General features: G+C 69.2%; 81 protein-coding genes and 4 pseudogenes. 40 read left to right on the top strand and 45 right to left on the bottom strand.

Annotated features, from left to right (window positions below; all coding sequences use genetic code 11):
• Positions 1-115: 115 nt before the first annotated feature.
• The 4 genes and pseudogenes from DQ392_RS31770 to DQ392_RS31750 form a co-directional block, all read right to left on the bottom strand.
• A protein-coding gene (locus DQ392_RS31770; RefSeq protein WP_425470660.1) for an IS5 family transposase occupies positions 116-1056 on the bottom strand; the annotation gives its coding sequence in 2 pieces (ribosomal slippage) (positions 116-684 and positions 684-1056; 942 coding nt in all).
• A 56-nt stretch (positions 1057-1112) separates the two neighbouring features.
• Complete coding sequence (locus tag DQ392_RS31765) at positions 1113-1526, bottom strand: YunG family protein (protein WP_114019160.1); 414 nt, start codon at positions 1524-1526, stop codon at positions 1113-1115.
• A gap of 708 nt (positions 1527-2234) precedes the next feature.
• Positions 2235-2741, bottom strand: a complete 507-nt coding sequence (locus DQ392_RS31760; protein ID WP_114019159.1) for a DUF7010 family protein — start codon at positions 2739-2741, stop codon at positions 2235-2237.
• Positions 2742-3450: 709 nt separating this feature from the next.
• Positions 3451-3593, bottom strand: a pseudogene (locus DQ392_RS31750) (IS110 family transposase); the annotation flags it as partial.
• A gap of 10 nt (positions 3594-3603) precedes the next feature.
• Here DQ392_RS31750 and DQ392_RS36335 point away from each other — a divergent pair.
• Both DQ392_RS36335 and DQ392_RS36330 read left to right on the top strand, forming a co-directional pair.
• Positions 3604-3960 (top strand): annotated as a pseudogene (locus DQ392_RS36335) (HD domain-containing protein); the annotation flags it as partial.
• 74 nt (positions 3961-4034) lie between these two features.
• Positions 4035-4406: pseudogene (locus tag DQ392_RS36330) on the top strand (HD domain-containing protein); the annotation flags it as partial.
• Here DQ392_RS36330 and DQ392_RS31740 read toward each other — a convergent pair.
• From DQ392_RS31740 to DQ392_RS31715, 6 genes are all read right to left on the bottom strand, one after another.
• Positions 4351-5175 (bottom strand): enoyl-CoA hydratase/isomerase family protein, encoded by an 825-nt coding sequence (locus tag DQ392_RS31740; RefSeq protein WP_114019158.1) that lies wholly within the window; start codon positions 5173-5175, stop codon positions 4351-4353. The pseudogene DQ392_RS36330 and the gene DQ392_RS31740 sit on opposite strands and share 56 nt — an antisense overlap.
• A 68-nt stretch (positions 5176-5243) precedes the next feature.
• Positions 5244-5807 carry an OsmC family protein gene (locus tag DQ392_RS31735; protein WP_114019157.1) on the bottom strand — a complete coding sequence of 188 codons (564 nt, stop codon included), beginning with the start codon at positions 5805-5807 and terminating at the stop codon, positions 5244-5246.
• A 75-nt stretch (positions 5808-5882) separates the two neighbouring features.
• The gene (locus DQ392_RS31730; RefSeq protein ID WP_114019156.1) at positions 5883-6986 is read right to left on the bottom strand and encodes an enoyl-CoA hydratase/isomerase family protein; all 1104 of its coding nucleotides are present in this window, start codon (positions 6984-6986) and stop codon (positions 5883-5885) included.
• On the bottom strand, positions 6979-8478 hold the full coding sequence (locus tag DQ392_RS31725) for a CoA-acylating methylmalonate-semialdehyde dehydrogenase (protein WP_114019155.1): 1500 nt from the start codon (positions 8476-8478) through the stop codon (positions 6979-6981). Before DQ392_RS31725 ends, DQ392_RS31730 begins: the two co-directional genes overlap by 8 nt.
• Positions 8479-8492: 14 nt before the next feature.
• Complete coding sequence (locus DQ392_RS31720) at positions 8493-9683, bottom strand: iron-containing alcohol dehydrogenase (protein ID WP_114019154.1); 1191 nt, start codon at positions 9681-9683, stop codon at positions 8493-8495.
• A gap of 13 nt (positions 9684-9696) precedes the next feature.
• Positions 9697-10509 (bottom strand): enoyl-CoA hydratase, encoded by an 813-nt coding sequence (locus DQ392_RS31715; RefSeq protein WP_114019153.1) that lies wholly within the window; start codon positions 10507-10509, stop codon positions 9697-9699.
• Between the two features lie 283 nt (positions 10510-10792).
• Between DQ392_RS31715 and DQ392_RS31710 the strand changes: the two genes are divergently transcribed.
• The 7 genes from DQ392_RS31710 (at position 10793) to ccrA (ending at position 19663) form a co-directional block, all read left to right on the top strand.
• Positions 10793-12043: a PucR family transcriptional regulator gene (locus DQ392_RS31710; protein WP_114019152.1), complete on the top strand. Its 1251-nt coding sequence runs from the start codon at positions 10793-10795 to the stop codon at positions 12041-12043.
• Between the two features lie 159 nt (positions 12044-12202).
• A complete protein-coding gene (locus DQ392_RS31705; RefSeq protein WP_245982218.1) occupies positions 12203-12526 on the top strand; it encodes a DUF3311 domain-containing protein in 324 nt (107 codons plus the stop codon).
• Positions 12523-14109 (top strand): monocarboxylate uptake permease MctP, encoded by a 1587-nt coding sequence (mctP, locus tag DQ392_RS31700; RefSeq protein ID WP_114019151.1) that lies wholly within the window; start codon positions 12523-12525, stop codon positions 14107-14109. The genes DQ392_RS31705 and mctP overlap by 4 nt, the downstream gene beginning before the upstream one ends.
• Positions 14110-14142: 33 nt before the next feature.
• Positions 14143-14949, top strand: a complete 807-nt coding sequence (locus DQ392_RS31695; protein WP_114019150.1) for an enoyl-CoA hydratase/isomerase family protein — start codon at positions 14143-14145, stop codon at positions 14947-14949.
• Positions 14946-17045 (top strand): acetate--CoA ligase family protein, encoded by a 2100-nt coding sequence (locus tag DQ392_RS31690; protein WP_220182678.1) that lies wholly within the window; start codon positions 14946-14948, stop codon positions 17043-17045. The genes DQ392_RS31695 and DQ392_RS31690 overlap by 4 nt, the downstream gene beginning before the upstream one ends.
• Before the next feature lie 17 nt (positions 17046-17062).
• Complete coding sequence (locus DQ392_RS31685) at positions 17063-18289, top strand: MFS transporter (RefSeq protein ID WP_220182677.1); 1227 nt, start codon at positions 17063-17065, stop codon at positions 18287-18289.
• Between the two features lie 105 nt (positions 18290-18394).
• Complete coding sequence (gene ccrA, locus DQ392_RS31680) at positions 18395-19663, top strand: crotonyl-CoA carboxylase/reductase (protein WP_114019149.1); 1269 nt, start codon at positions 18395-18397, stop codon at positions 19661-19663.
• 389 nt (positions 19664-20052) lie between these two features.
• On the opposite strand, the gene DQ392_RS31675 is transcribed toward ccrA, so the two are convergent.
• Positions 20053-20565, bottom strand: coding sequence for a hypothetical protein (locus DQ392_RS31675; protein WP_245982216.1), 513 nt, complete (start codon positions 20563-20565; stop codon positions 20053-20055).
• 535 nt (positions 20566-21100) lie between these two features.
• Here DQ392_RS31675 and DQ392_RS31670 point away from each other — a divergent pair.
• Both DQ392_RS31670 and DQ392_RS31665 read left to right on the top strand, forming a co-directional pair.
• Positions 21101-22222 carry an FAD-dependent oxidoreductase gene (locus DQ392_RS31670; RefSeq protein ID WP_114019147.1) on the top strand — a complete coding sequence of 374 codons (1122 nt, stop codon included), beginning with the start codon at positions 21101-21103 and terminating at the stop codon, positions 22220-22222.
• 505 nt (positions 22223-22727) lie between these two features.
• Entirely contained in the window at positions 22728-23759 is a 1032-nt protein-coding gene (locus DQ392_RS31665; RefSeq protein ID WP_245982214.1) for a hypothetical protein, read from the top strand.
• Between the two features lie 150 nt (positions 23760-23909).
• Here the strand turns inward: DQ392_RS31665 and DQ392_RS31660 are convergent, their stop codons facing one another.
• A complete protein-coding gene (locus tag DQ392_RS31660; RefSeq protein ID WP_245982211.1) occupies positions 23910-24290 on the bottom strand; it encodes a MarR family winged helix-turn-helix transcriptional regulator in 381 nt (126 codons plus the stop codon).
• A 131-nt stretch (positions 24291-24421) separates the two neighbouring features.
• On the opposite strand from DQ392_RS31660, the gene DQ392_RS31655 reads away from it, so the two are divergent.
• The 3 genes from DQ392_RS31655 (at position 24422) to DQ392_RS31645 (ending at position 27729) form a co-directional block, all read left to right on the top strand.
• Positions 24422-26029 carry an FAD-dependent oxidoreductase gene (locus DQ392_RS31655; protein WP_114019146.1) on the top strand — a complete coding sequence of 536 codons (1608 nt, stop codon included), beginning with the start codon at positions 24422-24424 and terminating at the stop codon, positions 26027-26029.
• The gene (locus DQ392_RS31650) at positions 26026-26901 is read left to right on the top strand and encodes a cyclase family protein (protein ID WP_114019145.1); all 876 of its coding nucleotides are present in this window, start codon (positions 26026-26028) and stop codon (positions 26899-26901) included. Before DQ392_RS31655 ends, DQ392_RS31650 begins: the two co-directional genes overlap by 4 nt.
• 597 nt (positions 26902-27498) lie before the next feature.
• Positions 27499-27729, top strand: coding sequence for a hypothetical protein (locus DQ392_RS31645; RefSeq protein ID WP_114019144.1), 231 nt, complete (start codon positions 27499-27501; stop codon positions 27727-27729).
• Here the strand turns inward: DQ392_RS31645 and DQ392_RS31640 are convergent.
• Positions 27692-28489, bottom strand: coding sequence for a serine hydrolase (locus tag DQ392_RS31640; RefSeq protein WP_245982210.1), 798 nt, complete (start codon positions 28487-28489; stop codon positions 27692-27694). The genes DQ392_RS31645 and DQ392_RS31640 overlap by 38 nt on opposite strands.
• 615 nt (positions 28490-29104) lie before the next feature.
• Positions 29105-29398 carry a PH domain-containing protein gene (locus DQ392_RS31635; RefSeq protein ID WP_114019165.1) on the bottom strand — a complete coding sequence of 98 codons (294 nt, stop codon included), beginning with the start codon at positions 29396-29398 and terminating at the stop codon, positions 29105-29107.
• Positions 29399-29859: 461 nt separating this feature from the next.
• On the opposite strand from DQ392_RS31635, the gene DQ392_RS31630 reads away from it, so the two are divergent.
• From DQ392_RS31630 to DQ392_RS31615, 4 genes are all read left to right on the top strand, one after another.
• Positions 29860-30573 (top strand): sensor domain-containing protein, encoded by a 714-nt coding sequence (locus DQ392_RS31630; RefSeq protein ID WP_147266605.1) that lies wholly within the window; start codon positions 29860-29862, stop codon positions 30571-30573.
• Positions 30574-31213: 640 nt separating this feature from the next.
• A complete protein-coding gene (locus DQ392_RS31625) occupies positions 31214-31900 on the top strand; it encodes a type 1 glutamine amidotransferase domain-containing protein (protein WP_114019141.1) in 687 nt (228 codons plus the stop codon).
• Positions 31901-31946: 46 nt separating this feature from the next.
• Positions 31947-32870 carry an NAD-dependent epimerase/dehydratase family protein gene (locus tag DQ392_RS31620; RefSeq protein WP_114019140.1) on the top strand — a complete coding sequence of 308 codons (924 nt, stop codon included), beginning with the start codon at positions 31947-31949 and terminating at the stop codon, positions 32868-32870.
• Between the two features lie 179 nt (positions 32871-33049).
• Positions 33050-34102 (top strand): CehA/McbA family metallohydrolase, encoded by a 1053-nt coding sequence (locus DQ392_RS31615; protein WP_181856652.1) that lies wholly within the window; start codon positions 33050-33052, stop codon positions 34100-34102.
• 806 nt (positions 34103-34908) lie between these two features.
• Here the strand turns inward: DQ392_RS31615 and DQ392_RS31600 are convergent.
• Positions 34909-35514 (bottom strand): SigE family RNA polymerase sigma factor, encoded by a 606-nt coding sequence (locus tag DQ392_RS31600; RefSeq protein WP_114019139.1) that lies wholly within the window; start codon positions 35512-35514, stop codon positions 34909-34911.
• Between the two features lie 424 nt (positions 35515-35938).
• Here DQ392_RS31600 and DQ392_RS31595 point away from each other — a divergent pair, with 424 nt between their 5' ends.
• The 4 genes from DQ392_RS31595 (at position 35939) to DQ392_RS31580 (ending at position 40108) form a co-directional block, all read left to right on the top strand.
• Positions 35939-36388 (top strand): hypothetical protein, encoded by a 450-nt coding sequence (locus DQ392_RS31595; protein ID WP_245982208.1) that lies wholly within the window; start codon positions 35939-35941, stop codon positions 36386-36388.
• A 208-nt stretch (positions 36389-36596) separates the two neighbouring features.
• A complete protein-coding gene (locus DQ392_RS31590) occupies positions 36597-37874 on the top strand; it encodes an alpha/beta hydrolase family protein (RefSeq protein ID WP_114019138.1) in 1278 nt (425 codons plus the stop codon).
• A gap of 247 nt (positions 37875-38121) precedes the next feature.
• Positions 38122-38733 carry an ArsR/SmtB family transcription factor gene (locus DQ392_RS31585; protein WP_114019137.1) on the top strand — a complete coding sequence of 204 codons (612 nt, stop codon included), beginning with the start codon at positions 38122-38124 and terminating at the stop codon, positions 38731-38733.
• Positions 38726-40108: an MFS transporter gene (locus DQ392_RS31580; protein ID WP_114019136.1), complete on the top strand. Its 1383-nt coding sequence runs from the start codon at positions 38726-38728 to the stop codon at positions 40106-40108. The genes DQ392_RS31585 and DQ392_RS31580 overlap by 8 nt, the downstream gene beginning before the upstream one ends.
• Before the next feature lie 90 nt (positions 40109-40198).
• Here the strand turns inward: DQ392_RS31580 and DQ392_RS31575 are convergent, their stop codons facing one another.
• Positions 40199-40702, bottom strand: a complete 504-nt coding sequence (locus DQ392_RS31575) for a GNAT family N-acetyltransferase (protein WP_114019135.1) — start codon at positions 40700-40702, stop codon at positions 40199-40201.
• A gap of 425 nt (positions 40703-41127) precedes the next feature.
• Between DQ392_RS31575 and DQ392_RS34185 the strand changes: the two genes are divergently transcribed.
• Positions 41128-41646, top strand: a complete 519-nt coding sequence (locus DQ392_RS34185) for a hypothetical protein (protein WP_147266604.1) — start codon at positions 41128-41130, stop codon at positions 41644-41646.
• 611 nt (positions 41647-42257) lie between these two features.
• On the opposite strand, the gene DQ392_RS31560 is transcribed toward DQ392_RS34185, so the two are convergent.
• A complete protein-coding gene (locus DQ392_RS31560; RefSeq protein ID WP_114019132.1) occupies positions 42258-42989 on the bottom strand; it encodes a dienelactone hydrolase family protein in 732 nt (243 codons plus the stop codon).
• Between the two features lie 774 nt (positions 42990-43763).
• Here DQ392_RS31560 and DQ392_RS31555 point away from each other — a divergent pair.
• Complete coding sequence (locus tag DQ392_RS31555; protein WP_147266603.1) at positions 43764-43937, top strand: BBE domain-containing protein; 174 nt, start codon at positions 43764-43766, stop codon at positions 43935-43937.
• 292 nt (positions 43938-44229) lie between these two features.
• Here DQ392_RS31555 and DQ392_RS31550 read toward each other — a convergent pair whose 3' ends face one another.
• From DQ392_RS31550 to DQ392_RS31530, 5 genes are all read right to left on the bottom strand, one after another.
• Positions 44230-45252, bottom strand: a complete 1023-nt coding sequence (locus tag DQ392_RS31550) for a LacI family DNA-binding transcriptional regulator (protein ID WP_114019163.1) — start codon at positions 45250-45252, stop codon at positions 44230-44232.
• Positions 45253-45602: 350 nt separating this feature from the next.
• Complete coding sequence (gene rhaS, locus DQ392_RS31545; protein WP_114019130.1) at positions 45603-46682, bottom strand: rhamnose ABC transporter substrate-binding protein; 1080 nt, start codon at positions 46680-46682, stop codon at positions 45603-45605.
• A gap of 95 nt (positions 46683-46777) precedes the next feature.
• Positions 46778-47749, bottom strand: a complete 972-nt coding sequence (locus DQ392_RS31540; protein WP_245982220.1) for an ABC transporter permease — start codon at positions 47747-47749, stop codon at positions 46778-46780.
• Positions 47750-47832: 83 nt separating this feature from the next.
• Positions 47833-48879, bottom strand: a complete 1047-nt coding sequence (locus tag DQ392_RS31535) for an ABC transporter permease (protein ID WP_114019128.1) — start codon at positions 48877-48879, stop codon at positions 47833-47835.
• On the bottom strand, positions 48876-50537 hold the full coding sequence (locus DQ392_RS31530; protein ID WP_114019127.1) for a sugar ABC transporter ATP-binding protein: 1662 nt from the start codon (positions 50535-50537) through the stop codon (positions 48876-48878). The genes DQ392_RS31535 and DQ392_RS31530 overlap by 4 nt, the downstream gene beginning before the upstream one ends.
• A 296-nt stretch (positions 50538-50833) precedes the next feature.
• Between DQ392_RS31530 and rhaI the strand changes: the two genes are divergently transcribed.
• From rhaI to DQ392_RS31500, 6 genes are all read left to right on the top strand, one after another.
• Positions 50834-52006 (top strand): L-rhamnose isomerase, encoded by a 1173-nt coding sequence (gene rhaI, locus DQ392_RS31525; protein WP_114019126.1) that lies wholly within the window; start codon positions 50834-50836, stop codon positions 52004-52006.
• Positions 52007-52194: 188 nt separating this feature from the next.
• Positions 52195-54267: a bifunctional aldolase/short-chain dehydrogenase gene (locus DQ392_RS31520; RefSeq protein ID WP_114019125.1), complete on the top strand. Its 2073-nt coding sequence runs from the start codon at positions 52195-52197 to the stop codon at positions 54265-54267.
• A gap of 122 nt (positions 54268-54389) precedes the next feature.
• Entirely contained in the window at positions 54390-55904 is a 1515-nt protein-coding gene (locus DQ392_RS31515) for a rhamnulokinase (protein ID WP_114019124.1), read from the top strand.
• Between the two features lie 228 nt (positions 55905-56132).
• A complete protein-coding gene (locus DQ392_RS31510) occupies positions 56133-57089 on the top strand; it encodes a GlxA family transcriptional regulator (RefSeq protein ID WP_114019123.1) in 957 nt (318 codons plus the stop codon).
• A gap of 183 nt (positions 57090-57272) precedes the next feature.
• The gene (gene gap, locus DQ392_RS31505) at positions 57273-58271 is read left to right on the top strand and encodes a type I glyceraldehyde-3-phosphate dehydrogenase (RefSeq protein WP_114019122.1); all 999 of its coding nucleotides are present in this window, start codon (positions 57273-57275) and stop codon (positions 58269-58271) included.
• Between the two features lie 160 nt (positions 58272-58431).
• Complete coding sequence (locus DQ392_RS31500; RefSeq protein WP_181856651.1) at positions 58432-58896, top strand: class I SAM-dependent methyltransferase; 465 nt, start codon at positions 58432-58434, stop codon at positions 58894-58896.
• A gap of 82 nt (positions 58897-58978) precedes the next feature.
• Here DQ392_RS31500 and DQ392_RS31495 read toward each other — a convergent pair whose 3' ends face one another.
• Both DQ392_RS31495 and DQ392_RS31490 read right to left on the bottom strand, forming a co-directional pair.
• Entirely contained in the window at positions 58979-59887 is a 909-nt protein-coding gene (locus tag DQ392_RS31495; protein WP_114019120.1) for a PDR/VanB family oxidoreductase, read from the bottom strand.
• A 32-nt stretch (positions 59888-59919) separates the two neighbouring features.
• A complete protein-coding gene (locus DQ392_RS31490; protein ID WP_114019119.1) occupies positions 59920-60549 on the bottom strand; it encodes an MSMEG_1061 family FMN-dependent PPOX-type flavoprotein in 630 nt (209 codons plus the stop codon).
• Positions 60550-60683: 134 nt separating this feature from the next.
• Between DQ392_RS31490 and DQ392_RS31485 the strand changes: the two genes are divergently transcribed.
• Complete coding sequence (locus DQ392_RS31485) at positions 60684-61394, top strand: TetR/AcrR family transcriptional regulator (RefSeq protein ID WP_114019118.1); 711 nt, start codon at positions 60684-60686, stop codon at positions 61392-61394.
• Positions 61395-61682: 288 nt separating this feature from the next.
• Here DQ392_RS31485 and DQ392_RS31480 read toward each other — a convergent pair whose 3' ends face one another.
• The 4 genes from DQ392_RS31480 to DQ392_RS31465 form a co-directional block, all read right to left on the bottom strand.
• Positions 61683-63104 (bottom strand): carboxylesterase/lipase family protein, encoded by a 1422-nt coding sequence (locus DQ392_RS31480; RefSeq protein WP_245982206.1) that lies wholly within the window; start codon positions 63102-63104, stop codon positions 61683-61685.
• Positions 63105-63241: 137 nt separating this feature from the next.
• Entirely contained in the window at positions 63242-63589 is a 348-nt protein-coding gene (locus DQ392_RS31475; protein ID WP_114019162.1) for a VOC family protein, read from the bottom strand.
• Positions 63590-63654: 65 nt separating this feature from the next.
• The gene (locus DQ392_RS31470) at positions 63655-64026 is read right to left on the bottom strand and encodes a hypothetical protein (protein WP_114019116.1); all 372 of its coding nucleotides are present in this window, start codon (positions 64024-64026) and stop codon (positions 63655-63657) included.
• A gap of 194 nt (positions 64027-64220) precedes the next feature.
• Entirely contained in the window at positions 64221-64922 is a 702-nt protein-coding gene (locus DQ392_RS31465; RefSeq protein ID WP_114019115.1) for an NADPH-dependent F420 reductase, read from the bottom strand.
• A gap of 74 nt (positions 64923-64996) precedes the next feature.
• Between DQ392_RS31465 and DQ392_RS31460 the strand changes: the two genes are divergently transcribed.
• Positions 64997-65371 carry a winged helix-turn-helix transcriptional regulator gene (locus DQ392_RS31460; protein ID WP_114019114.1) on the top strand — a complete coding sequence of 125 codons (375 nt, stop codon included), beginning with the start codon at positions 64997-64999 and terminating at the stop codon, positions 65369-65371.
• A gap of 269 nt (positions 65372-65640) precedes the next feature.
• Positions 65641-66336 (top strand): alpha/beta fold hydrolase, encoded by a 696-nt coding sequence (locus tag DQ392_RS31455; protein WP_114019113.1) that lies wholly within the window; start codon positions 65641-65643, stop codon positions 66334-66336.
• Positions 66337-66553: 217 nt separating this feature from the next.
• Here DQ392_RS31455 and DQ392_RS31450 read toward each other — a convergent pair whose 3' ends face one another.
• The 8 genes from DQ392_RS31450 to DQ392_RS31415 form a co-directional block, all read right to left on the bottom strand.
• Positions 66554-67273, bottom strand: coding sequence for a GNAT family N-acetyltransferase (locus DQ392_RS31450; RefSeq protein ID WP_245982205.1), 720 nt, complete (start codon positions 67271-67273; stop codon positions 66554-66556).
• Between the two features lie 646 nt (positions 67274-67919).
• The gene (locus tag DQ392_RS31445; RefSeq protein ID WP_114019111.1) at positions 67920-68855 is read right to left on the bottom strand and encodes a LysR family transcriptional regulator; all 936 of its coding nucleotides are present in this window, start codon (positions 68853-68855) and stop codon (positions 67920-67922) included.
• 39 nt (positions 68856-68894) lie between these two features.
• Positions 68895-70274 (bottom strand): MFS transporter, encoded by a 1380-nt coding sequence (locus DQ392_RS31440; RefSeq protein WP_114019110.1) that lies wholly within the window; start codon positions 70272-70274, stop codon positions 68895-68897.
• Positions 70275-70542: 268 nt separating this feature from the next.
• On the bottom strand, positions 70543-71691 hold the full coding sequence (locus tag DQ392_RS31435; protein ID WP_220182676.1) for a M20 family metallopeptidase: 1149 nt from the start codon (positions 71689-71691) through the stop codon (positions 70543-70545).
• Entirely contained in the window at positions 71688-72362 is a 675-nt protein-coding gene (locus tag DQ392_RS31430) for a DUF1028 domain-containing protein (RefSeq protein ID WP_114019109.1), read from the bottom strand. The genes DQ392_RS31435 and DQ392_RS31430 overlap by 4 nt, the downstream gene beginning before the upstream one ends.
• Positions 72359-72829, bottom strand: a complete 471-nt coding sequence (locus tag DQ392_RS31425; protein ID WP_114019108.1) for a RidA family protein — start codon at positions 72827-72829, stop codon at positions 72359-72361. The genes DQ392_RS31430 and DQ392_RS31425 overlap by 4 nt, the downstream gene beginning before the upstream one ends.
• 9 nt (positions 72830-72838) lie before the next feature.
• Positions 72839-74104 (bottom strand): flavin-containing monooxygenase, encoded by a 1266-nt coding sequence (locus DQ392_RS31420; protein WP_281273058.1) that lies wholly within the window; start codon positions 74102-74104, stop codon positions 72839-72841.
• A 283-nt stretch (positions 74105-74387) separates the two neighbouring features.
• The gene (locus tag DQ392_RS31415) at positions 74388-75125 is read right to left on the bottom strand and encodes an SDR family oxidoreductase (RefSeq protein WP_114019106.1); all 738 of its coding nucleotides are present in this window, start codon (positions 75123-75125) and stop codon (positions 74388-74390) included.
• Positions 75126-75346: 221 nt separating this feature from the next.
• On the opposite strand from DQ392_RS31415, the gene DQ392_RS31410 reads away from it, so the two are divergent.
• Entirely contained in the window at positions 75347-76165 is an 819-nt protein-coding gene (locus DQ392_RS31410; RefSeq protein WP_114019105.1) for a helix-turn-helix transcriptional regulator, read from the top strand.
• A gap of 187 nt (positions 76166-76352) precedes the next feature.
• On the opposite strand, the gene DQ392_RS31405 is transcribed toward DQ392_RS31410, so the two are convergent.
• From DQ392_RS31405 to DQ392_RS31370, 8 genes are all read right to left on the bottom strand, one after another.
• Positions 76353-76526 (bottom strand): CsbD family protein, encoded by a 174-nt coding sequence (locus DQ392_RS31405; RefSeq protein ID WP_114019104.1) that lies wholly within the window; start codon positions 76524-76526, stop codon positions 76353-76355.
• 217 nt (positions 76527-76743) lie between these two features.
• Positions 76744-78030 (bottom strand): MFS transporter, encoded by a 1287-nt coding sequence (locus tag DQ392_RS31400; protein WP_425470661.1) that lies wholly within the window; start codon positions 78028-78030, stop codon positions 76744-76746.
• Positions 78031-78062: 32 nt separating this feature from the next.
• A complete protein-coding gene (locus DQ392_RS31395) occupies positions 78063-78656 on the bottom strand; it encodes a winged helix-turn-helix domain-containing protein (RefSeq protein WP_114019102.1) in 594 nt (197 codons plus the stop codon).
• A gap of 184 nt (positions 78657-78840) precedes the next feature.
• Positions 78841-86694 (bottom strand): non-ribosomal peptide synthetase, encoded by a 7854-nt coding sequence (locus DQ392_RS31390; protein ID WP_114019101.1) that lies wholly within the window; start codon positions 86692-86694, stop codon positions 78841-78843.
• 109 nt (positions 86695-86803) lie between these two features.
• Positions 86804-94120: an amino acid adenylation domain-containing protein gene (locus tag DQ392_RS31385; protein WP_114019100.1), complete on the bottom strand. Its 7317-nt coding sequence runs from the start codon at positions 94118-94120 to the stop codon at positions 86804-86806.
• Positions 94121-94128: 8 nt separating this feature from the next.
• On the bottom strand, positions 94129-95925 hold the full coding sequence (locus tag DQ392_RS31380; RefSeq protein WP_245982204.1) for a non-ribosomal peptide synthetase: 1797 nt from the start codon (positions 95923-95925) through the stop codon (positions 94129-94131).
• Positions 95926-96024: 99 nt separating this feature from the next.
• Entirely contained in the window at positions 96025-97185 is a 1161-nt protein-coding gene (locus DQ392_RS31375) for a M20 family metallo-hydrolase (protein ID WP_114019098.1), read from the bottom strand.
• On the bottom strand, positions 97178-97396 hold the full coding sequence (locus tag DQ392_RS31370; protein ID WP_114019097.1) for an MbtH family protein: 219 nt from the start codon (positions 97394-97396) through the stop codon (positions 97178-97180). The genes DQ392_RS31375 and DQ392_RS31370 overlap by 8 nt, the downstream gene beginning before the upstream one ends.
• 1397 nt (positions 97397-98793) lie before the next feature.
• Between DQ392_RS31370 and DQ392_RS31365 the strand changes: the two are divergent.
• The 6 genes and pseudogenes from DQ392_RS31365 (at position 98794) to DQ392_RS31335 (ending at position 103900) form a co-directional block, all read left to right on the top strand.
• Positions 98794-99818, top strand: a pseudogene (locus DQ392_RS31365) (GtrA family protein).
• A gap of 264 nt (positions 99819-100082) precedes the next feature.
• Positions 100083-100670: a hypothetical protein gene (locus DQ392_RS31360; RefSeq protein ID WP_114019096.1), complete on the top strand. Its 588-nt coding sequence runs from the start codon at positions 100083-100085 to the stop codon at positions 100668-100670.
• 57 nt (positions 100671-100727) lie between these two features.
• Positions 100728-101984, top strand: a complete 1257-nt coding sequence (locus tag DQ392_RS31355; RefSeq protein WP_114019095.1) for an IS256 family transposase — start codon at positions 100728-100730, stop codon at positions 101982-101984.
• Positions 101981-102499, top strand: a complete 519-nt coding sequence (locus DQ392_RS31350; RefSeq protein WP_114019094.1) for a GNAT family N-acetyltransferase — start codon at positions 101981-101983, stop codon at positions 102497-102499. The genes DQ392_RS31355 and DQ392_RS31350 overlap by 4 nt, the downstream gene beginning before the upstream one ends.
• Positions 102500-102868: 369 nt before the next feature.
• The gene (locus DQ392_RS36050; RefSeq protein WP_114019092.1) at positions 102869-103243 is read left to right on the top strand and encodes a mannosyltransferase YkcB-related protein; all 375 of its coding nucleotides are present in this window, start codon (positions 102869-102871) and stop codon (positions 103241-103243) included.
• A 279-nt stretch (positions 103244-103522) separates the two neighbouring features.
• The gene (locus DQ392_RS31335) at positions 103523-103900 is read left to right on the top strand and encodes a GNAT family N-acetyltransferase (protein ID WP_245982201.1); all 378 of its coding nucleotides are present in this window, start codon (positions 103523-103525) and stop codon (positions 103898-103900) included.
• 21 nt (positions 103901-103921) lie between these two features.
• Here DQ392_RS31335 and DQ392_RS31330 read toward each other — a convergent pair.
• A partial coding sequence (locus tag DQ392_RS31330; RefSeq protein WP_114013677.1) for an integrase core domain-containing protein occupies positions 103922-104051 on the bottom strand: 130 nt, incomplete at its 5' end.

The following is a 104051-nucleotide window of genomic DNA, read 5'->3' as shown; positions in this document are numbered from 1 at the left end:
CGCTCATGCACAGCGCCCAGTTCACCCGCCCACAACCTGACATCAGCAAGGTCCCCACTCACGAACAGGCCAACGACCAACCTGGCCACCAGTCACCGCAAGCACCGTTGCAGTACTAGGGCGTTTCTGATGGCTCTTGGACGGTGTCGCGAAGCCAGATGTTGATCGCTGTGACGGCCAGTGTGCCGTTGAAGATGTAGTCACGCTTGTCATAGCGGCTGGCCACCGCGCGGTACTGCTTCCACTTGTTGACGCACCGCTCGACGGCACTGCGGTGGCGGTACTGGTCCTTGTCGAAGGCCGGTGGCCTGCCGCCGGCCCGCCCCTGCCGCCGGCGGTTGGCCCGCTGGTCATCGGGCTGGGCGATGGTTGCTTTGATGCCCCGTCGCCGCAGATAGGCACGGTTGCCGCGGCTGGAGTAGGCCTTGTCACCGCGGAGTCGGTCGGGGCGGCTGCGCGGTCGACCTGGCCCACGACGCCGGATCCGTAACTCCTCCAGGACGGGGACGAACATCGGGCTGTCACCCCGCTGGCCCGGCGAGGTACGCCAGACCAGCGGACGGGCCCGGTCGTCGGCCAAGAGGTGGACCTTGCTCGTCAGCCCGCCCCGCGAGCGCCCCAACGCCTCCCGCCCATCGGCTTCCACACGCGCACCGCCCCCTTTTGCGGGAAGTCTTACGGTGGCCGGTGCCGCGCACCCGCCGCGTGCTGATGCGCACGGCAGGTGGTGGAATCGATGTTGACCGCCCACTCGTCATCCAGCTTCCGCTCCAGTGCGCCGTCGGGATCGGCGGCGTCGGCCTCGATCTGCAAAGTGGCCAGAATCCGCTGCCACGTCCCATCCGCTGACCAGCGGCGGTGCCGCTCATAGACCGTCTGCCAGGGGCCATACCGCTCGGGCAGGTCAGGCCAGGGCACACCCGTGCGGGCCCGGAACAGCACTCCGTTGATCACCCTCCGGTGATCGGCCCACTGCCCACCCGGCCTGCCGTTGACCGGCAATAACGACTCGATCTTCTGCCACTGCGCATCACTCAACTCATGCCGTCGCACCATGCAGGACACCTGCCCAGCACCGCACCGATCCACCACCAAGAGCCATCAGAAACGACCTAGCCGAGCGCATCCTCAGGACTTGCGGCTTCCAGCAGACCCAGCTTCTCAGTAACTCGCCTGCGGAGAAGCTCATACTCCTCACGCAGTCGGACGATCGTTGGTGGCCGGGGGATGACAATGCCCTCGGTCACGACCTCCTCCAGCCCGAACTGTTCACGGGTGAGATCGACCTCGATGCCCATCCCCAAGCGGTTCCACCAGTGGTAGTCCGTGCGCTCCCCCTTCACGAGTACCTCGCCTCGGATCAGCTCGCCACCGAGCAGGTCGTTGAGCACCATCGCGGTCACACCGCACTGATCCCGCGCAGGATTCTCCGAAGACCAGTACGGCCGGAAACCCGGGGTGGTCGTGTCAGCCCCCCAGCTGCTGCGAACGGCCCGCTCAATGTCGGTGAGAAGCGTCGGTGTCATGCGCGCATCCTCGCATCGGGCACTGACATGCGCCGACGGCGACCATCACACGCGAGAGCCGCCTGCCTTCAAAACTGGTGACGGCTCCGACCGTCCGAGACTGCCACCCTGGCTCGTCAACAAACGCTGTCTTCGAACCTGAACGAAGCCACTTCGGCGGAGTGTGAGCAGCGCGCCGGGGGCTTGCTCTCGCCCGGGCCCAGTAGGGCGGTGAGGGATCATGTTGCCGGGTCGGCAGCAACCACACCCTCCACGTGGTCAAGGTGGCCGAAGAGGGGCCTCACGAGCCGGCCTCTGTCCTGAACGCACTCATGAGTGCCCAGCGGCTTGTGGCCCAACAGCCCTTCAGCAGCGGTCAGGGGCTCTTCGGCCGGGGTTCGCCTTCCGTCCCCTGCGGGGAGAGCCCGGTAACGGCGTGCCACATCCAGGGCTGCTGCCCGGGCGTGAGCTGGAGCGCGATCTGCGGCCGGACAGGTCACGATGGCCGCGACGGAAAGCCTGTAGCCGGCTGACCCGCCGCCGATCCCGCGCACCGTCACGGCGCCCCTGAGCACAGGGATGGCGTCATTGTCGTTCTCGGCCGGGGACGAAGCCTCGCGCCGATAGCACCAGGTAAACCGGATCGCTCCGGAGAAGTAGAACAATGCATCCGCTGTATGCAGCGAGTTTCCTTCCACGCCTTGCGAGGCAGGGCGAAGGGGTTCGTCGTTATCGAGCGTTGGTTCTGCGGCTCAGCAGCCACACCGCACTGCCCCACAGAGCCAGCGCGGTAGGGATACAGGCTATGGCCCGTACCACGGTCGGCGGTCCGCCTGCCGCGCCGACGACACCAGCGATGCCACCAGCGGCGATGAGCAAGGCGGCCGTCACCCGGTATTCCGGCTGCTGGAACAACGTGGCCAGCGGCAGAAAGTGCGCCCCGACGATGAATACCACCAGCACCGGAATCCAGGAGGGCACGCCGCAAGCGACGCACACCGCGACGGTCGCCGCGATCGCAGCCCCCTGGGCGATGTTGATCCACCCGAAGCGCCGCATCACTCCTGCGTCCGGCGGGGAAGGCGGTGCCCCGTGGGCCATGGTCCTGCGAGCCGGCAAGAGCACGCCGACGGTGGCGGCCAATCCGAGGACCACTGCCACAGTGGCCAGGGGGCCGGTGACCACCGAGGTCCCCACCATCCACCAGGCCAGCCCGAACACCGCTAGGGTGATCATTCCGGATCTGAACACATTTGCCCCCGCATCGCGCCTCGTCGCTACGCTATAGCCCTCTCGAGGGCACTCACGAGCGTCGGGCTGTACCTACGACGGCACCCCACTCAAGTCCGCCTGATCAACCCCCTCCACAGTGCGTGCGGTGGGCGGCCCGAGGAAGGACGTGAACGGCCCCGGGACGTTAAGCGTGTGGTTCGGGTACGGCGCGCGTCAATGGTGCCAGGTTGCCGTACAGGGCTGCGTGTAGTGCAGTCGCGAGTTCGCGGGCCCGCTGCCGGACCTCGATGTCGTACAGCACAAAGTAGATGGGCCCCGCCAAGGAGTCGGAGCGGATCTCCTGAGCGTGGTCAGCCGGATGACAGCCGTGCGCACGGCGTCGTGCACCGTGTCGTCGACTGTGTGCTGCGGGGCGGTGAGCTGGTCGGCCTTGACCGTCCACCGGGGTCCTTGACGCTCGATGGCGATGAAGACGGCGCCCTGCTGTTTGGCCTGCCGGTATACGGCGTTGAAGGTGTCCATGTTCGTCGCCTCGGGGATGAGGCCGACCGGGCAGGGGGCGGGTAGGGGCTGCATGACACGCATCGTGCCAGGAGAGCAGTCCCACCGTTGCATGCAGCGGCTGGAGGGCGCGGCGCCCGCGCCACCGGCAGGTCCGCGGCCAAGCGCAGCAGGGCTGTCACTCTTTCGGGGGGTGCCTCTATCTCTTTCGTCAAGTGGTGGCGGGGGTGCGGGGTTGGTAGGAGGTGCCGTCGCGGAGCATGGCGAACAGGACGCTGATGCGGTGGCGGGCGAGGCGGAGGAGAGCCTGGGTGTGGGTTTGCCGCGGGCTCGGCAGCGGTCGGGGAAGTCCCGCGGCCTGCTTGTGCCGTATCCACTGGTGCGTCACTTGTTGGATGCCGCCGCGGTGGCGTCGTACTTGTGGGACGCATACCTCTCGGAGAATCAGCGACGGCATATCGCTGTCGCCTTCGGGTCAGCGCGGGACATGGACCATGCCCGTGCGCTGACGGCGTTGTGCGCGGGCCTGCATGACATCGGGAAGCTGTCCGGTTTCGCCTTCTGCGACGCGCGGGGGCGTGCAGGACTCAGTGATGAGCTGCTCGGGGACAAGGGACAGATCGGGGCCGAGGCGCGACCCCATGAGGTCGTGGGCATGGAAAGCATTCCCGCCGTACTGGAGGCGCTCGGTTTCGAGGACGAGGAGGTCGTGGAGTGGCTGGCCCAGATCGTCGGTGACCATCACGGCCAGTTCACCGCTTCGATGAGAACCGGGCCTGCAACACGGCGTACCGAGCGCGTTTGGGTGGGCCTGCCTGGGCGCGGCAGCGGGTCGCGCACGGTCGTGCCGCGTTCGACTTCCTGGGGAGGCCGCAGGCACCGGAGTTTGGGGGCGAGAGCACGCCGTCAGCGAGTGTGCTGATGACCGGGGTGGTGAACCTGGCGGACTGGCTGGTCAGCCAGGAGCACTACCTCAAGCGCCGTCAACGGCGGCTCGACCCTGACTTGGGCCGGCACTTCGCACAGTCCTGCCGGGACGCGGAGGGTTTGGTGCGGGAGGCGGGGCTGGCGCCGGTCGAGCTGGGGGGGGGAAGGAGTCCGCCGAGGCCGTTCAGTTGGCGTCGGCTGTGGCGAATCGTGCATCGCGCCACGCGAGGGCTGCTTTGAGTCCTTTGCTCGCGACGAGGTCGGTGAACTCTGCGCGCTCGGGGGTCGCGGCCGAGTTGAGGACGGCAGCGATGGCGTGGTTGTGGTCCACAGCCGTCTGGAGGCCCATCGCCGTGTATGCCCGAGTGAGGGCTTGCTTGGTGTAGCGCAGGATGGGAAGCGGTGTGAGGGCAATCTTGCGGGCGAGCTGTTCGACGCTGCCGTGCAGGTGCTCGTGTGCGACGACGTGGTTGACCAGGCCGAGTTCCTTGGCCCTGTGGGCGTCGACCGTGTCGCCGGTGTAGAGGAGTTCGTTGGTCGCCTTCTGACCGATGAGGAAGGGCATGAGTAGGGTGACCGGGCCCGACCCGAAGCGGATCTCGGGCTCTCCGAACTGTGCTTCGTCTGTGCAGACGATGAGATCGCAGGCCATGGCGAGTTCGCAACCGCCGGCCAGGCACCAGCCGGAGACGGCGCCGATGACGGGCTTGTTCAGGCCCCACACCTTCATCGTCAGGGCGATGTTGGCTTCCAGGCCGCCGTACCACTGCTCGGCCGTGGAGACGCCCATCTCGACTTCCTGGGCGATGTCGTAGCCGACGCTGAAGGCCCGGTCGCCGCCCCGCAGGACCACGACACGCACGTCGTCGTCCTGCTCGACGATATCGAGGGTATTGGACATCTCCCGCATGAGTTCGACCGACAGTGCGTTGAGCTTTGCCGGCCGATCGATCTGGATCCAGGCTACCGACTCGCGGATGTCGAGGTGGATGAACTCTGCGTCGCTCATGATGCTCCCTGGGTCGGGTCCAGCATTGGTGTGGTTCAGGTAGAGCTGACGGCCGAGCCGCTGTGCCGTCAGGCGAGATCGGTGGAGACGCGGACCTCGTGCGCGAGGATGTCGCGGATCGGAGAGTGCTCCTGCACGAATGCGGTGAGTTCGAGCAGTCCCCCGCGAGAGGTGTTCGGGGACTCGGCGTGCACAGTCACCCTGATCTCCTGCGCGCCGGGGCGGGTCTTCTCGTCCAGGCCGAGGAAGCCTTGCAGATCGAAGTCGGCTTCCATGTCGAGGCGCAGGGAGGACAGTTCGATGCCGCGGTTGGCGGCGTGGGTGGCGAAGGTGACGGCGTAGCAGCCGGCGAGCGCCTGGAGCACGTACTCGGCGGGACTGGCTGCGGTGTCCGACCCGAGGAGGGCGGCCGGCTCGTCGGACTCGAGGGTATAGCGGGCGGTGCGGCTGTCGATCGTGGTTCCGGCCTGGCGGGTGGCTCCGGTGACGGCGCGCTGGCGGCAGCCGCCCTGCCAGTCCGCGCCGAGGGTGAAGGAGACCTTGGCGAGGTGAGGGTCGTGCTGGACTGCCTCGAGGGTGCCCTTGAGGGCATCGCGGTCGACTCCGTTGAGCGAGTTGGCGATCTGGGTCATGCCGTTCTCCTCTGCGTGGCGGTGCAGTTGTGAGGTCCGGGCTGCGGCGGCTGTCCCGGCCGCGGTTGCCTGCGGTCAAGTGGTGATCGAGGACGCGGGTTGCCAGGGCGTTGCGGTTTGCGCGGTCGAGACCAGGTCGCGTGCGGGGTGCCAGAAAGGTGCACCGGCCTGGTCCACGCCCTGGTAGGAAGGTTCGTCGGCCCAGTTGGGCGAGCGGTCCTTATCGACGAGCGCCGCCCGGACTCCCTCGAGGAAGTCGGGGGTGGCCACGGTTTGCAAGGCGGCGCGCAGTTCGGCGGTCAGGCAGGTAGCCAGGTTGCGCTCTTTGCCGTGGCTGATCAGGTCGAAGGTGAGCATCAGGCTCTGCCGGGAGACCGTGTCCAGCATGTGTGCCTGCTCGTGCAGCCAGGGATCCTTTGCGGCACGCAGTCGCTGCCGGATCGTGTGAACGCTGTCGGCTGCGAAGACGTCGTCGACGGCGGCGCGGTGATGAGCGAGTTCGGCGTTGACGGACGGCGGGGAGCAGATGGTGTTCAGGACCTGGTCGACACTGCGGTGTCCGCGGGTGCGCAGCAGGTCGGGGATCTCGGCAAGCCGGGCCGAGCCGCAGAAGTGGGTGGCCAGTCCCAGGGCGAGGGCGTCGGCTGCGTTGATGCGTGCGCCGGTCAGGGCGAGGTACATGCCGGTCGCGCCCGGCAGGCGGGGCAGGAAGTGAGTGGCTCCCACGTCGGGGAAGAAGCCGATGGAGGTTTCCGGCATGGCCAGCACCGCGCCTTCGGTGACCACGCGGAAGGGTCCGTGGACGGACAGTCCCATGCCGCCGCCCATGCAGATCCCGTCGATCAGGGACACGACGGGGTGCGGGTAGTCGGCGAGCAGAGCGTTGACGCGGTATTCGGTGGCGAAGAACTCAAGGCTCGATTGCTGCCGGCCGTCGATGGTGTTCTGGCGGATGGTGCGGATGTCGCCGCCAGCGCAGAACGCCCGTTCGTCGGAGCTTTCGATGGTGACCGCGGTGAGCGGTTCGCTGCGCCAGGCGAGCAGCGTGGTCTCCAGGACCTGGACCGTGTCCAAGGTCAGGGCGTTGAGGGCCTTGGGACGGTCGAGGATGATGCGGCCGAGGGTGCCGTCGTGTGTGGCACGCAGTCCGCTCGGCACGTGGGGTGCCGGCTCAGCCATGGGTGGGCATCGCGTATTCGGTGGTCACGGCGGTGTCGCTGGGCCAGCGGGTGGTGGCGGTCTTGTTGCGGGTGTAGAAGCGCACGCCTTCGGGGCCGTGGATGTGGTGGTCGCCGAACAGGGAGCGCTTCCAGCCGCCGAAGGAGTGGAAGGCCATGGGGACGGGGATGGGCACGTTGATGCCGACCATCCCGGCCTTGACCTTGGCGAGGTAGGTGCGGGCGGTGTTGCCGTCGCGCGTGAAGATCGCGGTGCCGTTGCCGAACTCGTGCTCGTTGACGAGGGTAAGGGCCTGGGCGAAGGAGTCGGCCCGCACGAGGGACAGGACAGGGCCGAAGATCTCCTCCTGGTAGATCCGCATGCCGGGGGTGACGTGGTCGAAGAGCGAGCCTCCCAGGAAGAAGCCGTCTCCGGCGTCTGCGATGTCGCTCTGGCGGCCGTCGACGACGAGTTCCGCGCCTTCCTGTGTGCCGATGTCGAGGTAGCCGGCGACCTTGTCGCGGTGTGCGGCGGTGACCAGCGGGCCCATCTCGACGCCGTCGCTCATGCCGGGGCCGACCTTCAGTTCGGCCAGGGCCTTGATCAGGCGCTCGCGCAGGCGCTGCGCGGTCTCCTCCCCGACGGGGACGGCGACCGAGATGGCCATGCAGCGTTCGCCGGCCGATCCGTAGGCGGCGCCCATCAGGGCGGCGACCGCCTGGTCGAGGTCGGCGTCGGGCATGACGACCATGTGGTTCTTGGCGCCGCCCAGGGCCTGCACCCGCTTGCCGTCGGCCGCGGCGGTCTTGTGGATGTGTTCGGCGACGGGAGTTGAGCCGACGAAGCTGACCGCCTCGACGCGCGGGTCCTCCAGCAGAGCGTCCACGGCTGCCTTGTCACCGTGGACGACGTTGAAGACGCCGTCCGGCGCGCCGGCTTCTGCCAGAAGGCGGGCGAGCTCGTTGCTGAGGGTGGGGTCCTTCTCCGAGGGTTTCATGACGAAGGTGTTTCCGCAGGCCAGAGCCACGGGGAACATCCACATGGGCACCATGGCCGGGAAGTTGAACGGGGAGATCCCGGCGACCACGCCGAGCGGCTGGCGCAGGGTGACGGCGTCGACCGTGCGTCCGACGTTCTCGGAGAACTCTCCCTTGAGTATCTGCGGGATGCCGCAGGCGAACTCGATGACTTCCATCCCGCGGGTCACCTCGCCCTGGGCGTCGTTGAACACCTTGCCGTGTTCGGCGGTGATGATCTCGGCGAGCCGGTCGCGGTTGCTCTCCACCAGGTCGCGGAAGCGGAACAGGACCCGGGCGCGGACGTGCGGCGGGGTGCTGGACCAGGCGGGGAACGCCTCGGCGGCGGCCGTGACCGCAGCGTGCACGTCGTCGGTGCCGGCGTAGGCGACCCGACCTGAGAGGGCACCGGTGGCGGGGTTGAAGACATCACCGCGCCGGGTGGACGTGCCCGCGGTGCTTTGTCCGGCGATCCAGTGGTCGATTGCGGTGGTCATGGTGGTCGACTCCCTCAGCGGTAGATCTGGGTGTAGAGCTGTGCGATCTCCTCGGCGGAGGGCACGCGCGGATTGTTGGCGGGGGATCCGGAGCTGAGGGCCTGTTCGGCCATGAGCGGGATCAGTCGGTTCCAGTGCGCTTCGTCGATGCCGAACTCGTGCGGCGTGGGCACCTTGAGATCGCCGCACAGCCGGCCGATTGCGTCGACGAGAGCGCCGGCGGCCGCCTGGTCGCTGTCGCTGGCCGTGGCGGCGCCGAAGGCGCGGGAGCAGGCGGCGTAGCGGGCGGTGGCCGCGGGATCGGCGAACGCGGAGAAGGCGGTAACCGCGGGGAAGAGCATGGCGTTGGACAGGCCGTGCGCCACGTGGAAATGGGCGCCGATGGGCCGGCTCATGCCGTGGACGAGGGCGACGCTGGAGTTGGAGAAGGCGATGCCGGCCTGAGTGGCGGCCAGCATCATGGCCGCGCGGGCCGAGCGGTCCTCGCCGTTGTCGACCACGCGTCGCAGGTTGTCTCCGACGGTGGAGATCGCCGTGAGGGCGAGGGCGTCGGAGAGCGGGTTGGCTCGCTTGCTGACGTAGGCCTCGACGGCGTGGGTGAGGGCGTCGATGCCGGTGTCGGCGGTCAGGCGTGCCGGCATGGACGTCGTCAGTTCGAAGTCGATGATCGCCGCGGCGGGCAGGAACGAGCGGCCGGTGCACAGCATCTTCTCGTCGGAACCGCTGTCGGTGATGATCGTGAACTGGGTGGCTTCCGAGCCGCTGCCCGCGGTGGTCGGGACCGCCACGATGGGCAGGGCCGCGGCGGTGTTGTGGCGGGGTGCCTTGTAGTCGCGCATCTCGCCGCCCTGCACGCTCAGCAGGGCGAGCGCCTTGGCGGTGTCCATCGGGCTGCCGCCGCCCAGGCCGATCAGCACGTCGCAGTCGTCGGCGCGGATCGCCTCCAGGCCCTTGACCAGGGAATCGGTGGTCGGGTCTGGGATCGTCTCGGAGAACACGCTCGGCGCGCAGCCGGCGTCGCGCAGCAGTGCAGCGGTCTGCTCGGCGAGGCCGGTGCTGACCAGGAACGCGTCGGTGACGATGAGCGGCCGGCTCGCCCCGAGGGCAGTCATGACCTCACCGATGCGGTTCAGGCCTCCGCCACCGACGCGCATATCGCGCGGTTGCGCAAAGTTGAAGACGGCTTCGGTCCGTGCGCTGCTCATGGTCTGCTCCTGTCTAGCGGTGGGTGTATTCGGCATCGCGCTTGTCGAGGAAGGCGGCCATGCCCTCGCTCTGCCCCTCGGTGGCGAAGGCGGCGTGGAACATGCGGCGCTCGAAGCGCAGCCCCTCGGCCAGGGGCGTTTCGAAGGCGCGGTTGACGCTTTCCTTGGCCATGAGGACAGCCGGGCGGGAGAAGCCGGCGATTTTGGTCGCGGCCTCGGTGGCAGCCTGCATCAGTGAGTCGGTGGGCACGACGCGGGCGGCAAGACCGATGCGCTCCGCTTCCCAGGCGTCGATCGTGCGGCCGGTCAGGACCATGTCCATCGCCTTGGCCTTGCCGGCCGAACGGGCCAGGCGCTGGGTGCCGCCCGCGCCGGGGAGGACGCCGATGCTGATCTCCGGCTGGCCGAACTTCGCGCTCTCGGCGGCGATGATGAAGTCGCACATCATGGCGAGCTCCGCACCGCCGCCCAGGGCGTAGCCGCTGACCGCGGCGATGATCGGCTTGCGCAGGGTTGCTGCGCGCTCCCACGAGGAGGTGATGAAGTCCTCCAGGAAGACGTCGGAGAAGCCCTTGGGCTGCATCTCCTTGATGTCCGCGCCTGCGGCGAAGGCCTTCTCGCTGCCGGTCAGGACCACAGCCCCGGCCGAGTCGTCGGCCTCGACGGCATCCAGTACCGCGGACAGTTCGCGGGTGAGCTGGTCGCACAGGGCGTTGAGTGCCTTGGGACGGTCCAGGCGGACGATGGCCACGGGGCCCTGGCGCTCGGCCTGGATGAACGTGGAGTCTTCGGCGGTCTTGAGGACCGTGTCCAGCGCGTGGGACATGGCGAACCCCTATGCATCGGTTCCATGGGTGTCGGACAGGCCCCAGAAGGTGGCTTCGGGCAAGTGGGCGGCACCTCCCTGCTGTGGTGCGGGATGGTGACGTCGCCGAGCGCAGGCTTCGGGACAGTGGGAACGCTAGGTCCCGCATGTGAGCCGCGTCATGAGAAAGTCCGAGAAGTTTCTCTGCCACATCTCTCGTTTTCTGCGAGCCGAAAGGCTCGTTTCTTGTGATTTTCGCGCCTAGGCTCCAAAGACCGACGCCGGCCTATCTGTGAGAGTGAGCATGCCCATCGAGTCGCTGGACGGCCGGGACGCCTACGCGGAGCGCCTGGCTTCCGTCCTGGAGCAGCTGCGGGCGCGCCGCCATGAGCTGTGCTCCAGCCTGGTCGACGAGTACACCGCGGTGCTGGCCGAGTACCGGGAGCTGCCGGAGTCGGTGCTGATCCGGGATGTCACCGACGCCGCCGTGCAGAACATCGAATACCTCGTCGACACCTTCGCGGGCGGCTTCGCCGTACCCGACGAGAACATCCAGTGGATCCGCCGCTCGGCGGCGCGCCGCGTGCACCAGCACGTCAGTCTGCCGTCCCTGCTGCGCACCTACCGGCTGTGGGGGACCCGGATCTGGCGCACCATGGCCGAGTTCGCGGGCGATGACGCGATCGGCAAGCAGCTGTCCATCGACGCCGCTGACGCGATGATGGAGTACCTGGACCGTGTCTCCAATGACCTGTCACGGGCCTACATCCACGAATCCGCCGTCGCCTCCGTTGACGGACAGGCGCTGCGCACGGACGTGCTGGAGACGGTGCTGACCGGTGAGCCGGTCAGTGAGCGCGCGCGGCGCCAGGCCGCCGTGCTGGCGACCAGCCTGCGTGGCCGGCTGACGGTCGTGGTGGTGCAGGTTCCCGACCGTGACCATCCGCTGGCCGGGGTGCAGGCTGCCGTATTGGCTGTGCGCGACCAGTTCGTGCCGCTGACCCGGTCCTTCCTCACCGGGCCGCGGGACCACGAGATCGTGTGCATCTGTGTGCTCGACTACGGCGAGGACGGAGCGCGCATCGAAGCAGCTTGTCACGACCTGGCGGCCTCCGAGCCGGCCTGGACGGTGGGCATCGGCCGCATCGCCGAGGGGGTTGCCGGTGTCCGGCGCTCCTACACCGAGGCCCATGAAGCCGCGGAGCTGGGCTTCTCCATACGTCAGCCGGAGCGGGCCATCCGCTTTGCCGACGTGCTGCTCGACCAGATCCTGCGCTCGACCCGGCACATCGATGCCCTCCTGGAGGAGACGGTGCGCCCACTCGTCGATTACGACGAGCGTAAGAACTCCGAGCTCCTGGCCACACTGCGCGCCTACGTCAACGCCAACTTCAACCTGACCAAGGCGGCTGCCGAGCTCACGGTCAACCCCAACACCGTCGTCTACCGGCTGCGCCGCGTCCACACCCTGACCCACCGCGATCCGATGACCGTGGACGATCTGCTCCTGCTGGCTCTCGGCGTGCGGCTGTGGGACTCCGCTCCCCTGCTGTAGTCACCAGCGGTTCGTAGGAACTGCAACACCACGGCCGGGAACTTCTCGCATTCTCGTATGTCGTGGATCACGCAGCGCTCCTAGCGTGCCGCCCACGTCCTGTTCACCATCTGGCCGAATCCAGCCGGTGACAGCGCGGCGCGCAGGAGCCCACCTGGCGTGACCAGCCATCACGCCTTCCTGCTCGCGCGCGCCCCTGGCATCCCTCCCGACTCAAAGGAGTCCATGATGGGCGAAACCCGGGAGCGTCTTCCCGTGCGGGCCGCTCGCCCGCTGCGACTCGCAGTGAGCGGACTGCTGATCCTCATACCGGTGGTCCTCAGCCTCGCCGTTCCCCTGTACCAGCGCAGTGGCCCGGCCCTCATCGGCATTCCGTTCTTCTACTGGTTCCAGATGGCCATGGCCATCCTCACGGCGATCGCCACAGGCACCGCCTACCAGCTCCTGTACGCAGGCGACACGGACGAGGCGGAGGCGGCATGAGCTTCAACGTGGTCACCTTCTCCGTCTTCTTGGCCCTGCTGCTCCTGGTCACGGTCATGGGCTTCGTGGCCAGCCGGTGGCGCCGGGCCGCCGACGGCGACCAACTGGACGAATGGGCGCTGGGCGGGCGCACCTTCGGCCCGCTGATCACTTGGGTGCTGCTGGGAGGGGACCTCTACAGCGCGTACACCCTCATCGCCATCCCGGCCGCGCTGTTCAGCATGGGCGCCTTCGGCTTCTACGCGATTCCGAACGCCGTGGTGCTGTACGCGCTCGGGTTCCTGTTCCTGCCCAAGCTGGTGTCACTGGCGCACCGGAAGGGCTACGTCACCCTCACCGACTTCGTCAACGACCGCTTCCGGTCCAGGCCCCTCAGCCTTGCCATCACCATCACCGGCCTGCTCGCCACGATGCCCTACCTGGCCCTTCAGCTGGTCGGCCTCGAGGTCGTCCTGGGCGCGCTGGGCATCGGCGGAACGGCGGCCGGGAACTGGTTCCTGCGGGACCTTCCGCTGCTGCTCGCCTTCGGGATCCTGGCGGCCTACACCTACTCGTCGGGGCTCCGCGCCCCGGCGCTGATCGCCTTCGTCAAGGATGCCCTGGTCTACATCGTCGTCATCGCCGCCGTGATCTACATTCCGATCAAGCTCGGCGGGTTCGACAGCATCTTCGACGCCGCGTCCAAGGCACTGGCCGACAAGCCCACCACCCCGAAGAGCGGCGATCCCGCGGTCGCGGTGGACCCCAGCGTCTACATGACGCTCGCGCTGGGCTCCGGCATGGCGTTCTTCTTGTACCCGCACGCCATCACCGGCGTGTTCGCCTCCCGCGGCGCCAAGACGGTCCGCCGCAACATGTCGCTGCTCCCGCTCTACACCGTCCTCCTGGGCCTCGTGGCGCTGCTGGGCATCATGGCGCTCGCCGCCGATATCAAGCCGCGCGACGGCAACCCTCAGTACGCGGTGCCGCAATTGCTGGCCGAGATGTTCCCTTCCTGGCTCACCGGAGTGGCCTTCGCCGCGATCGCGATGAGCGCCCTGGTCCCGGCCGCGATCATGGCGATCGCCGCGGGCAACCTCGTCAGCCGCAACATCTACCGCACCTACAGCCGCCGGCCCGTCACAGCCAAGCGGGAGACCCTCGTCTCAAAGATCGTGTCGGTGCTGGTGAAGGCCGGGGCGCTGGCCTTCGTCCTGACGCTGGACGCGAAGGCCGCGGTGAACTTCCAGCTGCTGGGCGGGATCTGGATCCTGCAGACCCTCCCGACCGTGCTGCTGGGCCTGTTCACCAACCGGCTCACCAGCAAGTGCGCCCTGATGACCGGCCTGCTGGCCGGTGTCGCCTACGGCACGTGGGCCGCCTACGGCGTCAAGTCCGCCACCGGCGGGCCCTTCGGCGGGTCGACGGCGACCCCGTTCTTCCTGTCCAGTCCCACCTACATCGCGATCTCCGCGCTCGTCCTCAACTGCGTGATCGTCGCGGCCGGAAGCCTGCTCGCACGGATCTTCCGCACCACCAAGCAGCCGGCCCCCACCGAAGCGGCGCCCCCCGTCGGCGAGCCCGCGGGCCACAGCGCAGGCTGACCCAGCACACCTACGCCAGTCAGGAGTCTTCTCATGGCATCCGGCATCCACGTGTCCGACAAGGATGCAATCCGCATCCTTACCGTCTCCAACCCGAGCAAGCGCAACGCGTTCACCGGGCGCATGACCGCCTCGCTGCTGGCCGAACTCGACCGGGCCGACGCCGACCCTGCCGTGCGCGCGATCGTGGTCACCGGGGCCGACGGCTACTTCTCCTCCGGCCACGACCTCCAGGAAGTCCTGGCCGAGCCCGCCAGCGCCGGCGACCCCGTCGCCAACGCCGCCTTCTCCCGCCCCTCGGAAATCCTCACCCCCGTCATCGGCGCGATCGACGGCCCGGCCTACGCGGCCGGCTTCATCCTCGCCCTCAACTGCGACCTGCGGGTGGCCACCCCCGGCGCCCGGTTCTGCGGCGTGGGCGCCGCGATCGGCCTGGTCCCGGTCGGCGGACAGCTCAGCCGCCTGCTCGACCTCGTCGGCTACCCGATCGCTTACCGCTGGCTGGCCACCGCCGCCCCCTTCACCGCACAGGAGGCCGAACGCCACGGCTTCGTGACAACCCTCCACGACGGCGAGCACGCCCTGGACGGGGCCCTCGAACTCGCCGAGCAGATCGCCAAGGTGTCCCCGGCCGTCGTCGCCGCCCTCAAGGGCGGGCTGTCCCACACCCTGCACCACGGCAGCGACGCGGGCCGCGCGGTGGAGTCCCAGCTGGCCGCCTTGGTCCGCGCGCTGCCCGACGGCGACGAGGGCGTGCGCTCCTTCCTGGAGCGGCGCCCGGCCGTCTACCCCGACCGTCCCACGAACCTGCCCCTCCAGATCGAGAAGGTGCTCGCGTGACCACGACGGACCTGCCCCAGACCGCCGGCCGGCGACTGCGTGAGGACGTCATCCGCGACCTCGCCATCCAGTACGGCATACCGGCCAACCCCGTCGTCTTCGCCGACACCCCCGCAGCGGCCGGCGAGGTCGCCGAGCGTCTGAACAAGCCGCTGGCGATCAAGCTGGTGGCCGACGGCGTGGTCCACAAAAGCAAGGCGGGCGGCGTCCTGCTGGACATCGCCCCCGCAGATGCCGAGGCCGCCGTCAAGCAGCTGTTCGCCGAGCAGCGGGCACGCGACGTCACGCCCCGGGGCGTCACCGTGGAACCCATGGTCGAGGCCGGGCCCGAAGTCGTCGCCGGAGCCCTGCACGACCCAGGCTTCGGTCCCATCGTCATGGTCGGTTCCGGCGGCGTCGACGTCGAAGCCCTCGGTGACGTCGCCTTCGCCCAGGCTCCCCTGGACCGCGACGGCGCCCTGCGCCTGATCGACCGCACCCGCGTCGGCGGCGTCCTGCGCCGCCGCTTCCCTGCCGGATACGCACAGCTCGCAGACCTGCTGGTGCGCGTCGGCGGCGCCGGCGGGCTGCTGCTGTCCGAACCGGTCGACCAGATCGACCTCAACCCCGTCGTCGTCGGCGCCGAGACCCTCGTCGCCGTCGACGCCCGCGCCGTGACCCGCCCGGACGGCATCGACGTCCATCGGCCGCTGCCCGACCCCAAGACCTTGTACCGGCAGCTGAAGCCCGCGATCTATCCCACATCCATGGCGGTCATCGGTGCCTCCGCGCACCCCGACAAGATGGGCCACCGAGCGGTGCGCACCGCGGTGGACCAGGGCTTCACCGGCGCGCTGCACCCGGTGAGCCGCTCCGCCGGCACCATCCTGGGCTACGCGGCCGTCTCCTCGATCGCCGAACTGCCCGAGGGCATCGACCGCGCGGTCGTCGCGCTGCCCGCCGCCGCCGTCCCCCAGGCCCTGGCCGATCTCGCCGACCGGGGGGTGAGGACCGCGCACGTGCTGACCGCCGACACGAGCGACCTCGCGCAGGCCGTGGCCGGCACAAACCTGCGGGTGCTGGGGCCCAACTGCATCGGCCACTACACCCCCTACTCCCGGCTGACGATGATCGGCCAGGACGCGTCCTCCAAAGAAAAGGGCTCCGTCGCGGTCATCTCCCAGTCCGGCACCTACGCAGGCGACGTGGTCCGCCGCGGCAACGAACTCGGCCTGCGCTTCAGCTTCGTCAGCTCGGTGGGCAACTGCCACGACGTCTCCCCCGCCGAACTACTCGCCTTCTGCGAGGCCGACCCGGACACGACCGTTGCCGCGTTCTACCTCGAAGACGACAGCGACGCCCGCGACTTCTTCGCCCTGGCCGCCACGATGACCACCCCCGTCATCCTGTTCAAGGGCGGGCGCAGCGCGGTCGGCGGAGCAGCCGCAGCGTCCCACACCGGAGCCCTGGCCAGTGACCCGCAGCTGCTGCGCGACGCGGCCGCCGACGCCGGCGTGGTCCTCGTCGACAGCTTCGACGAGCTCATGGACACCCTGCTGCTCGCCCAGTTCGCGCCCGAGTTCACCGGGCCGGGCCTGGGTCTGCTGGGCACCGGCGGCGGCGTCGCCGTGGTCGGCGCGGACACCGCTCACGAGAGCGGCCTGGTCATCCCGTCGTTCGCCGAAGCCACCGACCAGGCTCTGGCGCCGTACGACGCGCCAGGCAGCAGCCTGCACAACCCGATCGACATCCCCACCTGGTCGATGGTCGACGACAGCGGCGCCAGCATCATGGGCCGGCTCGTCCAGGCCGTCGCCGCCGACCCGGCCGTCGACTGCATCGTCGCCTACACCGACATGGGCACCGTCTACGACATGAAGCACGGCAGCGACGCCGCCGCGATGCTCACCGACATGGCCCGCGACATCAGCGCCGCTGAACGCGGCCCGGCCCCCGTTGTACTGGTGCTGCGCAGCAGTTACAGCGCCGAGCAGGACACCCTGGTACGCGCTTTGCGCGCCGAGGCCGCCAGTGCCGGTGTCGCGGTGATCGAGTCGGTCGACCGGGCGATCGCCGCACTGGGCCGTGTGCGCCGGCTCAACGCCCGGCGTGGCTGACCCGGGAGCGCTGAGACGTGAATCCCCAGACCGCAAGCACCCCCCGCGACTCCACCCGGCAGACCCGACCGGCCACCGCGCTCACCCTGATCGCCCTGGCCACGTTCTTGTCGATGAGCGTTTGGTTCTCCGCTTCCTTCGTCGTCCCCCAACTGCAGGACCGGTGGGGTCTGAGCAGCGGGCAGAGCTCATTGCTGACGATCGCGGTCCAGCTCGGCTTCGTGGTCGGGGCTCTGGCCCTTGCCGCAACGGGCCTGGCCGATGCCCTGCCGGGCCGGCGCCTGATGTGCCTGGGCGCACTGGCCGCCGCGGTGGTGAACATCGTGCTGCTGTGGGCACCAGGCTTCACGGTCGCCGTCGGGCTGCGGGCTCTGACCGGCGCCTGCCTGGCCGCAGTGTACCCGCCGGCCCTCAAAGAGGTCTCGTCCTGGTTCCGCACCGGGCGCGGCACCGCGCTGGGCGTCATGATCGGGGCGCTCACGCTCGGCTCCGCGATACCCCAACTGGTCAAGGCGACCGGCGGGCTCGAGTGGCGCGTCGTCATCATCGCGACGTCGGTACTCACCGCCGCCGGCGGTCTGTCGACTCTGCTGCTGCGCAGTTCGGGCCCCTACCCGTTCCCCAAGTCCGCCTTCAGCCTGCGGGCGGCGCTGCGGGCCGGCCGCGACCGCCGCGTCGTGCTCGCCAATATCGGCTACGCCGGGCACATGTGGGAGCTGTACGCCATGTGGGCGTGGATCGGAACGTTCCTCGCGAGCCTCCACGGCTTCGCCAACCGGCCCAACGGCGCGCAGCTGGCTGCGCTGGCAGCCTTCGGCTGCATCGGGGTGGGGGCCGCAGGCTGTCTGGTCGGTGGCCGCATCAGCGACCGGTTCGGCCGGGCTCAGTCCGCGCTGATCAGCCTGGCCTGCTCGGGCAGCGCCGTCATCCTGCTCGCGTTCGTTCGCTCCCTGCCGCTGCCGGTCGTCCTGGTCGTGGCCGCCTTCTGGGGATTCTGGGTGATCGCGGACTCCGCCCAGTTCTCCGCGATGGTCACCGAGAGCGTCGACCAGCGCTTCGTCGGGAGCGCCGTCTCCTTGCAGCTCGGAGTCGGCTACGTGACCACGGCGGTCACGATCTACCTCGTGCCCGTCCTGGCCGACGCGTCCTCGTGGACCCCCGCACTCCTGGTCCTCGCGCTGGGCCCCCTCGTCGGCATCGTCGCCCTCATCGGCTACCTCCGCTCCCCCCGTCCATCGGCCTGACACCAACGCGTGCGCCGCCCTGCCCTCGGAAGCGTCACGCAGCCCTCTGCCTCTCGTCCTCTCCGCATCCAACTGTCCCGCCCTCCAGACCCAAGGAGCCCCTCCGTGAGCAGCGAACGGCGATCCGCCGCCACCACCACCGATACATCCGATGTCGGCACCCTTCCGCCGCTGGGCCAGGTGCCGGCCCAGATGCACGCGCAGGTCGTGCGCCCCGACCGCTACGGCGACCCGAGCACCGCCTTCGGGCACGAAGTGGTCCCCACTCCGGCCATCGGCCCCCAGGAGGTCCTCATCGCCGTGATGGCCGCGGGCGTGAACTACAACAATGTGTGGGCCGCGCGCGGTTATCCGGTCGACCAGGTCGGGGCCCGGCAGAAGCGCGGCGAGGCCGAGGACTTCCACATCGGCGGCTCCGACGCGTCCGGCATCGTCTACGCCGTGGGCGACGCGGTCACCGGTGTGTCCGTGGGTGACGAGGTGATCGTGCATCCCGGCGTGTGGGACGCGGACGACCCGTGGGTGACCGCGGGCCGCGACCCGATGATCGCGCCGAGCGCGAAGATCTGGGGCTACGACACCAACTACGGGGCCTTCGGACAGTTCGCCCGCGTCCAGGCCCATCAGGTGCTGCCCAAGGCGGCCCACCTCAGCTGGGCGGAGGCCGCCGCGCCGACGCTGGTCGGCACCACCGCCTACCGGATGCTGCTGGGCTGGCCCGGCAACACGATCGAGGACGGCGACCTCGTCCTCGTCTGGGGCGGCTCCGGCGGGCTCGGCACCCAGGCGACCCAACTGGTCAAAGCCGCCGGCGGCCGCGCCGTCGCCGTCGTCTCCGACGACGCGCGCGGCGAGTACGCCATGAAGTACGGCGCCATCGGCTACATCAACCGCCGGGAATTCGATCACTGGGGCATACCGCCCCTGGTCGACGACAAGGCCGGGCAGAAGGCATGGACCGCGGGCGCCCGCGCGTTCGGCAAGAAGATCTGGGACATCGCCGGCGGCCGCGAGGACCCGGCGATCGTCTTCGAGCACCCCGGCGCAAGCACCATCCCCACCAGCATTTTCGTCTGCCGGCCCGGCGGCATGGTGGTGATCTGCGCCGGGACCACCGGCTTCGACGCCATGGTCGACCTGCGCTACCACTGGACCCGTCAGAAGCGCCTGCAGGGTTCGCACGGCACCAACGATGAGCAGGCCATCGCCTACAACCAGCTGGTCTGCGACGGGAAAATCGACCCGGTGGTCGGGCGGGTCCTGCCGATGGACGACGTCCCCCGCGCGCACGCCGAGATGGGCCGCGGTGAGGAGGTCTTCGGCAACACCGTGAGCCTGCTCGGCGCCGCAACCCCCGAAGAGGGCCGCCGGTAGCCGATAGCAGGCCGGAGCTTGGGGTCCCAGCGGTGGCCGGGCCCCAAGCTCCGAGAGCTCAGTGCCCGTTGCGACGCTCAGGCGGTGAGGCGTGTCACTGGGCTGTAGGTGGCCGGGTGCCTTGTGAAAGGCGGCCGGCAGGTCAGCACCGTTCTCGCCGTGCCGTCGTGCGTGAGCCACTCATCCAGCGCGGCCCGGAACAAGGCGTGGCCGTCGCGACGGTCACGCGGGTCGGCCACGGATACGCGCCGTCGGCCGTCTCGTCCTCGGCCATGCGCTCGCCCGCTGGTCCGACTCAGCCTTCGTCGAACGGCAGGCCGGTACTCCAGCTCAGGCCACCTGGCTGCCGGTCATCGGGAGCACTCGGAAACCCACCGGGCAGGAGGTGCTCAGCGGCCCAGCCGATGCCGGACGTAATCCGGATGGGCCGCACCGACCTCGATGCGGTTCTCGTCGAGGCCGTTGACGATCCGCATACAGCCGTGGGCGAAGACGAACTCCACCGCCACGCTCCCACCCGCCAGGCCATGGCCGGGTGGCCGCCGTTCGAGGAGCGAGACCTCGCACAATTCCTGACCGACGAACGGTTCGAGGCGTTCATCACTATGAGACCACTGGGGCGTGAGCTCGACGCATTGCCAGCCCGTGATGGTTGCCGCGGCGTCGATCGTCTCCCAGCCGATCGAGAGTTCGTCGAACTTCCAGTGGCAGACCTCCAGCTGGACACCGTCGAAGTCCAGTATCACTGGGCAGTCGGCGTACCAGTCCCCGTCCTCGGCGAACCGCACCAGCGCGAACCGCGTCAACCGTCTGCCGGTGAGCGCTGCCAGGCGTGGTCCGTGCGCCTGCCGAATCGTGTCGACCCCGGTCAGGAAGGACGGCTCGAAACCAGAGATCCCCATCTTCACAACACCTGAGTCTCCCGGCCCTCGACCCAGCCGGCCACCACATACTGAGGCACTTGTGTCCGCCTGAACGGTGTGGGGTGATGCAGCGATGCGGTCGATCGGCGGCAGGGTGCCGTCCAGGATCACGAACGCCTGCCGACACGAACTTGACCGCGTGCGGCAAAGCGTCCGGGGCACGCCGCCGACAGACCCGATCGCCAAGCCCTCACGCCGGACTCGTTCTGAAACGATCAGTGGTACTCCAGTTCCGATTCGTGATCTCGGGTGCGCACGCCGCTGAGGCGCTGCCGAGGTTCTGGCCTGCGAGCGCGGTGCGTCGCTGCCTGAACGGCCCCGACTGCTGGGAAGCGGGTCCCGAGGTATAGTCACAACGTCGCGAAAAGCGAACTCCGCGGGTTCACCGCTGGATGTCGCCCGTACATCGATGCAGATGGTTCTGCTCGTTGAGCGTCTCCCTACCGGGCCTGGACATCTCGTCCGCCGGTAAAGACCCTCGCCGGCGTGTGCCGGCGCAACCGAGGAGCGCTGCATGCGGAAGACCATCGCCATCGTCGGAGCGGGACTGGGCGGGCTGACACTCGCCCGAGTGCTGCAAGCTCATGGCGTCGCCGCGACGATTTACGAGGCTGAGGCTTCGGCGACGACCCGTACGCAGGGCGGCCTGCTCGATATCCACGAAGAGACCGGACAGCTCGCGGTTCGCGCAGCCGGTCTGTACGACGAGTTCCTCACGCTCGTCCGCCCGGGCGAGGACGCCAAGCGCGTGGTCGACCGCCACGGCACCATCCTGTCCGACAAGCCCGCGGACCCCGGTTCGGCCCGTCCAGAGGTGGATCGCGGCGAACTCCGGCAACTGCTCATCGACTCGCTGGCGCCCGGGATGATCAAGTGGGGGCACAAGCTCGCTTCGATCCGGCACCGTCCGGAAGGCGGTCACGACCTCACCTTCGCAGACGGTTCCGCCGTGCGTGCCGACATCACCATCGGTGCGGATGGCGCCTGGTCGAAGGTGCGTCCGCTGCTCACGCCCGCCAAGCCGCTCTACAGCGGCACCTGCTTCATCGAGATCGCTCTCAGCGCAGGTGTCCAGGACTGTCAGGCGAGCGTGGCGGCGATCGGCAGCGGCACGCTGATGGCGGTCGCCCCGGGCAAAGGCATCATCGCCCACCGCTACGCCGACGGGCGCGTACGCGGGTACGTGGCGCTGAACAAGCCCGAGGAGTGGATCAGATCGATCGACTCCGGTGACCCGTCCGCGGGCCTCCGCCGGGTCGCCGACGAATTCGACGGCTGGTCGCCCCTGCTCACCGCCTTCGTGACCGAAAGCGACGCAGAGCCGCGGCTGCGGCCCGTCTACGCTCTTCCTGTCGGACTCACATGGAAGAGGGCGCCTGGCGTGACGCTCGTCGGCGACGCCGCGCATCTGATGTCCCCTTTCGCCGGCGAGGGCGCGAACCTCGCCATGTTCGACGGCGCGGACCTGGCGAACGAGTTGGTGGAGCAACCGGACATCGAGTTCGCGCTCGCTGCCTACGAAGAGCGGCTGTTTCCGCGCAGCAGCGCCTCCGCCCGACGTTCGGCACAGAACCTGAAGGTGTTCTTCGGCCAGGAAGCACCGCAGAGCGTAGTCACTCTGTTCGATCGCTTCTGATACCTCAGTGTGCGAGCTTTCGGCCGAGTTGAACCGCAAGCTGGTGCACGCGCCAATCTGCTCGGACTGCTGTCGAAGGCAGAACGGAAGAAATGCCGGTACTCGGCCGAGCAGGCCGGTCAAGCTTCCTCCGGCTGGTTCCCGACCCGGCCGGTACGGGACCGATGAAGCCCGTGGTCAGGACGCGCACCGGTCGGTGGACTCGCTCGGGCCGCCCTGTCCTCGCCAGAAGCGGAGGCGAAGCAGCTTTCGATGTCTGCCGTACTGTGTTGCTCCACTATATTCAGCTTGATGCCTGCCCCTTGTGGCAGTCGCTGGCACCACACGTCGAGCGGACTCTGCCGTGTAGGCGTACAAGCGAGGGCACTCGCGCTGGGTCGTAGGTGCCGTACACCTGATGTCCCGGGCTGGACTTCGGGGACCGGATCCGCAGCAGCAATGACATCGCGGTCGGCCATGAGGGGAAAGTGAGGGCATGTCAGTGAGGTCCAAGAGCCATCGCTCCATGCTGTTGCCCCTCGGAAGCGTGGCGGTCGCTCTGGCCTCGATCGTCATGGCCGTCCTGGTCTGGGCGAACACGGACGCCTTCGGAAAGGATTCATTCTGTCGGGGCGCACTCGGCTCAAAGGAGGTGAACTCTGTTCTCTCCGGACCCGGCAGGCTCTCGGACACAGTGGCCGAGGATGAGGACCCGTACGGTTTCCCCTGTGAGGTGGAGCGCACGCAGAGGATCGGCAACGCGCCGCGCACTGTACTCAGCACTGAGCTGGTTCTCCAGCCGGCCGACTTCGCGCTCACCTCTCGCAACGTTTGGGGGAACCACGCCTCTTACTCCTACTTCGTGGGTGAGCGTGCGGGCGCGGTGTCGCACGAGCGGGGATGGTTGCTCCTTCCCCAGAAGTGCCTCGGTACCGTCCCCGACTCCGTCCGTGGCGACCCGCTGTGGCACGTACAGGTGGACGTCGAAAACGCACGGTCCGGCAAGTCCGAGCTCGCCGCTGTCCTCCTGCGTATCGCTGAGCACGTCACGAAGCAGCTCGGTTGCGATACTACGGAACGATGGCGTTCCGTCCCCTCGGAACTGACGGGCCCGGCGGACGAGGAAGTCCGGCCGACTTTTGAAGACCTCTGCGGCACAAGGGGTTTCAAGCCGCCCGACGCCGTGGAGGGGGTTCGCCTTGCCACGCCCACGAAGGAGCGGTATACGGCCTCGGGCTCCACCACGGGTGCCTGCGAACTCTCCTTTCCGGGCAAGGGGGACCGCCGCCTGACGTTCACCCGGAGCGCGGACCCAACCCTGGTCCATGGCGCGTCGTTGTCCGGAGTCGGACGGGACGCCTTCAAGGCGACCGACCGCCTTCTTGTCCCCTGCGGTAAACAGGAAGTCTATGCCCACGTGCACTCCTCGGACGCCTACGGAGCGGTGCTGGAAGAGCAGACGTCGCCGCAGAAGGAAGCCGCCGTGATGCACGCATGGCTCCGGTCTTACGCCAAAGCCGTCTCGTCGGCACACAGGTGCGGCCCATCGGGGAGCTGAGAAGACGCCGGCTCGCGCAGAAGCTGGAGCGGCGGCCCACTCGCCCAACGAGGCCGTCGCCTGCCACAGTCCCGAGCAGCGGGAACTTGGTGGTGGGCTCCGGGAGTCCTTCGGGGGTTGATCATGCGCCCGCGGGAGACCGCCGGTGCTTCACTGTGGCCACGCTCGCGTCAGGCTGTTGCGCAGCTCCGCCAGTGCCGCGGGCCCCAGCTGGCTGCCGAGAACTTGTTCCAGTTCGTGAAGAATCCCCAATGCGATGTCACGACGCCGGCACCCCGCGTCGGTCAGGCTGATGAGGGTACTGCGCGGGAATCCTGGCCCCGGCGCACTGGTGAGCAGACCTTCGCTGAGAAGTTGTGTGACAGCGCGATGCATCGTCTGGCGGGTGACGCCGGCGCGGCGCGCCAGTTCAGCGACGCTCAGCGACGTCTCGCGGTCCAGGTGTGCGAGCACGGTCGCGTGCGCCGGCGTGATGGGGTCCACACCTGCCGCTTTCATGCGTTCCAGCAGCTCGTCGGAGAACCACCGCACACCTCGTTGCAAGAGGTGGAGCAGTGGCAGGTTCGCGTCCGAGTGGTCTCCAGCTCCCACTGCTTGCAGTCCTCTCGCTCACGAGATACGTTCCTGTGTCAGCTTAGCTGACACGGGAGGGTTTGCTTGCCATGACAGACTATGACGCGGATGTCCTGGTCGTGGGGGCCGGCCCGGTCGGACTCACAGCAGCACTGCAACTGGCCCGGTGGGGTCTTTCCGTTCGCTTGGTGGATGCCGCGTCGGGGCCGGCCACGACCAGCCGCGCGCTGGGTACTCACGCACGCAGCCTGGAAATCTACGACCAGCTCGGGATTCTCGGCGAGATCGCCCCGCACGGAACGCGGGTCAACGCGTTCATCCGTCACCACGCCGACCGCTCGACCCGGTTGAACTTCGATTTCGGCGACCTGGTGACCCGGTTTCCGTACATGTTCAACATCGACCAGGTCATCACCGAACGCGTACTTCGCGGATGCGTCGCCTCGGCGGGCGTCGAAGTGGAGTGGAACACCAGGCTGGCGTCCTTCCAGCACGACGAGGACACGGTGACGGCCGTATTGTGCAGCGGTGACGGTTCCGGGGCAGGACAGGAGACCGTGCGTGCCCGATACCTCTGGGGCTGCGATGGCGGACACTCGACCGTCCGCAAGACCCTCCGGCTCCCGCTGGCAGGCGAAGCCGCCCACACCTGGCTGATCGCCGACGCGATCGTGCGCACCGACCTGGCACGAGACGGCGTGCACTGGCTGTTCCCTGCCGGCGGCGCGCTGATGCTCTTTCCGTTCCCGGACCCGGGCAAGTGGCGGCTGCTGGACACGACCGGCGACGGGGAGGCCGAACATCCCGCACAGATCGCCCGGCAGTTCAGCAGCAAGCTGTCGCAGGTGCTCGGACGCGACACCCTCGTGGATCGCCCCAGCTGGGTGTCGAAATTCGCCATTCAGCAGCGCGCGGTACCCGCGATGCACGTCGGGCGATGCTTCGTGTCGGGTGACGCAGCCCATGTCCACTCACCCGCATCAGGGCAGGGCCTCAACACCGGCATCCAGGACGCGTACAACCTGGCGTGGAAGCTGGCCATGGTCCTGCACGGCCACGCCGACGCCGCACTGCTCGACACCTACGACGCCGAGCGCGTTCCCATCGGCCAGGCCCTGCTCGCCTCCACCGGAGAAGTCATGAACACGGCCATGATCGACACCACCACCAGCGACGCCCAGGATGCCGATCGCGGCTTCATGCGCCAGCTCATCCGGAACATGTCGGGACTGAGCATCGCCTACCCTGACAGCCCGCTGACCGTGTCCGACTGCACATCCGGGAAAGGTCCACGGCCTGGCCAGCGGCTCAGTCAGATCTCCGCCGCCGATGCGCAATCACCCGGCTGGACGGCACTGCGCGAGCTGCTCAGGACCTCAGCCTGGCACCTCCTCATCTTCCCGCGCAGCGAGCACGCCCCCGGGCGGGAACAGACCACCGAAGTGACCACGTCGCTACCGGCCTGGCTGGACAAGGTGACCATCAGCCGGAGCCGGCTGGACCCGGACCAGGACGACCACGGTGTGTGGGACTCCGACGGCCGGGTCCAGGACACGCTGGCCGCGACCGACGGGGACTGGCTCCTGGTACGCCCCGACGGCTATCTCAGCGCTCGCGGCACCGGGGACACCGCCCTCCGCGCTGCCGTGAACCGGTTGACCACGTACCTGGCGACGCGGAACGGAGCGAGGAAATGACCGCGACGAAACCCCCCACCAACTGGGGGCGGTGGGGCGACCACGACCAGCTGGGCACCCTGAACCTGATCGACGCGGCAGCGAAGCGCCGAGCCGCGGCCGAGGTAGGCGACGCGCACCACGTCAGCCTGGCCCGCCGCACCGAACCGGTGCCCCTCGCGACCGGACTCGGGCCCGTCGGCAGCCCGGCCATCATGCCGGCCGGCGTCCTGCAAGCCGTGAACTTCAACGGCGCGAAGCCCCAGGCGATGACGGACAGCCTCCTCGTCAACACGCACAACGCCGCCCTGACCCATCTCGACGCCGTCGCCCACATGCCCGTCGACGAGCACGTCTACCCCGGCGTACCGGTGCACGCGGCCGTGACACCGACCGGCGTGACGCACGGCTCGGCGGATCCGTTCGGTGAGGGGATCGTGACCCGCGCAGTGCTCCTGGACCTGGCCCCCGGAGGTGGCAGCCTGCCCGCTGACCGGCGCATCGGGGGTACTGACCTCGACGCCGCCCTGGAACGGGCCGGCACCGCACTGTCTCCCGGAGACGCTGTCGCGGTGCGCGGCGGATGGAACATCAATCAGGCGTTCGACCAGCCCGTGTCCGGCCTGGACCTCACCGCCGTGCAGTGGTTGAGGGAGCAGGAGGTGAGCGTCTACGTCGGCGATATCGGCGACGCCCGCCCCGCTCGGCTCCCCCTGCCTCTGCACCAGGTCGCCCTCGCACGGCTCGGCCTACCACTGGTCGACGCCGCCGACCTCGAAGCACTCGCCCAGCACTGTGAGGCGTCGAGCTCCTGGAGTTTCATGCTAATCCTGGCGCCGCCGCGCATCACCGGCACCACCGGGCTCGTCGTGAATCCGATCGCCGTCTTCTGACCCGACAGGCGGCGTGCTCGTGCTCGCGGCACGACAACGGCGCGCGGTGCTTACGCGCTTCGGGGGAACAGCGAGGGTCAGGATCCCGCTCCCGGCGTTCTCGGGGTTCTTTTTGGCGCCGGTTGCTGCGCCGAGCCATGGGACAAGGTAGGCGAGAGAGGGGACCTCGGCATTCCCGGCGTGGACGGCCGTGAGATCGGACGGAGCAGAATCCGCCTGCGCGAGCAGGTAGGCGAGTACCCGGGGCTGGTGCGAACCCGGATCGTGTCGGCGAGCAGGTGGTCGAGGCACTCGATGCGGGGCGGTTCCTGATCCCGACCCACGGCGACTTCGAGCCGATCGTCGCTGAGTTGCACCGCGAGATCGAGCAGGCCCTGCGGGACACGGACGACCGGCACGGCCCCCCGACCCCTCGGCGCTGACGATCCTCGGCGGCGTTGACCCGGCGGGCAAGATCCTGCGGCGGGAGGCGACCCACTGATCTTGTGGTCGGGCACCGGCCACGGTACCGGACCCGCGCACCTGAGATGTTGCGACCGCTGCTCCGCCCTTTGTACTTGTGAGCCGCGTCAAAGTGGCGTCTGAGAAAGGAAAAACATGTCAGTGAATCCTCCGCGCCTCCCGTTCGACCCAGAACTCGAGGCCGTACTCGCGGCGCTGGCTGACCAGTTCCCCTCCAGCATGACCGCCGAGATGATCCCGCTGCTGCGTGAGTCCGACGTGCGGACGATGACGGACGAGCAGCTTGCTGCCAGTGACCTCACCAGGCGCGACGTCACGATCCCGGGGTTCAGGGGAGACGCAGGGTGTTGGATGACGGGGAGTTGAGGTCCTTGTGGACCGCACGGGCGACGTTCTCGATGTTGTCGACGCCCTCGTCCATCGTCTTGTTGTCCTGCGAGAGCACGGAGATCGTGTAGTCGTGGCCGGCGCCCGTGAACGCGCCGAGGCTGTGTACACGCCAACCGTTCGAGGCCCGTTCCAGCCAGCCGTTCTTCACGTGCACCTCGGCGTCGTCCGGCGCGCCCGCTGGGGTGCCCCAACGCTGGGAGGGGATGACGTCGCCGGTGAGCTTGAGGATGTAGGCACGGGAGTCGTCGCTGAGCACCGGGTTCGCGTGCGTCACCAGTCGCAGGAGTTTTTCCTCGTCGTTGGCGTTGACCTGGGTGAGTCCCCAGGCCAGGTCAGGGTCGAGGGTGGTGTTGGTCATGCCCGCGGCCTGGAGGAATCCGTTGATCTTGTCCGGTCCGAGCTGCTTCCACAGCGTGGTGGTGGCGTCGTTGTCGGACTTCGTGATCATGGCGGTGGCGAGCTTCTTCTCCTCCGCCGTCAGGGTACGGCCGTCCTTTTGCGCGTCCCAGAGCAGCGTGGAGAGGACAGTCACCTTCACCGTACTGGCGGAGTCGTACTCGTGGTCCGCATCCACGGTGCAGGTGGTGTTCGTGGTGCGGTCGTGGAGGCTGACCGACGTCGTGTTGTCGGAGCCGTCCAGCGCCGAGTTGATGTCCTCGGTCAGCTGCTCGGCGAGTTCCGGACTGTCCGAGGTGCAGACCGCGGCCTGTGGCGTGGCCGCGTGGGCCGACCCCACCGAGGCGACCGTCGGTATGAGGACCCCCGCGGCAAGCACTGCCTTGGAAGCCAGGGCGTTGCGGGAGGTCTTGGTTATTCGTCGGTGCCGACCCATAATGCGCTGTCCGTTCTCGATGGTGCATTTCGTCACACGGGCGCCGACGCTCGGTACAGAGGCTCCGCGTTCTTGCTCCCATGCTCCTGCCCCGTACGACGAATCCATGGCGGGAGAGGTTCAAAAGTGTGTCGAGTCACACAGACCGGGGTGCGGTCGACAATGCCTGCGACGAAGTTGCTGAGGCCGCTGCGGTCTGTGGCCTGTTCGGCGGCGAAGCCTACGGCCTGGCGCGGACCGGTCGCCGATCCAGGGGTTGCCGGCCTCGCCGCGGGGTGACGACCGACCGCTGCGTGACCCGAGCGTCCTCCAGCTGCGGCTGATGGTGATCCGGTCGTAGAGCGCCTTCTCCTTGCGCGGCAGGTTGGGCGTGATCCACGACTGCCTCGACATACTCCCAGCCGTCGGGTGCCGCCCGTCCGCGTGCAGATCGCTCTCCGATGACCGTCGAAACGACTTCACTCGGTGGGCGCGCGCTGCTTCTCCAGCGTGGCCTTCGCTTTGGGCAGTGTCCGGGAATCATGCCATAGGGTCGAGGGTCCGAAGGTCGTAGAGGTAGGAGCGGTCGTCTTTGAAGCTGCGCCAGACGGTGGCTGGGGGTTCGGGTTCGTCAGCGTGACTATTGAGGGGATGTGCGGTGACGAGGCCGTCAGCGATCTCGCAGTGCCAGCCGTCGGTCAGCGACCAGACACACCGCACGTTCCCGTCAGCTCGGCGGTAGGCAGGACGGCCGTTGTGCTCACCGTCGTGCTCGAAGTGGTAGCTGAGCTCGTCCACGTGGCGCACGAAGGCGAAGGGTGTGAGTGCCGTCATACCTTCGGCGCTGTATGGGACGACGCTGCTGGCGGCCACACCCGAGAGCGAGTACGCCCGGAAGGTCCGGCGGAGTTCGACCGGGCAGTTCCTGGCCTGGGGGCCGGCACCGCCGTACTCGTCGGCGCCATACACATCCGACGGCGGCCCCACCGAAGCCGCCCGGCCGCGGAGCCACAGCAGGACCGCCACAGAGGAAACACCGCAGTGGCGCGAGGCGGTCACTGTGCGCCGGCTTTCGCGCATCGGGCGGACTCGGCATGTTCGGCACCGGCAAGGCCGGTTCGAGCCGAGCGGCTCCGTTCCCGAGTGACCCGTCAGGTCAGTTCCGGGGCACGCGGGAGGCGAAGCGAAGCCAGGTATGGGCGCGCCGCCCCACTGGGGGGTGCCCGCGTTGGGGCGCCCAATCGGTATTTTACTGATCTACTCTGCGTAGGCCGACACACGACAATGGGGGGCTGATGAGAGCTGTGGTGCGCCGTGCCGTGGCGGCGGCGGGAGCGGTTGGGGTCCTGATAGGCGTGCTGGGGGCGTGCTCCTCCGGGGCGGATTCGGCGCCGCCCGCGAAGAGTCAGGAGACTCGGCGGCAGACGGAGCCGCTGTCACGGGCCGGGCTGAAGAAGATGCTGCTGGCCAAGAGCGAGCTTCCTGAAACGCTCGCAGCGCGCTACACGCAGATCTGGCCCACGACGACGGTCGGAAAGAGACTCAAGGCGTCGGAGTCGCGGTGTCAACCGCTCGCTGACGCAATACGGCCAGGCAGCACGGGCCATATCAGTGCCAAGACGAGCCAGCGTTTCGTGGAGACACCCGAGGAATTCGTCACGATGGACCTCGTTTCCTACTCCTCGGTGAAGGAAGCGTCCGCTGTGATGGACAGGTTGGAGTCCGCCGTCCCCGCATGCCCATCGCCCCTTCGCATCGGTGAGAACTCTGAGGACAGCGACCCATACCGAGGCGCGAGGAAGAAGACCGTCACAGGCCAGGGAGACCAGACGGTCTCCTACTACCTGCGGAAAGTCTCCTACGCCGACCACCACGAGTCCCCAGAGCTCTTCGTGCACATCCGCGTCGGCAACGTGATCGCCACCTTCAAACGCTACGCGTCCTACAAAGACAACGTCATCCCGCCAGCCTTGATACGAGCCCAGACACACAAGATCCAAACCACTTGACCGCTCCCCCACGCTGGCGGCCTCGACAATCCTCGGCATGCCCGGCCCCCGCCGACAGCACTCGCGCACGCCAGCGTCCCCGCCGGACGAGGGCCATCGCTTCCGAGAGCACCGTGTCGGAGGTGCACCGCGGCTCTGGACGCCGGCCCTGTCTCCGCTTGCGATGGGCCGCCAGCCGCCGAGGGAGGTCAGGACAGCAGGCCTGCTTCGTGTGCGCTCAGGGCGGCTGAGTGGCGACGAGCCAGCTCGGCCCACGGTACGGCCGGTGCGCCGCCCACCAGCTGCCTCCACGCGTGGCTCTCCTTCCGAGCACAGGCCAGGACCAGGGCACGGCGCAGGCCGGGAGGCGGACCAGTCACGCATCGAGCGGCTGGAGGCAGAGAACGCACAGCTCAGGCGGGCATCGCTTCTCAATCTGGAGGTACCCGATCCGGATACGGCCTTGGCGCAACTCAAGCGGTGGTGTCTGTATGCCGATCAGGTACAGAGCGGGGTACCCGTACGCGGTTCGCTGCTCTGCAAGGACCCACACGGTAACTGGATCACGCTGCTGGACAGTGCGGTGGCCTGACCCAGTGGGTGGAGCAGCCGAGTAGGCGGCCATCTTCCCACCCGCCCTCCAGCCCAGAATTGAGGGACCATGAGCGCGCGCATCCTGATCGTCGTCACCAACGTCGACCACTACGAGGCCGACCCCTCGCACCCGACCGGGCTCTGGCTGTCAGAGCTGACGCACGCCTACGACATCTTTGAGAAGCACGGCTTGGAGCAGAAGATCGTGAGCCCTGCGGGCGGGAAGTCGCCGCTGGAGCCTCGGTCGTTGCGGTTCCCCAACTACGACAAGTCCGCCAAGTCCTGGCAAGGCGACCCGACTCGGATGGCGCTGCTCGATGACACGGCCGGCCCCGAAGAGATCGACTCGGCCGACTACGACGCGATCTACTTCACCGGCGGCCACGCGGTGATGTTCGACTTCCCCGGTAGCGAGGGCCTCCAACGGATCACCCGTGAGATCTTCGAGCACGGTGGTGTCGTCGGTGCGGTCTGCCACGGCTACTGCGGCCTGCTCGACACCACCCTCTCCGACGGAAGCTACCTCGTCGCCGGCCGCAGCCTCACCGGGTTCTCCTGGCGGGAAGAAGTCCTCGCCGGCGTCGACAAACTCGTGCCCTTCAACGTGGAAGAGCGGATAAAGGAGCGCGGCGCGCGCTACTCGAAGGCGCTACTGCCCTTCGTGTCCAACGCCGTCGTCGACGGCAGGATCGTCACGGGCCAGAACCCCGGATCGGCCAAGGAAACCGCGACCAAGGTCGCCGCGCTGCTCTGACAGCCCAGGCGGCTGCACCTCATCCCGACCCGAAGGGCAGCACCACATGCAGACCGTGCTCGGATCAGGCGGCCAGATCGCCGAAGAGCTCACCCGCGAACTGCACCGGAACTTCACCCATGACATCCACCTGGTGAGCAGGAAGCCCAGCAAGGTGCACGAGACCGACCAGCTCGTGCCCGCCGATCTCATGGATGCCGAGGCCACCGATGCGGCGGTGGCGGGAAGCGGCATCGTCTACCTCACCGTCGGGCTGCCGATGGACTCCGCACTGTGGGAGCGGCGGTTCCCGGCCATGATGGCGAACACGATCGCCGCCTGCCAGAAGCACGGCAGCAAACTCGTCTTCTTCGACAACACCTACATGTACCCGCGGACCTCGACACGCCAGACCGAGGACACCGCGTTCGAGCCGGTCGGTCGCAAGGCAACTGTGCGTGCGCGGATCGCTACGATGCTGCTGACCGAGATGGGCGCGGGCACGATCGACGCGGTGATCTGCCGAGCCCCCGAGTTCTACGGCCCCGGCAAGACCCAAAGCCTGACCAACGCGGCCGTCTTCAACCGCATCAAACACGGCAAGCGGCCAGTAGTGCCGCTGAACGCCCACACCCGGCGTAGCCTGATCTGGGCCCCGGACGCCAGCCGGGCCATGGCCCGCATCGGAAACACGCCGGACGCCTACGGGCAGACCTGGCATCTGCCGATCGACCCGGACCGCCTCACCTACCAAGGCATGATCGACATTGCCTCACAGATCACCGGGAAGAAGATCCACTACTCCACAGTCCCCGGATGGGCGTTCAAGATCGGCGGGCTCATCAATCCGGCGGCCAAGGAAGTACAAGAACTGCTGCCGCGCTACCGGCAGGACAACTTCTTCGACTCATCGAAGTTCACGACACGATTCCGCGACTTCCAGTTCACGAGCTACCGGGAAGGCATCATCCAGATCCTCAAAGGCGAGTGACGACGCGCCGCCACCGCCCACGCCGCTGCCGACGGGCCCGATCCTGCAAGACGGGTTGCACTACCAGGACAACGGCACCCGGAGCGGCATCGACACGCGCATCGCGTCGGCCCAGTCCTCGGCCGTTTCGGAATGAGATCTGGCTTTGGCCTCCCGACTGAGATGGTGCTCAATTGACGATGGAACGGGTCGCCCTGCCGGCGCGTTGGCTCGGCAGGACTTTTTTTGGGGGGCAGAGAATCTTGTCGAGTTACACCTTCCCGCCGGTGCGGGCGGTCGGACGCGGGGCGGCCTGGTACCGCGGGGACTGCCATGTCCACTCCGTCCACTCGGACGGGGAACTCACCCCCGAAGAATTGACCGTTCAGGCGCGCGCCGCAGGACTCGACTTCATTGCGACGACGGAGCACAACTCGGCCGCGTCCCCGGGCGCATGGGGACACCTGGCCGCCGATGACTTCTTGATCCTTCTCGGTGAGGAAGTGACCACGAAGACCGGACACTGGCTCGCGCTCGGCATCAGTCCCGGCGAGATCGTCGACTGGAACCACCAAGTCGGGGACGGGCTGATCGACCATTGCCTGAACCAGGTCCACCGGGCAGGGGGCCTCTGCGTTGCCGCGCACCCGCACGCGCCCTACCCGTCGGGGGACTTCATGTTCTCGCTCAGGGGCTTCGACGTGGTGGAGGTGTGGAATGGACTGTGGACTTCGCACCAACCCTGGAATGCTGACAACGAGGCGGCTCTGGCGGAGTGGGGGCGGAGCCTCGCATCGGACATCCACACGGGCTCGTGGCGGCCGGCGATGGGCAACAGCGACACCCACGTGGAGGGGCAGATCGGCATTCCTCACACCGTGGTCTTCGCCGAGGAGCTGAGCGCCGGGGCGGTCCTGGCCGGAATCCGTGCCGGCCGCAGTTGGATCGCCGAGTCGGCGGATCTGGACGTGTCTCTCGTCGCCAATGCCGGAGGTCGCGTCGCCGGGGTGGGAGAACGCCTCGCGACTCATGGTCGGCAGGTGGAAGTGCAGGCAGCAGTACGAGGTGTGCCGGTGGGGACCGTTAGCTTCCACACCGATCGAGGGAAGGTTCACCGGGCGTCTCTCCCCGGTGACGAGGCGGGCGTGGTGCGGTGGGGCACGACGGCGGGGAACTCGGCGTTCGTCCGTATCGAGGTCCGCCGTCCCGATGGGCACGTCGCCGCACTCACCAATCCGATCATCCTCAACTGACCATCTGCTTCATCGTGAGGTGCGCAGACGACGGACCCAGATGAGGTTGCAGAGCAGTTCGAGCAAGCCCCTGATGGAGGTCGGCGCGCCGTTCACAGCGGATTCGGAGCGTTTGAACAGGTGCAGCCATGCGAAGGCCCATTCCACCAGCGCCCAAAGGGGGCCCGTCGAGTCGGTCCGTCAGATGACCTCCTTCTCCTCGGTGACCATCACGGCCACTGAGCCCATGTCGATGAAGCCTGCTTCGTCGGGGTTGACCAGCGTCCGGTAGTTGTCGGAGGCGAAAAAGGCGTCGTGGTCCTCCCAGTCCCCGAACCGGATTTACGTCAGGCCGTCATAGGCCCGGGGCGGGTAGTTCTCGGCGGGAACCGGGCGCGACACGGCGTATTTGCGCACGTAGCGCTCCGCCTCCGGGATGGAGGTGAACAGCGGGCGCGTGCCGATTCCGATGGAAGGCGCAGAGCAGGGACAGCCGCAGCCCTGGCCGCGGCCGCGGCCGCTCTACGGTGTGGCAGGTCCAGGTGGCTCCTCCGACGGGGAGGGGGAAGGCGAAGGTGACGAGCTCTGGCTCGGGCCGGCGGGTGAAGGAGTGTCGGCGGGGGGTGAGGGTTCGTCCTGAGAAAGGAGCCGTGGCACCACGAGGAGAGCCGTCACCAATGCTGCGGCCAGAAGGACTACCGCGGCCCTGCGCACTCCGGGCCGGACGACCATTCGTGCGCGGGCCGACGGCGGGAAGGCCGGGCGGAGGGCGGTGATTTGAGTGGCACGGGCGTGCAGGGCGGCGCGAAGGCGGTCCTCGACGGGTGTCATGGCGTCTCCTTCAGTCTTCTGGCCAGAGCCGTCAGTGCCCGGCTCGCTGTGGACTTCACTGCACCCCGGGACAGACCCAAGGTCGCTGCGATGTCCGCTTCCGACATGTTCGACCAGTACCTGAGGACGAGGACCTCCCGCTGGCGCACGGTGAGCAGTCTCAGTGCTCGCAGCACTTCCTGGTGTTCTTCCTTGAGGAGGATCTCTTCTTCCGGTGGCGGCGCGGGGAGAAGGCGTGGGGGGATGTAGGCGCGCACGGTGCGCCTCCTGCGCAGTACGTCCCTGGAGGCGTTGATCACGCTGCGCCGCACGTAGGCTTCGGGGTCGGCGATGTTGTCGAGCGTGTTGCCGTGACGTCGGTAGAGAGCTGCGAAGGCTTCCTGGACGACGTCCTCGGCTGTGGGGATGTCGTCGACGAGGAGGGCGGCCAGGCGCACGAGGTCGAGCCTGCGGTGGCGGTACAGCATGTCGATTTCTTCCGACGCCGTGCCGAACTGTCGGCCCTCGGGGTCCGTTCCTTTTTGCTCCTCGGAGAGGCGGGCCAGGAGCCAGCGCCACCAACCGCGCGGGACAGCACCCCCACAGGTGGAAACGGCAGCCATCAGCGCCTTTCCTCCGCAGGCGGGGCGGTGTCCGCCTGACGCCGGGTGTGTCGGCCCCTACCCGGCCCGGGGCGCCACGGGGACGTCGGATTGCTTCCGCGGATGGCTGTCCGGCGGGGTATTTCTGGCATACACCTCATCCTGTTGCGTAAACGGAGCGGTTCATGGCGCTTGCGGGAGTGCCCTCTACCGGAAAGGACGTGCGGGGCGCCGACAGGTTGCAGTTCACCACGCGGCGCGGGCGCGCGATCTTGCACGTGCGGCGTGGCCTGCCTCTATCCCGTTTCTGAACATCGAGCGTCGCGGCCTGCAACCTCGGGCAGGCCCGCACGTCTGTCAGGGCGTAGGGGATGTTCCGCCCTGGTGCGGAGGTGCGTGTCCAGGCCGGACACGTCGCTGTCGGATGTGAGACCTGAGGAAGACTGTGCTGAAAGTCGGAGCTGTCGCCGCCGCGCTGGTGTGCCTGGGCCCGCTGTCGGGCTGTGCGGGCCCTGTCGGCGGGTCCGGGCGTGACACCACGGAAGCGGGGGCTGCGACGTCCACCACGCCGACGCCCTCCGGGGCGCGGAGCAGTGCCCCTGCGGCACCGCCGGATCATGAGCCGGTCTCGTACAAGCAGGGCTCTCCCGACCGCACGGTGCGCACGGCGCGCGGGTATCTCGTCAACACGTACGTGCCCAAGGACTCGCGGAGCAAGGCCACCACGCTGACGACCAGCGACGGGGCGCACCTGTCGGCGCCGGTCATGGGGGGGGGGACGGACCCGACGGCGTTCTGCTGGACGCTTCTCGTGGTCTCGCCCGGTGGCGTGCAGGGCGCGGTGGAGAAGCAGGTCCGCGAAGTCCACGCGGCCTCCGTCGCCCGCAAGAAGTAACTGGTGATCGACACGAGCGGTTTCCACGGAACGGACATGATCAAGCGGGCAGGTGCTTCAGGGGCGGCGCCGCAGGACCGGGTCATCCAGTTCGTGGTGGATTCCCGCGCCGACACACGCTGAGGACGGCCTCCACTTTCACCCTGGGCCACGGTCACGAGCAAGCAGGACGCTCCGGGCCGGCCCTGTATTCACCGAAGGAGACATCATGAAGCGCCACAATCGCACGAAGGTTTCGGCTCGCCTGCTGGGCCTGTCGGCGGCGGTGCTGTGCGCCGCGGCAACAGCCTTCACCTATACGGCTGCAACCGGTGCCGCGGCACCGGACGAGCCGACGGGGCGGAGCGCGGAACCTTCGTCAGCGTCCACCAGGACGGTCCGCTACGACCTCGGCAACGAGGCCTGGCACCTGCCGCAGACCGGTGAACCGGTCGAGCTGACCGGGGTGGTGCACTACCCCGCCCACCTGGGCACGGGACGGCATCCACTGATCGTGATGCTGCACGGCTGGCACGAGACCTGCGCCGACCGGAAGGCAGCCGCAGCGCGCGCTGCCGCCGAGAGCAGTGGGGACGACGCCGCGTACAAAGCCGCCAGTGCCAAGCTGTTCGCCTGGCCGTGTGCGAAGGGAACACCCGCCCTGCCCAGCGAGCACGGATACGACTACCTGGGCCGCAGGTTGGCGGCTGAAGGGTTCGTCGTGGTCTCGGTCGGCGCCAACGGCATCAACGCGTCCTCCGTGTCGGGGGACGACAATGCTGCCGCGCGGGCGGACCTCATCAACCAGCATCTGCGCATGTGGCAGGAGCTCAGCTCCAAGGACGAGGGCGAGCTCGCCGGAAAGTTCGCCGACCCGGCGACCGGAGCGGCGCGACGCGTCCGCTTCGCCCACCACGTGGACATGGGTGACGTAGGGATCATGGGGCACTCCAGGGCAGGGGCCGGGGCCACCTGGCAGGCGGCCGACAGCCATCGGAAGCAGTGGCCCAAGGGTGTCGATGTCAAGGCGGTGGCGGCTGTGGCACCCGCCTACAACGTGATGACGGAAAACATGGCCGACTACGCGATCACCAAGACCCCCTTCGCCGTCCTCCGGGGAACATGCGACGGACAGGTCGGCCGTGAGGCGTTCTCGTTCGCGGCCGACGCCGCCAAGGGAAACCGGGGCGGCTTCTACCGGTTCGCGATCCACGGGGCGAATCACAACTATTTCAACACGCAGTGGTCGCCCCGAAGCCGTCAGGTCGCGGCCTCCGACGACGCCACGCCGGCGGAAGGACACCCGGGGCAGTGCACCGACCATGAGGGTGCGGCGCCGGCCAAGCAGCTGACCGAGCCGCAGCAGCGCCATGTCGCCACCACGTACGTCGGCACGTTCTTCCGCCGACACCTCCTCGGCGACACCGGGCGAAACCAGGTACTGACGGGGGTACGGCATCCCGACGCGGCCCTCACGGACGTGGACGTCACCACCGCTGCCCCCTGAACGGCGGGCCTGACACAGCTCCACGTGGCGGGCTTCCTGGCCCTCCCCGCTACCCCACGATGCGTACCGCTTCAGAAGTGTGGACAGGTGCAGCGGGCGCCGCCGCAGTCGGGTCAGCGGGGGGCCGAACGTGGCAACCCCGCTCTCGGCCCGGTGTCGCCGGCCCGCGGTCGTCAGACGAGGCGCGTCGAGCAGCGAAGGAAGCAGGGGTTGACAGGCCGACAACGTGAAAGGATGCTTTCACGTCATGGATGACGGCAACCTGCTGGGTGACCTCACTGTCACCGACCCCAAGGCGATGCGCGCCCTTTCCCATCCGGTACGGCTGGCGATCCTGGATCTGCTGGGCCGTGACGGTCCGGCGAGCGCCACGGAGCTCGCCAAGGAGATCGACGCCTCGCCGTCCGGCATCAGTTGGCACCTGCGCCACCTGGCGGAGTTCGGGCTGGTGCGTGACAGCGAGGGCGGTTCCGACCGCAGGTACCGGCGCTGGGAGGTGGTAGCGCGTGGCTTCCGCTTCGAGGTGCCCGAGGATCCCGACGACGAGGAGGGGAGGTCGGCTGCCCGACTGCTGTCCCAGCACATGTTCCTGCAGGCAGGAGAGACACCGGTCCGCTGGGCGGCCGAAGTCGAACCGGGTCTGGATCCGGTCTGGCGGCGACTGGCAGGCCTGTCCAACACACGTGTCGTACTCGGGCCCGACGAGCTCGCCTTCGTGCAGCGCGAGTTCGAACGGATTCTGGCTCCCTTCGTGACCCGCGACGAGGCCGACTGGCCGGCCGATGGCCGCCGCGTACGGCTGATGCGCTACGTCCTTCCCGAGCAGGACGGTCTGCCCCCGGAGGCACCGGTTGAGTGACGCGGCACCGTCCGCGGCGCCTGCCCCGTCGCTGTGGCGAGACCGGCGGTTCCTGCGGTTCTGGTCGGCTCAGACGGTCTCCCACTTCGGGGACCGCATCACCGAACTCGCACTGCCGCTGATCGCCGTGTCGACGCTGCACGCCTCCGCCAACGAGGCGGCGTGGCTGACGGCGCTGATATGGACCCCGAACCTGATAGCCATCGTGCTCGGTGCCTGGGTCGATCAAAGGCCACGCAAGCGCCGGCTGATGGTGGCCGCCGACCTGGCCCGTGCGCTGGTCCTGCTCAGCCTGCCGGTCGCCTACCTGGCGGGAGCGGTGACGCTGGGGCAGTTGTACGCCGCCGCGCTGCTCACCGGGACAGCCGCCGTGCTTTTCAACACTTCCTACTCGTCCTTCTTCGCGCACCTGGTGCCCCGCTCGTCCTATGTGGACGCCAACAGCAAGCTCAGCACCAGCCGTTCCGTCTCTCTCGTGGCGGGCCCCGCACTCGGTGGTGCGCTGGTGCAGGCGCTGAGCGCTCCGGCCGCCCTCGTCGCCGACGCGGCGTCGTTTCTGGCCTCGGCCTTGCTGGTGGGGCGCATCCGCACCGAGGAGCCCCCGCCCCCCACGTCGCAGCCCTCCATGCTGCGCCGGGCGCGCGCGGGAATGGTCTTCGTGGTGCGCCACCCGGTCCTGCGAGCCACCCTGGGCTGCGCCGCCACCGTCAACTTCTTCACTTTCCTCTCCGGTACCGGCCTGACCGTCCTGTTCGCCACCCGCGAGCTGCACCTTTCGGCCGGCGGTATCGGCCTGGCGCTCGGCGTGGGGGCGGTCGGTTCGCTGCTGGGCGCGGTGGTCGCGCCGGGGATGTCACGCCGGTGGGGTGTCGGGCCGAGCATCGCGGTGGGCGCCGTACTCTTCCCTGCGCCCATCGCCATCGCGGCGCTCGCCGACGGGCCGCTGTGGGCGCGTGGCGGGGCTCTGGCCCTCGCGGAGTTCCTGGCCGGCATCGGGGTGATGTTCTTCGACATCAACCTCAACTCTTTGCAGGCCGCGGTCATCCACGACGGGATCCGCAGCCGCGTCGCCGGTGCCTACAGCACCGTCAACTACGGCGTGCGCCCCATCGGCGCCGCCGTCGGCGGCGCACTCGCCACCACGATGGGGCTGCGCCCGACACTGCTGCTGGCCGCCGCCGGCGGAGCGCTGTCAGTACTGTGGCTGCTCTTCTCACCCGTGCTGCGGATCCACAGCCTGGACGAGGCACCCGCCACCGCACCACCCCCCAAGACCGACGAGCAGCCGGCGTCCACTCCTAGAGCCGTCACCCTGTCCAGCGGGACCAGCCCGCAGCAGGACCCCGATCCGTCTCGCCCGGCCCTCGAGCCATGACGCACGTTTCTGGCGGCGGTGTGGCCGCCTGGGCTTTGATCGCGCGCGCTCGTCCACGTGAGCGCGGGACTTCGGGAGCGGGGTCTCACCTCACGGCAACGAGCGTGTCAGCCACACCACTTCGCCGTTGTCCTCGGTGGAAACGTGATCCCGCTCGAACCCCAGCTTGTCGAGGACACGGAGCGACGGTGTGTTCCACGCGCCGACGGTCGACCAGAGCCGCCTCCGCCCCGTCGCGGCAGCGGCATCGAGCACCGCGCCGGCCGCCTCGGTGGCGTAGCCACGCCCATGCACGCGCCGGAACAGCTCGTAGGCGATCTCAGGCTCCTCCAGCGTGGAGCGGCCGATGATCAGTCCGCAGTAGCCGATGAAGTCGCCTTCTTCACGGCGCACGATGGGCAACAGAGCGATCCCCGTGGTCGCCGTCGCGGTGAGCATCTCCGCGACGGACGTACGGACGTGCTCAACCGTGTAAGTCTTCCCGCCACGTTCAGACAGGAGAGCACAGAACTCAGCGGCATCCGACTCGACCCACGGCCGCAGTATCAGCCGATCGGTCTCCAGGTGGAACGGCATCGTCTCGTAGGTGGTCATGTCCCCACCCTGCCCGATGCCTCATCACCACAACAGTTGGAGCAGACCGGCGGTGCGCAACCGGGCAGCCTGCTTACAGTATCGGGCGACATGTGCGTCCAGCAGGAGGGTCACCCGTGCGAGTAGCGACAGGTACGGCGATCGCAGGCTGCCTCATCGCCCTGACGGCCCTCCTGGCAGGGTGCGCCGACTCGGCGGCGGACCAGGAACCCGCGACAGCGCGTCCGGGATCTTCGTCAGCGCGCGCGCAGGATTCGGCGGAGCCGACGGACCGGCAGCAACGTCGCTTCACCTCGGCCGGTCCGTCGGCCAAGCATCCGGCGATACCCGGCGTCGACGGAACGGTCGACCGGAGCCGGGTCTTCACCGAAGCCGAGTTGCGGGGAGCGCTCCCCCCGGCCGAGTCGTTCGGCGAGTACGCCCGGGTGCTGGAGACCGAAACGGGCCGGGGAGACTTCCAGGGGCACGAGGGAGGTGGAGCCTGGGGCGAATGCGCTGACACCACCCTGCGGCGGGAATGGGACGGCTTTGAGGGAACCCGTGCATCGCAGGTGGTGAACCTCGGCCCCGGTTCCGAAAGCGACGACCGCGCCACGGTCTTGCTCGTTTCGATGCCGACCGAGCGCGCCGAGCGATACCTGGAAACCAAGCGCGCACTCCACGAGAGCTGCCCGGAAATCCTCCTCGACACGGAAGCCGCTCCTCTCGAGGAGCACCACGAGGCACAGGAAATCTCCGGTCTCGGCGACGAGGCGCTGCTGGAGGTGTTGTGGCAGGTCGGCGGCGACGAATACGACGGGACCCCGTCCCACATCGTCATCGTCCGCATCGGCGGCGTTCTCGCCATCGTGAGCAACCAAGGCGACCGCGACGCCGGTGACCTGCTCGCCGCGCGCACCACCCGGCGAGTCCGCTCCGAACTGTACCGAGCGGACGGTTCCTGAGCGTGCGGCCTATTCCGCCTGTCACTCCTGTCGGAGTGCGTGGGCCGGCTCTGCGCGGGCGAGCACGGTGCCGGGACGGCGCGCTCGCCCCGACCACTTCCTCGGCACGACGTGGGGGCAGATGCGGCGCACGCAAGACCGGACGACGACGGCACCCTCACCACCGTCGTCCTCACGTCGTCGTTCGGGTGATTGCCGGCCACCGGCCGGGTCGTGCCATACGCAGCACTAGGTCGTGTCTTCAAAGTCCCGCCTGCCTGGCGGCGCCTGGCACGCACGCTCGCGGCGTTGTCGTCGGTCGCCGCTTCCCCCAGGGCTCGGCTTCGCTCGCCCCGGGAGGTGCCCCCACGCAGGGACTCCCTCCTCCGCCTTGCGAGCGCACGCACCAGACACCGCCAGGCCCGCCCTCCGGGCGGACGCCGCTACTTTGAAGACACTCCCTAGCACCGTGGCGGGTTCCGGTTCCTCTTCGTCGCTTTCCCTCCACGATCGGGGCGGGTACACATCTGCTGGCCACCGCCAGCAGATGAAGACCGGGCCCGTCACCATGCAGCGGCACCCTGGCCCGCGCCGCGTGCAGTGCACTGGCCTGGTGACGGGCCCGTCAGCGGCTAGCTCAGATGCCGGGCGAAGAAACGGGCCATGGCGTCGGTTTCGAACTGCGGGACGCCGGTATGCCCGCCGACATTGGCGTGCAGGGTCTTCTCCTTCGAGCCGAAGGTGTCGAACAGGTCGAGGGTCGACTGCCGGTCATTCCGTGCGTCGTCCCATTGCAGCAGGACCTGCAACGGAATGGTGACCTGGCGAGCCTCCTGGAACAGAGCGGCGGGTACGAAGCTCCCGGCGAAGAGTCCGGCAGCCGAGATGCGCGGCTCGGCCGCCGCCAGCCGGATGCCGATGGCGATCACTCCTCCCTCGTATCCGACCGGGCCGTCGATCTCGGGCAGTGACAGGAGGGCATCCAGCGCGGCCTGCCATTCCGGGGCCGCCTTCTCGACCAGCGGGAGGACGAGCCGGTCGACGATCTCGTCGACCGGCTCACCGTGCTCCAACGCCCTGCGCAGGTCGGCGCGGGCCTGCTCGGCGCCCGCCGCACGAGGCCGGTCACCGCTTCCGGGGAGCTCGAGGGTGGCCGCGGTGAAGCCGTACTCCGCCGCGTAGTACCGGGCCCGACCGGCCAGCCGGGGACGCATGGTGTGCAGTCCGCCAGGGTGACCGACCAGGATCAGCGGCGCCGGTGCGGACGCGTGTGCGGGCGTCCACAGGATGCCCGGGATCTCGCCGAGGGTGAATTCACGTTCGAGGACGCCGTCGTCGAGGCGCTGTTGGGAAGTGACTCGCATGGTCGTGCCTTTCGGGAGTGCTGCCGGAACGGCGCTCCCGGGCGACCTATCGCCCGACCGTGACCCCGAAGAGGAGCACCCATGTCGCTACGTTCACGGGTACCACCTCCAAGCTCTCTCGCACGGTCTCCGGGAAGATAGCAGTGGGTCGCCGTGGTCCGCCAACGGGTTTCGTTTCGTCGCAGGCAGCTGCGGGCGTTCGCTGAGGGAACGGCGGCGCAGGGTCGAGTCCGGTCGGGTCGGATTCTCAGGGTCTTGCGTGCGCGGCTCAATTCGTCCGGAAGGGTGGTTCGCCGCTGCCGTTGGCCTCTGCCGTGCCTCGTGTGGGTGTCCTGGAGTGAGCGGCACGTGGCGCGATGCGACGGGACAGAGGGTGAGATGCGAGAGCGGGTGCCGCCCCTGGCTTACGCGCCACTGGGTGATGACGTCGACGAGGTGGCCCGAGCTGCCTGCGGAGCGGCCGTACCGGAGGTCCGCACTCTGTTCGGTCGCATCCTGTCGTGAGCCGGCGGGGCATACGCGCGGGAACGCCCGAACGGAGTGCAGCCCAGGCTGGGTTCACGCGGAACGGCAGGCAGCACCTGGCCGTCGCCGTGGACCCGGCCGGCCACGTGGACGATCGGTGCGGCAGCCACGTGCTGGAGTCCACGCTCCTACTGGCGCTGTTGCGTGCACACGGCGTCGAACCCGGTGAGCGGGGCCGTCCCACTCGATTCCTGGAGCGGGGTCGGCCCGGCGCGAGCACAGGTGGGCGCCCTGCTGATCGATACCACCATGCAACCCCACCTCGGGAGCGGCGGCTACACCAACGGCATGGATCCCGGACTGACCGACTGGCAGGCGGCCTACCACGGCGAGAACTGTCCGAGAATGCAGCGCGTCAAGGCCGCCTGCGACCCGCAGCAGCTGTTCACCTTTCCCCAAAGCGGTCACATGCCGGCCGGGTGACCACTGAGCGCGGTGGAGGTTCGGCGCCGGCACGGGAGCGTATGCTGCCCGCACCGGGCTTCCTCGGCCCTCACCCACCGCCGTACTCGCCGGGGCCGTACGGCGGGCACGACGGCCGGCTGGGCGGGCGCCCCGGACGAGGGTGGAGAACACCAGTCGTCCCGGGCCGCCAGCACGGCGCTCTCCGGGACGGGGCCGCGCTCCTGGCGCGCGACCTGGGCACCGGGACATCGATCCGGCCACCGTCCTGGTCGATGAGCGCGGTACGGCGTAGGTACCTACGGCTCGTGTCTCAGCCCTTGCCCCTCAAACTGGAGGCGCGGACGACCAGTTCAGGGCGGAGAACGATGCGCTGATGCTCGTGCGCGGTGGCGGCATCCCCCGTCTCCTCGATCAGCAAGTCCGCGGCCGCACGCCCCATGCGGTACGCGGGCTGCCGTACGGACGTGAGCGGTACGGCGGCAGCAGCGGCGAACTCGATGTCGTCGTATCCGACGAGGGCCACCTCTTCGGGTACGGAAACTCCCGCGCCGTAGAGGGACTGGAGCACGCCGAGAGCCAGGAGGTCGTTGGCGCAGAAGACCGCCGTCGGACGGGGGGACATGCCGAGCAGCCGGGCGCCCGCGTCGCGGCCCGCGGCCACGTCCATGCGTTCACCCTCGATGTGTCGCAGCCGCGATTTCCCGCTCCCGGACTCGCGCAGGGCTGCCGTGGCGCCGGTGTGCCGGTCGTGGCACTGGGTGAGCTGCATCGGGCCGCTGACGTAGGCGATGTCCCGGTGGCCGCGTTCGAGCAGGTGGCGTACGGCCAGTGCGCCGCCCTCGACATCGTCCACCGAGACGGAGCAGCCCTCGGCGCTGGGGACGACGCGGTCGACGGAGACGTACGGGATGCCGTGGCGTTCGAAGGCGGCGAGGTTGCGCCCCGTGGTGTCGGCCGGGGTGACGAGGACGCCGCGTACCCGCTGCTCGGCGAAGAGCGACAGGTACTCCGCCTCCTCGGCGGGGCTCTGCGCGCTGTTGCACAGCATGACGCCGAGCCCTGCCGCGCGGGCGGCGCGTTCCGCGCCGGAGGCCACGTCGACGAAGAAGGGGTTGGCCATGTCGAGCACCAGCAGCGCGATGATGCGGCTGTCGCCCGCACGCAGGTGCCGGGCCGATTCACTGCGTACGTAGCCGAGGCGGTCGATGGCGGACCGCACTCGTACGCGGGTCTCCTCGGCGACCATGTCGGGACGGTTGATGACGTTGGAGACGGTGCCGACCGACACTCCGGCCGCGCGGGCGACCTCCTTGATACTGGCCGTGTGGGTCATCGCCATGCCGCCCGAGGCGGTTTTAGACGTGCGACGCGCAGCCGCAGGGGACGCGCTGCCCGCGCGGTCGTCAGGGTGGTCATGGTCGCTCCTCGTGCGGGCGGCACCGCGGGGTGGCGGCGGGGACGGATCGGCAGAAGGCGTGGCGGAGGCGGGGCGCCGGCAGCAGGGGGCTGCGGCCGGCGCCCCGCCTTCCAGGTTCACGAAACGCGGGGCCATTATGGCCTCCCAGCCGGCATCGGCCTCGGTCGCCTCCGTCGCGGACCCCGGCGCGGTGAGGAGGGCCGGTTTCCGGCCGCACCGTCAGCAGGCCGTGGCCCGCGGAGGAAGAGCGAGTGGGTGCCGTCGGCTCAGAAGTCGTAGTCGTCGATGTTGTCCTTGTCGAACACGGTGGGCGGACCGAGGATGACCTCGCCGTCCTTGCCGATCTTCCGCTTGCCGAGCTTCCCCGCCTCGAACTCCTCGCCCTCCTTGCCGGTGATCTGGCCGGAGGAGAGCGCAGCCGCCGCGTATGAGCCGAGGTAGCCGAGGTTCTGCGGGTCCCAGAGGGAGAACTGGTCGAGAGTGCCGTCCTTGACGTATTTGCGCATCTGGTTGGGCGTGCCGAGGCCGCCGAGGACGACCTTGCCCTTGTACGAGGACCCGCTGAGGTAACGCGCGGCGGCGGCCAGACCCACGGTGGTGGGCGAGATGATGCCCTTGAGCTTCGGGTATGCCTTGAGCAGCCCCTGGGTCTCCTGGAAGGACTTCTGGTCCACGTCGTCTCCGTAGGCGGTCTTGACCAGCTTCATGTCCTTGTACTTCGGCTTCTTCAGTTCGTCCTTCATGAACGTGATCCAGGTGTTCTGGTTCGTGGCGTTCTGTGTCGCCGAGAGCACCGCGATCTGGCCCTTGTTGTCGATCTGTTTGGCCATGTCCCGGACGAGGCCGCGGCCGATCGCCTCCGATCCTGCCTGGTTGATGAAGACGTGGCGGCAGTCCTTGCCCGCGTCCGAGTCGTAGGAGACGATCTTGATGTCCTGCTTCATCGCCTGCTTCAGAGGGCCGCAGACGGCGTTGGGGTCGTTGGCGGCGATCAGGATGGCGTCCTGACGCTGCTGTATCAACGTGTTGATGTAGCTGACCTGCGAGGAGGCTTTGGCGTCGGACGGGCCGACCTCCTTGGCCTCGCCGCCGTACCCCTCGGTGGCCTTGATGCCCGCCTGGTCGACGACCTTCATGTACGGGTTGTTGATCTGCTTGGGCAGAAACGCCAGCTTCAGTCCCTTCTTCAATGGCGCGTCGGGGTTCGCCTCGGCGTTGTGGGCCTTTCCCTTGGCGTCATCCTCGGAGTCGCCCTTGGTCGTGCCCGAACAGCCCGCCACGGCGAGGGCGAGCGCGCAGACCGCCGAGGTGGCGGCGAGGACGCGGGTGTGGGTACGGGATCGCATGGGTGTCGTACCTTCCATGAGGGTGTACGGGGATGTGCGGGGTGCGACGCGCGGAGGTGGGGGAGACAGGTGTGCGAGGTGCCGGGGCCGCGCCGTCAGGAGGCGGCCAGGCGCCGGTGTCTGCGGTCGGTGAGGACCGCGATCACGCGCGGGATGAGGACGGAGACGATGAGCAGCCCGCCGGTGACGATGACCTGGATCTCGTGCGACACGTCCCCCAGCGTGAGGAGGTTGTTGAGCACACCGATGAGCAGTACGCCCGCGACGGCACCGCCCAAAGTGCCCTTTCCCCCGTCGAAGTCGACGCCCCCGAGCAGGACGGAGGCGACGACGGTCAGCTCCAGGCCGAGACCGTTGTCGGCGCGTGCGCTGCCGTAGCGGAGGGTGTAGACGAGCCCGGCGAAGGCGGCCATGAGCCCGCTGACGGCGAAGAGAACGAGCTTGAACCGTTTGACACGGATACCGGCGAAGTAGGCCACTTCTTCCTGCGCGCCGATCGCGAACAGCGAGCGCCCGAAGCTCGTGCGGTGCAGCACCACGGATGCCGCTGCCGCGAGGACGGCGAAGAGCGCCATCGGGTACGGCATGAAGGTGCCGGGAACCGTTTCGGTGCTGCGGGCCCACTGGGCGTACGTCTCGGGGAAGTCGGCGACGGCCTTGTTGCCCAGGACGACGGAGGCCAGCCCCCGGTACAGGGCGAGGGTGCCTATGGTGACGGCGAGCGAGGGCAGTCCGACGCGGGTGACCAGCCAGCCGTTGAGGAGGCCGCCGAGCACTCCGGTCAGCAGACAGATCGGGACGATCAGTTCGAAGGTCCAGCCGCCGTCCCACAGGCTGCCCGCGAGTGCGCTGGAGAGGCCCAGCATGGAGGCCACGGACAGGTCGACCTGACCTGCTACGACCAGGAGGGTCATGGGAAGCGCGAGCAGAGCGATCTCGACGGTGTCGTTGAGTGCGGACGAGAGGTTGGCCGCGTCCGCGAAGCCGTCGGTCGTGCCGGTTCCGGCGAGGAACACGGCGACGAGGAGCACGCCGAGTGCCGCGTCCCAGCGCAGAAGCCGCGCGATGCCGCCACCCTCGCGTCCGGATCGCCCGCCGGGGCCGCGCTGACTTCCGGCCCGCTCCGCGTCGTCGGAGGTCGGTGGTGCGTTCACTGCCTGCTCCTCTTCCTCAGCGCACGGGTGGTACGGCTGCGGACGATGCGATCGGTGCTGATCGCTGCCAGCAGCAGCGCACCGGTGATGGCCTGCTCCCAGAAGGAGTCGACCTTCAATACGACCAGGGCGCTGCCGATCGTGGTGAGCAACAGCGCGCCCAGAGCCGCACCCCAGACCGTGCCGACTCCGCCCGTGATGGAGATGCCGCCGACGACCACGGCACTGACGACGGTCAGCTCCCAGCCGTTCGCGGCGTCGGCGACGACGGTGCCGAAGCGCGCCAGCCACAGCGCTCCGGCGAACCCGGCGACGGCACCGGAGAAGGCATAGGCAGCCAGCACCCTGCGCCGGACGGGCACGCCCGCGAGCCGCGCCGCCTGAGGGCTGGAGCCGATGGCGTACAGCTCGCGCCCGCCGCGGTAGGTCCGCAGGTAGTACGCCGTTGCGCACAGGACGGCCGCGGTGATGAGCGGCAGGTAGGGGATGCCGAGCACGCTGCCGCTGCCGAGGGTGAGCACGCTGTCGGGCAGGTTGGCCGCGTTGATCTGCTCACCGTGCGCCCAGGCGTGGTCGACCCCCTGGATGACGTACAGCATGCCGAGGGTCACCACCAGCGCGGGGACTCGCCCGAAGCTGACGAGCAGTCCGCTCGCCAGACCGCAGACGGTGCCGAGGGCGATGCCCAGCGCGAGGACGGTGAGGGGGCTGTGGTCCGTTCCTGAGACGAAGTCGCCGCAGGCGAAGGCGGTGAGGCCGACCACGGAACCGACGGACAGGTCGATGTTGCGAGTGAGGACGACCACGGACTGGCCGGTGGCGAGCAGCACCAGGATGGAGGAGTTGAGCAGGAGGTCCTTGACGCCCTGACCGTCGAGGAAGCCGGGGTTGACCAGCCAGGTGGCGAATATGAGCAGCACAAGCGCCGCGCCGATGCTGAACTCCCTTACCCGCAGCACCGATTCGGCGAGCGAGCGGCCTGCCCGTCGTGGTGAGCCGGTGTCGCGCTCGGTGGCGGGCGGCCTGTCGACGGTGACGCTCATGCCGCCTCCCCGCCTGCGTCAGGGGACCCGTTCGTCCCGTTGGGTTCATCAGGGTCACCGGGTTCGTCGTCCTCAGCGCGTCCGCCGGGCGCATGGGCTCGGCCGGGACCATCGGGTTCGCGGGGCCCGCCAAGGCGCTGCACGGGAGCGCGGCCGGTGGCGGCGGCCATCACGTTCTCCTCGTCGGCGTCGGCCCTGGGAATCTCGGCGACGAGCCTGCCCTCGTGCATGACAAGCACCCGGTCGGCCATGCCGAGCACCTCGGGCAGGTCGGAGGAGACCATGAGCACCGCGAGCCCGTCGGCGGCCAGTTCGGTCAGCAGCCGATGCACCTCTGCCTTGGTGCCGACGTCGATCCCGCGGGTGGGTTCGTCCACGATGAGGACGGCCGGTTCGGTGGCCAGCCACTTGGCGAGCACGACCTTCTGCTGGTTGCCGCCGGAGAGCACACCGACCGCGTCGGAGAGCCGGTCGTACTTGAGCTGGAGGCGTACGGCCCAGTCGGCGGCGCGGGCGCGTTCCAGAGTGCGGCGCACGAGACCGGCGGTGCAAAGCTGCCCGAGCCCTGTCAGTCCGATGTTCCGCTCGATGCCGGCTTCCATCACCAGGCCGCGCTGCCGCCGGTCCTCGGGTACGAGCGCGAGTCCGGCGGCAACGGCCGCGGTGGGCGAACCGGGGCGCAATGCCGTGCCGTCCACCTCGACGTGGCCCGCGTCCGGCTTGTCGACGCCGAAGACCGCCTGGACGACTTCGCTGCGCCCGGCGCCGACGAGTCCGGCGAGCGCGACGATCTCTCCACGGTGCACCGTGAAGGAGACGTCGTGGAAGACGCCTTCGCGGGTCAGCCGGCGCACGTCGAGTGCCGGCTCGCCGGTGTGTGTTTCGTGCTTGGGGTACAGCTCGCCCAGGTCGCGGCCGACCATGCGGCGCACCAGGTCGTCCTCCGTGAGCCCGTCCAGCGGTTCGGACGCGACAAGCCGGCCGTCGCGCAGGGTGGTGACCCACTGGCAGAGCGCGAAGATCTCACTGAGCCTGTGGGAGATGAAGAGCACCGCCGCACCTGCGGCGCGCAGCGTCTCGACCACGGAGAAGAGACGCGCGGTCTCACTTCCGGTCAGCGCGGCGGTGGGCTCGTCCATGATCAGTACGCGGGCGTCGAACGAGAGGGCCTTCGCGATCTCGACGATCTGCTGATCGGCGATGGACAGGCCGCGTGCCGGGCGGTCGGGGTCGAGCCGGACTCCGAGCCGGGACATCAGCGCAGCCGTCGCCTCGCGTACAGCCTTGTGGTCGACGCGCCCGAAGGAACGGCGGGGCTGGCGGCCCATGAAGATGTTCTCCGCGATCGACAGATCGGCGAAGAGTGTGGGCTCCTGGTAGATGACGGCGATCCCCGCGTCACGCGCGTCGGCCGGGCCGTGGAAGACAGCGGGCTCGCCGTCGAGCCGGACCGTGCCGGCGTCCGGTGCGCCGACCCCGGCGAGAATCTTGATCAGCGTGGACTTGCCCGCGCCGTTCTCCCCCGCGAGGGCGTGCGCCTGCCCGGCGGAGAGTTCCAGGGAGACGCCCTGGAGGGCACGTACGCTGCCGAATGACTTGTTCACCCCCTCAAGTGCGAGGACCGGCGGCGGACCACCGGTCCGTGGGATGTCGCTCATGGTGCTCCTCCTGTGCTCGCCAGCGGCCTGGAAAAGTCCAACTGAAATGATTCAAAAGGCTCACGGGAAGCTAGCCCCGCTCTTCCGAGGCAGTCAAGGGGATACACAACGCGCAACTGGAGCTACCGATCGTGCCGTTGAACCTCCACAACCGCACCAGTACACGCCCTCTTGACGTCGAACGGGGGCGCCCCTACGGTCACTTCGGGCTGTTTGAATCGTTTCACCTCCCGCTTCCTGTTCTGTCACCCGCCGCTTTCCGTCGTCCCCACGCCGTCACAGCACTGAGGAGATGCATGTCGGAACGCAAGCTCGCCGCTGTGAAGTCAGCGCTCGCCTCCCAGCGGATCGAGACGCCGTCTTGGGCGTACGCCAACTCGGGCACGCGCTTCAAGGTCTTCACGCAGGCCGGCGTACCTCGCACGCCGCAGGAGAAGATCGACGACGCCGCTCGGGTACAGCTCCACACGGGAGTCGCCCCGGTCGTCGCCCTGCACATCCCCTGGGACAGGACCGACGACTTCGCGGCCCTGGCCGCCTACGCACGACAGCGCGGTGTGCGTACGGGCACGGTCAACGCCAACGTCTTCCAGGACGACGACTACAAGCTCGGTTCGGTGACCCACCCCGACCCGGCGGTGCGGCGCAAGGCGCTCGACCACTTGATGGAGTGCGTCGACATCATGGACGCGACCGGGTCCCGCGATCTCAAGCTGTGGTTCTCCGACGGCACCAACTACCCGGGTCAGGACGACATCAGGGCACGCCAGGACCGGCTTGCCGAAGCGCTCTGCACCGTGTATGAGCGACTGGGAGAGAAGCAGCGGCTCGTGCTGGAGTACAAGCTGTTCGAGCCCGCCTTCTACTCCACGGACGTCCCCGACTGGGGCACCTCGTACGCCCACTGCCTCAAGCTCGGCCCCAAGGCACAGGTCTGCGTGGACACGGGACACCACGCGCCGGGCACCAACATCGAGTTCATCGTGGCGTTCCTGCTGCGGGAGGGGAAGCTGGGCGCCTTCGACTTCAACTCGCGCTTCTACGCAGACGACGACCTGATGGCCGGCGCCGCCGACCCCTTCCAGCTCTTCCGCATCATATACGAGGTACGGGCCGGCGGCGGACTCGACCCGGAGGCCGGCATCGCCTTCATGCTCGACCAGTGCCACAACATCGAGCCGAAGATCCCCGCCATCATCCGCTCGGTGATGAACGTGCAGGAGGCCACCGCCAAGGCGCTGCTGGTGGACCGCGAGGAGCTGGCGAAAGCCCAGTGCGCCGGGGACGTGCTCGCTGCCAACGGCCTCCTCATGGACGCCTACAACACGGACGTGCGCCCCCTGCTGGCCGACGTGCGGGAGGAACTGGGCGCCGACCGCGACCCGATGGCGGCTTACGCGGCCTCCGGCTGGGCCAGTCGCATCACCGAGGAACGGATCGGCGGGCAACAGGCGGGCTGGGGAGCGTAGGAAGCGCGCGTGGCGCCCCGTCCCCGCCGGGGGCGCGGCGGACTGCGCAAACCAGCCCGCGACAGGAGGCGCAGCCGGCAGCGCACGGGCGGATACGGCCCCTCCCCCGGAAAGCCGGCGCAGGTGGACCCTCCAGCCGCAGGGCGTCCCGTCGAGGACAACCGACCGCATCGAGAAGGACGAGCCACATGGCAACCGTTGCCCCTGACCCGCACCCCTCCACCTCCCACACCGTCGAGGTGTCCGCGCTGCTGGGACGCTCGCACCGGCTGGGCAGCGATCCGCGCAACACCAACTACGCCGGAGGGAACACCTCCGCGAAGGGAACAGCGCCCGACCCCGTCACCGGTACGGACACCGAACTGATGTGGGTCAAGGGCTCCGGCGGCGACCTGGGCACGCTGACGGAAGGGGGACTGGCAGCGCTCCGTCTTGACCGTCTCCGCGCACTTCCGGCCGTGTACCCGGGGGCCGAGCGCGAGGATGAGATGGTGGCCGCTTACGACTACTGCCTGCACGGCAAGGGGGGCGCGGCGCCGTCCATCGACACCGCGATGCACGGGCTGGTCGGCGCCGCACACGTGGACCATCTGCACCCCGATTCCGGCCTCGCGCTGGCATGCGCCAAGGACGGCGAGAAACTGACCCGGGAGTGCTTCGGCGACACGGTGGTGTGGGTGCCATGGCGGCGTCCGGGTTTCCAGCTCGGCCTGGACATCGCCGCCGTGCAGGAGGCACACCCCGAGGCCATCGGCTGTGTCCTGGGCGGGCACGGCATCACGGCCTGGGGCAGCACGAGCGAGGAGTGCGAACGCAACTCCCTGCACATCATCAGCACCGCCGAGCACTTCGTGACGGAACGGGGCAGCGCCGAACCCTTCGGCGCCGTACGTCCCGGTTACGCGCCGCTGCCGCCGGCCGAGCGCGCGGCCCGCGCGGCGGCGCTCGCACCGACGGTGCGCGGGCTTGCCTCGTGCGATCGGCCTCAGGTGGGGCACTTCGACGACACGCCGGTGCTCCTCGACTTCCTCTCCCGAACGAAGCACCCCCGCCTGGCGGCGCTGGGCACCTCTTGTCCGGATCACTTCCTGCGCACCAAAGTGCGCCCTCTCGTCCTCGACCTGCCCGGGGAAGCGCCGCTGGAGGAAGCGGTCGCGAGGCTGCGGGAGCTGCACGAGGAGTACCGCGCGGACTATCGCGCGTACTACGCGCGGCACGCGTCACCTGGCTCCCCCGCGATGCGCGGTGCCGACCCGGCGATCGTGCTGGTGCCGGGCGTGGGCATGTTCAGCTTCGGCAAGGACAAGCAGACGGCGCGGGTCGCGGGCGAGTTCTACCTCAACGCCGTCAACGTGATGCGCGGCGCCGAATCGGTCTCCTCGTACGCGCCCATCGAGGAGTCGGAGAAGTTCCGGATCGAGTACTGGGAGCTGGAGGAAGCCAAGCTGCGCCGGATGCCCGCTCCCCGTCCGCTGGCCACCCGCGTCGCGATGGTCACGGGCGCAGGGTCCGGGATCGGCCGCGCCATCGCGCACCGGCTGGCCGCCGAGGGCGCGTGCGTGGTGGTCGCCGACGTGAACGCGAAGAGTGCGGGCACGGTGGCCGAGGAGCTGGGAGGGCCCGACCACGCGCTGCCCGTGACGGTCGACGTCACCTCGGAGGAGCAGATCGCCGCGGCCTTCGCCGAAGCCGTCCGGGCATTCGGCGGCGTGGACCTGGTCGTCAGCAACGCCGGAATCTCCGTCTCCAAACCGCTGAGCGAGACCACCGCTGCCGACTGGGATCGGCAGCACTCCATCATGGCCCGCGGATCCTTCCTCGTCGCGCGTGAGGCGGCCAGGGTGATGACCGAGCAGAACATGGGCGGCGACATCGTCTACATCTCGTCCAAGAACGGTGTCTTCGCCGGCCCCGACAACATCGCCTACGGCGCGGCCAAGGCCGACCAGGCGCACCAGGTGCGTCTCCTCGCGGCCGAGCTGGGCGAGCGAGGGATCCGCGTCAACGGCATCAACCCGGACGCCGTCGTGCGGGGTTCGGGCATCTTCGCAGGCGGCTGGGGCGCGCAGCGCGCTGCGGTCTACGGCGTGCCCGAGGAGGAGCTGGGCCGGTTCTACGCCCAGCGCACCCTCCTCAAGCGCGAGGTGCTGCCGGAGCACGTCGCCGCCGCGGTCTTCGCGCTGACCGGTGGTGACCTCAGTCGGACGACGGGGCTCCACATCCCGGTCGACGCCGGGGTCGCCGCGGCCTTCCTGCGCTGACGCCTACCGAGGGTGCCCTTCGCCTGGTCCCTTCGCCCCGGTCTCCGGTGGCGGGCCGCAGCCCACGGGGGCGGCCCGCCACCGGTCCCCCGCCACCACCCGCCGAGCGTGAGGTCACCGCCGTGCCACAAGCCACCCCGGACTCCCCTGCCGGGGCCGCCTTCGCCGCTGTCGACCTGGGCGCGTCCAGCGGGCGCGTCGTGCTGGGCACTGTTGCCGGGGAAGGGCTGACTCTGGAGGAGGTGCACCGCTTCCCGAACCGGCCGGTACGCATACCAGGAGCGGGAGGGACACTTCACTGGGACGTCCTCGGCCTCTACCGCGGCGTGCTGGACGGGTTGTGTGCGGCCGGGACGAGGGCGGGGAGGCTCGCTTCGGTCGGTATCGACACCTGGGCGGTCGACTTCGGCGTACTCGACGCGGACGGCGCCCTACTGGGTAACCCGGTGCACTACCGCGACGCCCGTACGGACGGTATGGAAGCCGAGGTCGCCGCGGCACTGCCCGCCCAGGAGCTGTACGCGCACACAGGGCTGCAACATCTGCCCTTCAACACCGTGTACCAGCTTTGCGCCGCCCGGAGGAGCGCCCAGTGGCCCGCGGCGCGCCAGTTGCTGCTGATCCCCGACCTCCTCTCCTACTGGCTGACCGGCACGCGGGGGACGGAGGTGACCAACGCGTCCACCACACAGCTCATCGACCCCCGCACGCGCGACTGGTCCCGGCCCGTCGCCGATGCGCTCGGCATCGACGTGTCGCTCTTCCCGCCCCTGCGCCACCCCGGCGACCCGGCGGGTGAGCTACTGCCCGGCACAGTGTCGGCGACGGAGCGGCACGGGCCCGTGCCGGTGACTGCTGTCGGATCGCACGACACCGCCTCGGCTGTCGTGGGCGTTCCCGCCGCCGGGGATGGTTTCGCGTACATCGCGACCGGCACCTGGTCGCTTGTCGGTATGGAACTGGACACGCCGGTACTGACCGAGGAGAGCCGCAGGGCCAACTTCACCAACGAACTCGGGGTGGACGGCACGGTGCGCTACCTGCGCAACGTCATGGGGCTCTGGCTGCTCCAGGAGTGCCTGCGCGAGTGGGAGGCCGACGGTTCCAGGCAGCACCTGCCCCAGCTGCTCGGCCGGGCGGCCAAGGTGCCCATGTTGCGCTCGGTCGTGGACGCCGGCGACCCGCGATTCCTCGCGCCGGGCGGGATGGTGGGCCGGATCGCCGAGGCGTGCCGCCGTACAGGGCAGCCGGTACCGCGCGACCCGGCGGAGACGACACGCTGTGTGCTGGACTCGCTCGCTCTCGCCCACAGCGCCGCCGTCGCCGACGCGCAGCGGCTGTCGAGGCGGGAGGTGCGCACCGTGCACATCGTCGGCGGCGGCGTGCACAACGAGCTGCTCTGCCAGCTGACGGCCGACGCCTGCGGACTCCCTGTCGTCGCCGGCCCCGCGGAGGCGGCGGCCTACGGCAACATCCTCGTACAGGCCCGGGCGGCGGGAGCGCTGCACGGAGATCTCGCCACGCTGCGGACGGTGCTGGGCCAGGCTCTTCCGCTACGGCAGTACGAGCCCGCAGGTGATCAAACACCCTGGGAAGGGGCCGCCGCCCGCGTCCGGGGCAGCTCGAGTACGGCGTAGGCCACCTCTGCCGCGCTCGCGGAGATGCTCCGGCGAGACTTGCTCCCGGCCGGGCGCACGACGCGGCCGGGCCCCCATGGGGCTCCACGGCAGGGCAATCGGACAGTCCTCGGTGCGCACGCGGCCCCCGCCGGCGCCGGGCCCTCTCACCTCGCCGCCGTACAGCGCTCAGCGACGCAGTAGGTGGTGGTGGAGCGAAGCCACTCCCGCCCCCCGTAACCTCTTCCTGTGTCAGCCTCACACCCGCAACGCGTCGCCGTCCTCGTGCTAGAGGGGGCGAAGCCGCTCGACATCGGGATCCCCGCGCAGGTCTTCACGACCCGCGCGAGCATGCCGTACGAGGTGCGGGTGTGCGGAGCGGATCCCGGTCTGGTGGCCGGCGGCGACGGGCTCGCGTACCACGTCGCCCACGGACTCGACGCGCTCGCGTGGGCCGACATCGTCTTCGTCCCCGGCTACCGGTTCCCCGACCGCAACGACCCGCCGCGCGACGTCGTCGACGCACTGATCGCCGCGCACGGACGGGGCACGCGGCTCGCCGCCATCTCGACGGGCGCCTTCGCGCTCGCCGCCACGGGCCTGCTCGACGGCAGACGGGCCACCACGCACTGGCACTACACGCGGGCGCTGCGGGCGAGGTATCCCCTCGTCCAGGTCGATGAGAACGTGCTGTTCGTGGACGAGGGCAGCGTTCTCACCTCCGCCGGAGCCGCCTCGGGCATCGACCTGTGCCTGCACATCCTGCGCGGCGACCTGGGAGTGGCCGCGTCCAACCACGCGGCCCGGCGGCTGGTCGCGGCGCCCTACCGCAGTGGCGGCCAGGCCCAGTACGTGCCGCGCAGCGTTCCCGAGCCACTCGGCGAGAGGTTCACCGCCAGCCGCGAGTGGGCACTGCACCGGCTCGACGAACCCCTCACCCTCGACATGCTGGCGCGGCAGGCGGGCGTCTCGCCGCGCACGTTCTCCCGTCGCTTCGTCGAGGAGACCGGCTACACGCCGATGCAGTGGGTGATGCGCGCCCGCATCGACCTGGCCCGCGAGCTGCTCGAACGCTCACAGCGCAGCGTAGAGCAGGTCGCTGCCGACGTCGGACTCGGCACCGGCGCGAACCTGCGCCTGCACTTCCAGCGCATCCTCGGCACCACACCCAGCGAGTACCGGCGCACCTTCGCCCGCGGCGAGTAACCGCCCGGCACCACGGGCGGAGTCCTTCCGCCGGCCACGGCGCGGCGTGATGCCTCGGAGCCGGCCGCCTGGCGGGCCTCCGCATCGGCCGCTGGCAAGATCCTTGCGAGCCCTGGCGATGCCGCCACTGTCAGCGCCGCCGGCCGCGGGCGAGTCTGGTGTGGAAGGGAAAGGACCTCACTCATGACGCGCATCGCCATCAACGGATTCGGCCGCATCGGACGCAATGTGCTGCGCGCGCTGCTGGAGCGCGACAGCACGCTTGAGATCGTCGCCGTCAACGACCTGACGGAGCCCGCCGCTCTCGCCCGGCTGCTCGCCTACGACAGCACCGCCGGCCGGCTCGGGCGCCCGGTGACCGTCGACGGGGACGCCCTCGTCGTCGGGGGCCGTCGGATCACGGTGCTGGCCGAACGCGAACCGGCGCGGTTGCCGTGGGCCGATTACGGCGTCGACATCGTTCTGGAAGCCACCGGCCGCTTCACCTCGGCGAAGGCCGCCCGCGCCCACCTCGACGCGGGCACGCAAAGGGTACTCGTCAGCGCGCCGTCGAACGGCGCCGACGTCACGCTCGCCTTCGGGGTCAACACGGATGCCTACGACCCGGCCGTCCACACGATCGTCTCCAACGCCTCCTGCACCACCAACGCGCTCGCGCCGCTGGCCGCCGTCCTCGACGAACTCGCCGGTATCGAGCACGGGTTCATGACGACGGTGCACGCCTACACGCAAGAGCAGAACCTCCAGGACGGCCCGCACCGCGACGCCCGCCGCGCCCGCGCCGCCGCCGTCAACATCGTCCCCACCACCACGGGCGCCGCCAAGGCGATCGGCCTCGTGCTGCCCAACCTGGAAGGCAGGCTGTCGGGCGACTCGATCCGCGTGCCGGTGCCGGTGGGCTCGATCGTCGAACTCAACACGACCGTGGCCCGCGACGTGACGCGCGACGACGTGCTGGCGGCGTACCGTGCCGCGGCGGAGGGGCCGCTCGCCGGTGTCCTCGAGTACGCGGACGACCCGCTCGTGTCGTCCGACATCACGGGCGATCCCGCTTCATCGATCTTCGACTCGTCCCTCACCCGGGTCGACGGCCGCCACATCAAGGTGGTCGCGTGGTACGACAACGAGTGGGGCTTCTCGAACCGCGTGCTCGACACGCTCGAATTCCTCGCCGCCCGCTGACCGGCCGCCGGAGACACCACCTCTCCGACGGCCACACCGACCGGCACGTACCGGCCCCGATCTGACAGCCTGGTCAGCCAGTTTTCTTTCGCACTGCTGCCGCGGTCGTTTCGTTCGGCCGATGAGTGCCTCAAGAATCACCGCGGCAAAGTGGCCGCCCGTGACGAGCAGTGAGCTGTGGAGCCGAGCGACCGCCGACCGCTACGACGCCGAGGAAACCGAGATGTCCTCGGCCGCCGTACTCGAACCGACTCTTGCCTTCCTCGCCGAGCTCGCCGAAGGCAGCCGGACACTGGAGTTCGCCATCGGAACGGGGCGCGTGGGCGTCCCGCTCCGGGAACGGGGCGTGCAGGTAGCGGGCATCGAACTGTCCGAGCAGCATCTCGGCTTCGACACCTTCGACCTGGTCGAACAGGTTCTCGTCTCGCACCACTTCACCCGGGACGGCGACGACGGCCGCTACCGCCAGGGCACCTCCCGGCACCGGTACGCCTGGCCGGCGGAGCTCGACCTGATGGCACGGATCGCCGGGCTCGAGTTGGAGCGCCGCGTCGCGGACTGGGACGGGGCGCCGTTCACCGAGGACAGCACGGAACACATCTCCGTGTGGCGCAAGCCGCACTGAGGCGCGCCCCGGCGAGGGTGGGTGCGGCGCCGGCTCGCGGGCGGACCGCCTGCGGGCGGATCCGGTCCCTCCTCGGACCCCCCTACAGGTCGAGGACGAGGCGGGGGGACAGCGCGCGGGACACGCACGCGTACATGCGGCCCTCGGGTGCGCCGATGTCATCCCGGTGCTCGGGAGCTCCGTCCAGGACGGCGACGTCACAGCTGCCGCACACGCCTTCACGGCACCCGGCCGGGAGGGGGTGCCCGGCGTGAGTGAGGGCGTCCAGCAAGGAGACGCCGGCCGGCACGGCGACGGTGCTCGCAGACCGGGCGCAGACTGCTTCAAAGGCCGTGTCGGGGCCGAACGCGCGGGCCGCGGGCTGGAACCGCTCGGCGTGCAACCGCTCGGCGGGGAACGCCGCTTCGGCCGCCGCCAGCATGCCGGCCGGACCGCAGCAGTAGACCAGGGTGTCCGGCTCGAGGCGGGCCGCGAGAGCGCCGAGGTCGGGCCTGCCCTCCCGTGCGGTCTCCACGATTCGCACCCGGCCGCCGTAGGAGCGTCGCAGTTCGTCGGCGAAGGGCATGCTCTCCGCTGCCCGACCCACATACAGCAAGGTGGCGGGGGATGCGGCGGAGGCCGCCGCTCGCACCATCGGCAGCAGCGGCGTGATGCCGATTCCGCCGGCGAGGAAGAGATAACGCGGTGCGGGGACCAGCGGGAAGTGGTTGCGCGGCAGGGACACGTTCAGGGTGCGGCCCGGGCGCAGGAAGCGGTGCAGGTACTCCGAGCCGCCGCGGCTGAGCGGGTCGTAGCGGACGGCGATGCGGTAGGCGTCCTGGTCGGCGGGGTCGCCGCACAAGGAGTACTGCCGGGTCAGCCAGTTGGGCACGAACAGGTCGATGTGGGCGCCGGGCTCCCAGGGCGCGAGCTCTTCGCCGGTGGCGCGCAGGGTGAGGGCGAGGACGTCCTCGGTGAGACGGTCGAGACGTTCGACGACGGTCTGTTGCATCGGTTCTTCCTCTGTCAGCCGGTGCGGTGTGGTCAGTAGAGCTCGCGGTATCCGGCCTCAAGGGCCTGTTCGAGCAGCGCGGGGTCCTGGTCGACGCCGAACTGCGCGGCGGCGACTTCGCCCAGCGACGGCATGCCCTCGGCGAGTGCCTGGCTGGCGGGGTCCCACAGCCGGGAGCGGATCAGCGCCCGCCCGCAGTGGAAGTAGGCTTCGGCCACCTCGACGACGATCGCGAACTGGGGTTGCTTGGCCTCGGTGCGCATCCGCACCAGCACGTCGGGTTCGTCGGCGACGTAGCCGCTGCCGTTGACGCGCAGGACCTCCCGCATCCCGGGGACGAGGAAGCACAGCCCGACGCCGTCGTTCTCGGCCAGGTTGCGGAAGGAATCGGCGATCTTGTTGCCGGGGCGGTCGGGCAGGGCGACGGTCTGCTCGTCGAGGACCTTCACGAAGCCCGGATAGTCCCCGCGCGGCGAGCAGTCGGCGCGTCCGGCCGCGTCGGCGGTGGCCATCATCAGCAGAGGCGAGTGGGCGATGAAGAAGCGGATGTAGTCGTCGACGCGGTCTTGCACCTTGGCTTCGATCATGGGTTCCGGCGGCCCGAGCCGTGCCAGAACCTCATTCACGGAGATGCGGCGGGGGCGCCTGGAGACATGTGTCATGACAGCTTCCCTACAGGGGTCCGTGGTACGGCAGCAGGCGCAGGGCGCCCGCATCACCGCAGTTCATGGCACTATTGTGAGCAATTACTCAGCTCGTGCGCTACTCGCATTCCCACCCCTTGGCAGGAGGTCCGATGACGTCCGACCGCCGCGGTCTCGCACCACGTAAACAGCCCCGCCAGGTCCGGGCCGAACTGACCCGGCAGCGGATCCTCGACGCCGCTGCTCGCGTTTTCGCCGAGTACGGGTACGCGGCCGGGACCACCAACCGCATCGCCGAGCGGGCCCGGGTCTCGATCGGGTCGCTCTACCAGTACTACCCCAACAAGGACGCCCTCCTGGTCGAGTTGCTGACCCGGCACCTCGACGCCGGCAGGGCCGCCACTCCTCTGGATCAGGACGGCCGGCTTCCCGCGTCCCTCGAGGACGTCATGCGCTTCTACGTGCGCCGAGCCATCGACAACCACCGCGAGGATCCGCAACTGCTGCGCGTGATGATGGAACAGGGCCCCCGCACCCCCGCCATACTCGAACGCGTCGCCCAGAGCGAGCTCGAACGCACCGCCTACGCCCGCAGGCTGCTCCGCGATCACCCCGACGTACGTGTCGCCGATACGGACACCGCCGCTCGGCTCGTCGTCTCGACGATCGAGTTGGTCGTACACAAGATGATGGCCGCCTCCGAACAGACCGACACCACACGACTCGAGAACGAACTCGTCGCCATGCTCACTCGCTACCTCACCAACGGCCCCGCCCCGACGTCCGAAGACCCGGACCTGGTCCCGGCCCCGGACTCGGGCTCCGACTCGGGCTCGGACTCGGACCAGGGCTCGCACACATGAGTGTGCGGGCCCGGCCGACTCGCCCGAGGCTGTGACCGGCCTACCGCGCACATCGTTGGTCCAGCAGTATCCGTCGGAGGAGGCCCCCGGCCCCTGCCCCGGCGATCAGGCCGATGCGACCGAACCGGTGTCACCGGTGTTCATCCTCCACTACCCACGGGTGTGGTGGATCGAACGTACCCGCGCGAGGGTCGGATCGACACCGCTCCCGGGTGTCGATCCGCGGCGCGACAGGAACTCGGAGCGAGCCCGAAGAAGCCGGCACGTGCACGGGCTCGTCCGGTTGCGTCAGCGCCCGGGGCGCATCAGGTCGAACCGGACGTCCCGCCACAAGGCCCGGAGGTCGGACCTGTCGTCGGCGGCCAGGTGGTCGTCGGGAAAGGCCCAGTGCTTGACCGGGGTGGCGCCTGCGGTGACCGCCGGCCAGCCTGGAGCGCTGGTGGACGCGAAGTCGGCCCAGGAGCGGAGCATGCGGGCGGACAGGGCGCGGTCGTGGTCGTCGGGCGCGCCCCCGATGAGGAAGTCGGCGCCGACGGCGTCCAAGTTGCCGAAGGCGAAGGGAACATCCGCCGTGTGCCAGGGTCTGGCATCAGCCCGCCTGCGGGCGAAGCGGGCCAGGTACGCCCGGCCGCCGGCCCTCGCATGGTGCTCGGCGAGGCGGGTGGTGTACTCGCCGAACTGCGCGTCGCCGGACATCGCCAAGTAGCGATCGAGTACCGGCGCTTCCGGCATCAGCGCGCGGTAGCCGTCGACCAGGTGGTCCGGGAGGCCCAGTGCCTCGGCGAAGTCGGCCAGTTCCGACTCGGTGGTGACCTCCCGCACGGCTCCCACCGTGTGAAGGAACCAGTACTCCTCCAGGGTGTGGCACGCCAGCAGGTCCACCTGCCGCGCCGTCCCGGCTGCGACCGCGCGCAGCGGGTTCGCGGGCAGCACCTCACCGTCGACGACGGGCTGGAAGAGCACAGAGTCAAAGGCGTGAACCGCCGCCGCGGGGCCGGCTCCGCTGTTCGCGGCGGCCTCGTCGGAGGCCGCCACCAACCGGGCGGGTGACAAGGACAGCAGCGCCTCGGCGGCAGGGGCGATCCCGGCCTCCACCGCTATCCTCTCGGTGACCGCCTGGGCGAGTTCGACCGCGAAGTAGGCCCTGGGCACGCTGTGGGCGATGGCCCGCCGGAAGAGCCCCCGGGTCTGCTCCATGGTCATCAAGCAGGCAATCGAACCTGCTCCGGAGGAGTGCCCGGCGACGGTGACGTTACCGGGGTCGCCGCCGAAGGACGCGATGTTCTCCCTGACCCAGCGCAATGCCGCGGCCTGGTCCAGCAGCCCGCGGTTGTCGGGGAAGCCGCGAACATGGCCGAAGCCCTCGAAGCCCACCCGGTAGTTGCAGCTGACCACGACCAGCCCGGCACGGGCCAGGGCCGTACCGTCGAAGTCGGGCTGAGCGGAGGAGCCGAAGGTGTACGCGCCGCCGTGAATCCAGAAGAACACCGGCAGCGCACCGGCACCCGCGCGATCCGGCACCCATACGTTGACGGTGAGGATGTCCTCATCCCCCTCCCGCCACACCGGCGCTCCGGGCAGCTCCGCTGACTGCGGAGCGATGGGGCCGAAGGCCGTGCAGTCCCGGATGCCGGCCCAGCCAGCCGCCGGTTGTGGCTCACGGAATCGACGGGCGGCGAACGGCTCGGCCGCGTACGGGATTCCGAGCACGGCGGTGACGCCGTCAGCGGACGCCCTGCCCTGTACACGGCCACTCGACGTCTCAAAGACCACTTCGCCTCCGCACGGTCGCTCATCCCTTGCACGTGTGGTGCTCGCGGTCGTCCGCTCCGGCTCGTCGGGACCGGTCAAGCCACCGGGTTCTCCAGCAAAGTGACCTGGTTGCCATCGGGGTCCTCCAGGGCCGCGAACCGGGTGCGCTCACCGCCGGTCTGCACGGGTCCGGTCGTCAGACCGCGCTCCGCGAGCCCGGCCAGCTCCCTGTCCAGCTCACGCACTTCCACGTTGAGCAGCGTCGAGCCGGCACGCGCCGGGTCCTCGAAAACCTGTAGCCAGCCACCCGATGTCAGGTGCCAGTCGGCCAACGACGGCATCGGCCGGGTGTCCGCCGGCCGCCCCAGCAAGCGTGCATACCAGACCACCGCAGTGTCGAGGTTCCGTACCGGAGCGACCATCAGCACTCGCGCGACGTTCATGAGATCCACCAGCCTTCTCGAGATCTGCCAACTGTTCTTATCCAGACCAGCGAAGACACCAGAATTCATCGCTCACCCACGGTGCCGTCGGCGCCGCGCCGCGGGGATTTCTCGCGACGTCCGTCCGTGCGAGTCTCCTCGAGGCGCAGGAGAACGCTCCCCACCACGCAGCCGAGGGCGCCGACCATCGTCAGACCGACGCGACCGGCCTGACGCAGCTGACTGGTGTGGCACGGGGCCGTCTCCATCCCTTGCTCATCGGGGAAGACAAGGGAGCCGCACGACGGGGTGGCTGCCTGCGCGTAGGCCGAGTGCGCGTCGAGCCCGACGAAGAGCAGGAGCGCCGCGAGTACGACCAGGCCGAGAGCCAGACCGGCACAGAAGCGGGCCCATCCCCGCAGGAGGGCGACCCGCCTGGGTATCTGCGTGTCTTCCATGTCCGGCCTCACTCTCCACCTCTCCCCCGGCTCGCCTGCTCGACCGGTAAGAGAGTACGTCCTGAGCTCTACGGCCCTGCCCTCGGCCTCGGGCCCCGCGACGGTGAGCCTGGGCGCTCCCAACGGGGGGCCTCGGCCCTTCCGGCGGAGAGCCTGCGCGCCGGTAACGGAGAGAGCCTCGGCGCTCCTCTTGGTCAGTCTCCGTGCTCCGAACGGTGAGCCTCTGTGCCGCCAGCTGCGTCCCGGCGGGTCGGCCCGGCCGCGTAGGCCAGGGGAGGCGCGATGGCCTGGGCGTCCGCGCCTTCGCCCACCCACAGGGCGATGAACAAGGCGGCAGTCGCCTCCAGGAGCCCCGCCCGTGCGAGACCGCCGCCGGCCACTGGTACGCAGCCCACGTCCCGTACCAACACGCGGACGCGCTCGACGGCCGCCTCGTCGTCCCCGCAGACCGGCACGGCCAGTGGTCGTCCGTCGAAGACGGGCGGCCGCATGCGCCAGACGTCCTCATGGCAGAGGTTGAAAGACTTGACCACGTGGGCCTCCGGCGCCGCCGCAGCCAGTTGCTGCGCGGCCGAGCGGCCTCCTTCGGTCAGCAGCCGGAAGCCGGGGCCGACCGGGTTGGAACAGTCGATCAGTACCTTGCCTTCCAGGGCCTCGCGAAGTTCCCGTGCCACGTCTGCTCCCGCGCCGAAGGGCAGCGCGGCCAACACCACCTCACCGAACTCGGCTGCCGCCCGCAGACCGGCAGGTTTCACGCTGCTGCCTTTGATGCGCGTCGCGAGCCGCTCTGCCTTGTGCGTGTCCCGTCCCCCGATGGTCACCTGGTGTCCGGCCCGCACCCAGTGGGTGGCGAGCGCGTCCGCCATGCCGCCGGTTCCCAGTACGCCGATTCTCATCACACGTTTCCTCTCCGTGCACTCTTCGCTCGTTCGTACCGACGCTAGAGACAGCTTCAGGCACCATTTGGTACGTGACGACCGACGCCTTCCTCGCCGACTGCCGGGCCCGCCTCGCCTTCGACCTGCTCTCCAACACCTGGAACGCCGTGGTGCTCTGGGCACTGCGCGACGGGCCGAGACGCCCGGTCGAACTACGCGAGCGGATCGGGGGTATCAGCTCCAAGGTCCTCACCGAGACGCTACGACGACTGCGGTTCAACGGCCTGATCGACCGGCGCACACACCCGGACGCACGTGCGGGCGTCGAGTACGAACTCACCCCTTTGGGCCGGACGTTGCTGACGCCCATCGACGCCGTCGGCGCATGGGCTTTCGCGCACGGCGACGAGGTCATGGCCGCCCAGGAGGCAGCGTGCACGCACGGCCGGTCTTCTCCGCCTCGCTAAGCCGATCGCTGCGCGCGTGGGCACCGTCTCGCTGGGCCGGGTCGTCGCGCGGGTGTGCACGGTGTAGTCGAGCACCGCGTCGAGGTACTCCCCTGTCGCGTCGCGGCGGAGCAGGCTCCGGCGATCGGTCCGGAGAGGTGCGCGGCCTTCCGTGGTGGCGGGCCTCAGTCGTCGGTCGTCTCTTCAGCGGGGCTCGCTGTCGGCGGAATTCGCGTATCGGCGGGCGCTGGTAGCTTCCACCGAAGGACAACGCTGAGGACGAGGTGGCTATGAGGGTCGTTTTTGTGCACGGAGCATGCGTACGGGACGGATCGTGGTGGTGGCACCGCACCGCGGAGCTGCTGCGGGAGCGGGGCATGGCGAGCGTGGCCCCGGCGCTGCCGAGTTGCGGTGAGACGGGCGTGCCGGCGGGTGCCGCCGGTCCGGGGTTGCCCGAGGACGTCACGGCAGTGCGGCGGACGCTGCTGGGCAGCGACGAGCCGACCGTTGTGGTCGCTCACAGCTACGGCGGCATCGTCACAGCGGAAGCCGCCGCGCAGGTCGCGTCGGTGCGTCACCTGGTGATGGTCTCCAGCTACCTGCCCAGGGTCGGGCAGCGGCTGTCGGATTTCGGGGACTCCGGCCCCGCCCCGTTCCTGGACGTCGACCCCGACACCGGCACCTTCGGCGTACGCCCGAAGCTGCTCGTGGACACCTTTCTGCACGACTGCGAGCCCGCGGTGCAAGCACAGGCAGCGGACCGCCTCGCCCGGCAGAGCGCCCAGGTCACCGAGCAGCCGGTCGGGGCGGCCGCATGGGAACAGGTGCCGTCGACGTACCTCGTGTGCGCCCAGGACCGGGGCACTCCGCCGCGCGTGCAGCGCGAGTTCGCCGGCCGGGCCGGCAACGTCGTCGAACTCGACGCCGGCCATCACCCGTTCCTGTCCAGGCCCGCCACGGTCCGGGACGTGCTGCTGAGCCTGTGACGGCAGCGACGGGCGAGCCGGGGGGCGCTGGCCGGCAGCCTCGGTTCACACACCGGCCGTCCCGGCGCCTCTCGCGGCGGCGTCCGCGCCGCGACCGGAGGCGCACGGCCAGGTCACGCTTTGCGCCCGGGGCGACACCTCCCCCGCAGGCGAGTGCGCCCAGTACGGTTTCTCGTTGCGGCCCGGCCGCGCGGCTCCCGCCGGGGAGTTCGGTGGTTCAGGGGTTGATGGCGTGTTCGGTGAACTGGCCGCACGAGTGGAATCCCAGGCGGCGGTAGACGGGCTCGCCCTCGGCGGACGCCTGCAAGACCGCGATGCGGTGATCCCCCTCGCGGGCCGCACGGAGTGCCGCGCGCGTGACGGCGCCGCCGTAGCCACGTCGGCGGTGGGCGGCCAGCGTGGAGATGTTGTAGATACCGGCGACTCCCGCGTGCAGGAACACTTCAGCGGAACAGACCGGACGGCTGTCCACGTAGCCGACCAGATACCGGGCCGGGCAGTGCGCGGCCAGTGCCTGCGGGGCGGCCTGGGCGAAGAAGCGGCGGACGGTGTCAGCAGGCGGGTCCCAGTTCGCGGCGAGAACCGTGGCGTAATCGGCGAGCTGTTCAGGCGTGGCCACCCTCTGGATGTCCAGTCCTGGGACGGCGGACGGCGGCGGCGTGGTGTCCAGCTCGGCCCACATCGCCGTCTCACGTTCGAACGCGGACAGACCTGCCGCCGTCAGGCGGGTGGTGAGGTCCGGTGGTGTCGAGGCCGCCCCCACCCACCACGAAAAACGGCGTCCGGTGCGAGCCACCCCACGAGCAGTCTCGGTGATGCGTGCCGTGGCGTCCGCGGCGTTGAAGCGGGCCGCGGCAACGATGTTGAAGGTGTCGTCGTCCAGGCCACTGTCGGCGATCACGAGGTCTTCCGCCTCAGTGACGGTCGCACCAGCCATGCTCCGGTGGAGGTGACAGGCGTGTTCCGCCAGGTTCCGTTCCGTCCTGTCCGTCAGGCCGGCTTCGTCGAGTCGGTGATCGTTCATAGCGGGACCCCAGCATGACTGGACGAGGATCGCATCCGTTTTCGCGTCGCGTGTCCGCGGGGGCCGCGACGGCGGCCACCACACGTGCGACACGCCTGGAGAGGCGAGCGCGGGCAAGGCCGAAGACATCACCCGGGGCACCACTGATCCGCGTCGAAGCGATCCTCTCAGGTGGTCAGGGCCCTTCCGATGCCGTGAGGACTCCTTGGCACACCACCGCGTAGGTTCCGTCCGGCCCCGCGTGCCGCCTGGCATCGGCTGCCTCCTCCTCGCACCCCTCAGGTATCTCGTCCATCTCCCCCGGAGACGGCCGGTCGCCGTTCTCCGGATGGGACGGCGCTCCGGAGTCGAGCGCCAAGGTGGCGCCGGCCCCCACGACCACGAGCAGCAGCCACGCACCACCGACCCACCGCCACGTGCGGCGTGAACATCGCATCGCCAACCCCCGGTTCGAGGACCGCATTGTGTCACCGACCGCATCCGACCGCGAGGAGGGGACGGGGCCTGACGCGTGGTCCTCGGCGAGGAGACACGGGTTCAACCGCTCGACGTCACCGGCTCAGACCTTGTCGGACTCGGAGCCGTGCGCAGCGATCTCCCGCAGCAGCGCCATCACGGCCCGGGCGCGGGGGCTCTGCGTCACGCCGTCCACCGAGGCGATCTTGACTTCGAGCGCGGGGCTGCCGTCCCGCAGCTCCAGTTCCGCGACCTCACCGCCGCCGTAGGTCTGGCTCGTGGCCGGCCGCTGGTTCAGTACGGAGAAGCCGAGCCCGCGCGCCACCAGGGAGCGCACGGTCTCGTAGCTCTGGGTGCGGTAGCGGACATCGGGGGCGGTGCCGGTGGCGGCCACCAGCGAGCGGAAGTAGTCACGGCTGTGCGGCAGGTCCAGCAGAACGAGTGGCTCGGTGGACAGCTCCGCCAGCTCCACACTGCCCTGTCCGGCCAGCGGATGACCGGTCGAGACGATCACATAGGCGGGGGCCCGGGCGATCGTCTCGCTCCGCAGGGCCGGCTCGGCTGTCAGACCGAGCCCGTAGGTGAGCGCGAAGTCGATGCGTCCCGCCTCCAGCGCGTGCACGAGCTGGTCCGTCTCCCCCTCCACCACGTCGATCTCGATGCCCGGAAAGCGTCTGGTGCACTCGCTGAACAGCGGCGGCAGGTAGGAGGGGGCCAGGGTCACGAAGCAGCCGACGGCCACAGGCCCTGAGAGGGTCTCGCCGTCTCCCTGGGCCTCACGTTCGACCTCACGCGCACGGGCCAGCAGGTCCCGCGCCTGCTGCCTGAGCCTCTCTCCGGTGGGTGTGAGGGTCAGTCCCCGGCCCCGTCGCCGGATGAACAGCTGCGCTTGCAGGTCCCGTTCCAGGTTGTCGATGGCGGCGGACACCGCGGACTGCGCGATGTGCAGCTTCGCCGACGCCTCCGTCATCGAACCGTGTTCGGCGGCGACGAGGAAGTAGCGGAGCTGAACGAGGGTGAAACCCACTGGTGATGTCATGCGTGATCCCTGGGCCGGACGGTCGGCTGCGCCCCCAACCTAGGCGGCCTCGCCCCGCGGTGTCCCGGAAGGCGACTCGGAAGGCGACTCGGAGACGTCCTCGGGACGCAGCAGGGTGGAACCGGCGGTCTCCCGCAGGGTCAGGGCGGCGACGAGACCGCCGGCGGCGAACACCATCAGGTACGGGCCTGGCACCAGAGTGCTGCCGGTCGTGGAAATGAGCATGGTCATCAGGTACGGCACTGTGCCGGCGAACAGGGCCGCGGTGAGGTTGTAGGAGATGGACAGCCCGCTTTGACGCGTGCGGGTGGGAAAGACCTCCGCGGACCAGACCGCGTAGGTGCCGAGGATCGCCGCCAGGATCGCGCCGAGCAGCAGGCCCGCGACCCACGTTCCCGCGAGTCCGGTCCGCATGAGGAGAAAGGCCGGAGTGGACAGGACGAACAGCGCCGCTGTCGCCCCGACGAACACGGGCTTGCGGCCCACCCGATCGGACAGCAGACCGAACAGGGGCACGAGCGCCAGGCCCAGAAGCGATATCGCGGTGGACAGCAGCGCGGCGCTGTCGGCCGAGTGTCCCAGGTGGTCGGTCTGGTAGGTGACAAGGTACGTCAGCACCGCGTAGAAGGGCACGTGCATGGCGGTCATCAGCCCCGCCGCCTGGAGAAGCTCTCGCCTGTGGGAGCGCAGCAGCTCCCGGACCGGGCTGCGCGGTGCTGTGTCGTTCGCCTCCATCGCCCGGTACTCCGGGGTGTCTTCGATCTTGGTGCGGATGATGAAGCCGATGATGCCCAGCGGTGCGGCGATGAGGAAGGGGATGCGCCAGCCCCAGGAGGTCAGCCGGCTGTCGTCGAGACCGGTCGACAGCAGCAGGAAGACGAACGACCCCGCGAGGAAGCCCAGAAGTGAGCCGACCTCCAGCCAGCTGACGCCGAATCCGCGGCGGCGCCGGGGCGCACTCTCGGCGAGGAAGCTGGCCGCGCTGCCGAACTCGCCGCCGGCGGCGAAGCCCTGCACCAGCCGTAGGAGCACCAGGATCACCGGGGCCGCGATACCGAGTGACGCGTAGCCGGGCAGCAGACCTATCCCCAGGGTCGCGCCCGACATCGTGAAGATGACCAGTGACAGGGTGCGTTTGCGGCCGATCCGGTCACCGAGCGAGCCGAACACCAGGGCACCGATCGGCCGGATGCCGAACGAGACGGCGAACACGCCGAACACGGCCAGCAGCCCGCTCGTGCTGTCCTCGGACGGGAAGAAGACGGTGGCCACCGTGCCGGCGAGGTAGGCGTAGGCAGCCCAGTCGAACCAGTGCACGAACACGCCCACGGCCCCTGCGGCGACGCTCCTGCGCAACGAGATCACATCGGTGGCCGCCTCGACGTCGTGCGTCGCGGCTCCACTGTTACGGGTGCGCATACGCGCCTCCTAGTGAGGATGGGTGGAGAGGCCGGAGCGCGGTGCGGAGCCCCGGCGCTTGCCCCTCAGGAAGTGGGCCGGCCGGGCGGGGCGGCCGGGCCGGTGGGTTCGCGGAGTTCCGTGCCGCCCAGCAGCTCGCGTCCGGGCGCCCCTCGGCGCCGCCGGCGCCCAGGCGATGCGCACCACCTGGGCACTCGCAGCGCCTCGCCGGCGCACGCGTGCGGCGGCGGCCGCCGTGCGTGGCCGGACCACGCGGCGGCTGCCCCGGTCATGCCGCTGCTTCCCGGCTCGACGCGCTCCGGTCCACGGCGGTCCAGGCCAGCGCCATCGCCCCGTCGAGCAGCGCCCGCTGTGCCGTCCCGCCCACGCAGTGCGCGGCGAACTCGCGCTGGTGGTTGGTGGCGGGCAGGGAACCGACGCCGATATAGGGGTGGATGGCAGGCACCACTCGCGACACGTTGCCCATGTCGGTGGAGGCACGGTTCATCCGTGCGGCCTGGCCGGGCGGCGCGAACCGCCTGCCCAGCGCGAGGGCGTTGGCCCGGTAGTGCTCCAGCGCGGTCTCGTCCGCACGGAACTCCGCGTACGGTTTGCTCTCCGGCTCGATCTCCAGGTCGCAGCCGGTCGCCAGGGCACCGGCCTCGAAGGCCCGCATGACCCGTGGCTCCAGTTCGGCCAGCTCGGCCAGCGTCTCCGCGCGCACGTACCAACGCCCGGCCGACCGCTCCGGGACGGCGTTCGGGGCGTCCCCCGCGTGGGTCACCACCCCGTGCACCCTGGCCGAGGCCGGCAGCTGCTGGCGCAGCAGACCGATGGCGACCTGGGCCACGGTGAAGGCGTCGGCCGCGTTGACTCCCGCTTCCGGGTAGGCCGCGGCGTGCGCCGACTTCCCCGTGTAGGAGACCTTGGAGTGGCTGACCGCGAAGGGCCGCGCCTCGGCGACGTCGACCGGGGCCGGGTGGACCATCATGGCGAGATCCACCCCGGCGAATGCTCCTCGGTCGAGCATCTCGATCTTTCCGCCGCCGCCCTCCTCCGCCGGGGTGCCGTACACCTCGACGGTCAGTCCGGCGTCTGCGGCGACGGTGGCCAGACCGAGCGCGGCGCCCACCGCACTCGCCGCGATGAGGTTGTGCCCGCACGCGTGACCGAGGCCGGGCAGCGCGTCGTACTCCGCGCACAGCGCAACCCGTACCGGCCCCTCCCCCGCCCTGGCGAGGAATGCCGTCTCCAGGCCCAGGTAGGACGAGGTGACGTCGAACCCGGCGCGGTCGAGCAGTTCCGGGACCGCGGCAGCGGCTCTGTGCTCCTCCCACGCGGTCTCCGGGTCGGCGTGCAGCCGCTCGGAGAGCCCGATCAGTTCCTCGGCGTGGCGGGCCACCGTCTTTTGGGCGGCCTCCTTCAGCGCGCCCCTCACAGGTCGCCCGGAACGCCGTAGGAGGGTGACGTGGCCGGGTCGAGACCGCGGCGCACGTAGTCGTCGCGCTGCGGCAGCCAGACGTCGAGCAGGTCACCGAGCCGGTCCACCGGTTCCTCCGCCCAGTCCACCCGCAGGTCGGTCACCCGCCAGCCCACGTCCGCCACGACCGCCAGGCCCGCGGAGTACACAGGGCCCTCTTCCCCGCCGGCCGCGAGGCCCGCCTTCAGGGCAGCGAGCAAGCGCTCCTCCAGCTCGCCTCCGGCCGCGTGGTAGGCGTCGAGGAGCTCGCCGGGTACGTGTTCGCCCGCCAGCATGTTGCCGGCTGCCACCGCGCCGTCGGCGGCGGCGGAGGCGTGCGTGCCCAGCGTGCGTGAACCGCTGTAGGCGAAGCCCGGGCCTGAGCGGCCGAGCACCGTCAACTGCCGGTACGCGAGGGTCCGGGCGTGCTGTGGCGCACCTGTGACGTCGGCCAGGGCGCGCTGCGCGTCACCGTGCTCGGCCAGTCGTTCCAGCAGGCTGGTGCCGAGCATGGGGTCGGTGACGTTCTGCGAGGCCGCCGCGCCGACCCCGGGCCGCAGGTGTGCGGCCCGGGCCGCGACCGCCGGACTCGACGAGCTCACCGCGATACCGAACCGCTCGCCGTCCCGTGCCATCAGGGAGAACGTCATGCCTGCTCCTTTCCGGGGATGACGGCGACGGCGTCGATCTCGCACAGCCATTCAGGGCGGGCGAGTGCGGAGACCACCAGGCCCGTGGAGATGGGGTGCACGCCCTGGGTCCAGCGGCCCACGGTGCGGTACACCGCCTCGCGATAGCGCGGATCGATCAGGTAGATCGTCAGTTTGACCAGGTGCTCCATGCGGCTGCCCGCTTCTTCGAGCAGCATGCTGATGTTGGCCATGGCCTGCTCGGCCTGTGCCTCGGCGTCACCGATGCCCACGGACTCACTGGTGTCGAGGTCCTGGCCGATCTGGCCCCGGACGTACACGGTGTTCCCGGCGACGACGGCCTGACAGAGGTCGTTGGCGAGGTTCTGCTCGGGATAGGTGTCGCGGGTGTTGAACGGCCGGATCCTGGTGTGCCCGCCCGCGGTGAGGGGGGCACTGGGCTGCCGGCTCTCCTGCGTGGAGGTCATGACTGCTCCTCAGTTGTGCTGTGTTGCCGGTGCGGCGCCTGGCCGGTCGTCGGACGCGTAGGCCAGATAGCTGCGCCGGGTCGCGATGTGGTCGGCGACGTGCCGGGCGTCGTGCCACACCCCCCAGATGAAGCTGGACCCGCGGCGGGACAGCCACGGCAGGCCCAGGAAGTAGACTCCCGGTTCGCGGGAGACGCCGCGGCGGTGCTCGGGCCGGCCGCTCTCGTCGAACGCGTCGACGTGCAGCCAGCTGTAGTCGGCGGCGAAGCCCGTCGCCCAGACGATGGAGGTGACCCCTGCCTCGGCGAGATCGAGCTCGGAGCGGGGGTCGGTCACGCACTCCGGGTCGGGGCCGAGGGCGTGGGCCTCCGGCTCCTCGGGAAGGCCGAGTCCGTCGCGTTCGACGTACGCGTCGGCCGCCCGGAGGAATGCCAGGTACTTCTCGTCGCCGAGGGCGATGTTCGTGCCGAGGTCCGGCGCGAAGCGCAGCACACCGTGGTCGTAGGACGCGGTCATGCCGACGAGTTCGATACCGCTGCCGGCCAGGGCGCGGAAGTCGACGGTGTGGCCGCCGCGCGCTCCGCTGACCGCGATGGTGACATGTTCGGCGCCTCGGGGCGGGGTCTCCGCGTCCCAGATTCCGAGGACGCCGAGCCACCAGCAAAAGTCCCGTCCCCGGTACTGGCGGGGAGGACGGTCGTGCGGCCCGACGGAGAGGAAGACCCTCCGTCCCGACCTGCGCAGCTCGTCGGCGATCTGAACGCCCGAGGAACCGGCCCCCACGACGAGGACCGCGCCGTCGGGCAGCTGCTCCGGATTGCGGTACGCGCTGGAGTGGATCTGGGTGTGTACGGCGCCGTCCGGGACGATGGGCGGGATCACGGGCTGCTGGAACGGCCCGGTCGCCGTCACGACGAAGCGCGCGTCGATGGATCCCTTTGACGTCCGCACCTGGAAGCCGGGCCGCCCCGTGTGCCTGCGCACCGACGTCACCTCGACACCGCACCGGATCGGTGCGCCGATCTTCTCGGCGTAGGCGACGAAGTAGTCCGCGATCTGGTCCTTCGTGGCGAAGGCGTCGGGGTGGACGTCGGGAAACTCCAGCCCAGGGAAGCGGTCATGCCACGCGGGCCCGTTCGCGACCAGCGAGTCCCACCGCTCCGAGCGCCATCGCTCGGCGATGCGGTCGCGTTCCAGAACGAGGTGCGGCACGCCGTGGGCTCCCAGGTGTTCGCTCATCGCCACACCTGCCTGGCCGGCCCCGACGACGACCACTTCAGTCTCTTCACTCGGCACTCTCAGCCTCCACTCGTGCGGCAGTTCACCCCCGGCCTCGTCGGCCGGGCTACCGCACCAGACATCCTTGAGACGACACGAAGTGCTGTCCAACAGATGTTTCCGTGGTAAGTGATCTGTTTTTCCGATGTGGAGCGTCGGGGACAGCCCGCAAGCCGACCGGTGCCGGCAGGCTGGGTGGCCATGTGTGCCTGGGGGCAGGCCGTGTTGATGTGGCCCGTGGAGCAGTCCCGCGGGGGCGGGCGCCCGCGGGGCGGGGAGGTCAGCTCTGGGCGGTGGGCCGGACGACGATCTCGTTGACGTCGACCTCGGCGGGCTGTTCGATCGCAAAGGCGATGGCCTGGGCGATCGCGTCGGGCGGAATCGCGATGGTGTCCCGCATCTTCGCGATCTCCGCTCTGACCTGGCTGTTGGTCGACGCGTCTGCGAAGTCGGTCGCCGTCGCGCCAGGCGAGACGGTGGTCACCCGCACGGAGTCGCCGGCTTCCTGACGCAGCCCCTCGCAGAGGGCACGGACCGCGAACTTGGTGCCGGCGTAGACGGCCATGGCCGGAACGATGCGGAACGCGGCCGTGGAGGCGGTGGTGATGAAGTGGCCGGTGCCCTGCGCCCGGAAGACCGGCAGCGCGGCGCCGATCCCGTGCAGCACGCCCTTCACGTTGACGTCGACCATGCGGTCCCACTCCTCGACGCGCAGATCGTCGAGAGGGGAGATGGCGCCGACTCCGGCATTGCCGACGAGTACGTCGAGTCGGCCGAAGCTCTCACCTGCCAGCGCGACCAGAGCCCGCAGGTCTTCCCGCCGGGTCACGTCGGTGCGGATCCGCACGGCCGTGCCACCTGCCTTCTCGATCCGGGCCACCAGTTCCGCCAGGCGTTCGGACCGGCGTGCGCCCAGGACGAGTCGCGCGCCGCGTGCGGCGAGCAGCAGCGCGGTCGCCTCACCGATGCCGCTGCTGGCTCCCGTGATCGCCACCACTTTGCCCTTGATTCCGGACATGAGTCATCCTCTCCCCACCTTCGCACCCCGGGGCCGGGGTGCGGAGCGGCGGCGGGGCCTGAAGGGACCCCGGGAGCCGTTGCGCCCTGGGCGGGCCGGGTGCCGGTGTGGCTGTGTGAGGCCGTCGGGTAGTGCCGCGGCCGTGTTCGCACACCAGTCTCCGGGCGGCTTAGCCTGGTATCCAGACCGTGTTTATCCTGGAATCGAAGGTGCCATTCATCGTGCATACGGGGCCGGACCAACGCCGTCAGCTGAGTGCCTTCCTGCGCAGCCGAAGAGAGCGCCTGACCCCGGGTGAGGTGGGCCTGCCCCAGACCGGTCGCCGTCGGACTCCGGGACTTCGCCGAGAGGAACTGGCGCTGCTGGCCGGGATCAGTGCCACCTGGTACACGTATCTGGAGCAGGGGCGGAAGATCCGCGTCTCCGAACAGGTGCTCAACGCCCTCGCCGCGGCGCTGCGGCTCGACCGGCACGAGCGCGACCATCTCCTTCAGCTTGCCGGCCACACGCCTGCGGTCGAAGCCGAGGAGCGTGAGCCGCTGACGGCCGAGGCGGGTGCCGTCCCCCTGCTGCTCCAGCCGAACCCGGCCTACATCATCGGCGGCAACTACGACGTCCTCAGTCACAACCAGGCAGCCGACGATCTGTTCCCGAGGCTCATCACGGATGCGGACCGACCGCCCAACTTCGTCCGCTGGGTGTTTCTCGAACCGGTGGCCCGGGACGTGCTGGTCGACTGGGAGCCCGAAGCGCGCGGTCTGCTCGGCCGGCTCCGGACGCTGGCGGCACGCCGTTCCGGCGATCCCCGGTACACCCGCCTGATCGAGGAGCTGCACCAGGGCAGCCCTCAAGTGCGGGACTGGTGGCCGCGATACGAGGTGCAGGCCCGGCACAGCGGTCGCAAACGGCTACGGCACCCCCGGCGGGGAGCGGTCGCCTATGCGTACACCGCCTTCCACCTGGCCGAACAACCGGAGCAGACGCTGGTCGTCTATGTCGAGAGCAGTGAACCGTCCGACAGGGGCGCAGCCGGGGTGTGAGGCACTGCCCTTCTTCGACACCGGTGACCACGTGAGTGGACTCCGGCGGCCTGGGCGAAGCCGTTGGGGCCCGTGCGGCACGGGACGCTCGTGGCGGCGTCTGCGGTCGGGCGTGGCGCAGGGCAGGGCCCGCGGGAACGCGGGCCCTGCCCTGCGGTGAGCGATCTCCTACCGGAAGGAGGGATGTTCAGCGGCGGAAGCGGTCCGTGGTCTCTTCACGGGCCTCCCGAGCCTGACCCTGCCCCTGTGCGGCGTGCCCCTTGGCCTGCATCTTCTTGTTACCGGTCGCACGCCCGGCGGCACGCATCGCCTTGCCCGCCGCCTGTTCGGCCTTCGCGCGCGCCTTCTCGTTGGCAGCCACCGTTCTCAACTCGCTTTCCTCGCGTCGGCGTCCGGTTGCACAGCGGCGGGTGACCACAACGCACCGGAGCAAACCTGCCTCGGCGGACAGCACAACGTGTGCGCCACGGGCCTGGACCGGTCCACACCCATTGGCATGCGGTCGCGCGAGGCCGCGCCCCGGCTCGTGCGGACCCGCTCAGTGCCGTGCAGACCCGCTCAGTCCCGTGCGGACTTGCTCAGTCCGCGGCCCCGGCCGACCGCTGCCGGGGAAGTTCCGCGCCCCGTACCGCGCTGGAGGACAGCGAGACCAGCACGCCCAGACAGGCGAAGGTACCGCACCCGATGAACACCGCCGTGACGCCCCAGGTGCCGATTGCCGCACCGACCACGGGATATCCCAGCGGCGCCAGCCCGACCATGGTGAGCATGACGACGGATGTGACCCTGCCGAGGTAGGCGGGGTCCGCCACCGCCTGGATGAGGGCGTTGTCCAAGGCACCGAAACTGCCGGCGGCCAGCCCTACCGTCGCGGCGGTGGCCACAGCGATCGGAAGGCTCGGCACCAGCGCGATGGTGACCATACCGGCACACGCCACGAACAGTGTCGCGGGGAGCACCAGACCGACCCGGCGTATCCAGCCGACGATGGTGAGGAGCGCCGCACTGGCCGCGGCGCCGCCTCCGAAGGCGCCCGCTATCCAGCCGTAGCCGGAAGCCCCCCAATGCCGGGCGTCGTTGAGCAGTACCAGACCGATGTTGAGCGTGCTGGTCAGCCCGATCTCAGCGAGGGCACCGACGACGACCAGCGGGAAGATCAGATCGTGGCGCCGGATGTAGCGCAAGCCGTCCAGGAGATCGTGCCAGGCCCCGTGACGGGGCGTCGCCCCCTCCTCCTGCGTGCCGAGAGGGCGCATGCGTACGGTGAACAGCAGCGGAAGCGACAGGGCGAAGAGCAGGCCGGCCACGGCGAAGGTGGCTGCCTCGCCGCTGAGCCCCATGACCAGTCCCCCCGTCGGCGGGCCCGCGATCTGGCCGACGCGCATCGCCAGCGACCGCATGCCGGTCACGCGGGCGAGCTGGTCCGGGCTGGTGATCCGCGGTGGCAGCGCGCCGACCGCGGGGACGAAGAGCGCGTCCACGACACCGAATCCCAGCGCCAGGACCACGAGGAGCCACAGCGCAGGCGCGGTCAGCGCGATTCCGCCGGCCACCGCGAGTATGGACACGCAGCGCAGGGCGTCGCTGCCGAGAACCACCCGGCGCGGTCCGAATCGATCGGCCACCACGCCGCCGACGAGCATGAGCAGCGCGCGCGGCAGCGCACCCGCGGACATCACCAGGCCGACTTCGGCGGGGCCCGCGACCTTCTGCGCGGACCACGCCAGAGCGACGAAGTAGATGCTGTCCCCCACCAGCGAAGCCGTGTACGCGATCAGCCACCGCAGTACGTTGCCGTCGCGGTAGGCGGGAAGGGGCGGGGTGGCGCGCGCGGGCACAGGTGTCTGCTTTGCGGTGGCCACGATCGAAGCTCCAAAGCGGCGTGTGTGGGGACGTGTCAGGGACGGAAGGGGAAGCCGTACAGGTGTACCGACACGTGCTCGCGGCTCCCGGTGTCGCCGCCGGCCCGTGCGGCCTTGCCCCGCTCCCGCCAGCGCTGGAGCAGGGCCTCGCACTCGTCGCCCAGCTGGGCGAGCTCGGCGGGGCTCAGCTCGAGCAGCCACTCCGAACTGAACGCGGCGTCGGTCCACGCCTGGCCCCAGGTGGCTTTCTGGTCCAGATAGGTGCGGTACTGGGCCGCGCGCGTCTCGGTGATACCGCGTGTCACCGCCCCCACGGCGGCCGCCTCCTCGGGGGTGCCGGCGAAGTCCGACTCGCGAAAGCCCCACCCTTCCTCGGAGACCACCTGCCACCACCTCTCCCGGGCGTCCGTGCTCCGCCCCTCGGCCTCGGAGACGAACCCGTGCTCGGCGAGCTTGCGCAGGTGGTAGCTGACCAGCGACGGCGCCTGATCGACCTGCTCGGCCAGCTGAGAGGCCGTCGCGGACCCGGCTGCGTACAGCAGGCGGTACAGCGACATCCGCAGGGGGTTGGTGAACGCCTTCAGCCGGGACAGATCGGTGATCTGCTCGGGCTTGTGCTCCGGTCGCATACCTCCACCGTAAGTAGACAAAGCATACTGCGCAATTAATCTTGCATAACTCTCTGTAGTGGCTACCGCGTGGTTGGACACCTTCCGAGGTGGATGGGCTCGCGGTGGACGGCCGGGGTGGGCTCGGGTGAGCCCACCCCTCCGAGCGGCTCACCCTGCCCCCGCCCTCCCGCGGGGCGCGAAGTCACGCGCGCGAGTGAGCGGAGAGTTCGCTCAGGAGCGAGCCGACCGACGCTTCACCAGGGCATCGCAGCAGCCGGCGCAGCGTCCGGTCGAACTCCGCACGGATCTCCCGGGCGGTTTCCTCACCACAGCGGCCGAGGTCGTAGAGGACCTGGAGCTTGGGTGAGGCGGCCTCCTTGAAGCAGATCGTGACGGGGTAGCCGACGTTTTCGTACGCCTCCGACTCGACGAAGTGCTCGTCCCCCTCCGCTGTGGAGACGTGCGTACCGCCCTCGACGAGTACGAGGCTCTCGAACAGGGGCTCCCCCCGTGGAACGTCGCTCCAACCGTGGAGGTCCGTGAGGCTGTGAGAGGCATGTTCGCGTGCTGCGGCGTGCCGGGCCTGGAGTGTGCGCAGCCACGTCCGCACCGTGCTGTCGCGGTCGACACCTACGCGCGAAGGGAGGGTGTTGATGAGCAGACCCACCATGGACTCCGCCCCCGGGAGGTCGGCGGGGCGACCCGCCACCGTCGAGCCGAAGACGACGTCGCCGCAGTCGTCGTACGCCTCGGCCCCGGCCAGCACGAGTGCCCAGGCTCCCTGGACGACGGCGGCCGCGGTCACTCCGGCGTCGGAACAGTACGCCGCGAGCGCGGCACCGACGTCGCTCCCCAGTTCGGCCTCCAGGTTCCCGACGCCTTCCCGCGTGCCGGTCTCCCACTGGCCAGGAAGCCTGCCCGGTCGGCGGAGGCCGGCCAGCTCCTTGCGCCAGAAGTCCTCCGCCGCGCCGGGGTCCTGCCCCCGGGTCCACTCAACGAACCTGCGGTAGGGCACAGCGGGCGGGAGGGCGCACGGCTGTCCCCGCAGGCGCGCGGAGTACGCGGTGCGGACCTCGTCCAGGAGCACCGCCACACTCCATCCGTCCATCAACAGATGGTGGAAGCTGAGTACGACGCGAGGGCGGGGCTCCTCCGTGCGCACGAGGGTCACCCGGACGGGAGGGGTCCGGCTCAGCGAGAAGCCCTCCTCCAGGTCCTCGCGCAGGAGAGCTTCCCAGGCCGCGTCCCGCTCTTCGCCCTCAAGGGTGCTCAGGTCCCGGTGGCGGACGTCGAGCGGTGCATGGCGGTGCACGATCTGCACGGGCTCTGACAGCTTGCGCCAGGCGAACGTCGTCCGCAGCGCTGCATGCCGCTCAGCGACCTGACTGAACGCCTCTTCAAGGTGCCGGGTGTCGCCCGCCGGCGCCCGGTACACCTGCTGTTCGGTGTAGGTGTGTTCTCCGGGCGCCAGCCTGGCGTGGAAGAGCATGCCCTGTTGCAGGGGTACGAGCGGGTAGATGTCCTGGGCGTCCTCCAGGGCGTCTCCCAGGGTGTCCAACTCCCGCTGCGTGAGTCCGGCGAGGGGGAAGTCGGAAGGGGTGTGGCCGCCCGGGTGCGCGAGACAGTACGCCGTCAGTTCTTCGACACGGTCGAGGAAGGTCTCGGCGAGCTGCCGCACGGTCTCTTCCCGATGCCGCGTTCGCGCATAGCCCCATTCCACCGTCAGGTGACCGTCGCGCACCTCCGCTTCCACTTCGAGGGCGTACGGGCGCTGTTGCTGGGGGGCCTTCTCCTCGCCCAGCAGGGAAGTCACCGTCTTGAACGCTGTGCTTCCCCGTGCCTGCCTGTCCCGTATCCCGTGATAGTTGAGCACGACGTCGGCAGGCGGTGTGCTGCTCTCCGCCGCTGTGAGCCAGCGGGTGGAGAAGCCCAGTCCCTCGTCCGGGAAGGTACGGAGTGTCTCCTTCACCCTCCGCAGCGCGGTGTCGTCGCCTTCCGAAGTCTCCACGCGCACGGGCTGGACGGTGGTGAACCATCCGACACAGCGGCTCAGGTCCAGGCCGGAGGACAGCGGATCCCTTCCATGGTTCTCCAGGTCGACACGCACGCTGCCGTCGGCCCACTCGTTGAGGGTCAGGCACAGCGCCGCCGCCAGCAGTTCCTTGACCCGGACCCGGTACGTGGACGGGACGTCACGCAGCAGGCGGCTGGTCGCCTCAGCAGGAAGACGAAGGGAGACATGGGCCTGCTCGGCCACCGTGCTCACCGGTCCGCCGCCGAGGTCGAGCGGGATGCGAGTGGCCCCGGAGGTGACCGCCTGCCAGTGCTTCTCCTGCACGTCGACGTCCTGGCTTCGCGCGTACTGGTGCACCCACTGCGCCCAGTCGGCGAAGGACGCTCCGACCGGCTCCGCGGGCGCGTCAGTGGCGCCTGTGCGGCGCCGGTAGGCGGCTGACAGGTCGGCGAGGAGAGGCTCCCACGACAGTGTGTCGACGGCCAGGTGGTGAACGGCGAGCAGGATGCGGTCCGGCTTCCGCGGTCCGCGGCGAAACAGCCCCGCCGCCACGAGCCTGCCGCTCGACGGATCGAGGGAGGCCTGAACCCGTGTGGCCGCTTCGCGGACGCGGGACTCGAACTCGTCGCCGGGCCCTTCACCCTCCTCGGGATCGACAACGGTCAAGGCGGGCTCGGGAGCGGAAGCGGAGATGTTCTGCCGCAGGCTGCCGGCCGCTCCCGTGAACGTCAGCCGCAGCGCGTCGTGGCGTGCCACGAGGTCGTGCAGCGCGCCCCGGAACGCGTCCACGTCGACCTCGTACGCCTCGATCTGAACCGACTGGTTGTAGTGGTGGGAGTGCTCCATGCGCTGGTCGGAAAACCATGCTTGGAGCGGGAGCAGAGGGATGTACTGGCCGGCGCGGGCCGCCGCGTTCCGCGGCCCGGGAACCGCGTGCGTGCGCTCCCATCCGGCATGCGCGGCCAGCTCGGCAACCGTCGGGTGGTCAAAGATGTCCTTCGGGCTGAGCCGGAAGCCCTCGCGCTGTGCACGGGCGCAGACGTGGATGGTGAGAATCGAGTCTCCACCCAGCTGGAAGAAGTTTTCGTGTATACCGACCCGTTCGAGGTGCAGGACTTCCTCGAGGATGGCGCAGAGGTCCTTCTCAGCCGCGTTGCGCGGAGTGGAGGAGGGCGCGTCCGCGTCGGCCCTGTGGGCGGACGGTGCCGGCAGGGCCTTGCGGTCGACCTTCCCGTTGGCGTCCAGGGGGATGGCCTCGATGGCTGTGTACGTCGTCGGGATCATGTACGCGGGCAGCGTCTCGCCGGCCCAGCGGTGCAGTTCGTCCGCGGGGACGTCACGGCCGGCTTCCCGGGGTACGTAGTAGCACGCGAGTCGGGGCACGCCTGAGGGATCCGGGAGGCCGAGGACGATGACGTGCCTGATCCCCGGGTGCCGGCCGAGGCACTGTTCGATCTCGCCCAGCTCGATCCGGTAGCCGCGGATCTTCACCTGGTGGTCGTTACGGCCGATGAACTGCAGGTTCCCGCCCGGCAGCCAGTACCCGAGGTCGCCTGTGCGGTACATCCGGCTCCCCGGGAGGGAGGAGAACGGGTCGGGGACGAACCGGTCGGCGGTGAGGCCCGGTTTGTTCAGGTAACCCCGTGCGCAGCACACGCCGCCGATGTAGACCTCGCCCGGCACGCCCTCGGGCAGCGGGAGGAAGTCGTCGTCGAGGACGTACAGGGTCGTGTTCGCTATGGGGTAGCCGATGGGCAGCAGCTCGCCCTGGTTCTCCCCGACCCCCTTGCCGGTCACCCAGAACGAGTTGGCGACGGACGCTTCGGTGGGCCCGTACTCGTTGAGGACGGGGGTTTCGGGATCCAGCTCCCGCCACGCGGCGAGGGTGCGGGGGGAGAAGGCGTCCGCGCCGACGGCCAGCACACCGGCCAGGTCACGCGCCTCTGCCTCGGTGAGCTGTTTGGCCAGCAGATCGAGGTGGCCTGGGGTCATCTTGATGAACGCGTAGGGGCTTTTCTCCACCAGGTGCTCGGCCAGCTCGCCCGGGTTCAGGCCCTCGGGGAGCAGATGCACCGGCTGCCCCATGATCAGGGGCGTGTAGAGGTTGGGCACGATCATGTCGAAACCGAACGAGGAGAAGAGCGGTGCTCCGTTGGTCCCCCGGTACGCGTAGTGTTCCACGCAGGAACGCAGGTAGTTCACCAGCCCTCGGTGGTGGCAGGCGACGCCCTTGGGCTTTCCCGTGGATCCCGAGGTGTAGATCACGTACGCCAGGTCGTCGGGGCCGGGTGTGTTTGCGGGACGCGTCGCGGGGAGCCCGGCGATGTGCGCGGCGTCCGCCTCGGTCACACAGGTTCCGCCCCACCCCTGGCCGAGACGGTCCAGCAGGTGCTGTTGGGCCACCAGGAGTTCCAGCTGTGCGTCCTGCACCACGTACCTGAGCCGCTCGGCCGGATTGTCGGGAGCGAGCGGCACGTATCCGGCGCCGGTCTTCATGACCGCGAGCAGCGCGATGACCATATCGGGGCACCGCTCGTGGAGCACACCGACCAGCTTGTCCTTTCCCGCGCCCAGGGAACGCAGGTGGCATGCCAGCCGCCCGGCCCTCTCGTCCAGCTCCCGGTAGGACATCGACTCCTCCCCGAAGGTGAGGGCCGTGTCGTGCGGAGTCCTGTCGGCCTGCTCCTCGATGAGGTCGATGATGGTCCGGTTGTTGTCCCAGTCGTTCCCCGTGTCGTTCCAGGAGCACACGATCTCGTCCCACTCCCCGGGGGCCAGCAGCCCGATCGTGCTCACCGGACTCGCCGGGTCCCGGGTCAGGGAGGTGAGGACGTGAAGGAGACGTTGGCCCAATCGGTGGGCCTCACTCGCACCTATGCGGCCGCTTTGGTGCCGCAGGGTGAAGCGGATCGCGTCCTGCTCTTCATCGACGACGACCACCAGCGGATACCCGGTCGTCTCGATCATCGAGCGCAGCGCGAACCTGGCGCCCTCGCGCGGGCTGCCTGCGGCGATGGGCGGGTGGTTCTGAGCGACGACGATGCTCGAGAACATCGGCTGCCCCGCGGGTACGTCACTCCATTCGTGGATGTCGGCCAGCGCGCTGGTCATGTGGTCCAGGTAGGAGACGAGTTCCTGCTGGAAGCCCTGTAGCCAGTCGCTCACCGACGCCGTCGCGGGGATGCGCACCCGGACGGGAAGGGTGTTGATGAACATGCCGACGATCGCCTCGACTCCGGGAAGTTCCGTCGGCCGACCGGAGAGCGTGGAGCCGACGACGACGTCGCGGCTGCGGTTCGAGCGCGCCAGTACCAGGCCCCAGGCCGCGTGAGTGAGGGTACTGACGGTGAGGCCCTCGCTGCGGCAGAACACGCGCAGCGCGGCTGCTCGCGGCCCGCTGACGGCGACGGTCAGTTCCTGGTTCTCACCCGGCTCGGCGTTCGGATCGTCGCCGGGGAGCGGGGTGGCTTCCGTGAAGCCGGACAGGACGCGATGCCAGTGGGCCCCCTCTTCCTCCTGGTCGCTGCCGGCCCGCCAGTCGATGAAGTCGCGGAACGAGCCAGGAGCGCTCAGCCGCACGGACCTGTCCGCCATACGTGCCGCGTAACATTCCGCCACGTCCTCCACCAGGAGCGACAGACTCCATCCGTCGAGGATGACGTGGTGGAAGGAGAGCAGCAGCTCGGCCTCGCCCGCGCCGCGGTCCACGACCGTCAGCCGGTGCGGCGGCCGTATGTCCAGCGCGAACCCCTCGGCCCTGTCCTGAGCCATCAGGTCGTCGAGCGCCGCACGCCTTCCCTCGGCACCGAGGTGGCGCCAGTCCACCCGGCGTACGTCGACGTCGGTCTCGCGATGCACCACCTGAAGGGGGTGCGGAACGCCACGCCAGTGCACGGTCGTCCGGAGAGCGGGGTGGCGCTCCACCACCTGCCGCCACGCCTGTTCGAGGGCCACCTGGTCGAGTGTCCCGTCGAGCGACAGCAGTGCCTGCTCGAAGTAGTCGGTGGACTCGGGGGTGTAGAGGGTGTGGAAGAGCATGCCGGCCTGGAGCGGCGAGAGTGCGTACGCGTCCTCGTAGTCGGGATACCTGTCCTGGAGCTGCTCCACCGTGCGCGTGTCCACGGTGCCGCCGCCCGCGGGCGCTGCACGGCCGTCCTCTCGCGGCTCGAGGTTCCGGGCTGCGGAGGCGAGCTCGCGGACGGTGCGCTGCCGCAGAACCTCGGTGACGGAGAAGACGAGGCCGGTGTCCCGGGCGCGTGCCACGATCCGCATGGCCTGGATGGAGTCCCCGCCGAGCTCGAAGAAGTCTTCGTCGGTGCCGACGTCGGGAAGGTCCAGCACCTCCCGCCAAATCCGGACGAGTGTCTCTTCCCGCGGGGTCGCCGCCGGGGTGGCCTTCCGCGACCGCGCGCCAGGGGCCGGTGCTGCCTCCAGAGCCCGCCGGTCGGTCTTGCCGCTGCCGGTGAGCGGAAGCCGCTCCCAGACCGAGAAGCGGACCGGGATCATGTGAGCGGGAAGGTGCCGGCCCAGCAGCTCCTTGATGTGCTGCGGGTCCAGTTCCTCGCCCGCGAACGGCACCAGATGAGCGACCAGTTGCCGGTGACCGGACGTCGTCTCGTGCACCAGCACGGCGGCTTCTCGTACGCCGTGCACCGAGAGGAGGGCCGCTTCGATCTCCCCCAGTTCCACCCGGTGTCCGCGGATCTTCACCTGGTGGTCGGCCCGCCCCGCGAACAACAGCACTCCGTCGTGGCGCCGGCGAGCCAGGTCGCCGGTCTGGTAGAGGCGGCCCTCTCCGTACGGGTCGGGGACGAACTTCTCCGCCGTCAGCGCGGGCCTGTTGTGGTAGCCGCGGGCCAGCTGTACGCCTCCGATGTACAACTGGCCGGTCTCTCCGCACGGAACAGGAGCCATGTCCTCGTCCAGCACATACAGCCGCGTGTTGTCGATCGGGCTCCCGATGGGCACTTCACGAACCGAGGGTTCGGCTTCGCACGCGTATGAGGACACGTCGATGGATGCCTCGGTCGGCCCGTAGAGGTTGTGCAGGGTTCCGGTGAGCTGTTCGCAGGCTCTGTTCATCACAGCGGCAGGCAGCGCCTCTCCGCTGCATATGACACGCCGGAGACTGCGCGTCCGCTCCAGGCCGGGCGTGTCCAGGAACTCCGAGAGCATGGACGGCACGAAATGGACGGCGGTGACGTGGTGGCGGGCGATGAAATCCGCGAGGTAGGCCGGGTCCCGGTGGCCGTCAGGCCGGGCGAGAGCAAGACGGGCACCTGTGATCAGGGGCCAGAAGAACTCCCAGACGGACACGTCGAAACTGCACGGTGTCTTTTGCAGCACGACGTCGTCGGGGCCCAGCTGAAACGTGCGCTGCATCCAGTGCAGCCGGTTGACCACGCCCGTGTGCTCGACACACACACCCTTGGGGGCTCCGGTCGAACCTGACGTGTAGATGATGTACGCGAGGTCTCGCGGTCCCGCCCCGGCCTCGCCGTACTGTGCCGGCTGCCGCAGCACCTCGTCTGCACCGGGCGGGGTGATGTCTTCGCCGGCCGGGACGAGGTCTTCGCGGGGCAGGACGATCGGAACGCCGCCGCTGCACGCGCTGACCAGTTCCCTGGTGCGTTCCTGCGCCACGACGACGGGACATGCCGTATCCTGCAGCACGTACCGGAGCCGCTCGGTGGGGTAGTCCGGGTCGAGGGGGACGTACGCGGCCCCTGCTTCGAGGATGCCGAGCAACCCGATGACGAGTTCCACGCCGCGCTCCGCGCAGATGCCCACGGGGACGTCAGGACCGGCGCCGAGCTGCCTCAACTTGTGCGCGACGCGGTTCGCCGCCTCTCCCAGCTGCCGGTACGTCATGGTTTCCGTGTCGGAGAGCAGGGCCGTGGCGTCGGGAGTGCGCTCGGCTTGTTCGTCGAACAGGTGGTGAAGGCACTTGTCGTCGGGGAAGGGGCGTGCCGTGTCGTTCCAGGAGGCGAGCTGCGCGGGCAGCTCTTCACGAGGGTGCGGGGCGCTTCGACGTCCGTTCATTCCTGTCAAATCCTCTGTCGCTCGCACGGCAACCACGTCACGCATCGAACGCGGGCTGCTGTGCTCGGCCTTTTCAGGAGCCAGGGCTTTCGTGGCGTCGCGCGTGCGGTCATTGAGCCCGGTGGGCGGACGCACGACGAATATGCGAGGCGATGGTGTCGACTGCTTTCTGCGTCGTCATCATGTCGAGGTGACGTCCGGCGGTTTCGGCAGTCGCGATGTCACGGGTGTACGCAGCGCGCCAATAGGACAAGTACTCCTCGCTCGTGCCGTTGGTGACGTTGGACTCGGAGCCGGCCGAGCGGACTTCGTCGCTGGTGATCAGGAGTGCCGGGGCCGGTGAAGTGACCGGTTCGTAGGCGAGCATGGCCTCGATGAGGAGTCCGAGTGTCCGGAAGGGGAGCCAGTCGTCGAGATTGACCGACTCCAGCGGGATCTCCAGGTAGCTCGCCACGTCGAGCAGCGCACGCTCGGCCCGTTCCCTGGCCGCTCCCCGCGCGGCGTGTCCCTCCGTCCACAGCGCGTGCGCCCGCTCATACCCCTCGGTGTACGCGGCGAGCCGCTCGCGGACGTGCGTGCTGAGGACGGGCGGCTCCACGAGGAAGAGCACGTCCATCTCGTCGGCGGCTTGACGTGCCATTTCGTGAGCGATCACGCCGCCCAGGGACCAGCCGAGAAGGTGGTAGGGGCCTTGTGGCTGTACGGACTTGATCTCCTTCCAGTAGCGCTCGGCCATGTCCGTGATGCTCGTCAGCGGCGTCTCGTGGGACTCCATTCCCGCGGCCTGGATTCCGTAGGTGCGGTGGGTGTCCGCCAGCGCAGCGGCCAGGTCGGTGTACCAGCGTGCGCTTCCGCCGCTGGGATGGACACAGAAGAGAAGCGTCCGGTCGGCCGCATGCCCGGACGGTGGGGACAGCTCGTAGATGAGGGAGCGACGGGCCGCGGTGTCGGTGTTCTCCTCGGCCATGCGAGCGGTTTCGGCAATGGTCTGGTGCTCCATGACCTGCCGTACCGACACCTCGATCCCGCTCCGGTGCAGACGGGAGGCGAGACGGGCAGCGCGTAGCGAGTGTCCGCCGAGGTCGAAGAAGTTGTCGTGGACGCCGACCTGGTCGAGGTGGAGGACTTCTCGCCACACCCGCGCGATGGCCTTCTCCGTACCGGTACGCGGCGCCACATACGCACCCCGGCTCCCGGACACCTCCGGGGCCGGCAACTGCTTCTTGGCGACCTTGCCATTGGGCGTCAACGGCAGCGCGTCCAAGACGACCAACGCGCTGGGCACCATATAAGACGGCAGACCCGCACGACACCAGGCCAGCACATCCGCCTCGTCCCACACCCCACCAGCCGAGTCCGGCACACAGTACGCCGCCAGATACTTACCCCCCGGCCCGTCCTCCCGCACCATCACCACAGCCGAAGCCACACCCGCATGCCCGACCAGAACCGACTCGATCTCCCCCAGCTCGATCCGCAGCCCACGCACCTTGACCTGATCATCAAGACGCCCAAGAAACTCCAGCTCACCACCACCACGCCACCGCACCAGGTCCCCCGTGCGATACACCCGCGCCCCCGGCTCAGCAGAAAACGGATGCGGCACGAACCGCTCAGCCGTCAACCCCGGACGAGCCCAATACCCCCGCGCCACCCCAGGACCACCGATCCACAACTCCCCCGGCGCACCCAACGGACACAACCCACCCCCACCATCCATCACCAGGAATTCGGTGTTCGCGATGGGTCCTCCGACCGGCATGTGCGCCGTCGCCGGCCCGCCTGGGCGCACGCGATAGGTCGAAGCGAACACCGTCGTCTCCGTCGGGCCGTACGCGTGGAAGAGCTGCTCGGGTGCCCACGGCCCGGCCATCAGCTCGTCGGCGACCGACCGGTCCACCGCCTCACCGCCATACATCACCGTCCGCAACCCGGCCACCAGATCCGGACACTCCCGCAAGTGCTGATTGAACAACGGCGCCGTCAACCACAGCACCGACACCCCGGCACTGCGGACGGTCGACCGCAGGTGCTCGGCGTGCAACACGCTGTCCGCCGGCAGCACGACGAGGGTCGCGCCTGCCGCGAGTGCCGGCCAGACTTCCAGCGTGAGGGCGTCCCAGGACGGGTTCGAATGCATGGCCACGTTGTCCGCGGCTGTGAGGCCGTTGAACGGTGTGCTCCCGATGAGGCGGCATACGGACCTGTGCTCGATCATCACGCCCTTGGGGGTGCCGGTCGAGCCGGAGGTGTAGACCATGTGCATCAAGTCCCCGGCGCCGGCTCGTGGCCGCGGGTTGCGCGTGTCGTGCGCCGGCCTTTCGGCGATCCGTGCCCAGTCCTCGTCGACGAGCAGAAGCTCCTCGCACAGGCCCACGAGGCGGTCCCGCAACCGCGCCTCGGTGAGGATCAGCCGGGCGCTCATGTCCCGCACCATGAACTCGAGCCGTTGCCGCGGATAGTCCGGGTGCAGGCACACGTAGGCCGCTCCCGCCTTCAGCGTGCCGAGCAGGGTCACGACCAGTTCGGGGCCGGGTGGCAGGCAGACGGCGACCCACTCACCGCGGCCGATGCCGCGTTCCCTCAAGTGGTGCGCCAGTTGGTTGGCCCGAGCGTTCATCTGCGCGTAGGTCATCCGGTTCTGACCGCTGACCACGGCCACCGCGTCGGGCGCCTGCGCGGCGCGCGCCTCCACCAGCTCGGACACCGTGGTGTCGTCCGAGAACGGGGCTCGCGTGTCGTTGAACTCGGTCAGCAGGCGACGCCGTTCAAGGGCGGAACCGAGGGGGATGCTCGCCACGGAGGTGTGCGGGTTCTCGCAGACGCTACGCAGCAGGGCGCAGAAGTGCTCCGTGAGCCGTGTGACGGTCGCCTCCTCGAAGAGGTCCACCGCGTACAGTGCTCGTCCCCGCAGCTCGCCTTTCTGCCCCTCCTCCAGGAAGAACACCAGGTCGAAGCTCGGTATCGCCTCCTGCACCTCCATGGGAGCGACGTCCACGCCGGGCAGGGACCAGGGGCCGCCGGGGACGTTCTGCAGAGCGAGGACGCTCTGGAAGAGCGGGTTGCGGCTCATGTCCCGTTCGGGTGCGACTTCCTCGACCAGCCGCTCGAACGGCAGGTCCTGGTGGGCGTAGGCCTGCATCGCGGTCTCCCGGACCTGGCCGAGCAGCTCGTGGAACGTGGGGTCGCCGCTGAGGTCGGCACGCATCGGCAGGGTGTTGACGAAGAATCCGATGACGCGCTCGACTTCCGGGCGGTTGCGGCCCGCGACAGGGCTGCCCACGCAGACGTCGTGCTGGCCACTCCACCGCGACAACAGGACCTGAAAGGCCGCGAGGACGACCATGTAGAGCGAGGCGCCGTGCTCCGAGGCGAGAGTCCGCAGGCCATAGACGAGGTCGGCGGGGACGGAGAAGTCCCGCGAGGCACCGGTGCGGGACGGGGTGTGCGGACGAGGCCAGTCGGTGGGCATCGCCTGCGGCTCGAGTGCGGCGAGTTTGTCCCGCCAGAAGTTCAGGTGGTTCTCGACGCGTTCCTCGGTGAGCACCTCGCCTTGCCACTGTGCGAAATCCGCGTACTGGACGGGGACAGCGGGGAGTGTGGGCTGCCTTCTTTCGAGTGCGGCCGCGTACAGTTCGCGCAGTTCCTCGGTCACGATGCCCACCGACCAGCCGTCGGAGACGATGTGGTGCATGGTGACGAGGAGCTGGTAGTCGTCGTCGGCCAGCTGGATCAGCAGGACCCGCACGAGGTGTCCCTCGTCCAGCTTGAAGGGGCGCATCGCTTCCGTGTCGGCGAGGGTGCGGGCGCGGTCTGCTCGTTCCGACGCGCCGTCCAGGTCTCTGACGTCCCGCCTGGTCATGTGGAGGGGTCCGGCCTCGTCCACCACCTGTCGCGGCTCACCCGTCGCGTCGACCACGAAACGGGTCCGTAGTGCCTCGTGCCGTTCCACGAGGCCCGTGAAGGCCGTCTCGAGCGCCGCCGTGTCCAAAAAACCGCGGACCCGGAAGCCGAACGGGATCACGTACTCGGCGCTGTCGGGCTCCAGTTGGTCGAGGAACCACAGGCGTCGCTGGGCGAAGGACAGCGGTGCGGGCCCCTCCCCTGCGCGCGGTTTCAGCGGCGGCACGAGGTTGCTACGGCCGTCGAGGTGCACGGCGAGCTCGGCGACGGTGGGTGCCTCGAACAGGACGCGAACCGGAAGATCGGTCCGCAGTGCCTCAGCGATCCTGTTCGTCGCGGCGGTCGCCATGAGTGAGTGTCCGCCGAGGTCGAAGAAGTTGTCGTGGACGCCGACCTGGTCGAGGTGGAGGACTTCTCGCCACACCCGCGCGATGGCCTTCTCCGTACCGGTACGCGGCGCCACATACGCACCCCGGCTCCCGGACACCTCCGGGGCCGGCAACTGCTTCTTGGCGACCTTGCCATTGGGCGTCAACGGCAGCGCGTCCAAGACGACCAACGCGCTGGGCACCATATAAGACGGCAGACCCGCACGACACCAGGCCAGCACATCCGCCTCGTCCCACACCCCACCAGCCGAGTCCGGCACACAGTACGCCGCCAGATACTTACCCCCCGGCCCGTCCTCCCGCACCATCACCACAGCCGAAGCCACACCCGCATGCCCGACCAGAACCGACTCGATCTCCCCCAGCTCGATCCGCAGCCCACGCACCTTGACCTGATCATCAAGACGCCCAAGAAACTCCAGCTCACCACCACCACGCCACCGCACCAGATCCCCCGTGCGATACACCCGCGCCCCCGGCTCAGCAGAAAACGGATGCGGCACGAACCGCTCAGCCGTCAACCCCGGACGAGCCCAATACCCCCGCGCCACCCCAGGACCACCGATCCACAACTCCCCCAGCGCACCCAACGGACACAACCCACCCCCACCATCCATCACCAACAGCTCCGTGTTGGCGATGGGGCGCCCGATCGGCATCTGCGCCGTCGCCGGCCCATCCGGTCGCACACGGTACGTCGCAGCGAACACCGTCGCCTCGGTCGGGCCGTATCCGTTGATCAGTGCCTCGGGTGCCCACGGCCCGGCCATCAGCTCGTCAGCGACCGACCGGTCCACCGCCTCACCGCCATACATCACCGTCCGCAACCCGGCCACCAGATCCGGACACTCCCGCAAGTGCTGATTGAACAACGGCGCCGTCAACCACAGCACCGACACCCCGGCCGCGTCGATCTCCCGCTTCAGCAGCGCGGTGTCTATCAGGGCGTTCTTGCTCACGACCGCCAAGGCGGCACCCGAGGTGAGCGCTCCCCAGCATTCGAAGGTGAAGACGTCGAAGCAGAAGTTGCACGTCTGGGCGACGACGTCGTCCGGAGTGATCTCGGCGAACGGGTTGTTGTCGACGAGGCGGCACACGGACCTGTGCTCGACCATGACGCCTTTGGGGGTTCCGGTCGAGCCGGAGGTGTAGATGACATACGCGAGACCGCCAGGACCCGCCTGCGGCAGCGGATCCGACCCCGATTCCTTCGCAATGCGCTCCCAGTCCTCATCGACACACACCACATCCGAGCACAAACCCTCAACACGCCCCCGCAACCGCCCCTGCGTCACCACCAAAGACGCCCCCGTGTCCCCCACCATGAACCCCAGACGCTGCCGCGGATAATCCGGATCCATCGGCACATACGCCGCCCCCGCCTTCCACACCCCCAACAACGCCACCACCATCTCCACCCCACGCTCCACACACACCCCCACCAAATCCTCCCGCACCACACCCCGCCCCATCAGGAAATGCGCCAACCGATTCGCCCGCTCGTTCAACTCCCCATACGTCAACCGCTCCCCACCACACACCACCGCCACCGCATCAGGCACCAACGCCACACGCGCCTCCACCAACTCACACACCGTGATGTCGTCCGCGTACGGGACACGCGTGTCGTTGAACTCCGTCAGCAGACGTCGCCGTTCCTCGACGCCCAGCAGGTCCCAGGTGCTTGTCCGCGCTGCGGGGTCGAACGCCCCGGTGGTCAGCGCCGCGGTGAAGGAGGCGGCAAGGCGTTCGACGGTCTCCCTGTCGAACAGTTCGCAGGAGTAGCGGAGCTGGCCGTCGAGTCCGCCGTCCGATGTCTCCGACAGGAAGCACCAGAGGTCGAACTGTGACTCCCGCGACTCGACGTCGAACGCCTCGGCCTCCAGACCGGGCAGCTGCCACTCGGTCTCGCGCACGTTTTGCAGGGCGAACATCACTTGGACCAGCGGACTGCGTGCGAGGTCGCGTTCAGGGGCCAGGTCCTCAACGATGCGCTCGAAGGGCATGTCCTGGTGCGCGTAGGCGTCCAGACAGTAGTCGCGTACCCGCTCCACCAGGTCGCCGAAGGTCGCCTCATCGTTGACCTCGCCGCGCATCACCAGGGTGTTGACGAAGAAACCCACCATGTCTTCGATCTCGGCCCTGTTACGCCCTGCGATCGGGGCTCCGACGGCGACTTCCCGCTGACCGGTCCAGCGGGAGAGTGTCACCTGGAAAGCAGCGAGAGCCACCATGAACAGCGAGGCTCCGCGCCCGGCCGCGACAGCACGTAGACCGTCCGCGACGTGCGGCGGGACCGAGAAGTCCAGTGTGCTGCTCGCACCGGAGCGGTTCGTGGGGCGAGGCCGGTCGGTCGGGAGCTCCAGTGCCTCCATACCGGCCAGTCGATCCCGCCAAAACTCCAGGTGCCGATCGAGCGTGGTGCCCGTCAGCTGGTCCCGCTGCCACAGGGCGAAGTCCGCGTACTGGGCGACGGGTTCCGGCAGCCCGCTTCCGGTGCCGGCCAGGGCGGCCGCGTAGAGACGCTGGAGCTCGTCGGCGAGGATGTTGAGGGACCAGCCGTCCGCCGCGATGTGGTGAACGGTGACCAACAACAGGTGTTCGTCCCAGGCCAGCTCGAGGACGAGGGCGCGCAGGAGCGGGCCGGAAGCCAGGTCGAACGGCCTCCGGCTCTCTGCCGCCACGGCCTTGCGCACGGCTTGCTCGCGGTGGTCACCCTCCGCGTGAGCGGACAGGTCGACGACGGTGGCCTTCACTCGGGGTGGGTCGGTGATCACCTGCCGGGGCTCACCGTCAGCGGCCAGCGCGAAGCGTGTCCGCAACGCCTCGTGCCGTTCCACGAGGCCGGAGAGCGCGGAGTCGAGACAGGCCCGATCCAGCCGCCCTCGAAGACGCAGGCCGAACGGGATGACGTACTCGGCCCTGCCGGGGTACAGCTGATCGAGGAACCACAGGCGACGCTGCGCGAACGACAGGGGGAGGCCGTCGTCGGGGTCACGATCGCGAGGCCGAATGGCGTGTGACTTCTGCTTCGACTTCTGCTCGATACGTGCGAAGAGACGGGCTTCGAGGCCCTGGTCCGGCCCCTCGGACGCCGGGGTCCGGGTGTCCGACGCGTTGCTGCGCGAAGTCATGTGGTCACTCAGCTCTCTTCCCGCAGGAGGTCGAGGAGGTGGCGGGCGAGGTCGGCCACCGTCGGGTTCCGGAAGAAGAATTTGAGGTCGATCTGGACGTCGGTGAGAAGGTCGATCTTGTTGGCGACCTGCGTCGCCAGCAGAGAGTGCCCGCCGAGCTCGAAGAAGTTGTCGTGCGCGCCCACGCCGTCGATCCCCAGCACCTCTTGCCAGATCTCCGCCACCAACCGCTCGGTGTCGCTCCGCGGTTCCTGGGGGGCGGTCGCTGGTTGCCCACCCGGGCCGGGCGACGCCCCCGGCGCCGGCAGGTTCGCGCGGTCGACCTTCCCCGCCGCGTTGAGCGGCAGACTGTCGACCATCACCAGGGCGCCGGGAACCATGTACGAAGGCAGGGCTTCGCGGCACCGCGCCGTCAGCAGCTCCGCGGTGGGGCGGCTGCCTTCCGCGGGGACGCAGTACCCGACCAGGCGCACGTCCTGGGGCGTGTCCTCACGCGCCACGACCACCGCGGACCTCACATCGGGATGCCCGGTGAGAACCGCTTCGATCTCCCCGAGCTCTATGCGCAGACCGCGCAGCTTGATCTGGTCGTCCAGGCGCCCGAGATGTTCCAGCCTTCCGTCCGGCAGGATGCGCACCAGATCGCCGCTCCGGTACACGCGTGCCTCGGCGTCGTCCGAGAACGGGTGCGGTACGAATCGCTCCGCCGTCAGCTCGGGCCGGCCGAGATACCCGCGGGCGAGACCGGCCCCGCCGATGAGCAGCTCGCCCGCGGTCCCCGGCGGAACAGCGTTGTCCTGCCCGTCCACCACGAAGGTCTCGGTGTGGGCGATGGGCCGGCCGATCGTGACCCGCTCCTCCCCCTTGTGCAGCGCGCCCGCTGTGGCGGTGATCGTGGCCTCCGTCGGCCCGTACGTGTTGATCAGGTCGGTGGACGACACCGCATACCAGGCAGCCACTGCCTCGGCGCGGACCGGCTCCCCGCCGAGGACCATGAGACGGAACTGGCTGCCGAGATCGTCCTGGCCTCGAATCAGGTCGACGGCCTGCTCCCACATCGAAGGGGTCAACTCCGCGACGGTCAGGCGGTTTTCACGTACCGCGTCGATGAACTGGCGAGGCGACCAGGGGCCGGCAGGGCGCACGAACAAGGTGCCGCCTGCCAGCAGCGTGGGCAGAATCTGCTCGAAGGACGCGTCGAAGGACGTCGACGCGAACTGCAGGGTGCGGTCGCCGGCGACGATGCCGTAGAACTCCCGCATGGTCTGGATGCGGTCGCTCAGCGCCCCGTGCTCGACCATGACGCCTTTGGGGGTTCCGGTCGAGCCGGAGGTGTAGATGACATACGCGAGACCGCCAGGACCCGCCTGCGGCAGCGGATCCGACCCCGATTCCTCCGCAATGCGCTCCCAGTCCTCATCGACACACACCACATCCGAGCACAAACCCTCAACACGCCCCCGCAACCGCCCCTGCGTCACCACCAAAGACGCCCCCGTGTCCCCCACCATGAACCCCAGACGCTGCCGCGGATAATCCGGATCCATCGGCACATACGCCGCCCCCGCCTTCCACGCCCCCAACAACGCCACCACCATCTCCACCCCACGCTCCACACACACCCCCACCAAATCCTCCCGCACCACACCCCGCCCCATCAGGAAATGCGCCAACCGATTCGCCCGCTCGTTCAACTCCCCATACGTCAACCGCTCCCCACCACACACCACCGCCACCGCATCAGGCACCAACGCCACGCGCGCCTCCACCAACTCACACACCGGCGTGGTCCGTCCGTCGTGCACGGAAGTCTCCGTGGTGCTTCGCGCTGCGGTACTCTCCAGTTTCACAACCAAAAACCTTTCCTGATGGCAGCCGTGCAGGCAGAGCGCGTGTTCCCCGGTTCAGGACGAGATGGAATACATCTGCACCAGGGAGTTGAGAAGTGCCTGACACCCGAGGATCAGGTGCTCGTCGCTCGTCGACTCGCTCGGCGCGTGGCTGACGCCGTTGCGGCTCGGCACGAAAAGCATTCCCGTGGGAATCCGCTGACTGATCACGTTGGCGTCGTGTCCGGCGTAACTGACCGTGTCGAGATATTCCGCTCCACAACGGTCGAGCGCGTCACGCAGGGACTGGAGAACTTTCCCGTCGAACGCCACAGGCGGTTTGCGCGAGGCCCTCTCGACAGCGGCATGGCAGCGTTCGCCCGCGGCGACCTCGTCCGCCACCGCTCTGATGTGGTTCTCGGCAGCCCGCAGAACCTCATCCGAGGGATCGCGGATTTCGATGAGCAGCCGCGCCTTGCCAGGTACCACGTTGGGGGCACCGGGTGAGTACTCGATGGAGCCGACGTTCATCCGCAACCGATCGCTGCAGGCCATCGCCGCGCCCCGAACCCGCGAGGCGATCGTCGCGGCAGCGTGCCCCGCGTCGGCCCGGTCCTCCATGGCGGTGGTGCCCGCGTGATTGGCCTCGCCTGTCACCTCCACCACGAAACGCTCGATGCCGACGATGCCGCCCACGACGGCCAGCGGCACGGCGGCCTTCTCCAAAGTTGCCCCCTGTTCGATGTGCAGCTCGAGAAACGACTGGTAGTTGCGGACGTACTCCTTCTCGCAGAAGTACGTGGATCCCACCAGCCCGCCGGTGCTGGGGTCGCGCACACCCTCCTCGTCCCAGAAGCCCACGATCTCCACGTGGTTCGCCACGTGATGGCCCGCCTCGTGAAGTGATCTCAGCGCTTCCAGAGCCGCGATGACGCCGTACGCCCCGTCAAGCCGGCCACCGGCGGGCACCGTGTCCGTATGGGAGCCGGTCAGCATCCGCGGGTGCTCAGCCTTCGGCGTACGTCCGAAAACGTTCCCTATTTCGTCCATCCGGGGGACGAGCCCCGCCTCGGAAATCTTTCCTTGCAGCCATTCGCGGGCTTCCAGGTCCTCGCAGGATCCGGCTACGCGGTCCACACCGCCATCGGCCCTCCCGCCGAACTCGGCGAAGGACGCCAGGTCTTGCAGCAGCCGTTCCCCGTTGACCGCCGGGAGCGTATCGGCGTGATCAGGCATGGGCGACACCGTCCCGGGGCGCCCTGGTACTCAACGGCCGCATGTCCACCCAGACCTTTTCGATATGGTCCAGACATTCCTGCTTACTTCCTCGGCAGTCGGTTGTTCTCCATCCGTCGGGCGGCGTTCGATCTGCCGGCCAGATCGAATACTGTTCTTCCTCGTTGTGGACAACCACGAAAATGCGAGAGAAATCCTCGGACACGTGCATCCTTCCGTGTTCGGGTAGTGGACCCCATACGGTGCAGTGCAAGACAACAGACCCCACCGGATACGTTTCCGCATGATGGAGAAAGGAGGTGCAAGGATCAGAAGCCGAGTCTCACGATCAGAACCGGCACGATCAGAACCGGCACGGCCTGAACATGAGCTCAGCAGCTACGGCGACGCCGACTACAGGGAGAGTGAGGAAGACTTGGCGCGGGACACGGGAACTTTCCCGGATGTCGACTCCGGCGCCGGCGTCGACTCCGGAATCAGCACGTAGCCGAAAGGCGCGCCGGCGCAACGGTTCCTGCGCCATGTTCCCCGGCCACAAGAATCGGGTGTGGCCAGATACTGGAATTGCCCCGTCGATCTGAGGGCTTTTGCTCGGCACGATACCCCCTGCTGCGAAGAAGAGTCTTCCACGTTCGTGCGGGCGTTCAAGGTGTGGCTCGGATGACGCTCAGTGGATCGGATGGCGCTCGTCAGGCGTGAAATCCGGCTGAGGGACAGAGGCTCCTTCGGAGTCGCCTCGGCCGACATCCAGCCAGGCGGCTGTGTCGGAAGCGGTGGACTCGCCGAGTGCGTGGTGCCGCCTCGCCGACGGGGCGCCGATCCGTGCGCACCGCAGGACGGCTCACGCGGACGCCGCGTGGCCTCGGTGTCGGGCGCCTCCGCAGCCGGCGCGGCCCCACTCCGGCTCGCCGGATCCGGCCCTCGTCCCAGCTCTCGGCAGTTCGAGGTCCAACGACGTGGCGCCCCAGGCGTCCACTTCGGCTACGAGCATGAATCCCCCGTTCACGTCCGTCGCAGGGAGCTCTTCACGCGCGACGCAACCGGTCCGTCGATGTACACGGCGTGACACCGACCGGCCGACGCCTCACGCGTGGTGTGGCAAGACGCGAGCTCCCTTGAAATCGATTTACCACAGCTGACACACAGGCCCATGAGTGCGATACCTGTCCCACCGACCACGTGCGACCCACCACCTTGCCCGGAGCCGCATCCTCCGTCAAGACGGCCCACTCCAAGAAAAGGCAGGGTCGGGGCCCGGCAAAATGCCATCTTCACTCTGGAAACTCCCTTAGCGTCTTACAGCTGACTAAAGACACATACTTCTCGCGGTGTCCAGCATCTGGCGCGGACAGTTCACGTCGGCAAGGCGACCCGCATCGCGACCCGAGGAAGGTGTATGACGAAATCGATTTCACGCCGGGGTCACGTCGCTCAGCCATGCGGCGCTCGCTCGGATGCACAGCCGGGACACAGGCGGACCACAGGGCAGGTACAGGGCGGTTCGCGAACGTCGCTGCCAGGCCAACCAAGACCACAAGCGGCACCGGGGCCCTCCCCGGGAAAGGCGACCGACATCGCAGTGCCCGCCCCACAGACGTACCGACGCCCCTGCCTGCTCGCCGCCACCTCGGCGTCGCGCACGCGAGCGCCGGTCGCACCCCGCGGACCGTGCTGGATGTCGTCGTCCCCGTCCACGAGGAAGCCGACCTGGAGCCGAGCGTCCGCCGCCTGCACACGTTCCTGCGCGACACGTTCCCGTACGGGTTCCGCATCACGATCGCCGACAACGCGAGCACCGACCGGACACCGCTCGTCGCCGGCCGGCTCGCCGACGAGTACACCGAGGTCGGCGTCGTGCGGCTGGAGCAGAAGGGCCGGGTTCCCGTCGACTGGATCGACGACCCGGACAGCCGCGTCGACATCGTCCGCACCGCCCTCGACGACCTGAAGGGGATGTGGCGTGTGGGTCGCGCACTGGCAGGCGGTGCGCTCCCGCTGGACCGGCTGCGCCGCCCGTTCGGCGACGACCGCGGGACCGGGCGGTGCACGACGTGCCGGGCACACTCCCGCGGCAGCTCATCGGGTTCTGCGTGGTCGGCGCGTTCAGCACGCTGCTGAATCTGTCGCTGTTCGTGCTGCTGCGGCAGGCGACCGGTGTCCAGGTTGCCAACGCGCTGGCGCTGCTGTTGTCCGCGATCGCCAACACGGCGGCCAACCGGCGGCTGACCTTCGGCGTGCGGGGCCGCATCCGCGCCGCCCGGCACCAAACTCAGGGGCTGCTGGTTTTCGGCATCGGGCTGGTGCTCACGAGCGGCTCGCTGGCCGCGCTCGACATCGCCGACCCGCAGGCCGGGCGCAGCACGGAGGCCGCGGTCCTGGTCGTCGCCAACCTGGCGGCGACGGTGCTGCGCTTCGTGCTCTTCCGCTCCTGGGTCTTCTCCGACTGCGACGCCCGGTTCGAGGACGCCCGGGCCGGCGACTACCGGGCCGACACGGGTCAGCCCGCCGACTACCGGGACGACATGAATCGGCCCGCCGACCACCAGCCAGAGGACGACCGGTCCGGGGACGACACAACCGGCACAACCGACACAGCATTTCCCTACGACGGCGAACGGACCACCGCATCATGACCACCCTCGCCCACCGGGCTCGGCCGGCGGTGCACGGGCCGGTGACTCATCCGGGCTGCGTGCCCGGATGCGCGCGCGGCAGGCAGCACGCCCGCGCTGGGAGCGCCCCGCGTTCTGGGCGCTGCTCCTGTGCACCGCGGCGCTGTACCTGTGAAGTCTCGGTTCGTCGGGGTACGCGAACTCCTTCTACTCCGCGGCGGCACAGGGGGCCCGCCCGGCGGAGGCTGGGGCGAGACCGGATTCGGCAGGCTTTTCCATAGCGACATGGGCGGCCAGATCGCCTGGCTGCTGCCGGCCGCGCTCCTGCTGTTGCTCGGCGGTCTGCTCCTCACCCGCAAGACAGCCCGCACGGACGGACCGCGCTCCTCGCTCCGCTCGTCGTTCCTGCTGCGGGGCGGCTCGCTGGTCATCACCTCCGTGATCTTCAGCTTCATGTCCGGCATCTTCCACCAGTACTACAACATCGCGCTGGCGCCCTACATCGCCGCGGTCGTCGCCATCGGCGGCGTGCTGCTGTGGCGCGAACGGGAAAAGCCGTGGTGTGCCGGAGTGCTCGCGGGAGCGGTGGCCGGGACGACCGTGTGGTCGTTCGTGCTGCTCGGCCGGACCCCTGACTGGTTCCCCTGGATGCGCTGGGCGGTTCTGGTCGTGGGCGTTCTCACCGCGCTCGGCCTGCTCACCCAGCGAGTGCTTCCGCGTCGGCTCGGCGCGGCTGTGGCGGCCGCCGGTCTGCCGGCCGCGGTGGCCGGGCCGGTGGCGTACACACTCGACACGGTGGGCACACCGAGCAATGCTCATTACCTGTGGATCGGCTCGGGAGGACGCACGCGAAGGGCGTACCTTCCCGAGTGATCGATTGACTGGTATCGAGTAGGCCCGCGTTGCCGCGCGGGTCGGGAAGACACGCCCGTGCTCAGCGTAGTGAACGCCGACGGCACCACCACCGACGGCTCCTCCCTGATCGATGAGATCGTCCGCGAGGGCGCACGGCGGATGCTGGCTGCCGCGTTGGAAGCCGAAGTCAACGCCTGTATAGCCGAGTTGGCCGACCAGCGGGGCGAGAAGGGCCACCGCCTGGTCGTGCACAATGGCTACCACCAGCCGCGCAAGGTGACCACGGCGGCCGGGGTCGTCGAGGTGAAGGCACCGAGGGTGAACGACAAACGCGTCGACGACGCCACGGGCGAGCGCAAGCCGTTCTCCTCGGCGATCCTGCCGCCGTGGTGCCGTAAGTCCCCGAAGATCAGTGAGGTGCTGCCGCTGCTCTACCTGCATGGCCTGTCCTCGGGCGACTTCGTGCCCGCGCTGGAGCAGTTCCTTGGAAGCTCGGCCGGGCTGTCCCCTGCGACGGTCACCCGGCTGACCCAGCAGTGGCAGGCCGACCACACAGCGTTCATGGGCCGCGACCTCGCGGAGGTCGACTACGTGTACGTGTGGGCCGACGGCATCCATCTCAACGTCCGCCTGGAGGTGGCCAGAGCCTGCGTGCTCGTTCTGATCGGCGTGCGTGCCGACGGCTCCAAGGAACTGGTCGCGCTCAAGGACGGATACCGCGAATCGGGCGAGTCCTGGGCCGACCTGATGCGCGGCTGCGCCCGTCGTGGCATGCGGGCCCCCGTCCTGGCGGTCGGCGACGGCGCCCTGGGCTTCTGGAAGGCCCTTGCCGAGGTGTTCCCCGAAACCCGCGAGCAGAGGTGCTGGGTTCACAAAACCGCAAATGTGCTCGACTCTCTACCGAAGTCCGCACAGTCAGGCGCGAAGAAGGCCATCCAGGACATCTACAACGCCGAGGACAAGCAGCACGCCCAGGCAGCGGTCAAGACGTTCGCCCTGCTCTATGGCGCGAAGTTCCCCAAGGCCGTCAAGAAGATCACCGACGACGAGGCAGAGTTGCTGGCGTTCTTCGACTTCCCCGCCGGGCACTGGATCCACCTGCGGACCACGAACCCGATCGAGTCCACGTTCGCCACCGTTCGCCTGCGGACCAAGGTCACCCGCGGTGCCGGCTCCCGCACCGCCGCCCTGGCCATGGTCTTCAAACTCGTCGAGTCCGCCCAGCAGCGGTGGCGGGCCGTGAACGCACCTCACCTCGTCGCCCTCGTCCGGGCAGGTGCCCGCTTCGAACGCGGCCAGCTCGTCGAACGCCCCGAGGCGGTCGCAGCGTGAGCACCCTCGCGGCCCAGCCCATCAACACCAGCAGGCTCGACCTGCTGCCACTACACGTCGAGCACGCCGAGGAGATGGCCGCGGTGCTGTCCGATCCGGCCCTGCACACCTTCATCGGCGGCACGCCGGACACCCCGCAAGCCCTGCGCTCGCGCTACCAGCGCATGACCGCAGGCTCTCCCGATCCGGCCGTGTCCTGGCTGAACTGGGTGATCCGGCTTCGTGACGAGTCCTGCCTGACGGGCACGGTCCAGGCGACGGTCAGCCCCTCCGGCCACGGCCCCCTCACCGAGATCGCCTGGGTGGTGGGGACGCCGTGGCAGGGAAGAGGGATCGCCACCGAAGCAGCCCGAGGACTCGTCGCCTGGCTCGGCCAGCAGCCGGTGCACACCGTCATCGCCCACATCCACCCCGAACATCGGGCATCCGCCGCCGTCGCCACCGCCGCCGGGCGCACACCCACCGACGAATGGCACGAAGACGAGATCCGATGGCACCGGAGCATCAGACGATAACTTCAACGATCCACAGGTCTTGACTATTACTCGGGCACACCGAAGGCCGGCTCCATCGTCACCGCGGGCCCTTCCATCAGCGGCGGGATGGGCGGGCCGGGCGGCGGCCCAGGCGGCGCCCCACCCCGGATGCCGGACGGCCAGAACAACGAACAGGCCCACAACCAGCAGAACGGTCCCGGCGGCGGCTGCCCACCTGCCGGCGGCGGCAAGGGACAAGGCGGCCAGAACGCGCAGGGCCAGAAGAGTCGGCAAGGGCAACAGGCCCAGCAGGGCCGGCAAGGGCAGCAAGCTCAACAGGGTGGAAAGAAGGGGACGAAAGGGACGGCCAAGAGCCACGGAGGGCCTGGGAGGCGGGGTGGTGGCGGCATGGGCGGGCTGCTCAACGGCAGCGACGTGTCGTCCGAGGCCAGGGCCAGGCTGGGGAAGAACGCGTCGGACTACGTCTGGGCCGCGGCAGCGATCGGCTCGCAGAACGCCGCGAGCTACCAGCTCGCCACGGAGTCTCCGGTCATGGCCATCGGCGGCTTCAACGGCAGCGACCCGTCACCCGCTCCGGCGCAGTTCAAGCAGTACGTGCAGGAAGGAAAGATCCACTACTTCCTTTCCGGCGGCACGGGCCCCGGCGGCGGCCAGGGCACTGCCTCCGAGATCAGCTCGTGGGTGGCCAAGAACTTCACCGAAGTCACGGTTGACGGTGCCACGTTCTACGACCTGACGAAGCCCAGGTCGTCCGAGAACTGACGCCCCTCAGCGCCCACGCACGGCCCCACGCACGTTTGTGGGGCCGCGCACTCGCTTCGGGGCGGACATACAGCCGCCCGGACGAGGACGGTTCCGGCTCCGCGGGTAAGACGGGGACCCCGCGGGCAAGGCGAGCAGGCGGACCCGAGGTGTGGTCGAGCACGGTGGGTGCGGAGGCTGCCGCAGTCCGCTGCCGCCGGGTTCGGTAGTTCGGCTGAATCGGTAGTTCGGCGCGGCGGCGTCTGGCAAGCTCGACCGGTGGCTCGTCGTGCGGTGACCTTGAGCAGAATCGAGCTCGCGGACTGGCGAGCAGTCCACTCCTGGGCTTCCCTCATCGAGGTGTGCCGCTTCCAGGCGTGGGGCCCCAACACCGAAGAGCAGACCCGCGCGTTCGTGGCGGCGGCGGTCGAGGCCTGGGCGCAGTCACCTCAGCGGCGGTTCCCCTATGCAGCGCGTTGCGGAGGCGACGTGATCGGCATGGGCGAACTCCACGTCCGGAACCGAGAGCACCAACAAGGCGAGATCACTTACGTCGTGCACCCTCGCGTCTGGGGGCAGGGGGTCGGAACGGCTATCGGGGAGGAACTCCTTGCGCGAGGCTTCGAGGAGCTCCGGCTCCACCGCATCCAGGCCACCTGTGAGCTTGTTCCGCTTTGACGGACACCGTCGGTGTGGTGGTCAGGCCGTTGTGGCGGCGGCTTCGTAGTCGGCGGGGGTTCGGTAGCCGAGGCTGCTGTGCAGGCGTTTGAGGTTGTACCAGCTCTCGACCCATTCGAAGATCGCGGCGTGTGCGGCGGCTTTGCTGGGC

This window comes from Streptomyces reniochalinae (assembly GCF_003323735.1).
In the GTDB taxonomy this organism is placed as follows: domain Bacteria; phylum Actinomycetota; class Actinomycetes; order Streptomycetales; family Streptomycetaceae; genus Streptomyces; species Streptomyces reniochalinae.
This window is presented reverse-complemented; position numbering and strand designations above follow the sequence as displayed.

Coding starts and splice junctions, on each gene's coding strand:
- DQ392_RS31765 (WP_114019160.1), bottom strand. CDS start 1,526: ATGACACCGACGCTTCTCACCGACATTGAGCGGGCCGTTCGCAGCAGC.
- DQ392_RS31760 (WP_114019159.1), bottom strand. CDS start 2,741: ATGATCACCCTAGCGGTGTTCGGGCTGGCCTGGTGGATGGTGGGGACC.
- DQ392_RS31740 (WP_114019158.1), bottom strand. CDS start 5,175: ATGAGCGACGCAGAGTTCATCCACCTCGACATCCGCGAGTCGGTAGCC.
- DQ392_RS31735 (WP_114019157.1), bottom strand. CDS start 5,807: ATGACCCAGATCGCCAACTCGCTCAACGGAGTCGACCGCGATGCCCTC.
- DQ392_RS31730 (WP_114019156.1), bottom strand. CDS start 6,986: ATGGCTGAGCCGGCACCCCACGTGCCGAGCGGACTGCGTGCCACACAC.
- DQ392_RS31725 (WP_114019155.1), bottom strand. CDS start 8,478: ATGACCACCGCAATCGACCACTGGATCGCCGGACAAAGCACCGCGGGC.
- DQ392_RS31720 (WP_114019154.1), bottom strand. CDS start 9,683: ATGAGCAGCGCACGGACCGAAGCCGTCTTCAACTTTGCGCAACCGCGC.
- DQ392_RS31715 (WP_114019153.1), bottom strand. CDS start 10,509: ATGTCCCACGCGCTGGACACGGTCCTCAAGACCGCCGAAGACTCCACG.
- DQ392_RS31710 (WP_114019152.1), top strand. CDS start 10,793: ATGCCCATCGAGTCGCTGGACGGCCGGGACGCCTACGCGGAGCGCCTG.
- mctP (WP_114019151.1), top strand. CDS start 12,523: ATGAGCTTCAACGTGGTCACCTTCTCCGTCTTCTTGGCCCTGCTGCTC.
- DQ392_RS31695 (WP_114019150.1), top strand. CDS start 14,143: ATGGCATCCGGCATCCACGTGTCCGACAAGGATGCAATCCGCATCCTT.
- DQ392_RS31675 (WP_245982216.1), bottom strand. CDS start 20,565: ATGGGGATCTCTGGTTTCGAGCCGTCCTTCCTGACCGGGGTCGACACG.
- DQ392_RS31670 (WP_114019147.1), top strand. CDS start 21,101: ATGCGGAAGACCATCGCCATCGTCGGAGCGGGACTGGGCGGGCTGACA.
- DQ392_RS31665 (WP_245982214.1), top strand. CDS start 22,728: ATGCTGTTGCCCCTCGGAAGCGTGGCGGTCGCTCTGGCCTCGATCGTC.
- DQ392_RS31655 (WP_114019146.1), top strand. CDS start 24,422: ATGACAGACTATGACGCGGATGTCCTGGTCGTGGGGGCCGGCCCGGTC.
- DQ392_RS31650 (WP_114019145.1), top strand. CDS start 26,026: ATGACCGCGACGAAACCCCCCACCAACTGGGGGCGGTGGGGCGACCAC.
- DQ392_RS31645 (WP_114019144.1), top strand. CDS start 27,499: ATGTCAGTGAATCCTCCGCGCCTCCCGTTCGACCCAGAACTCGAGGCC.
- DQ392_RS31635 (WP_114019165.1), bottom strand. CDS start 29,398: ATGACGGCACTCACACCCTTCGCCTTCGTGCGCCACGTGGACGAGCTC.
- DQ392_RS31630 (WP_147266605.1), top strand. CDS start 29,860: ATGAGAGCTGTGGTGCGCCGTGCCGTGGCGGCGGCGGGAGCGGTTGGG.
- DQ392_RS31625 (WP_114019141.1), top strand. CDS start 31,214: ATGAGCGCGCGCATCCTGATCGTCGTCACCAACGTCGACCACTACGAG.
- DQ392_RS31620 (WP_114019140.1), top strand. CDS start 31,947: ATGCAGACCGTGCTCGGATCAGGCGGCCAGATCGCCGAAGAGCTCACC.
- DQ392_RS31615 (WP_181856652.1), top strand. CDS start 33,050: ATGGAACGGGTCGCCCTGCCGGCGCGTTGGCTCGGCAGGACTTTTTTT.
- DQ392_RS31600 (WP_114019139.1), bottom strand. CDS start 35,514: ATGGCTGCCGTTTCCACCTGTGGGGGTGCTGTCCCGCGCGGTTGGTGG.
- DQ392_RS31590 (WP_114019138.1), top strand. CDS start 36,597: ATGAAGCGCCACAATCGCACGAAGGTTTCGGCTCGCCTGCTGGGCCTG.
- DQ392_RS31585 (WP_114019137.1), top strand. CDS start 38,122: ATGGATGACGGCAACCTGCTGGGTGACCTCACTGTCACCGACCCCAAG.
- DQ392_RS31575 (WP_114019135.1), bottom strand. CDS start 40,702: ATGACCACCTACGAGACGATGCCGTTCCACCTGGAGACCGATCGGCTG.
- DQ392_RS31560 (WP_114019132.1), bottom strand. CDS start 42,989: ATGCGAGTCACTTCCCAACAGCGCCTCGACGACGGCGTCCTCGAACGT.
- DQ392_RS31555 (WP_147266603.1), top strand. CDS start 43,764: ATGCAACCCCACCTCGGGAGCGGCGGCTACACCAACGGCATGGATCCC.
- DQ392_RS31550 (WP_114019163.1), bottom strand. CDS start 45,252: ATGACCCACACGGCCAGTATCAAGGAGGTCGCCCGCGCGGCCGGAGTG.
- rhaS (WP_114019130.1), bottom strand. CDS start 46,682: ATGCGATCCCGTACCCACACCCGCGTCCTCGCCGCCACCTCGGCGGTC.
- DQ392_RS31535 (WP_114019128.1), bottom strand. CDS start 48,879: ATGAGCGTCACCGTCGACAGGCCGCCCGCCACCGAGCGCGACACCGGC.
- DQ392_RS31530 (WP_114019127.1), bottom strand. CDS start 50,537: ATGAGCGACATCCCACGGACCGGTGGTCCGCCGCCGGTCCTCGCACTT.
- rhaI (WP_114019126.1), top strand. CDS start 50,834: ATGTCGGAACGCAAGCTCGCCGCTGTGAAGTCAGCGCTCGCCTCCCAG.
- DQ392_RS31520 (WP_114019125.1), top strand. CDS start 52,195: ATGGCAACCGTTGCCCCTGACCCGCACCCCTCCACCTCCCACACCGTC.
- gap (WP_114019122.1), top strand. CDS start 57,273: ATGACGCGCATCGCCATCAACGGATTCGGCCGCATCGGACGCAATGTG.
- DQ392_RS31495 (WP_114019120.1), bottom strand. CDS start 59,887: ATGCAACAGACCGTCGTCGAACGTCTCGACCGTCTCACCGAGGACGTC.
- DQ392_RS31490 (WP_114019119.1), bottom strand. CDS start 60,549: ATGACACATGTCTCCAGGCGCCCCCGCCGCATCTCCGTGAATGAGGTT.
- DQ392_RS31485 (WP_114019118.1), top strand. CDS start 60,684: ATGACGTCCGACCGCCGCGGTCTCGCACCACGTAAACAGCCCCGCCAG.
- DQ392_RS31475 (WP_114019162.1), bottom strand. CDS start 63,589: ATGAACGTCGCGCGAGTGCTGATGGTCGCTCCGGTACGGAACCTCGAC.
- DQ392_RS31470 (WP_114019116.1), bottom strand. CDS start 64,026: ATGGAAGACACGCAGATACCCAGGCGGGTCGCCCTCCTGCGGGGATGG.
- DQ392_RS31465 (WP_114019115.1), bottom strand. CDS start 64,922: ATGAGAATCGGCGTACTGGGAACCGGCGGCATGGCGGACGCGCTCGCC.
- DQ392_RS31455 (WP_114019113.1), top strand. CDS start 65,641: ATGAGGGTCGTTTTTGTGCACGGAGCATGCGTACGGGACGGATCGTGG.
- DQ392_RS31450 (WP_245982205.1), bottom strand. CDS start 67,273: ATGGCTGGTGCGACCGTCACTGAGGCGGAAGACCTCGTGATCGCCGAC.
- DQ392_RS31445 (WP_114019111.1), bottom strand. CDS start 68,855: ATGACATCACCAGTGGGTTTCACCCTCGTTCAGCTCCGCTACTTCCTC.
- DQ392_RS31440 (WP_114019110.1), bottom strand. CDS start 70,274: ATGCGCACCCGTAACAGTGGAGCCGCGACGCACGACGTCGAGGCGGCC.
- DQ392_RS31430 (WP_114019109.1), bottom strand. CDS start 72,362: ATGACGTTCTCCCTGATGGCACGGGACGGCGAGCGGTTCGGTATCGCG.
- DQ392_RS31425 (WP_114019108.1), bottom strand. CDS start 72,829: ATGACCTCCACGCAGGAGAGCCGGCAGCCCAGTGCCCCCCTCACCGCG.
- DQ392_RS31415 (WP_114019106.1), bottom strand. CDS start 75,125: ATGTCCGGAATCAAGGGCAAAGTGGTGGCGATCACGGGAGCCAGCAGC.
- DQ392_RS31395 (WP_114019102.1), bottom strand. CDS start 78,656: ATGCGACCGGAGCACAAGCCCGAGCAGATCACCGATCTGTCCCGGCTG.
- DQ392_RS31390 (WP_114019101.1), bottom strand. CDS start 86,694: ATGAACGGACGTCGAAGCGCCCCGCACCCTCGTGAAGAGCTGCCCGCG.
- DQ392_RS31385 (WP_114019100.1), bottom strand. CDS start 94,120: ATGACTTCGCGCAGCAACGCGTCGGACACCCGGACCCCGGCGTCCGAG.
- DQ392_RS31375 (WP_114019098.1), bottom strand. CDS start 97,185: ATGCCTGATCACGCCGATACGCTCCCGGCGGTCAACGGGGAACGGCTG.
- DQ392_RS31370 (WP_114019097.1), bottom strand. CDS start 97,396: ATGCACGTGTCCGAGGATTTCTCTCGCATTTTCGTGGTTGTCCACAAC.
- DQ392_RS31360 (WP_114019096.1), top strand. CDS start 100,083: ATGGGCGGCCAGATCGCCTGGCTGCTGCCGGCCGCGCTCCTGCTGTTG.
- DQ392_RS36050 (WP_114019092.1), top strand. CDS start 102,869: ATGGGCGGGCTGCTCAACGGCAGCGACGTGTCGTCCGAGGCCAGGGCC.